The sequence below is a fragment of the Deinococcus aquatilis DSM 23025 genome (genome assembly GCF_000378445.1).
GTDB classification, from domain to species: domain Bacteria; phylum Deinococcota; class Deinococci; order Deinococcales; family Deinococcaceae; genus Deinococcus; species Deinococcus aquatilis.
This window is the reverse complement of record NZ_KB899712.1, coordinates 1-89,445: the sequence shown is the minus strand read 5'-3', so window position 1 is coordinate 89,445 and position 89,445 is coordinate 1. Positions and strand designations below refer to the sequence as shown.

Below are 89,445 nucleotides of genomic sequence, written 5' to 3'. Positions count from 1 at the left end.
TGGCGGTTGAAAAACCGCTCAATTCGGCGAATGACCGACGACGCCCCTGCGCTTCCCGGGAAACGCTCAGCCAGCTCCCCATGCCGGACGTCCTTGGCTTGAAGGAGTGCCAGGACAACGAGAGAAAGCAGTTCCACTTGGTTTTTGCGGTACTCCGGGAAATGAGCACAAAAGCAGCGCGTCAGATGGGTCAGCGTGGCAGGGGACGCGTTCTGTTTTGACGGATCAGACGGGAGATTTCAACCCCTCAACAAAGTGTCGGGTACTGAGCCAGGCAACATATCCAAGCAAAGGAAACGCCCCAGCCAATGCCGGGGCGTTCTTTGGTCGCGTTCGTGTTTAGCGGCTGCTGCTGAACAATCGCAGGATAAAGAGGAACATATTGATGAAGTTGAGGTACAGCGACAATGCGCCGTTGATGGCGGCCCGCTCGGCCATTTCGCCCGAGATACCGCTGAGGGCCATCTTGCGGAGCATCTGCGTGTCGTAGACGGTCAGGCCTGCGAACAGCAACACGCCGACCACGCTGATGATCAGGGAAAAGACGCTGCTGGCAAAGAAGATGTTGACCAGCATGGCGATGAAGAGGCCGATGATGGCGAACAGGAAGAACCGGGCAAATCCGCTCAGGTCACGCTTGACGGTAAAGCCGAGGATGCTCATGACGCCGAAGGTTCCGGCAGTGGTAGCGAAAGCACTGATGACGGCGGCGGGGCTGTAGGCGAACAGCAGGGCGCTGAAGGTCAGGCCCGTGAGGACGGCATAGACCATGAACAGCACGCCAGCCAGAGCGCTGCTCATGCGCTGTACGAGGCCCGCCAGCACAAAAACGATAGCCAACTGCGCCAGCAGCAGCGGCAGGCGCAGACCCATGACCTGCATCGCCAGGGTTTCGTTCTGGGCGGTGAAATAGGCGACTCCGGCAGTCAGGGCCAGTCCGGCAGTCATCCACGAGTACGTCCTTGCCATAAAGGTTCGGACAACATTTTCCGTCTGGACATTGGTGGTCGGGAAGGATTGCATACGCCCTAGCATACGGGGCGACGACTTAAAAAGTTCCCCAAGTGCGTGAAGTGCCCTTGAGTCTGACCGGGCAGTTTGTCCTTGCATTCAGACCGGGATGACTGGTGTTTGGCCGGCCCGCTCAGCGGCGCACCAGCAATGCCAGCGGGAAATCTTCCAGTACCTTGCCCAGCGCCACTTTATCGCCGCGCACGCGCACGGTCTGCCCGGTCAGCAGGTTGTCGTAGGTGCCGGGGCGGGGCATAGACAGTTGGCGGTTGCCCCAGACTTCCCCGGTGGCCCACGGCGTTTTTTCGCGGGTCAGGCTCAGGCTCAGGCGGGGGGCCACCGTCACGGCCACGCGGCCCCTGTCTGCCCCAGTCGAATCGACAGCGGCGCGTGCAAAGGCCAGCAGGTATTTTCCGGCCTCGATGGGGCGGTAGGTGCCGTGCCGGAACAGGTCGGGATGCTGGATTCTGGCCTGCAAGCCTGCCCATGTCACCAGCAGTTTCACGCCGCCGTCGGCGTAGTTGTCCAGCAGTTCGGAGGCCAGCCGCAGCCCGTCCGAGCTGTGCCGTTTTTCGATGCGCCCCAGCAATCTGCCGAGGCGGGCATAGTCCACCGGGCGGCGGTTGTCGGGGTCCACCAGACTCTGGTTCCAGCCCTCGGCCCCCTGATAGGTGTCGGGCACGCCGGGAGCGGTCAGGCGCACTAGCGCGGCGCTCAGGCCGTTTTGCGCCCCATACGGGCTGATGCGGGTGTGCAGCTCCCGGAGGCGCTCCATGTAGCGTTCATTGGCCAGCAGGCCGCGCACCATGCCTTCCAGCGCCGCCTCATATTCCTCGTTGGGGCTGGCCCAGCTCGTTCGCAGCTTGGCTTCCCGCGCCGCCTTTTGCAGGTAAGCCACGATCCGGTCAGGAAAATCGGTCAGGTGGCCGTCCAGCGGATAGGCTCCCAACACCGTTTGCAGCAGGGTGTAGGTGTCGGGCGCATTCGGAGCGCGGCCCAGATCGAGGTCGGTTTCCAGCGTCCTGAGCAGCGGCGACCACTCGCTGAGGTGCGCCGCCCACGTCTGGGGCATCTCAGACAGAACGCTGATGCGGGCGCGGGTATCTTCGCCTCGTTTGGTGTCGTGGGTGCTGAGGGCCAGCATCGCGGCGGGCCAGTGTTCGGCGCGGTCTCTGGCCGCCGCATGAAAAGACTTCGGCGGCGTGCCGAACAGCGCCGGGTCGCCGCCCACCTCGTTCAGAGACAGCAGGCGCGGGTAGCGGTAAAAGGCCGTATCTTCGGCCCCTTTGGCCGTCACCGGGCCAGTGAGCTGCTGAAAGCGCAGGGCAAAGTCGGCGTAGGCTTCACGGGTGGCCTCGTCGGGTGCGTCCAGCGTCAGGACAGTCCGCAAAAAATCGAAGACGCTGGCATCCACCGCCCCGCCCCCCTGCCGGGTATGCGCCTTGGCATCGCGGATGGCGTGGTCGATCTTGGCATTGTCGCCGGGTTCGCGCTCGCCGCCCGCCCGCACGTAGGTTCGGTACACCGGAAAAGTCGCAATCACTTCACGGATGGCGTCGCGCAGGGCACTCAGCGTAAAGTCGCGGTAGCGCAGGTCGGCCTCGGCCAGCAGCGCCAGATGCTCGGTCAGCACGTTCACTTCTCCGGCCAACGACACGCGCTGAATCAGGTGTTTGCCCCGGTACAGGTGATCGCCGTACTGGTCGCGGTCTCCGGTAAAACGGCGGTAGATGGCGGTCAGTTCCTCGGCGTTGGCTCCCTCCACGAAGACGCCGCCCAACTGGGCCAGAAAGTCGTAGCCGCTGGTGCCGTGCACCGCCCACGCCTCGGGCAACCGCTCGCCGGGTTCCAGAATTTTCTCGGCTACCACGTAAAGCGGAAGCGTCGATTCCTCCTCTGCTACCCCCAAGGCCCGCGCCGCCCCCGCCTGAAGCGCCCGGAAATAGCCCGCCGGATCGAATAGGCCGTCGGTGTGATCCAGCCGGACGCCCGTGAAGACCCCATCGGCAATGAGTTCAAACAGCTTGGCGTGCGCCCACTCGAACACGCGGGGATCTTCCATTCTTAGGGCCGCGAGATCATTGATGTCGAAGAAGCGGCGGTAATTGATCTGTTCGGAGGCCACGCGCCAGTTGGCGAGGCGGTAGTTCTGCTCCTGCATCAGCCGGTCCAGCCGCTCGGGGTCGGCGTTCACCTCCTGCACGGCGGCGTCCAGCACCTTGCGTACCGCGCCGGAAGCCTCGGCCAGCGCTGCCAGTCGCCGCTCCATCACTTCCACTTCTTGGGCGCGGCCCACCCGGTCTTCGTCGGTGAGGGCCGAATCGGTAGAGCGCGGCAGGTTGGACACGCTGCGGGCAATACTCGCCAGTTCGCCGCGAATGGCCGGGGCAGTGCTGGCGGGCAGATGTTCGGTCACGCGCTCCAGCAGGGCAGCCAGACTGCGCGGCGACATGGGCAGGCGGCGTTCGTAATAGGTGAAATAAAAGCGCCCGCCGTCGCGCTCCAGTTGCAGTTCCCGGCGCTCCAGCACCCGCCCGTAGGCGTCACCCAGCACGGGCAGCAGCACCTTGCCTTCCAGCGCCCGTTTCAGGGGCGACCAGGAAATATCGAAAAAGTGGGCGTAGCGGCTGGCCTGCCCGTGCGCCAACACGTCTTCCCAGTAGCGGTTGTGCCCGCCCTGAATACCCATGTGGTTGGGTACGAAATCCACCACCACGCCCATGCCCAGCGCCCGCGCCGCCGCCGACAGCTTCCGCAGCCCCGCCTCGCCGCCCAGTTCAGGGTTGATGCTGCCGTGGTCGGTCACGTCGTAGCCGTGGGTGCTACCGGGGGCACTCGTCCACACAGGCGAGAGATACAGGTCGGTGATGCCCAGCCGGGCGAGGTAGGGCAGGAGCCGCCGCGCCGCCGCAAAATTAAAATCTTTGTGGAATTGCAGGCGATAGGTGGAGGTGGGGATGTGGGCGGTGGGTTGCGGGGTGTGGGTGCTCAGTTCGGCCAGCGTCTGGGTCATGCCTGCCCGCCCAGCAACACGGCCTCACCGGGCTTCAATCCCTCAAACTCGCTGCGGCCCTCGCTGTGCCGGATCACCTCGGCGGGCAGGGCCAGATCCAGGGTTGCCAGTGCCGCGTCCTCGTGGCCCGTATTCCAGAGCAGCAGGCGCGTTCCGGCCCCCGTCTGGTGGCGTACCCACAGAACGTCGCCCACGTGCCCCGCCTCTATATTCCGGCGAGAACGCTGGGTCAGCACCGGGTCTTCTCGCCGCAGCCACAGCAGGTCGCGGTAGAGCGCCAGCGTGCGGGCGTGTTCGCCTTCCTGAGGCTCGGCCCAGTTCAGCTTGGCCTGAGTGAAGGTGTCTTCTTTTTGTGGATCGAGGATTTCCTGGTTGGAAAACGACTCGAAGGTGCCGAATTCGCGCTTGCGACCCTCAGAAACCGCCGCACCCAGTTCGCCGTGATGATCGCTGAAAAACGGAAACGGCGCACTGGAGGCCCATTCCTGACCCTGAAACAGCAGCGGCGTCATGGGCAGCGTCAGCAGCAGCATGGACGCGCCCCGGAACGCCTGATCCGATACACGGTCCAGATGATGGACCCGGTCTCCGATGGCGCGGTTGCCCACCTGGTCGTGATTCTGAATGAAATACACCAGATTGGGCGCTTCCAGGGCATCGGCGCTCTTGCCGCGCGGCCTGTTCTCTTCGGCCCAGAACTGTCCCTCATAGACCCAGCCCCGGTTGACGGCATTCGCCAGCGCCGCCGCGCCGCCCCGGTAGGCCGAGTAGTAGCCGTCCTGGTCGCCGGTCAGGGTCACGCGCACCTCATGGTGAAAATCGTCTACCCAGATGCCATCAAGGTGGTACTCGGTGACCAGGTCCGGCAAATTGCGGTAATCCTCGGCCAGCAGCAGGTGCGAGCCGCCCAGCCTGTGCACTTCCTGCGCCAGTTCCTGCAAGATGTGGATCTCGGAGTCGTCCTGCATGGCCTGGGTCGCGTCCAGCCGCAGGCCATCAAAGCGGTAGTCGCGCAGCCACATGCGGGCATTTCCGGTGATATAGCGGCGCATATGGGTTTCGGCATAGTCCAGACCCGCGCCCCACGGACTCGAAAACCGCTCGGTGAAGTAGGTGGGGGCGTAGGCGGCAAGATAAGAGCCGTCCGGCCCGAAGTGGTTGTACACCACGTCCAGAACCACGGCCAGCCCCAGCCCGTGCGCGGCGTCTATGAAAGCTTTCAGGTCTTCGGGCCGCCCATACGGTGCGTAGGGGGAATAGAGGGCCACGCCGTCATAGCCCCAACCGCGCTCGCCAGGAAAAGCCGCGATGGGCATGAGTTCGATGGCTGTGACGCCCAATTCTGCGAGGTAGGGGAGACGCTGCTGTGCGGCGCGGTAGGTGCCTTCGGGAGTGAAGGTGCCCACGTGCAACTCGTAGAACACGCAGTCTTCCAGCTTCAGGCCCTGCCACTGGGTGTTGACCCATTCATGCTGCTCGACATCGACGATTTCGGCCTCTCCGTGGACGCCGTCCGGCAGAAACCGGGCGTAGGGATCAGGCCGGGGAACTCCGTCCAGCAAAAAAATGTAGCGAGAGCCGACGCCCACAGGCAATTCAGTTTCAAAAAACCCGTTTCCCTGCGAGTGCATGGGGTGGATCTGGCTGTTCACGCGCACCTCGACCTGCTGGGCGGTGGTTGCCCAGACCCGGAAACGGGTACCACCGTTGGGCATGGGATGTGCGCCCAGGCGGGAGGCATGCGCGGCGGCTTCGGACAAATTGGATTTCAGATTTGAGTCAGAATTCGGGTTTGAATCCGGCTGCATCATTTGGGGAATGGTCATGGTCAGTCTCCTTGAACAGGCCCACCTCACGCCAGACAAAAAGACCCGGCGTGATCGGGCGACGAACCAGCGTAAGAATTGAACGCCTGACAACAGTGAGAGCAAGGTAAAGTGCGCTTCTCCGTTGAGCGGCCTATCAGACAGACTCCTGAAGATTCTGGAGCGATGTTGCGTCCAGCAGCACAAAAACAGAGTCAGGCCCACACCCGGCGGCCTGACTCCTCAAGGTTGAGTTTAAGTGCGCTTACAGCGGTAGAGCTTCACGCTCCGGCCTCTGAGCGTCGTTTCCTCGCCTGCTTTCACAGATTCCTCGGCGTGGTCGTCGCTGGTGTCCAGCACCAGTTCCCACTCGCCGCAACTGTCCAGGTCAGGCAGCTTGAAAGGCAGGTCGATGTACGTGCCCGACAACAGCAGCAGCAGGTCGTCGTCGCGTAGAGGGTTGCCCTGCGCGTCCACATCGTCCAGCCCGTCGCCGTCCAGGAACATTCCCAGCGACTGGGTCTGCGGGTTGTACCAGTCCTCGTCGCTCATGGTCTGACCGTCGAAGCGCAGCCACACGATGTCGCTGACATCTTCGCCGCGAATGGTGCGCCCGCTGAAGAACTTGCGGCGGTGCAGGGCCGGATGCGCTTTACGAAGGGCGATCAGCTTGCGCGTGAAGGCCAGGAGTTCCTCATCGATGTTGGCCCAGTCGTACCAACTGATTTCGTTGTCCTGACAGTAGGCGTTGTTGTTGCCGCCCTGGGTGCGTCCGAGTTCGTCGCCGCCCAGAATCATGGGCGTGCCCTGACATAGCAGCAGGGTCGCCAGCAGATTGCGCTGTTGCTGGCGGCGCAGGGCATTCACTGCGGGGTCGTCGGTTTCGCCCTCTGCGCCGCAATTCCAGCTCTTGTTGTCGTTGTGGCCGTCCTGGTTGCCCTCACCGTTGGCATCGTTGTGCTTGTCGTTATAAGACACCGTGTCGCGCAGGGTAAAGCCGTCGTGGGCGGTCACGAAGTTGATGCTGGCGTAAGGCTTGCGCCCGTCGTTCTGGTACAGGTCGCTGCTGCCGGTCAGGCGGTAGCCGATGTCGCGGGCCAGTCCACCTTCACCCTGCCAGAAGGCCCGCATATCGTCGCGGTAGATGCCGTTCCACTCGGCCCAGTTGACCGGGAAATTGCCCACCTGATAACCGCCCTCGCCCACGTCCCACGGCTCGGCGATCAGCTTGACCTGACCGATGATGGGGTCCTGATGGATGATGGTAAAGAAGCCCGACAACTGATCGACTTCGTGCAGGCCGCGTGCCAGCGTGCTGGCGAGGTCAAAGCGGAAGCCGTCCACATGCATATCCGTGACCCAGTAACGCAGGCTGTCCATGATCAGTTGCAGCGTTTGCGGGTGGCGCACGTTCAGGCTGTTGCCCGTGCCGGTGTAGTCGAAGTAAAAGCGCGGGTTTTCGGCCACCAGACGGTAATAGGTGGGGTTGTCGATGCCCTTGAAGCTGAGGGTCGGCCCCATGTGGTTGCCCTCGGCGGTGTGGTTGTACACCACGTCCAGAATCACCTCTATTCCGGCAGCGTGCAGCGCCCGCACCATGTTCTTGAACTCGGGGACGGCCCCGGCTGGGTCGCCCCGCCGCGCCGCTGCCGAGTAACGCACGTCGGGCGCGAAAAAGCTGAGGGTGGAATAGCCCCAGTAGTTGGTCAGGCCCTTATCGAGCAAAAAGGGGTCGTCGAGGTGCTGATGCACCGGCAAGAACTCGATGGCCGTGATGCCTAAATCTTTGAGGTACTTGATGACCGGCTCGGTGGCGACGCCCGCATAGGTGCCACGCAGGGCCTCGGGCACCTCGGGATGGGTCATGGTCAGCCCTTTGACGTGTGCCTCGTAGATCACCGATTGGTGGAAGGGCACATTGGGTTTGGCGTCTCCGACCCAGTTAAAGCCCGGATCGACCACGATGCCCAGCGGTGCGCCGCGCTGTTCGTCGGTTTGCATCACGTCGTCGGAACCGCCCGGCACATAGCCGAACACGCCCTTTTCAAAGCGTTCGGTGCCGTCCAGCGCCTTGGCATAGGGGTCGAGCAGCACCACGTTCGAATTAAAGCGCAGTCCCTCTTCGGGGGCATATTCGCCGTGTACGCGGTAGCCGTAACGTTGGCCGGGGTTCACGCTGGGCAGGTAGCCGTGCCACACGAAAGCGGTCTGTTCGCGCACCGGAACACGGGTTTCGTTGCCATCTTCGTCAAACAGACACAGCTCGACGCTGCTGGCGTTTTCGGAATACAGGGCGAAATTGGTGCCTTTGCCGTCCCAGGTCGCGCCCAACGGATAGGGCTTGCCAGGACGAATTTTGGGCAGCGCTGAAGCTGCATCGGACGGTTGTGTATGAGGTATCGCGGTCATCGTTTGGCTCTCTTTTCTGGGCTGGGCCTAGAGGTGATATGACAGTTTTGATCTGAATCTGTACCCGTGAAGAGGTGCTTCTGTGTGAGGAGGGGTCGGTGACCTATCGTTCACTTAAGAGGTCATCACCCACGCTATTGGAAACGTTACCAGAAAGCTTTTTTTCCCTCATGGGGAGACATTACAGAAAGTTGAATTCTCAAGAACATCTCAGGAGCCTGCCTAGACGCTTTGCGAGGTAGGCCGCAGGGAGTCTGCCAGAGAATTTCAGTGTGAAAGGCACGAGAAATATCCGCCGAGAAGTCCTTCCCCGGCGGCAAAGTTCGGAATCAGAACGGGTTTTAGAATCCCAGATTCCCGCGTGGCCCCATCAGGCGGGCCAGTTTTTCGGGCGTCCAGAGTTCATAGGTGTACATGGGGTACTGTCGCTTGAAGCGGCCCACCTTGTCCCACACTTCCCGCGACTCGAAGGGCACCACCAGCAGCAGCCTGATCACACTGTCTTCGGCGTCGTACACGTAAAAATCGAAGTAGAAGGACTGCTCGCCGCCGCGCTCTGTAAACAGCGGAAAGGCGAACGGACGGTAACGCCACGCCTTGTTCTTCTCGGTCAGGATCTGGGCAGCCACGCGTTTGAGATTGCTGTCTGGAAAAGAAAGCAGTTCGCCGTCGCGGTCCTTGAAGGTCTTGGTGGGGTCGGGTGTATCAAGCTGCACCCGCTTCAGCTCCGGCAACGCCTTTTTACCGTTGATCCGGGGGGCGGGGCGGCGGCCTGTCGCCTTGGAAAATCCACCCTGCGAGAAGCTGCGCCCACCTTCCGAGCGTTGTCCCCCCGTGCGTCCGGCGGGGGCGCGGTCATCGCTGCGTTCCTCGCCGCTTCGGGCTTCCGGGTCACGGCTGCTCGCTGCGCCTCTGTTGCCACCCGGTTTGGTGCCCGTGGGCCGTACCCAACCCGACTTGGTGCCGGTTTTGGTCGAACCCAGTTTGGAAGGCCGTGCGCCCGCTTTGGCTCCTCCGGCTTTGGCCTTGCCTGCCTTGGCTGCGTCTGACCTAGCGGCTCCGACCTTGACGATGTCGGTGCGGCCAGAACCGGAGCCGGGTTTGGCTGAATCTGGCCGTCCTGAATCAGACCGGGTCTCGGACTGAGAAGATCGGCCCTGAGTCCCGCCTCTAGCTGGGCCGGTCTTGGAGGAGCCTGCTTTAGAAAAGCTGCCCTTTGCGCCAAAGCGTGAAGCACCGGGACGGGCGCTGCCTGCTCTGCCCGTTCCAGTGCTCTTGCCGCTTCCGGCGCTGCTGATTTCACTGCCGCGTGCAGTGGTACGCTCGCGGACAGGGGTGGTGTTTTCGCGGGTTGCCCCGCCCCGCCCCTGTGCCACATTGCGTTTTGGGGCGCGTCCCCGAGATCCCTTCTTTGGCCCCGTCATCCGGCCAGCATAGCCCAAAGGCGGTCAGTAGTTGGTGGTGAGTGGTCAGTGGAAAAAGATCAGAGGCCAAGGCTTGCCCCTGACCTCTAACTTCTGTACTTAAATTAGGCGGCTTTTTGAGGGGATGGCTTAGGTTTTTGCCCTTCCCACTACCTGCTGACCACTCACCACTGACTGTTTTTCTTACTTCGTCAGGCTGCGCACCAGGCTCAGATCCACAAACTTATTCAGATCCGGCACATCCCGTGCAAATCCGGCTTCCTTGTTCAGTTGCGCGTATTCGGCCAGCGTTTTGAGGTTGATATCCCACGTGACGCGGGTACGCGACAGGGCTTTAAACAGTTCGGCGGTGTTGGGGCGTTTGCCCGTAAAGCTGTAAATCTGTTCGGCAATGGCCTTCTGTGCGCCCGCGTTGCTGCCCTTGATGAAGTTGATGGCGGAGAGGTGGCCCCGCAGCAGATCCTTGACCGTTTCGGGGTTCTGCGCGGCGTACTTGGTGTTCACGACCAGGACGGTGGTGGTGTAATTTCCGCCTTCCCAGATGGCTTTTTCGTTGGCGATGAGTTTCGCGCCCTGCGTTTCCATCACTGCACCCCAGGGTTCTTGTACCAGGGCGGCGTCTACCTGTTTGGCGGCAAAGGCAGCGGGCATGTTGGCCGGGTCGATGGGCACGATGGTCACGTTGCCGCCCTCATCGCTGGCTTTCAGGCCGTTTTCGTGCAGCAGGTGGCGCAGGCTGATGTCCTGCGTGCTGCCGCGTGTGGGCACGGCGACCTTCTTACCGCCCAGGCTCTTCACGCCCTTCCAGGTCACGTCGCCGCGCCCGACCAGTACGGCTCCGGCGTTGGCCGCGCCTGCCAGGACCTGAATCGGCACGCCGCGCATAAAGGCGTTCATGGCGGGGCCGGGACCCACATAGGCGGCGTCAATCGCGCCCGCTGCAAATGCCTCGTTGATCTGCGAACCGTTGGCAAATTCCTTGACCACCAGTTTGACGCCGCTGCCCAGTTCCTTCTGAAACAGGCCGCGCTGCACCGCCACTAACCCGGCAGCATGGGTCACGTTAGGGAAGACGCCGATTCGGAGTTCTTTGGCCTGCTGTGCGCTGGCCTGCGTTGCCAGCACAGGGACGATCAGCGAGAGGGTCAGGAGGGAGAGGGGTGCAAGCTTCATGACAAGGATAATAGCAGATAAGTTGAGTAATTTTGTCAACTAGTCTGGAAGGCGCTCGGGGGTCGGCCTGCCTTCATAGGTCATTTTGCTTCCCCTCCGTCCCGGTCTCTCCGCCTACAATCGGTGGGTGACGGTCGCCGCTCCCAACCTTTCCAAGCTCCTGCCCGCTGCCCCGGTGGGCAATCTCGTCTTGCTGCCTCAGGTGGCGCGGGCGGCCCTGTTCGCGGCCCACAGCGGCCCCGCCGTGCTGCTGACCACCCCAGACCGGGCGGCCCTCTACGGTTCGGCAGGCGTGCTGGGCGCACCCGTCAGCGTGAATCCCGGCCTGCGCGACTGGACGACCCGCGCTGACCATGTGGTGCTGGACGTGAATACGGCGCTGGACCTGTTCCCCGCCCACCCCGAAGACCACGCCCTGAGCCTGCGCGTGGGCGCAAATTATCCGCGTGAAGAATTGCTGGCCCGCCTGGAACGTCTGGGCTATGAGCGCGACGAAGAACCCGGCTATCAGTTGCGCGGCGATACCGTAGAACTGCGTCTGGAACCCGGTGCGGGCGTGCCCGAGGGCGACGAAGCCGTCTGGATTCGGGCTGAATTCTTTGGCGACGAACTCGATACCCTGCGCCGTCTGGTGCCCGGAGAGATGACCGGCGACAAGATCAAAGATTTTGTGCTGGAACCCACCGCCGACTACCTGACCGATGTGAAATGGGATGCCACGCGGCTGGAACTGCTGCCGGGGCGGGTGTTTCTGGATGCCCCGGAGTTCTACGCTTCCTCGCTCGGCCCGCTGACCGACGTGCTCTGGACGCGCCTGAAGGAACGCGAAGTCACGTCGTTTGGCCGCGCCCCGCTGGACTTGACCGACTTCGATTTGGACCTGAAGGTGCTGCCGTTTTACCGCGCCCGCCTGTCTGATCTGGAACGCGACATCAACGAGTGGCGAGGCGCGGATTACCGGGTACTCATTCTGGTGCGCCATGACCGCACGGCGGCGTATCTGGCCGATAAACTCCTGAACACCCACGAAATCCCGTGGCTGAGCATTCCCCGCGTGCCCGAGGGCGGCCTCGGCTTCCTGCGGGCGGCGGGCGAGGGCGGCTTCGTGATTCCCGAACACCGCACCGTGGTCATCACCGAAGACCTGATCTACGGGTTTCAGGGGGGCAGTGCGCTACGGGGCCGCAAGCTGAACGGCAAACCCGTGACTGACGCCCTCGGCCTGCATGTGGGCGATTATCTGATTCACCCCGAACACGGCATCGGGCAGTTTCAGGGGCTGGAAACACGCACGGTATTGGGCGTCACGCGGGATTACCTGAATCTGGATTACCGCGCAGGCGCACGCCTTAGCGTTCCCATCGAGCAATTGCCTGTGCTGCGGCGGCATCCCGGCACCACCGACGATCCCCCGGTGCTCAGCAGCTTTGACAAAAAAGACTGGGCGCGGGCCAAGGAGCGGGCACGCAAAAACGCCGAGGAAGTGGCCGGAAAACTGCTGGTGCAGTACGCCGCACGGCAGGTCACCCCCGGCAACAGCTTTGCGCCGCAGGCCGAATGGGATTCGCAGGTGGAGGCCAACTTCAAATTCGACCTGACCGCCGACCAGAAGACGGCCCTCAAAGAAACCATGCGCGACTTGGAGGCTTCCAACCCCGCTGACCGCCTGATTTCCGGCGACGTGGGCTTCGGCAAAACGGAAGTGGCGCTGCGGGCCGCGCACCGCGTGATCGGGCACGGCAAACAGGTGGCGATTCTGGTGCCCACCACGCTGCTGGCCGAGCAGCACACCTCCACCTTCGTGGAGCGCTTCAAGAGCCTGCCCGTGCGTGTGGAAGGCTTATCGCGCTTTACCGGAGACCGGCAGGCCAAGTCGATTCTGGCTGATCTCGCTCAGGGCAAGGTCGACCTGATCATCGGCACGCACCGCCTGCTCAGTTCCGATATTCAGTTCAAGGACCTGGGCCTGATCATCGTGGATGAAGAACACCGCTTCGGCGTGAGCCAGAAAGAAAAACTGCGTGCCCTGCGCGGAATGCCCGATACCAAAGACGGCAAGCTGGACATCCCCGAGGGCACCAAAGCGGTGGATACGCTGGCACTCTCGGCCACGCCCATTCCGCGCACCCTGTACATGAGCATGGTCGGCCTGCGCGACATGAGCAGCATTCAGACGCCGCCCAAGGGCCGCAAACCCATTCAGACCATCCTCGCGCCCTTCGACCCCGTGACCGTGCGCGACGCGATCCTGTCGGAAATAGAGCGCGGCGGCAAGGTGTTTTATATTCATGACCGAATCGCCTCCATCGGCGCACGCAGCCTGTATCTGCGGAACCTGATCCCAGAAGCCAGAATCGGGGTGGCCCACGGGCGCATGAACGAGGAGGAACTCGAAGAAATCATGATGGGCTTCGAGCAGGGCGCGTTCGACGTGCTGCTGTCCACGACCATCGTGGAAACGGGGCTGGATATTCCCGAGGCCAACACCATCCTGATCGAGCGCAGTGACCGCCTCGGGCTGGCGCAGCTCTATCAGTTGCGTGGCCGGGTGGGTCGCCGCGCCCAGACCGCCTACGCCTACCTGTTCTACCCGCCGCGCATGACCGAAAATGCCCAGCGCCGATTGTGGGCCATTGCCGACCTGCAAGACCTTGGAAGCGGGCACCTGCTGGCCGAAAAAGACATGGAAATCCGGGGTGTGGGCAACATCCTGGGCGAGGAGCAACACGGGCACGTACAGGCCGTGAGCATCGACGTGTACACCGAAATGCTGGCCGAAGCGGTGGCCCGCCTGAAAGGGGAGAAGACCAAGGCCCCGGCCAGCGTTTCTATCGACCTGCCCGTCAACGCCCGCCTCTCGCCCGAATACTTTGCGGGAGAGAATGGGCAGCCCGACGACGAGGCCCGAATTGCCGCCTATGGCCGCCTGAGCGAGGCCCGGACGCTGCAAGCCGTCAGCCGGGTAGAACGCGATCTGCGGAAGAAGTACGGCCCACCCAGCCCCGAGGTGCAGAACTTCATCGACCTCTCCAAGTTGCGCATGACGGCCCTTGCCAAACGCGCCCTCAGCATCGGCGAAACCATGACCCATTTGCAGATCACCTTTGCTTACAAGTCGCTGGATTACGACGCGGCGGGCCTGCGAAACTATCCTCACCGCACCGAAGTTCAGACCTTTCCGCCCAGCGTGAAGCTGGAAAAACGCGGGATTAAACCCGACGACTATGCCCGTACCCTGATTGATCTGTTGGGTTATTTCGGCTGATGCTTACCCTTAAATGGGACGTACTTCCTTCAGTAGTAGCTCTGCATAAGTGATCTGGAGACGACCTACTTAAGCTGGGCTTTTAGAGTCCCTTCACGCCTATCATATAGCTCCACACTTTCTGAATCATTCGTAGAGTTTGGGTTTAGAAAGCAATCTATTCTGAATAGTTTCATTTAACGTTTGAGGCATGACGCTGAATGCAGATAGACTTTCACACCGCCTGAGCTGGCGCGGTGTTTTCGCGGGCCTCGTGATGGGCCTCGTTTCCACACTAACTATCGTTGCTCTGGGAACAGTGATCACCGCTCTCACCGGCCTCACGCTGTCGGGTGTCGGTATTGCTGCCGCCATCTGGACAGCCATTGCCGCACTGGTCGGCGCTTATGTGGCCGGTCTGACCGCCGTTCGGGCCAGCGCTCCTTCTACCCGCAACAGCGACGGCATCGCCGCCATGACCCACGACGACGCTACCCTGACCGGCCTCGTGACGGCGGGCCTGCTGATTCTGATGTCCACCCTGTTTGCCTTTAACAGCGCCAGCCGCCTGCTGGGAACCGCCAGCAACGTGGTGGGCAGTGTTGCCAACGCCGCCGGAAACGTGGCCGGAAGCGCCGCCAATGCCGCTGGCGATCAGGCCGCCCAGAATGGTGGACTGGGCAACGTGTTGGGCGGCATCAATCAGGATGATGTCGTGGAACTGATCGCCTCCAACAACGCCGACCTGAATGAAGAACAGGTGCAGGCCGCCAGCAGCGTCGTGGGCGGCATCATCCGCCGTGCTCAGTACGACCTCGGCCAACAGGATCTGGGCAACATCACCGACTTCGCCGCTGCTCGCGTGACCGCCATCAAAAACGCCCTGACCGGCGACCAGTTCGTCACCCGTCTGGAGCGTCAGGGTCTCAGTGCGGCTCAGGCCGAGGAAGTCCGTACCAGCGTGACCACCGAAATCGACCGTCTTCAGAAGCAGGCTGCTGATGTTGCTGCCGCCGCCGAGCGCACCGCCCGCAGCGCCGCCAGCACCACCGGCTGGGCCTGGCTGCTGGGCGCTGGCCTGACCCTGCTCGCCAGCATCTTCGGTGCCCGCAGCGCCGCCACCCACCGCGCCGCGCCCGTGACCACCAACACCACCCGCCGCTAACCTCAGCCTTCAGTCGTCCGGCTCCGCCCCGAAAAGGGAACGGAGCCGGAAATTTTTTCAGTGGCAGAGTCAGGGTGCAGTCGGTATGGCCCGGTAGACTTCATGTTCCTGCAACAGCTGTCCGTCAGACGCCGTATACAGCCGAGTGCGCGTGCCACCGGGAATGGCCTGTTGAACGGTTACGTTCCCGCCATCCAACCCCACTAAGCTCCAGCGTTCTCCCAAGTACCGTTTCCAACGGGGTTGACCGGTTCGGGAATCGCGGGCGACCATCAGAGTCGTCACTTGGAGTGTGGATTGATTGACGACGGTGCTAGGAACTGGGCGGCTCGTTTCGCCCATGATCAAACGCAGTGGCCCCAACACCCATGTTTGCGTCATGCGGTAGGGCGTGGGGAGCTGTGGTATGGGATCAGACAGGGCAACCGCAGGCAAAAAAACAGTCCAAAGAAATGCGGTTGCCCCAATTCGTCTCACCGGCCTTCCCGCGCATGTTCCAGCAAATCTCCCGCGATTTGCAGGGCGGCGGGGCCGAGCGGCGAGCGTTCCACGCCGATCAAGGTTGCCAGCTTGTCGCGGCGCACACTGCTGATATAACCCCAGCGTTCCAGGTCGCTGCGGTGGGTGCGGGCGGTTTCGTCGCGCAGCAGGCGCACGGCTCCGTCGTAATAGCCGGAGTTGAAGGCGGCGCGGGCACGCTTTTCCTGCTCCAGCAATCCCAGACCGCGTGTTGCCAGCAGCACCCGCCGCGCCTCTCCTTCACCGCCGAAACCGTACAGGCTGTCCAGGCCGTAGACCGCTTTGGGAAACCGCAGCCCCGCAGCGGCCCGCCAGGCATGAGGCAGCCGAATTTCAAATTCGGGCCATGTGTGCGAATGCGTCAGCAGCGCCGGATACAGCAGATTCAGGGCCACCTCGCGGGCGTCGGCCAGTGCCAGGAGCTGCTCCTGCACGCTGTGGCCGGGGCCAGTGTAGGCGCTGTGTGCGCTGCCCAGACGTTCGGCGGCCTGATGCAGCAATTCCGAGCGCCACGCGGCCAGCTGCGAGGCATTCAGGTTCCACAGGGTGCGTTGAATGCGGCCATAGAATCCGGTGGGATCGTAGGCCACGCGGCTCGTCGCCAGCAGGGCCAGCGGCGCTTCCTGCCGGGCCGCGTCCCAGTCGCGCCATTCTTCCAACTTCTCATAGGGCCAGCGGTTGACAGTAATTCCGGCCCGCGTTTCTGTCTGCGCCGACAGCAGGCCACGCTCGAAGGTCACGAAGGTGGGCTGGCTGCCTGCCCAGGCATTTTCGGTGCCGAAGCTGCCTGCCTGAGCCACGGCCCGCACCTTCCGGTCTGCCACCAACCGCTCGCTGATCCGTTCTGGGGTCAGCCGCTCGCCTGTCCAGCGGTCTGCGTCTTTGTGCATCTGTTTTTCCGGTTGTCCTGCTTGTGTCACGCCTGCCCCCTGCCCCCAGCATAGGCGGCGAGTGTGGGAATGACCGTAAGACGCGTTTTGGTCACGCTTCTCTAAAGAACCGGGCTTGCCTCAGCTTGCCGCGAACTCTGCGAATTCATACCCGTAGCGGCGACAGAATTCATCCAGCCGCGCCAAGGTGTCTGGGTCGTCGGAGAAGCCCTGCAAGGGAAGCCGCCCCGCCGCCGCTTCCTCAAAAAAGCGGTCCATGCCGCCCGGTGAAAACAGCAGCAGAAAGTGGGCTGGCTGTGCCCCCGGATTGGACGGCTGATGCACCGCGCCGCGCGGCACAAACACGAAGGCTCCGGCCAGTGCATCAAAGATCTGGTCATTCACCCGAACGCGCAATTCACCGCCCAGCACGTAAAAAGTCTCATCGTGCCGCTGGTGGATATGGGGACGTGGGCCGGGAGAACCGGGCGGCATCCTGTTGTCGTGTACGGTGTACGCACCGCCCGTAAGTGCGCTGGGCAGTTTGAGAACCATGTGGCCCCCGACAGGGTTGACCAGTGCTTTGCCGCCGTCCGGTGCGATCAATTCCCCCTGAGCCTCAGATGTCATGCGGGTTCCTCCGGCCTTCTACCGGGAAGTCGTGCGGCGCGGCAGCAGGTGCTTTTATCATGCGCCTGCGGAGGGCAAAATGCTTGCTGTTCATTCCTCCGGGGTTGAGTCTTCCGGCTGTGCTGGCCCCTCCCCGTGTGCTGCTTGCAGCTTGCGCCAGCGCTCTGCGATCCGCGCTTCCCAGCCCTCGCCCGTGGGGGCGTACAGGCCCAGTTGCACGCCGTCCGGCAGGTAATCTTGCTCAAAACTGCCCGCTGGATCATCGAAGTAGTAGGCGTAGCCTTTGCCGTAGCCCTGCTGCCGCATCAACCCCGTGGGCGCGTTGCGGAGGTGCAGCGGTACGGGCAGGGTTTGCTGTTCGCGTACGGCGTCCAGCGCATGTTTCCAGGCCACATACACGCTGTTGCTCTTGGGGGCCAGTGCCAGATACACCACCGCCTGAGCCAGCGCCAGATCTCCCTCGGGGCTGCCCAGAAACTCCACGGTATCGCGGGCGGCAATGCACAGGCGCAGGGCCTGCGGGTCGGCCAGCCCGATGTCTTCGGCGGCCATTCGGACCACCCGGCGGGCCACATACAGGGTGTCTGCGCCGCCCTCGATCATGCGGGCCAGCCAGTACAGCGCTCCGTCTACGTGGCTGCCGCGCACGCTTTTATGCAGTGCCGAGATCAGGTTGTAAAAGTCCTCCCCGTTCTTGTCCATCGCCGGAAGGTGCCGTCCAAACGCCTCGGTGATGGCTTCCGGCGTGACCGGATTGGCAAGAGTGGCGGCCACTTCCAGCGTACTCAGGGCGCGGCGGGCGTCGCCTTCGGCCAGTCGCGCCAGCAGTTCCAGGGCTTCCGGCTGGGCCGAAACTCCGGGCAACCCGCGTGGGTCAGACAGGGCGCGGTCTAGCAACTCCCGCACTTCTTCGTGGGTCAGAGCCTGCAAGACCAGCGTGCGGGCGCGGGAACGCAGGGCCGGATTCACCTCGAAACTGGGATTTTCGGTGGTCGCGCCGATCAGGGTCAGCAGGCCCGATTCCACATGCGGCAGGAGGGCGTCCTGCTGCGCCTTGTTGAAGCGGTGGATTTCGTCCAGAAACAGGATGGTGCGCACGCCCCGGCCCCTCAGGCGTTCGGCCTCGGCGGTGGCCTCGCGCACGTCCTTCACGCCCGCCGACACCGCCGACAGCGCAATGAAATGCGCTCCGACCTCGCCCGCCAGCAGCCGCGCCAGCGTGGTTTTGCCCACTCCCGGCGGCCCCCACAGGATCAGGCTGCCCAGCCGCCCGGAAGCCAGCACCCGCGTCAGCGGTTTGCCCGCGCCCAGCAGGTGCGATTGCCCCACCACTTCGGCCACTGTGCGGGGGCGCAGGCGTTCGGCAAGGGGGGCGGGCGGGTCGAACAGAGTCACGCGCCGGAGTGTAGCGGGGCGGGGGCAGGGGCAATGGGCTGCCTGTTGGATTCAGGGCCGCGCCCAGCTCTCTGGACGGCCACACGAACGGCCACCTGAGCGGCCAGATGAGTGGTCAGATGAGCGAACAGAACAGGAAAACTTGACAGCCTCTTTCACTACGAGCATGACATCCTCTGAACCATGACTTCAATGCCTGACGTTGCTGAGGCCTATATCCGTCTTGCTCATTCCCTGGATGCCCACCTGGAGGGCTTTGTAGACGGCTACGGCGGCCCGCCGGAATGGGCAGACCGGACCGTGCGTGCGCCTACGGAACTTCACGCCGAAGCTGGGGCGCTGCTGGACGCTGTCAACGCAGTTGAGGACGCTGACCGGCGTGCTTTTCTGACCGTGCAGGTGCGGGCCATGCACACCCTGACCCGGATGCTGATGGGCCAGAAGTTGCCCTATGCCGAGGAAGTGCGCGGCCTGTTCGACATCGACCCCGTGCGGGCCGATTCCCGTGTGCTGGACGGAGCGCTGGCGGCCCTGGACGCGGCCCTGCCCGGCAGCGGCAGCCTCCTGGAGCGTGAGGAAGCGTTGCGGGCGCGGGTGGCCCTGCCCAAATCTGAAATTCTGCGGGTGGCCGCACCCATTCTGGCGGCCCTGCGAGAGCGAACCCGGCAGCGTTTCGGCCTGCCGGACGGCGAGAATTTTTCCATCGAACTGGTCAGCGACAAACCGTGGGGCGGCTACAACTGGCCGCTGGGCAACCTCCAGAGCCGCATCGACATCAACACCGATCTGCCTGTGCTGCTGCCCACCTTGCCCGATCTGCTGGCACACGAGGGCTATCCCGGCCACCACACCGAACACGCCACCAAAGAGGCCAAGCTGGTGCGTGGGCGCGGCTGGCTGGAGCACAGCATTCAACTCCTGAATGCGCCCGAATGCGTGGTCAGCGAGGGCATAGCGGTCAATGCCCGCGCCGCGCTGATGTCAGGTGAAGAACTGGACGCGTGGCTGACGGGTGAACTCGCCGCCGTCGCACGCCTTGACCCCGACGATATTCGCGCCTTCCAGCAAGCAGGTCTGGCCCGCAAGGAACTGAAGGGCGTGAGCGGCACGGCGGCGCTGATGCTCCATGCCGACGCGCTGCCTGAATCAGAGGTGCTGGATTTCCTGATGCAGTACAGCGTGGCCTCCACCGAACGGGCACGCCAGAGTCTGCGCTTTATCTCGCAGCCTACCCTGCGGGCCTACATTTTTACCTACAGCGTGGGCGGCGAACTTGTAGAGGGCTGGATGGAGCGTCAGGGCAACGCAGGATTCACCCGCCTGCTCAGCGAGCCGTTGACGCCGGGGCAACTGCGGGCGGGTCTGGCCTAGCAGGATTGGTCTGGCTACAGCGGGTGGTCTTTCAGTGCTGCCTGCGCCGCCCAGTAGCCGCCCATGCCGTGAATCCCGCCGCCGGGAGGCGTGGCGCTGCTGCACAGATAGACGCGGGGGTCGGGAGTGCGGTAGGGCGTGGGCGTGGGCAGGGGGCGGGCCAACAGACCCCACAGATCGCCCCTGCCACCGTTCACGTCGCCGCCCTCGAACACCGGACTGAGCGCCTGAAGTTGGCGGGCGTTGGTGGTGGTGCGCCTCAAAATCAGGTCGCGGAAACCGGGGGCAGCGCGTTCGATCTGCGCTTCGATGGTGTCGGCGTAGGTGTCGGGCGTATGCGGCGGGACGTGCGCGTAGGCCCAGAAAGTGTGTGCCCCCGCCGGAGCGCGGGAGGAGTCGAACAGCGTGTGCTGCGCGGCCAACACGTAGGGCCGCTCAGGCAGGCCGCCGCGTGCCACCGTGGCTTCGGCCTGGGCCACCGCCTCCAGCGTGCCGCCCAGATGCAGTGTGCCCACCCGATTGAGGGCCGGATCACGCCAGGGCACCGGCCCCGACAGCGCGTAATCCAGTTTCAGGATGCCGCTGCCGTAGCGGTAACGCTCTATCCAGCGGCGGTAGGCGGGGGTGGCCGCGTCGTCCAGCAGGTGCAGCAGCACACGCGGGCTGGAATCCACCAGCACCACGCGGGCGGGGGGCAGGTCGCGCAGGCTCTGCACATTCACGCCCGTTTGCAGGTCGCCGCCCAGAAAGCGCAGGTAGGCCACCAGCGCGTCGGTCAGGCTCTGTGCGCCGCCGCGTGGAAAGGGCCAGTTCACCGCGTGGGCCAGCGTGCCCAGCATCAGGGCCGCCGCGCCTGTGCCGGGAACCGACAGGGGCAGCGTGCCGTGCGCGGCCAGCCCTGCCCAGGCCGCCCGCGCTTCGGGGGTCTTCAGCAGCCGTGCGCCCAACGTGGCAGGGGGCACGCCCCGCAGTCCGAACCGTGCCAGCGTCAGCGGATGCCGGGGCAGCCGGGGCAGTGGCCGCAGCACATCGTCCAGCATGCCTTCCCAGCCCGCCAGCATCGGGCCGAACAGGGTGCGCCAACCCCGGCCCCCCGCGCCCAGTTGGTCGGCGGTGGCGTCCAGACTCTGCTCGATCACCACGCCGCGTCCGTCTTCCAGCACATGCCCAAAGGGTGCGGGCGGCGTGATCCAGTCCAGCCCGAAGGCGTGCAGCGGCCACGTCCGAAAGGCGGGCGAGGCCAGCCCCAGCGGGTGGATGGCGCTGCCCACATCATGCGTAAACCCCGGCAGGGTCAGCGCCGCGCTGCTGAGGCCGCCGCCGGGGGTGGCGTTGCGCTCCAGCACCAGCACTCGCATTCCCGCCCGCGCCAGGGTCACGGCTCCGGCAAGACCATTCGGCCCAGACCCGATCACGACGGCGTCCCATTCGGAGGATCTTCGAGCTGAGGTCATGGATGCAGTCTAGGTGCTGGCAGGTTCCGCAGGCCCAGCAGATAGAGGGGGCGCGTCTGCCCCCCACAAGGGGGATGGTTGGCTCCTCCTGCTGAACGACTCGGCTGAACGATTCGGCTGAGCCACCCGTCTGTGCTGCCCGGCTGGGCAGGGCTGCCCCGCTCCAGCACGTCGGGCGCTACACTCGGCCCAGTATGGCCCCACGAGTATGCCGCTAGACATTGGCGAAACCATCGCCGCCCGCTACAGCCTGCGTGCCCTTCTGGGCGAAGGCGGCAGCGCCCGCGTATTCCGCGCCCACGACGCTCTTCTGGACCGTGAGGTGGCCGTCAAGCTGATGCACGCGCATGTGCCCGACTCCGATCGGGCACGGTTTCTGCGCGAGGTACGGACGCTGGCCCGCCTGACCCATCCGGGCGTGGTGCCGGTGCTGGATCTGGGCGAGGAAGACAATGGCCGCCCATTTTTCACCATGCCGCTGTTTACAGGTGGGCAGATCACGGCGCTCGGCCCGCTCGAAGACGCCCCCGGCCCTCTCGCCCGTTTCCTGACGGCGGCGGCCTTCGCCTCCCGCGCCCTGCATTTCGTGCATTCGCAGGGCATCGTGCACCGCGACCTCACGCCCGGAAATATCCTGCTGGACGGAGCTGGCCTGCCGCGCATCATGGATTTCGGGCTGGTCACACTGACCGAGCAGACCCGGCACCTGACCCGCAGCGGGGTCACGCTGGGCACGCCCGCCTATATGGCCCCCGAGCAGGCCAAGGGCGTGGGCGTGGAACCCCGCAGCGACCTGTACGCGCTGGGGGCGGTGCTGTACCGGGTGGCGTGCGGCAGCCCGCCCTTCGTGGGCGACTCCGATCAGAGCGTGATGTTTCAGCATGTGTACGAGGCTCCCAAAGACCCGCGTGAGCTGAATCCTGCCGTGCCCGACGCTGTTGCCCAGGTTCTATTGGCCCTGCTGTCCAAGCGGCCCGAACACCGCCCGGAAAGCGGAGAGGCGCTGGCGCACCTGTGGGCACTGGCCCGCCGCGACGTGTGGACGGCCCATGCGCGGGGCCAGTACCGGGGAGGCCGCGCCCGCACCGGAGAACATCCCGATGGCCCTGCCCGCGTTGCCAATCTGCGTGAGGCGTGGAGTGTGGCCCTGCCCGGCGAGGTCACCTGGCCTGCTGCCGTGGTGGGCGAGGGCGACCTCGTGGCGGTGGGCACCCGTGGCGGCCAGTTGGTGCTCACGCACGCCTCCGGGCGGCCTTTTGCCACCTACGCGGCCCGCGACGAGGTGACCGCGCCCGCCACCTTTATCGGGCGGCATGTGCTCTACGGCGCGTGGGACGGCACCCTGCGCCGCGTGCAACTCTCTGACGGTGCGGAGGTCTGGAAGCATCAGGCCCGCGCCGAATTTACGGGCGCCCCGACCCTCTGGGCCGACCGGGTGTTGGCGGCCAGTCGGGACGGACATCTGCACGCCCTCGACGCCCGGACCGGAGAACTGGCCTGGGCCTACCGCGCAGGCGGGCCGGTGGCAGCCAGTCCGCTGGTATGGGCAGGTGCGGCCCTGCTGTGCGATGAGAACGGCTGGCTGCACGCCCTGGATGCCCGCACCGGCAGCCCGCTGTGGAAGGTGGAAGTCGGGACGGTTCACGGCACGCCCGCGCTGTTGCCCACTGCTCCCGGCGAGGCCATCCTGATTGTTGCCACCTGGCCCGGAGAGGTGCACGCCCTCCACCTCACCATTCGCGGCGGACGTGCGGCGCTGGGTACAAGCGGAGTGGGCAGCCCGGATGCGATCCTGTGGACCTATGACCTGGAGGACGAAATCTGGGCCGCGCCCGCTATTGCCCGCTCCTCGGTGATGGCTGTTCCGGGCGGCCCCGCGACAGGCGGAATTGTCATTGCGGCGGGGTGGGGCGGTACGGTGCGTGCCCTGCGCCTTGCAGACGGCGAGGACGTGTGGGCGCATACCCTGGAGGGCCGCGTCACCGCCAGCCCGGTCATCAGCGCGGGCCTGGTTTTTCTGGCCTCGGAACTGGGCGAACTCGTGGCGCTGGACGTACGAACCGGAGAGGTGCGCTGGAGCCACCGCGAAAAAACGGGCGTGCAGGCCACGCCACTGGCCGCCGACGGCACGCTCTACGTGGCTTTCATGAACGGCACACTGCGGGCGTACCGGGGAGACTAGGGGGTTACGCGCAAGCCTAGCCCCCCAGTCGGCTCCGCCACCAGCCCCCTTAAAGGGGAGCAAAGAAGTAGTTGTCCTCCCCTCTAAGGGGGGGCGTTGCGCCCGCAACGGGGGGGTTCACCTTCCAAGCCACACTTTTACCCCTGACCATTCCCTGACATTCCAGTGACGCCGCGCTGACAGTTCACCTTCAGGCTGTCAGGCATGAAGAAGACTTTCCTGGGCCTCGCCCTTGTTGCAACTGCGTCGTTCGGTACCGCTTCCGCTCAGGGCAGCATCACGGGCGCGGGCGCGAGCTTCCCCTTTCCCCTGTACTCCAAGATGTTCGCCGAATATAAAAAGAGCGCCAGCGTCGATGTGAACTACCAGTCGGTCGGCAGCGGGGCAGGCCAGAAGCAGATTATGGAGCGCACCGTGGACTTCGGCGCCAGCGACAACGCCATGAGCGACGACAGCATGAAAGACGCGCCCGGCAAGCTGATTCACATCCCCACGGCCATCGGCGCAGTGGTACCCAGCTACAACCTGCCCGGCGTGACCACGCCCCTGAAATTCACCGGCAAAGTCCTGGCCGACATCTACCTCGGCAAGATCAAGACCTGGGGCGACAAGTCGATTGCCGCGTTGAACCCCGGCGTGACCATTCCTCCTCTGCCCATCACGGTTGCTCGCCGCAGCGACGGCTCCGGCACCACCTACGTTTTTGCCGACTACCTTGCCAAAGTCAGCAGCGAGTGGAAGAGCAAAGTGGGCGTGGGCAACAGCCTCCAGTGGCCCACCGGCACCGGAGCCAAGGGCAATGACGGCGTGGCCGGAGTCGTGAAGAGCACCCCCGGAGCCATCGGTTACGTGGAACTGGTGTATGCCAAGCAGAACAAACTGACCTTCGGCAGCGTGCAGAACCGTGCAGGTAAGTTCGTGGTGGCCGACAATGGCCCCGCTGCCGCCGCCGCCCTCGGCGTGGTCATTCCCGCCGATACCCGCGTCAGCATCACCAACAGCGCCAACGCCGACGCCTACCCCATCGCCAGCTTTACCTACATCATCTTCTACAAAGATCAGAAGTACGGCAACCGCACCGAGGCGCAGGGTAAGGCCCTGAAGACTCTGCTGACGTGGATGATCACCACCGGCCAGCAGTACAACGAGCCTCTGGACTACTCCAAGCTGCCCGCCAACGTCGCCAACAAGGCCAAGGCGCTGGTCAACTCGATGAACTACGGCGGCAAGAAGCTCTAACCGGAGTGTAGGACGCAGGGTATTGGGAGCTGAAACAAGGCGGCGGCCTACTGCGGAACCCTCTGATCAGGCGCACTGATCCGTCTTCTCCATCACATCAGAACTTCCACGGGGCGGCCTCGCGCATTGGGGCCGCCCGTTGCTGTGCCGTGTTCTGTACAGCCCCCGCCAGCAGCCCTGAGTTATGTGCCTGCCCAGTGCCTGCCCAGCGCCTGCCCCGCTTTCCCCATAGTCCAACGATGCCCAATTCTTCACGCCCTGACTTGGCCCTGACTTTAGGCGTGTGAACTGTTCTCATATGGAGCCTTCTCGTCTGGAACCAAGCTCGGCCCCGTGTGCGCTTGACTTGCGTTGCCGGACGTTTCTTCGACCCGACCCGGAGGGGTCTAGCCGCCATGATTGAACCTGCCCGCCGTCCGCCTTCACGTGGTGCCCTGTCCAGTCAGGGTGACCGCGTGTTCCAGATCCTGATTCTGGCCCTCGCCAGCATCATCGTGCTGATCTTCTTGCTGAGCCTGTACCAGTTGGGCCGCGAATCCCTGCCCGCACTGCAACGCTTCGGCTTCCGGTTCTTTACCGAGCGCACCTGGAACCCGGTGGCGGGCACGTACGGCGCGGCCACCATGATCATGGGCACCCTGCTGACCAGCCTCGTGGCCCTGCTGATCAGCGTGCCGTTGGCGGTGGCAAGTGCGCTGTTTGTGGCCGAGTACGCACCCAAATGGTTGGCGAACCCGGTGGGTTACCTTATAGAACTGCTGGCCGCCGTGCCCAGCGTGGTCTACGGACTGTGGGCCTTGTTCGTCATCGCGCCGATTCTGGGAAAATGGCAGACCGCCTTCTTTCTGAATCCCGATAATGTCGGCACCATCACGCGCTGCAACGAACTGTGGGCCAGTCAACAGACCAACCTGCAGTGCTTTTTCGTGCCCAGCGGTGCGGGCGGACGCGGACTGGCCCTCGCCATCATCATTCTGACCGTCATGATCTTGCCCTATACGGCGTCGGTGGCCCGCGACGTGATCCGGCTCGTGCCTGCCGACCAGCGCGAGGCCATGTACGCCCTCGGCGCGACCAAATGGGAAGTCATCAGCCGCGCCATCTTGCCCTATGCCCGCGCCGGAATCCTGGGCGGCGTGATCCTGGCCCTGGGCCGCGCTCTGGGTGAAACCCTGGCCGTGGCAATGGTCATCGGAGACAGTCAGGAGATTCTGAAGAGCCTGTGGGGCAACGCCAGCACGATGGCCTCGGTGATCGCCAACCAGTTCGGAGACGCGCAGGAAACCATTCACCGCTCCAGCGTGGTGGCCCTCGGCCTCAGCCTGTTCTTCCTGAGCGTGATCGTGAACTACGTGGCCCGCCTGATCATTGCCCGACTCACTCCCAAAGGCATCCAATGATGAGTACGGCCCTGTCTACCGTCTCCCGCTCTTCGGCCAAGCTGTCTCCGGCCCGGCGTATCCGCAACACCCTGATGGGCGGCCTGATCTTGCTGGCAACGCTGGCTGTGGTCGCGCCCCTGATCCTGATTTTCCTGTACCTGCTGCGCGAGGGCGTGGGCGCACTGAATCTGGACTTCTTTACCAAGACCCCGGCCCCCGAAGGTGAAACGGGCGGCGGCCTGCTGAACGCCATTCTGGGCAGCGTCACCATGCTGGCGATGGCGAGCGTGATCGGCGTGCTGGTGGGCGTGGCAGGCGGGATTTTCTTGGCCGAGTACCCGCGCCACCCCCTGATGCCCACCATCCGCATGATCAGCGACGTGCTGGCGGGCATTCCGGCCATCGTGATGGGTCTGGTCGCCTACGGCCTGATCGTGCTGGTCTTCGGCTTCAGCGGGTTGGCGGGCGCACTGGCCCTCGGCTTCCTGATGATTCCCATCGTGGTTCGTACCACCGAAGAAGTGCTGAAACTGGTGCCCCTGAACGTGCGTGAAGCGGGGCTGGCGCTGGGGCTGCCGCAGTGGTTGGTCATCATGCGAATCGTGCTGCCTGCTGCACGTGGGGGCATCATCACGGGCGTCATGCTGGCGCTGGCCCGCGTGGCCGGAGAAGCCGCGCCGCTGCTGTTCACGGCCTTCGGTAATCCCAATGTCAACTTTGATCCCAGCAAGCCCATGAGCGCTCTGCCCCTCGAAATCTACCGGGGAGCCACCAGCGCCTACGATGAAAACCAGCGCCTTGCCAAAGCCGGGGCCTTGCTGCTGATCCTGCTGATTTTTGCCACCAGTATGCTCGCCCGCTACGTGACCCGCCAGCGCAAATAGGGGCAGTCAGATCAGCAGTTTTTCCCACAACCCACATTCCACACCCCTCCAAAAGGAGTCCCCATGACCGCTGTTCCCATCCTGACCGCCCACGACGTCAATATTTTTTATGGCAGCAAGCAGGCCGTCAAGAATGTTCATCTGGAAGTGCAGCGCGGCTCCGTGAACGCCCTGATCGGCCCCAGCGGATGCGGCAAAACCACCTTTCTGCGGGCCATCAACCGCATGCACGATCTGACCCCCGGCGCACGCGTGACCGGCAAAATCCTGCTGGACGGCGAGGACGTGTATGGCCCCGGCGTGGACCCCGTGAACATGCGCCGCCGCGTGGGCATGGTCTTCCAGAAGCCCAACCCCTTTCCCACCATGAGCGTCTTTGACAACGTGGTCAGCGGCCTCAAGTTGGCCGGAATCCGCGACAACAAGCGCCTGATGGAAGTGGCCGAACGCAGTCTGCGCGGCGCGGCCCTCTGGGAAGAGGTCAAAGACCGCCTGAAGACGCCTGCCACGGGCCTCTCGGGTGGGCAGCAGCAACGCCTGTGCATTGCGCGGGCTTTGGCCGTCGAACCCGAAATCCTGCTGATGGACGAACCCACCAGCGCCCTTGACCCTGCCAGCACCGCCAAAATCGAAGACCTGATGAGCGAGCTGAAAAAGGTCACGACCATCATCATCGTGACCCATAACATGCATCAGGCGGCCCGTGTCAGCGGCACCACCAGCTTTTTCCTGAACGGCGACCTCGTCGAACACGGCGTGACCGATCAGATTTTCACCAGCCCCCGCGATGAGCGTACCGAAGCCTACGTGACCGGGCGCTTCGGCTGATTGCCCACCGCCCAGACTGGTTTCGACCCCGCCCGGCGTTTACGTTTCGGGCGGGGCTTTTGCTGTCCTGTCTGGCTGTCCCGTTTGGTTGGATGGCCTGACCCCCCCATCACAACCCGCTACGATACTGCGAGCATGATGGCAGGGGCGGCGTGACCACAACCATAGACGACGGCAAAGAGAGCAGCGCACACATTACAGCCCGCTTTCTGCGGATGCTCAGCATTACCCTGGAGCAGTTGGATGCCGTGCGCGACGCCAATGACCGTGCAGAATTCGCGGGCCTGACGGCCAGAGCCAAAGGGCTGGAACGCGAAACCGACGCGCTGGAGCGGGAAATAGAAGACGCCTGCCTGCACGCCTTTTCGCTGGGGCTGTGTGCCGAAGACTTGGCTTTTCATCTGCTGGTCTTCCGCAGCCTGACCAACCTGGAGCGTGTCGGAGACTACGCCTTCACGGTGGCGCGGGATCTGGAAACGCTGGCCCCCCGCACCCGCAGCGCCACCCTGCAAGACGCCCTGCCGCTGGTGCGCCTGCTCTCGGAGATGGTGGAGCGGCTGGCCTACGCCTTTGCCGAGCGCGACCTGACCGCCGCCCGCGAGGTGATGCGGCTGGATTTCGAGCAGGTAGACGCCCTGTACGAGCAGATGCAGCGGGCCAGCCTGACGCGCCTGCTGGAGCGCCCCGAAGATACCGAGGTGGCCCTGACCGCCGGACGCATGGCCCGCAATCTGGAACGCCTTGGAGATCATCTGGTCAACGTCGCAGAGCGACTAGAAGCGCTGGTGCTGGGGCAGTTGGCGAAGGTAGACATAGACCGGGTGGGATAGGGGGACAGGAGGGCTAGGTGTTTTGCTCCCTCACCCTTGAGGGGGGAGAGTTGGGGAGGGGGTGAGTGAACAAAGCGGTTGCCCTTTGCAATAGCCGCTCCATTCCCCGATCTTCTGTTTTACACTGCCCTGCATGACCCCAACTCAGTCTCCCGCAGCGGAATTGCCCCGCTGGCGCACCGACGATCTGTATAGCGGCCTGACCGATCCCCGCTTTGCCGCCGACCTTGCCGAGTTGCGCGGGCAGGTGCAGGCGCTGGAAACCCTGTTTGATTCGGTGGGCGTGCAAAAGGGTGGTGCGGTTGCCACGCCGCACACGCTGGAGCAGGTGCTGGGCGGCCTGAATGACCTCTCCCTGCGCCTGACCACCGTGCGGGCCTTCATCAGCGCCTTTGTCACCACCGATAGCCGCGACGCCGAGGCGCAGCGGGCGCAGGGCGACCTGACCACGCTGACGCTGCCGCTGGGGCCGCTGCGCTCGCGCCTCACGGCCTGGCTGGGGGGGCAGGATGTAGAGGCGCTGCTGGCCGAATCAGAGGTGGCCCGCGCCCACGAACACCTGATTCGCCGCGCTGTGGTGTACGCCCAGCATCAGATGTCGCCGGATGAAGAGGATCTGGCGGCCCGCCTACGGCCCAGTGGTGCGGGCGGTTGGAGCAAATTGCATGGCAACGTCACCAGTATCCTGAAAGGCGATTTCCGGGGCCAAAAATTGCCCGTGACTGCCCTGCGTGCCCTTGCCACCGACCCCGATGCCAGCGTGCGTCAGGATGCCTACCACGCCGAAATTGCCGTCTGGAAGGATGCGGAAGTGGTGCTGGCCGCCGCCCTGAACGGAGTGAAGGGTGAGGAAGGCACGCTGGCCGCCCGCCGGGGCTTTGCCGACGCGGTGGCTCCCAGTCTGCTGACCCACGGCATAGACCGCGAAACGCTGGACGCCATGCAGGCCGCCGTGGTGCGCTCGTTTCCCGATTTCCGGCGTTACTTTGCGGCCAAAGCGCGGGGCATGGGCAAGCCCCAACTGGATTGGTGGGACCTCTTTGCCCCTGCTGGACGCAGCGAAACCGAATGGACGTACAACGCGGGCAAGGACTTCGTGGAAACCCAGTTCCGGGCCTTTTCCAGCAAATTGGGAGATTTCGCCGCCCGCGCCTTTGAGGGCGACTGGATCGACGCTGGCCCCCGCGACGGCAAGCGCGGCGGAGCCTTCTGCATGGGCTGGCAGGGTGCAGACAGCCGCATTCTGATGAACCACGATCCCAGTCTGGACAGTGTTTCCACGCTGGCGCACGAGCTGGGGCATGGCTATCACAACATGGTGAAGGCTGACCGCACACCGCTGCAACGCGAAACGCCCATGACCCTGGCCGAAACCGCCAGCATCTTCTGCGAAACCATTATTCAGAATGCGGCGCTGGAGCAGGCCACGGGCGCAGAGCGGTTATACGTGCTGGAAACGCAACTGCTGGGGCACGCGCAGGTCGTCGTGGACATCCACTCTCGCTTTCTGTTCGAGCGGGCGGTCTTTGAAAAACGGGCCGAGCGCGACCTGACCCCGCAGGAGTTCAGCGACCTGATGGTCTGGGCGCAGCGCGAAACCTACGGCGACGCCCTCGCCACGCCGCACCCGTACATGTGGGCCGTCAAGCCGCACTATTACTCGCTGTCTTTTTACAACTATCCCTATACCTTCGGCCTGCTGTTCGGTTTGGGCCTGTATGCCCAGTATGTGCAGGCGCGGGAAAAGGGTCAGGAAGCCGACTTTCAGGCCCGCTACGACGAACTGCTGGCAGGCACAGGTCAGGCCGACGCCCGCACGCTGGCTGCCGGGTTCGGCATCGATCTACACGCGCCGGAGTTCTGGGAAGGCAGCCTGAATGTGATTCGGGGGCAGATTGAGGCGTATGAGGAAGCGGTCAGCAGCAACTGAAGTTGGCTGACAGAGAAGGTGGATCGTAGATCGTGGTTTGGCTGTTCCCACGTTCCACGATCCACCCTCTACGCTCCTTACCTCACTTTCACATCCTGATCAAACCACGCCAGCACCCGCTCTTTGCCAAACGGCCACAGGCTCAGGCCGTCCAGCGTCACGGCGCTTTGGGCCACACTCGCGGCTTCCTGCACAAATTCGGGCAGGGGGCCGTGATTTTTGGGCGTGGCGTTCCAGGTGGGCGCGTCGTAGGGCAGGCCCGCCAGTTCTGCGGCTCGCTCGATTCCGGTGTGCAGGTCGCCCAGTTCGTCTACAAGACCGTGTTCCAGCGCGTCCAGCCCGCTCCAGATGCGGCCCCGGCCCAGTTCGTTCACGCGCTCGGGCGTCAGCTTGCGGCCCTCGGCCACCCGCGACACAAAGCGGTCATACACTTCGCCAATGCTGCGTTCGATCAGGGCGCGTTCATCGTCGGAGTAGGGGCGAGAAGCGCTGTACATCAGGGCGCGGTCATTGCCGACCCGCTCGGGGTTCAGGCCGTTGCGGGCAAACAGGTCGCGCATCACGGGTTTGCCGCTCACCACGCCGATGCTGCCCGTGAGGGTGTACGGAGAAGCCACGATGTGTTTGGCGTGGGTCGCCACGTAATAGCCGCCGCTGGCTGCGTACTCGTCCATCACCACCACCACGGGTTTTTCACTGGTTGCCACCTCGCGCCAGATCAGGTCGGAGGCGAGGGCCGAACCGCCGCCGCTGTTCACGTACAGCACGATGGCTTTGGTCTTTTCGTCCTGCTTGGCACGCTTCAGGGCCGCCGTCACGGTATCCGACCCGGCCATCGGGCCGCCCAGCAACGGCAGGGGCACTGGGTTGTTGCGGCTCTTGCCGGGAATAATCGTACCGATCAGCGGGATAACGGCAATGCGGCCCGCTTTGGCGTTGCTGGGCTTCTTGGGCATGAACAAATCCAGCACGGCGGCCACTGGGCGGGTGCCGGGGCCGACCAACTCGTCTTCATAGGCAATCTTCGTGATCAGTCCGGCGTCCAGTGCCCCCTGCGCCGAGGTCAGGTCGCCTGACAGCCAGCCCCGCGCCCGCTCTTCGGTGACGCCCCGAGCGGCGGCCAGATCCCGCGCCCACGCGCCTTCCATGCCGCTGATGTACGCGCTCAGTTGCTCGCGGTTGGCGTCGTCCATATGATCCTGAGAAAAGCGGGTCAGCGCGGCCTTGTATTCACGGATTCGCAGATTCTCAAACTCGATGCCGTGCTTTTTGAGGAAGGCCCCCAGAAAGGTGGATTCCACCGCAAAGCCGCCCAGCATCACGTCTGCCGATTCGGGCGCGGCAATTTCGGTTGCGCCGCTGGCCGCGATCAGGGCCGTCATGGTCAGTTGAGGCAGGTGGGCCACGACCCGTTTGTTCTGGGCCAGCCGTCCCAGAATGCCGCGCACCGCATGGGCCGTGGCCGGAGCCGCCGCGAAGCCGCCAAAGCGCACCAGCACGCCGTGCAGCCACTCTGCGCCGCGCAGTTTTTCCACACGGGCTTCCAGCGCTTCCAGCGTTTCGGTGCGGTTCAGCAGGGCCGCCAGAGGGCTGGCAGGCTGCCGCGCCGGATAAGCGCCGTGCAAGTCCAGCACCACCCACGTAGGCCGCGTCACGCCGCCGGGCAGAGTGCTGTCTGTCTGGTTTAAAAAGGGAATATTCAGGGGAGGCATATCAGCAAAGTACGCGCCCACCATGAGAGAGGTTCCCATGCGGGATCAGTGGGGCGCAATCAGTGAGGAGGCGAACCTGCCCCCGCACGCTGTCGCCCCAGCCGCTTGCCCATCGCCTCGGCGCGGGCGGTCAGTATTTGCGCGGCGTCGGGTGGCAGGTGGGCTTCGGCGGCGGCGCGGAACAGGGCCAGCCAGCGGGCCAGATGCACGCCCCGCACCCCCAACGGCGCGTGAATGTGGTTCAGGTTGCCGCGCCATACTGCCCCGCCCCCCAGTGCCCGGCCTCCCAGCATCGTGACCCAGAAGGCGGTCACGGCCTCCAGATGTGCCTCCCAATCCTGTACATGGGCCGCAAAGACTGGCCCCAGCACCTCATCTGCCCGCGCCCGTGCATAAAAATCGGCCAGCAGCGGGCGCAGGGCGGCCTCTCCGCCGATGCTGTCCAGCGGCGTGGCCGGGGTGCGGGGCGTGGGCGTCTCCAGCAGAGTCAGGAACTCCTGTTTCAGTGTGTCGGGCAAGGTTTTTCCGGCCCAGGCAGTCACGTTGCCTGCCTTCCACAGCAGGGGCGCAGTGCCCAGCCAGCGTTCGGCGTGGGCGTTGCGCGGAAGGGCCGCCCATTCCTGTGCCGTACTTTCGTTTTCCTCCGTCTGAACTCCGGTCTGAATGGCTGCTCCCAGCACCCGGCCTGCCAGTGCTGCACCTGAACCCCAGGCCAATACGGGCAGGCCGCCGCGCACCGCGCCTGAGACCAGCATCAGCAGTGCCCAGCGGTCTGGTCTGTTCTGCACGTCCTGTACCGGTTGGTCGTCGTGCGGAATCAGCAGGCCCGCCGCGTGTGGCAGGGCGTCGGTGGTGGCAGGCTGCACGGCCCAACCTGCCCATTCATCCGGCAGGGGAGAGGTGGTCAGCAGCAGGCCAGAAGTCACGGCCTCAGCATAGAGTCTGGATTCTGATGATGGCCCTCCGCTCTGGCCCCGGCAACAAAAAACCCGCCGGATGTGGCGGGGTTTCTGGAAGGGCTTGAACCTCAGTTCAGCGTCTTGATGAAGGCATGGAGATTGGCCACTTCTTCGTCGCTGACCTGCTCGGCAGAGAAGCGGGGCATGGTGGCTGCCAGTTCCCGGTCAGGGGTTTTGCCTTCACGCAGCGTCAGCTTGAACTGATCCAGCGTCCAGCTCTTGGGGCCGTCGGCGGTGTTCAGGGCCGCGCCGATGCCGCCCCCGCCCTCTGCACCGTGGCACCCCGCACAGGTCACGGCGAATTTGGTCTTGCCTGCGGTCACGTCGCCCGCATCGGTGGTGACGGTTGCGCCGGTGGCTGCCGTTTCTCCGGGAGGCCGTCCGGTTTCGCCGCCTGCGTTGGCGGTGGTGTTTTCGCCTGCCTGCGTGCCCTCAGTCGTGGCGACTGTGGTGCTGTTGTTTTCGGTCTGGCCGTTTTCCTGGCCGCCACTGGCTGCCCCCTGACTGTTGGCAACTGCGCCGTTGGCTCCGGCCTGCTCGCCGCCCTGATTGGGAGCTTTGGCGTTGCCCTGAGCTGCCGCCGCGCCTGCCGCACCGGTGGCCGAACTGGTTGCGCTGGGCGCTTCTTCGGTGGGTACCGATCCGGCGCGTTCTTCTTGCCCAGCCGTGCCGCCTTCGGCCTTGGTTTCTTCGTGGGGGGTGGTGGCTATCCGGTAGGCACCGTAGGAGCCGCCCAGCGTCAGGGCCAGCAGCAACGTCATGGTGACGGCGAACGTGTTCTTCATAGGCCCACCCTACCATACGGTCAGGGGGCGTTTGACTGTGCTGGGCAGCTTTTCAGGCCAAAGTTCCGGGCTGTCTTTGGGGTCGCTAAAGAGGCCGCCCTGCGCGTGAGAACGGCGTGACGGCCCGCTACACTGCGTGCATGCGACTCGCTTCCCTGACTTCCAGTAACTCCGATATTTTGGCGGCGCTGGGGGTGGCCGAATGGGTGGTGGCCGCCGACAACCACAGCGACGCGCCGGGGCTGGACAGGGCGCGGCGCGTGGGGCCGGACCTGCAAATAGATGTGCAGGCGGTGGCCGAGACCCGGCCTGATCTGGTACTGGCAAGCCTGAGCGTACCGGGCATGGAGCGCGTGCTGGACGGTCTTCAGGCGGCGGGCCTGCCCCTGCTGGTGCTTGATCCAGTCAGTGTGCCGCAGACTTTACAGGACATCCTGACCATTGGCGAAGCCACCGGATTGCAGGCGCGGGCGCAGGCCCTGACGGAACGCTTCAGCGGGCAACTCGCGGCCCTTCACGGCAGCTTTCCTCGCCCGCCCCGCGTGCTGGTGGAATGGTGGCCCCGGCCCATCATCGCCGCCACCCGTGATTCGTGGGTCACGGACCTGCTGGAAACCATCGGCGCGGTAAACGCTCTGGCAGACCGGGCCGGACGCAGCAGCCCCCTTACGCTGGAAGAAGTGCGGGCCAGTCGCCCTGACCTGATCGTGTGTTCGTGGTGCGGGGTGAAAAAACTGCGCCCCGAAATCATCGAAGCACGCGGCCTCGGCGTGCCTGTGGTGTGCGTGCCCGAAAGTGGCCTCGGACGCCCCGGCCCCCGCCTGATCGAAGGCGCAGAGCAGATCGCGGCGGCGTTGGCGGGTTTGGAGCTGGGGCGCAAGGAGTGATCTCAGGTTGTGGGTGAACCCCCCCGTTGCTGGCGCAACGCCCCCCCTTAAAGGTGGGGACAAGGGCTGCTACGCTCCCCTTAAGGGGGGCTGGCAAGGGAGCAGACTGGGGGGTTCACACGCGGCTTCAATCTGACCCGGAAGATGAACCCCCCTGTTCCTCCGCAACGCCTCCCAAGATGGCCCGCAGCCCGGCCAAACAATCATCCCTGTAGGCCTGCAAATCGGGGTCGGGATCGGCCAGAAAGCGCACGCTGAGGCCCTCGACCAGTGCCCGCAGTTGTCTCGCCCGTCGCTGTGCGCCTTCCTCTCCGGCCAGCCGCGCCAGTTCGAGGTCCAACGTCAGGGTGTCTTGCAAGGAATCGCGCTGCACGGCCATCAACGCCGGGTCACGGGTGGCTGCCGCCAGAAAATCCAGCGAGACGGTGTAGAAGCGCCGGGTGTTCTGCACGCCGTAAAACTGGTTTTCTACAAAGGCGGTCAGCTTGGCTTCGGGAGTCTGGGCCTGCCGCAGCGCCCGCCGGGTTGCCACGCCGATGGTGCGGATAAAACGCTTCATGACGGCGGCCAGCAGCCCCGCCCGACTGCCGAAGTGATAGACCAGCGTGCCCCGGCTCACGCCTGCATGGGCGGCGATATCGGCCAGCGTGACGCCTGCATAGCCGCGCTCGTAGATTGCCAGATACGCGGCTTTTTCCAGTGCCGAACGTCGTGCCCGGTCTTGAATAGGGTTGACGGTGCGGGCCACGCGGCTTATTTCGTCCCGTAGATCCGGTCTCCAGCGTCGCCCAGTCCCGGCACGATGTAGCCGTGATCGTTCAGGCGCGGGTCGATGGCGGCCACCACGATGTCCACATCCGGATGGTCGCGCTGAATCACGGCAATGCCTTCGGGCGCGGCCAGAATGCACATCAGCTTGATGGTCTGCGCCCCCGCCTCCTTCAGAAATCCAATGGCTGCACTGGCGCTGCCGCCTGTTGCCAGCATCGGATCGGTCAGGAACACCCGGCGTTCGGCAATATCGGTGGGGAGTTTGTTGTAATAGGCCACCGGTTGCAGCGTGGCGGGGTCGCGGTACAGGCCGATATGCCCCACTTTGGCGGCGGGAACAAGCTGCACGATGGCGTCGGTCATGATCAGTCCCGCCCGCAAGATGGCGACCAGGGCCAGCTTCTTGCCGCTGAGCATCGGGAATTCGCCCTCTTCTATGGGTGTATGCAGGCGCGTGGGCACCGTTTCCAGGTCACGCATGGCCTCATACGCCAGCAGCAGGCTCAGTTCGGCGGCCAGTTCCCGAAATTCCTTGACACCCGTCTGCACGTCGCGCATCAGAGAAAGCTTGTGCTGCACCAGCGGATGAGAAACGACTGTAACCATGCCGATACCATAACGGTTGTGGGTTGCGGGTTGTAGGACGTGGGCTTTTGCGCCCTTCCTACAGCCCACAACCCACGTCCCACTCCCTCTTTAGAAGCTGCTGTCGCCGCCCACCCGCACGCCCTGATAGTAGGCATAGGCTGCCGAGTAGCACGCCGGGCGCTTGTACCAGCTCTTGGCCGCACAGATGGTGTTCATATTCGTCTGAAAGGCTTCGTCGCTGGTCAGGCGGTTGGCCGAGGTGCGCTGGTACACCTTGAGGTTGCGGTAGGCGAAGTCGTGCACGTTGCAGGCGGGCCGGAAATCCTCGCGGTAGCCGAGGCCGAGGCCATCGGGCGCAGAGCAGCCGTCGCGTCCCCAATCGAGGCCGGGATAGGGCTGCCCGCTGAAGGCGTAGGCCGCGTACTGTGCGTTGTAATTGCCCACACTGCCCCACCCGGTACGCTTGATGTAGGCGAGGCGGTCGCTGGCAAGGTCAAGCCCGGTCAGGGCAGGCACGGCGGGGAGGCTCAGTTGCGCGGGCTTCTCGCCGTAAGCCTGCTGAAGCGCGTCCAGAAGGCCCGGATCGTTGCCGTAGCGGGCCAGAATCGCCTGACTCTCTGCGTCTTGCAACTCTGGTCGGCTGGCGTAGTCGGTCAGGCTGGCCGTCGTTGGGGTCGGGGTCTGTGTGCAGGCCGCCAGCGTCAGGCTCAGGGCGGCGGCAGCAAACGGCATCAGCTTGGAAGGCAGCATCAGAGAACTCCTTGTGCAGTGTGGGTCGGCCAGAAGGCCGGGGCGAATTGAAGTGGCCTGCCCAGTCTACCCAGAAAATTGTCAGGTGAGTGCAAACTTTCAGGTTCAGCCCTCTTCGCCTTCCCCTCTGCTGCGGCCTGAGCTGGACTTGTCCCATACCGGACCAACAAAAAACGCCGCCCAGCCCTATCAGGACAAAGCGGCGTTCAGAGGTTCAAATTCTTATTTCTTGGCAGCCTCGATCAGTGCGGGAACGATCTGATTCACGTCGCCCACGATGCCGTAATCGGCCACCTTGAAAATCGGGGCTTCGGCATCCTTGTTGATCGCCACGATAAATTTGCTCTTGCCCATGCCGCTGAGGTGCTGCACCGCGCCGCTGACGCCCAGCGCGATATAGGCCTTGGGTTGCACGGTTTTTCCGGTCTGGCCCACCTGTTCGGCATAGGGCCGCCAGCCCGCGTCCACCACGGCACGGGTCGCGCCCACGCCCGCGCCGATGCGGTCAGCAAGGCCCTCCACGTAGGTTGCAAAGTTGTCGGGGCTGCCCACGCCGCGCCCGCCCGTCACGATCACGTCGGCTTCGGTGAGGGCCACACGGCTGGTCTTTTCCACGCTGCGGCCCGTGACCTGGGTGCGGGCTGCGGGCAATTCCAGCTCCACGTCGTACTGCTCGCCAGCAGCGGCGGCAGGGGCAGCGGGGGCAAACGATCCCGGCTTCACGGTGACGATCACGGTGGGGGCGCTGGCTTCCACGGTTTCGGTCACGCGGGCAAGGTAGGTGTAGCGCTGCGCCTGCACGGTAGTGCCATTCACGCTGAGGCTGGTGGCGTCTTCCAGATAAGGCGCGTCCAGCTTCACAGCCACGCGGGGAGCGTATTCGCGTCCACTGCGGCTTCCGCCAATCATGACCAGACTGGCTTCCCCTTCCTGCGCGATCTGCGCGGCGGCGGCGGCCCACACTTCAGGGTTGTAGGCGGCCAAGGCTGCGCTATCGCCCACCAACACCTGCTCGGCGTACTGCGCGGCTTCGTTGGCAACGCCCGCCACCCCCTGCCCCAGCACCAGCAGCGTCACGGGGCCTTCTCCACCCGCGTTCTGGGCAGCAGCCACCATTTCCAGCGTGGCTTTGGTCAGCTTGCCGCCTGTATGTTCAGCAACGATCAGTTTCATCGGTCATTCTCCCTTTTAAAGAGGTCTTCCAGCCGTTCCCGTCAATGTTTGGAACGCAGATGGTCTGTCCACCACGCCCTTTCTACTTACCACTGACTACTTACAGAATCTTTAAGCCAAAACCTTGGCTTCGTTTCGCAGCAAATCCAGCAGTTGTTCGGCGGCGGCCTGCGGGTCTTTGCCGTCTATCACGCGGTTCATGCGGGCGCGGGTCTGAATCTCGGCATTCACCACACGCACGGTGTTGGCCGCGCCGTAGGTGTCCAGCGTGTCTTTACGCAGTTCCTTGCGCTTGGCCTTCATGATGTTCGGCAGCGTGGGATAACGCGGCTCGTTCAGGCCCTGCTGCGTGGTCACCACGGCGGGCAGCGGAGCGCTGAAGCTCTCGTTGCCGTCGTCTACATCGTGCCGCCCGCTCAGGCTCTCGCCCTCTATTTTCAGTTCGTTCGTCCAGGTCAGCTGGGGCCAGCCGAGGCGTTCGGCGGTGGCGGCCCCGAGCGCCTGAGAATCCCAGTCGGCTTCCTGCCCGCCCACCAGAATCAGGGTGATGTTCTCGGCCTGCGCGATCTGGGCCACCACCCGGCTGAGGGCCACCGCGTCCAGCTTCTCGTCGGTTTCTACGTGTATGGCGCGGTCTACGCCCATTGCCAGCGCGGTACGCAGGGCGTCTTCATTGCGTTTGGGGCCAATTGCCAGAGCCGTGATCGTTTCGATGTTCGCGCCGCCTTCGCGCAGGCGCAGGGCTTCTTCTACGCCGTATTCGTCCATGCCATCAATGACCAGCGTCGCGCCTTCGAGATCTACTGCGCTGCCAGAGACTTTGACGCGGGCTTCGGCATCCGGGACCTGCCGGACAAGGGTCAGAATATTCATCGGTTCTCCTGTATGCATGCTGGGAAAGGCTGCCGGGTGCAGCGGGATTCAGAACTCCAGAGACGAGGCTACATCATGGCAAATTAGACTGGGTCTAAGTTTAGCAGAGAGCGCAGTCTGAAGTGACTGACAAGGGTCGATTCAGAAGTCTGGGTGTCCGGGCAGGCTGGATGGCGGGTGGGGCGGCTTTGGCGTGTAAACTTCCCAGTCTGCTCCGCAGCCAGCCCCCCTTGAAGGGGAGCACAAAAGATGTTCTGTCCCCACCTCTAAGGGGGGCGTTGCGTCAGCAACGGGGGGGTTCACCCGGAATTGCAACCTTACGCCAGCAACGGGGGACTCGCCTTCCAACTCAGCCCTTACAGCCCCGGCAGCCGCGCCAGCACATGCCGCGCACGGGGCAATTTCTGGTCGCGCTGGCCCTCAAATTCGTACGGCTCGTTCATCAGGAACCAGTACAGGTCGTGCAGGGTGGTCATGGCAAGGTAGGCGCGGTACCGGGTCAGGGTGGCGGGGGCGTGGTCGGGCAGGAAGGTCAGGGCCGCATTCAGACTCTCATCGGGCGGCAGCAGATCCAGCGTGCCCGTTTTCAACAGGGCCAGATCGCGCAGTGGATCGTCCCAGCCTGCTTTTGTCCAGTCGATGACCAGCACCTCGGGTTGCTCTGAGGGGGCCGGATCAGAATTGACCGGGCCGGGGCCAATCAGAATGTTGTCGTGCCACATATCCAGGTGGCAGAACGCGGCGGGTTGATCCAGCATCTCAAGTTCCAGTGGGATTTCAACGGCATCGAACAGGTCGTCGAGGGGGTAGGCGGCCAGCGCACTGCGGAATCGGCGCAGGCGTTCGCGCACGCGGCGCAGATCTACCCGTCCGGCCCGCTCCTGATGCAGCGCTCCGATGATCTCGCGCAGTCTGGGCAGGGCGCGGGGCACATCGGCGGCGGTCAGGGGACGCCCGGCAAACCGCCGCATGATCAGGGCTTCCACGCCGTCGGCTTCCACAGCGTCCAGCACCCACGCGCCCATGTCGGCCCGGCGCATGTTGTCTGCCTCCAGGCGGTGTTCGCCCTGATGGTTGCGGTACACCTTCACCACCGTCTGTCCGTCGGGGGCGCTATACACGCGGCTCTGCATTCCCGCGTCCATCGGGGTCAGGTGGCCGAAGCGGGCTTCCAGGACCGGAAAACGGTGGGTGGTGGACTCGCTGCCTTCGGCGGTGTCGAGATTGGGCGTGGGGCGCAGGTTCATGGCTTCAGGCTGCCCACACGCACGAGAGTCGGACCGGTTCTCACTGCGGCAGCTTCTCCAGTACGGTCAGCAGGCGGGCGTCCAGTCCCTTTCCGGCCTGACCACGCAGACGCTCGATGTCGCCCACACGGACGTAAGCGTTGGCAACGGCCAGAATCCGGGCATACAGCGGAATGTCTTCGCCCATCAGTTTGTCGGGGTCGCCCTGCCCGTCCCAGCGCTCGTGGTGATGCCGGATGGCCTTCTGCGCCTCGGCCAGATGCGGCACGCCGTGCAAAAAATTGGCCCCGACCATCGCGTGACCCTGTTCACCGTGAATCTTGCCCAGATCGTGCAGGGTGGCGGCGTACCACAGTTCTTCCAACTCACGCTCGGCCAGTCCCACGGCGCGGCCCAGTTTCAGGCTCACGTCGGCCACCGCCTGTGCATGTCCCAGCGCGTCGAATTCACGGCTTTCCACGGCTTCCACCAGCGCCGTGGTAATTTGCCGCGCCGCGTGCCGCCAGTCGTCGCGGGAATCCAGAATTCCCAGCAGTGGCCCGACAGCGGTGGCCCAGCGCGACACAACTTCCATCTGCGTGGGCGAAATCGGGTCAGAGACCACGCGGTCGAGGACCAGCGCCCCCAGATTGCGGCCCCGGTCACTCAGGGGAATGACCAGCGTCACGGGCACGTCGCGCATGCCTGCATCGTCCAGAATCGAGTGCAGTTCGGGCGGGTTCATCTCGTACAGTTCGCGGGAACCGTCGGCCAGAAGGCGGGCACGCATGCTGGCCCAGGGGCCGCTGAGCGCCGTTCCGATCAGGGCTTTGGGATAGCCGAACACGGCAACCACCCGGTCCTGGCCGCGCCGCAGCACGGCAAATCCGTGGGTCTGGCCGCCCAGCAACAGGGCGGCGTGGCCCAAAGCTCCTTCCAAAATCCCTTCGGTGCTGGGGCGGGCCAGCAATTCCGAGAGAACGCGGGTGGCGTCCGGAGCCTCGGCAGACGGCGTGGTGCCAGTCTTCCGGGGCTCCGGGGTGGGCGTCTGCGGCTGGCGTGGGCGTCGGAACACGGTAGCCGCAGTATACCCGCGCTAGGCTGCTTCCGATGACGCGCTATTTTACCCCCCCATCCCACCCGGCAGGTTCTGGCCCTGGCCTGCCTCACGCTGCCGTCACAGACGCCGTGAAGCGCGGCTATGCCCGGTATACCCGCCAGTCGGGTGCGTGGCTCAAAGGCTACGCCGAGCGGGGCGGGCGCGTGTTCTGCGGCGCGGGTTGCTTCGGCTGCTGCAACATGCCGATCCGGGTCTCGTTGGCCGAAGCCCTGGTGACGGCGCAGGCCCTGACGGATGCCGAGGCCGCCCGGATGGAAGCCCACGCCCGCGCAGTGATCGCCAATGCCCGCACAGCCCCCGATGACGACACCTACGTGGATCGCCACCGCCGCGAGGTGGGCTACTGCCCACTGCTGAACCGCGAAACAGGCAGTTGCTCGCGCTATGACGTGCGCCCCACCCGCTGCCGCGATACCTTCAGCGCCCTGCCTGCCCGCTACTGCGCCGCCGAAACGTGGGACGACATGCCCCGCCGTGAGCGCGAGGAATACCGCCGTGAGGTGGCCCGCACCCCCGGCACCGACGGCGAGGTGCATTACATCGCCCCGCTGGAACACCTGAGCGAACCTGTGTGGGCGGCGGCGGCCAAAGCCATGCGCCAGCAGTGGGGACTTGAAGCCTGGGGAGATTTCTGGGTTCTGACCACACTGGCCCGTGACGCCGCGTTCATGGCCCAGATAGGACGCGGAGATGCACGCGGCGCATGGAAGGTGGCCCAGTCTCGCGGGCTGGCACACGCCACGGTGTTGGAATTCGGGCGGGCCTGACTTGGGAACTGCTCCCGGTAGCATATGAGTTCGTGAGCATTCAGAAACCAGGGTTTATGGAGTAGAGATAAAGAACGGGTGCGCCGTGGAACTTTTCCCAGATCGTGCCTGTGGATGCTGTGAGAAGAGAGCGTCTCAGACGACATTCCCAGCTTGAGCAAGTCGCCTGAGATTGTGCATCCTATTTCTTTTCTGACGATGACCTGTCCTGTTTCTAAAGCTGCCGTGACACCGTTCATGAGGGCGGCTCATCTTGGTGAGCGAGGCTACACGCATGAAGAAGATCCTGATGACGGCAGTGGTAGCGGGCATGATGACAGGCGCGGCAGGCGCACAGAGCCTCAGCGGAGTAGAACTCGGCCTTACGGGTGGCTATGCGGGTGGCCTCAGCGGAAGCGTGTTCGTGCATAGCCCCAACCTGCTCGGCCCTGTGGGTGTGAAGGTCAGCGCCTCCTACACCAAGCCCAGCGACTCCATCAATGATGACAACAAAGACGCCCTGGGCAACACCTTCGGTTCTTACAAGGCTGCGGGCGCAGCCACCGAAAGCGGCAGTCAGACGACTGTCGGTGTAGACGGCACATACAGCCTCGGAGAATTGGCCCCCGGCACCGACGCTACCCTGTACGCAGGCGGACGTTACGGCATGTTCCGTGCCACCGAAGACTACGGTGGAACGGGCAGCACCACATACAGTGCCTCCTCCTTCGGTATCGGTGCGGGCGTCATGGCCAGCTACGCCATCGCAGGCAACCTGAGCATCGTGGGCGATCTCGGCGTCGAGCAGTACTTCAAGTCCACGATCAACGCCAGCAGCAGCAACGGTACGAGCGACTCGTTCACCACAGATGACGCTGGCTACGCCAACATCGACAACCGGTTCGTGCGTCCTGGTACGGTCTTCAAGGCCCGCATCGGCATCAAGGTCAGCTACTAAACTTTCTCCTCATCGTTGCCCTCAGCTTTTGTGGCTGGGGGCACTTTTTGTTGTCCGGCTCTATTCTGTCCGGCATCCAGCAGCAGCCGCAGTTGCTCAAACGCGGCCACCACACGCGGAAACCCCAGGTAAGGAATGCACATCAGCAGGGTTTCGCGGACCTCGGTTTCGGTGGCTCCAGCCCGCAACGCGCCGCGCAGGTGGGTTCGCAGTTCCGGCGGGCTCCCCAGCGATACGAGCAGCGTACAGGCCAGCAGTTCCCGCGTTTTCAGGTCAAGGCCCGGACGTTGGTACACAGTATCGTAGGCAAAGTCCCGAATGTAGGCCATCAGATCGGGGTCAAGGGCCGCCAGACGGTCTAAGATTCGCCCTTCCTGCTCGCCAAAAATAGTGGCCCGCGCCCAGCCTGTGGCCTGTTCTGATTCGTCGCTCATGGGCAGGAGCCTAGAGCATTGGCAAAGGGGTGGAAGGGAAGGCGCCAGTGGCCGGACTTGACACCTCGGAGTGCAATTTGAACCAGTAAAAAAGCCCAGCACAGTGTCTGGGCCTTTATTGCTGATTTGTTGCTGACCGAATTACTTCAGGGCTTTGATCACAGCCGCCGTCAGGTCGGTGGTCTGGGTATTGGCGTAGACCACGAGGCCCGTTTTGGCTGCCACCGTCTGGTCAAACACCACCGTAAATCCGCTGGTCTTGGCAACCTTGGCAACGGTGGCGTTCAATTTGGTCGCCAGCGGTGCAAAGGCCGTGTTCAGGCGCGACTGATAGCCGCTCTGGGTCGTCTGATAGGCCTGCTGCGCCTTCACGAGTGCCTGCTGGTCGGCAGGCTTGCGGGAAGCGGCAGCTTTGGCCGCAAGGGTCTGAATGTTCTTGGTCTTGGCGGCCAGATCAGCGGTGATGCTGGTATTGAGTTTGAGATAAGCGGCGCTGTTGGGCATGGCCTTGACGGCGGCCTGCACATTCACGAAGCCCACCCGCGAGCGGGATTGTTGGGCGTGCGGCACAGTGACCATCAGGGCAAAAGGGAGCAGAAGAAAAGTCAGTTTGGGATTCATATGAACCTCTGGAAGAGCAAAGAAGAACCCCCGCCAGATGCGGGGGCGGGTGGCATGACCCCTGAACTCAGAACAGAGCGGAGTCACGCCGACAGGATCAGGGCTTCAGTGCCTTGACGGTGGCGTCGGTCATTTCGGCGGCGGGGTCGGCGTAGACCACCAGACCGCTGTTTTTGGCGACGTTACGATCCATGATCACGCCGAAGCCGTTGGCCTTGGCGACCTTGTCGATGGCAGCGTCCACAGCAGTTTCCACGACGGCAATTTTAGGCTGAAGCTGCTTGTCGTACTCGGCAGCCTTGGCCTGAAGGGTCTTGATCAGTTGCTCACGGCTCTGCTTGTCGGCGGCAGTGGCCTGTGCGCCCTTGGCGTCAATGGCCTTGATCTGCTTGTCCATCACGCTCAGCTCAGCGTCAGCCTTCTTCTGAATGGCTTCGATTTCAGGGTTGGAGGGGTGAGAGGTCAGCAGCTTCTGCACATCTACGAAGCCAATCTTCTGGGGTGCGGTTTGTGCGTGGGGCGCGAGCGTACCGAGGCCGAAGGCAGCGACGATGGCAACGGGAGCCAATGCTTTGGGAGACAAAAAGGACCGAGCGGAAAGCTTCATGATTTGCACCGTATCATGCTCATTTCTGAGCCGAATGAAGCCAGTCACAGTTGATTCACATCCACGGTCAGAGAAACGTCAGGCTATGGGGGAGAAAGGAGTTTTGGGCGATGCTACCCCTGCACAACGTACACTGCCTGCATGCTGGTACGCGACTGGATGACGCCTGACCCCATTACTGTTATGCCCGACACGCCCGTGATGGACGCCCTCAAGATTCTCAAGGAACGGGGGTTCCGCCGCCTGCCCGTGCTGCAAGATGGTCAATTGATCGGGATTACCACCCGCAAAGACCTCAAGGACGCCATGCCAAACAAGGCCACCACCCTCAGCGTGTGGGAACTGAACTACCTGCTGAGCAAGCTGACGGTGGCCGAAATGATGGCCCGCCCCGTGGTCACGGCCTCCGAGGGTGAATACATGGAAGACGCGGCCCTGCGGATGCAGGAACACGCGGTGGGCGGGCTGCCAGTGCTCGACGACTTTGGGCAGCTCTGCGGCATCATCACCATTACCGATGTGTTGCGGGCCTTTACCAACATCATGGGCCTGCGCGAGGGCGGCAAACGCCTGACTCTGGATATGCCCGATGTGCCCGGAAGCCTGGAGCGGGCGACGCAGGCCATTCAGCCCAGCAACATCATCAGCGTCGCCACCTATCACAAAGACACTGAAGCGGGCCGCCGCCGCTTTGTGATGCGCGTGACCGGAGAAGGCGTGCGCGATGTGCGTGCGCGGGTGCGGGCCGTGGGAATAGACGTGCTGGACTGATAGGGATGCGGGGAAGGCAAGGCACTGTCCTGCCTTCCTACGCCAAAGAAACTAGAAAAGCCCGCACTAGGCGGGCATTTTCTTTGGTGGGATGTGTAGGACTTGAACCTACAACCCGCTGATTAAAAGTCAGCTGCTCTACCGATTGAGCTAACATCCCATCTCTGTCCCGCTGCCCGTGTGGGGCCGCGTGTGGCAGCGGGAATGAGTATACGGATGGAGGGTAGTTCTGTCAAATCTGTGCAGAAGAGCTACAGATTCAGCGTTTAAGGTTGCGCGGCATCGGCGGCATTTTGGGAGGCAGACCGCCCTTGCCGGGGCCTTTTCCGCCGGGGCCACTCATGCGGCCCAGCATCTTCATCATGTCCTTCATCTGCTCGTGCATTTTCAGAATCCGGTTGATGTCCTGCACGGTGTGGCCGCTGCCCGCTGCGATCCGCTTGCGGCGTTTGCCGTCGATGATCTTGGGGTTGCGCCGCTCCTTGAGGGTCATCGAGCTGATCATGGCGTCGATGCGCTGGATCTGCGCCTCATCCACGTTGAAGCCTTCGGGCAGGGCGCGGCTCATGCCGGGAATCAGCTTGAGCAGGTCGCCCAGCGGCCCCATCTTGCGAATCTGGCGCAGTTGCACCAGCAGGTCTTCCAGATCGAAGTCGCCGGGCTTCTTGACCTCCATCGCCTTCAGGTCGGCCTGCTGGGCACGCTCGATCAGGCCCAGCATGTCACCCATGCCGAGGATTCGTCCGGCCACACGGTCAGGATAGAACGGCTCCAGCCCGGTCAATTTTTCGCTGGTGCCCGCGAAATAGATCGGTTTTCCGGTCACACTGCGGGCACTCAGGGCCGCGCCGCCGCGTGCATCGCCGTCCATCTTGGTAATAATCAGGCCCGACAGATTCACGCGGGTATCGAAGGTCTGGGCCACGTTCAGGGCTTCCTGCCCGGTCATGGCGTCCACCACCAGCAGCGTTTCGCTGGGTTGCAGCTCGCTTTGCAGGTCGGCCAACTGATCCATCAGGGCCGAGTCGATCTGCAGGCGCCCTGCCGTATCCACGATCACGAGGTCACGGAAATCCTCTTTCAGGTGCGCTTGCAGGCGTGCCCGCGTCTGCTGGGGTGTTTCGCCATCGGCCACCTTCAGCACGGGTACGCCCACCTGCTTCGCCAGCACCTCCAGTTGGTCGCGGGCGGCGGGGCGCTGGGTATCGGCGGCCACCAGCAGCACGCGGCGGCCCTTGGCCTTGTAGTGGGCAGCCAGTTTGCCCGTGCTGGTGGTTTTCCCGGCCCCTTGCAGGCCCACCATGAACCAGACGTTTCCTTCGGTTTTCAGGGTGGGCTGCGCCGATTTACCGCCCAGCGTTTCAATCAGCTCGTCGTGCACCATCTTCACGATGGTCTGGCCCGCATTCAGGCTGCCCAGCACGTCCTGGCCCACGGCCTTCTCACTGACACGGGCCACAAAATCTTTGGCAACCGTGAAATTTACATCTGCTTCCAAGAGTGCCATCCGAATCTCACGCATGGCGGCCTTCACCTGCGTATCGGTGAGTTTGCTCTCGCGGCCCACCCGGTCAAGGATGTCCTGTAACTTGCTGCCCAGCGCCTCAAACATAGGGTGAGGCTACCACGCTACCGGGGGCAGATTTGTTGCCGGGGCAGGATAGATTGCCAAGGTGGGCAAATTGGTCAGAGACGGCATCCCGGCGATGGTCGGAGCGGGCGCAGTGGCACGGGTTCTGGACGCGGATGAATACGCCGCCGCGCTGCACGCCAAGCTGAAGGAAGAAGTGACGGAATATCTGGAGGCGCACGACCCGGAGGAATTGGCCGATGTGCTGGAGGTTTTGCACGCCCTCGCTGCGCTGCACGGTCTGACTCCACAGGAACTGGAGGCAAAGTGGGCGGCCAAGGTGCAGGCACGGGGCGGCTTTGGCGGGCGGGTGTGGATGGAGTTCTGACCCACCACGCCTAACGCCCGTTAGTTTTCCTGCGCTACCCTGTTCCCATGACCCCCACCGAACCCACCCAAAACCGAATTTCCTGGCTGGCCGTGCCCACCGAAGCCGATGTGCCGGAAGGCGTGCGGAAGCTGTGGAGCAAGGCGGAGGCCAACGTTGGATTCGTGCCCAACGTGTTCCGCGCTCAGGCGCTCAACGGCGAACAGTTTCTGGCGTGGTGGGGTTATTTCAATCTGCTGCTGAACAAAGAAGGCTTCCTGACGCCGCTGGAGCGCGAGCTGGTCGCCGTGGTGGTCAGCGGCGCAAATCGCTGCATCTACTGTGCCGTGTCGCATGGGGCGGCCCTGCGTGAATTCTTGCAGCAGGCGGGCGAGAATCCGCAGACGGCAGACCTGGTGGCCGTGAATTGGCGACATGCCAGCCTCAGCCCGCGCAGAGCGGCCCTGTGCGCCTACGCCGAGCGCCTGACCCTGCATCCTGCCGAGGTAGCTGAAGCCGACCTCCAGACGTTGCGGGAAGTCGGCCTGAATGATCAGCAGATTCTGGAACTCGTGCAGGTGATCGGGATGTTCAACCTGACCAACCGGGTCAGCGGAGCACTGGGTTTCCTGCCCAACGCCGAATACCACGGTCAGGGGCGGTAAGAGGCGGAATTATTGATTCCTGTTGGGCTGAGCAACGTTCCGGCGGAGGCAGAACCCCCAGTTGGCTTCGCATCCAGCCCTTGTCCTCCCCTCAAGGGGGGGCGTTGCGTCAGCAACGGGGGGGTTCGGTCGCCCAGCCTTCAAGCTATTGCCAGCCTCTGCAAAAGCTCAGTGCCCGTATCAGTACTTATAAAAGCCTTCTCCGCTCTTGCGCCCCAACAAGCCCGCCTGCACCATCTTTCTCAGCAGCGGTGAGGGGCGGTATTTGTCGTCGCCCAGCCCTTTATGCAGCACTTCCATAATGGCAAGGCAGGTATCGAGGCCAATAAAGTCGGCCAGGGTCAGCGGCCCCATCGGGTGATTCATGCCCAGTTTCATGATGCCGTCGATGGCTTCCTTTTCGGCCACACCCTCCATCACGCACTGAATGGCTTCATTCAGCATGGGCATCAGGATTCGGTTGGACACGAAGCCGGGAAAATCGTTGCAGGTGAGCGGCGTTTTGCCCATCCGTTCGGCGGTCTGAATGACCTTTTGCGCCGTTTCATCGCTGGTGCTGTGGCCGCGAATCACTTCCACAAGGGCCATCAGCGGTACCGGATTCATAAAATGCATCCCGATAAACTGAGCTGGGCGGCCCGAAGCACTGGCAAGGGCCGTGATAGGAATGCTGCTGGTGTTGCTTGCCAGAATGCCCTCTGCCTTCACGATTCCGCCCAGAGTGCGAAACAATTCGGCTTTGACGGCCTCGTTCTCCACTATGGCTTCGACAACCAGATCGCTGTCTGCAAAATCGGCCAGATCGGTGCTGAAGCGGATGCGGCCCATGATCTCTTCAGGCGTCTGCGTCAGCTTGCCTTTTTCGTGCAACCTGGCAAGACTCTTTTGAATGGTGGCCCGTCCACGTTCCAGAAATTCTGGTTTGACATCCTGCACGGTTACGCTGAAGCCACTCTGTGCGGCCACCTGTGCAATGCCCGCGCCCATCTGTCCTGCGCCTACGACTCCGAAGTTCATTGTTGCTCCTTGGGTTTGGTCTAAAGGTCAAGGGGCTAAGGTGTTGGGCTGCTGCGTTTCCTTGTTGCCCTCAGACCCTCGACTCTCAGACTTTTTCACTCCACCAGTGCCACGCCGTCCAGTTCCAGCGTTTTCCCGCGCTTGACGGGCGTAAACGGCGTGTAGGTGTACTCGCTGCACCCGTTGACCACAAACGGATCATCCTTGAAGACATCTTCCAGTTGCGCCTGACTGTCGGCACGGCCCAGCAAGATGCCGCCTGTACCGTCCAACATGCGGCCCGACACCAGAAACAACCCGCTGACATAGTGCTGATCCAGCCAGGCGCGGTGCAGCGGCGTGATGGCGGCCAGCTCGTCGCCTGTTTTGAGGTAGCGGCTTTGGATGATCCAGAGGGTGGGTGCGGTCATAGGGCAAGTCTACGGGTCGGGGAGGTGTAGGGGTCGAGGGTTTAAGACAAGAGCCTGCCCCCACACCACCTCAGACCCGCCCCTACACGCGCCGAACAGCCAGCGCCAGCCCGTTGCCGCCGCCCATGCACAGCGTTGCCACGCCCGTTTCCTTGTTCTGCTCCTTCAGGGCGTGCAGCAGTGTCACCAGAATGCGTGCGCCCGAAGCGCCGATGGGGTGGCCCAGCGCCACCGCGCCGCCGTTCACGTTCACGCGGGCGGGGTCGAGGCCCAGTTCACGGCTCACGGCGAGGCTCTGCACGCTGAATGCCTCGTTCAGCTCCCAGAGGTCTACGTCTTCCACGCCCATGCCCAGATTCTTCAGCAGCTTCTGGGTGGCGGGCACGGGGGTCATCATCACCCATTCGGGGGCAAGACCGCCCGTGGCGTACCCGGTAATTTCGGCCAGAGGCTTCAGGCCGTGTGCGGCGGCAGCTTCTTCCGACATGACCAGCAGGCTGGCTGCGCCGTCGTTCAGGCCGGGGGCGTTGCCTGCCGTCACCGAACCGTCTTTGCGGAAGGCGGGTTTCAGGCGGCCCAAGGTTTCGGCGCTGGTATCGGCGCGGGGGCCTTCGTCGGCGTCTACCACGGTGTCACCCTTGCGGCCTTTCACGGTCACGGGTACGATTTCTTCGGCAAAGCGTCCGGCCCCCTGCGCGGCAATGGCTTTCTGGTGGCTGGCGGTGGCGTAGGCGTCCTGCTCGTCGCGCGTAATCGCGTATTTGTCGGCCACGCGCTCTCCGGTCAGGCCCATGCCCTCATCGTTGATGGAGCACCACAGCCCGTCCTGGGTGTTGGCGTCCAGCACCTGTGCATGGCCGAGGCGGTAGCCTTTGCGTGCTCCCGGCAACAGGTGCGGCGCGTTGCTCATGGATTCCATGCCGCCCGCCAGCACCGCCGACTGGTCTCCTGCCCGGATGCTCTGGGCCGCCAGAATCACGGCTTTCAGGCCGCTGCCACACACTTTGTTGATGGTCAGCGCCCCCACTTCATTGCTCAGGCCCGCCGCCAACGCCGCCTGCCGCGCCGGGTTTTGCCCGCAGCCCGCCTGCACGACCTGACCCATGATCACTTCTTCGATCAATTCAGCAGGAATTCCGGCCCGCCGCAGCGTTTCGGCCAGCGTGATGCTTCCCAGTTCCACCGCCCGCACCGATTCCAGCGCCCCCAGAAACTTGCCCGTCGGCGTGCGCGAGGCCGCCACAATGACTGCTTTGTTCATGTGGCAAGCATAGCGTAGGAAAACTAACGGGCGTTAGGCATGGCGGGACAGGTCGTGGGAAAGGGGAGGTGGAGCGTGGATCGTGTGATCCCGGCCCACCCTCCACGGTCTACGCTCTGCACTTTTTATCCACCCTCTGCCCGTTAGAATGGGCGGTAGTTATGGACATGAAAAAATTGATGAAGCAGATGCAGCAGGCTCAGGCCGCCGCTGCCAAAATTCAGGACAACCTCGCCGCGCAGTCGGTGGAAGGCACGGCCAGCGGGCTGGTCACGGTGACCATGACCGGGCACGGAAAAATCACGGCCCTGAAAATCAAGCCCGAGGCCGTTGACCCGGACGACGTGGAAGCCCTCGAAGACCTGATTCTGGTGGCGATGCAGGATGCCACGGCCAAAGCCGACGCCCTGCAACAGGACGCCACACGCGGGCTGGGCCTGCCCGGATTTTGAGCGGGCGTCTGGCAACTGACAGGGGAGAGGCATGAAATATCCTCCCTCCCTCGTGGCCCTGATCCGCGAGCTTTCGCGCCTGCCGGGAATTGGCCCCAAGAGTGCCCAGCGCCTCGCCTTTCACCTGTTCGAGCAGCCCCGCGAAGATATAGAGCGGCTGGCCGGGGCGCTGCTGTCGGCCAAACGTGACCTGCATGTGTGCCCCATCTGCTTCAACATCACCGATGCAGACCGCTGTGACGTGTGCAGCGATCCCAACCGCGACCAGAATCTGATCGCCGTGGTCGAAGAACCCGGCGACGTGATCGCCATTGAGCGCAGCGGCGAATATCGGGGGCTGTATCACGTGCTGCACGGCGTGCTGAGTCCTATGAACGGCGTCGGCCCCGACAAACTGCATATCCGGCCCCTGCTGCCGCGTGTGCAGAGCGGCATGGAAGTTATTCTGGCTACCGGAACCACCGTGGAGGGCGACGCCACCGCGCTGTATTTGCAGCGTCTGCTGGAGCCACTGGGCGCAGTGGTGAGCCGCATCGCCTACGGTCTGCCCGTGGGCGGCGCACTGGAATACGCCGACGAAGTCACGCTGGGCCGCGCCATGACCGGGCGGCAACGGGTCAGCAAGTAGAGCTTTTCAGGTGGCGGTGTCTACCGCGTCACCCACTCCGGCGTATCGTTCTTCCCATGAGCGATGCGCCTGTTTTGTTGTCTGTCGTTTCTCTGCCTGCCGCACCCGCCCCTCCCGCCGAGTGGCTGCTGGCTCCCACCCTGCCGGGGCGATTCGTGACGCTGGAAGCCCTGACCGAAGCCCATGCGGAGGCGCTGAACGCGGGGGCCGATGCTGATACGGTGGCGATGTTGGCGCGGGGCGGGCCGGAAGCCGCGACTGTGCAGGCGTGGGCCGATTACATCACGCGGCTGAATGCGCTGCCGAACCGCATCAACTGGGCCGTGCTGCTGGATGGCCGGGCCGTGGGCCGCATCAGCTACAGCGAAGTCAAGACCAGTGACCGCTGGGTGGAAATCGGCACGATGCTGCTGCCCGCCGCACGCGGGGGCGTGGTCAATCCAGAATCCAAACTGCTTCTGCTGACCCGCGCCTTCGAGGTGTTAGGGGCCAACCGGGTCCATTTCAAGGTAGACGCCCGCAATGCCCGCAGCCTCGCCGCCATGCGCAAGCTCGGAGCAGTGCAGGAGGGCACGTTGCGCCAGTTTCAGGTGCGCCCCGATGGTTTTGCGCGGGATAGCGTCATGTTCAGCATTGTGCGGGAGGAATGGCAGGGCGTCAGGGCAGGTCTGGAGGCTCGGCTGAATGCGTCGACCTCTTGAAGAGGACAGAGTCGGCACGCTGTCATTCTGCTTTCGCTGTTTGTACTGCCTGATCCATCCTGGAATGACCCTCCGTAAACTTAAGTAGAGCCTCAGACTTGATGAGAAGTATCCCAAGCTTGTCATAACCGACCTGTTAGCCTGAAGGAATCATGTCTGCCCGCACCCTGCTTGCCACCCTGCTGACCACCGCCGCTCTTGGTGTTGTCCCAGCACAGGCCCTGATCGTGCCCATGACGGGTTGGACGCCTGTTGCAGGGAATGCCAACGAGTGGGTGGACGAAGCAGGTGCGTGTCTGCTGCGCGAAGAAAAGCACGGGCAGGCTTTCCCGGCGTTCAAGACGCAGGATCAGGCCCGCGTCTTCGCTCTGCAACTGCAATCCAAACTCAGCGCCCGCAAGGTGCGCGAAGTGGTCACGCAACCCGTAGACCGCGCTGGAGCATGGAGCATCCTGGCCTCGTATTCCTACGAGGAAAGCGGCGTTACCTACCGAATCAGCCAGCTCTACCTCAGCGACAGCGGCATTCTGCGAACTGTCACGGGCAGCAGCGCCGAATTTGAAGGCAGCCCCTGTGTAAACGCCATGCGCGAGTTTCTGCGGTATCTGGCTGACTGAGAGAGGGTAGCGGTCGCGCAAGCAACGGGGTTGGCAACGCCAATACATGAAAGCAGGGCCGACGCTTCAAAGTGCGTCGGCCCTGCTTAAGTTCGTGTTGCTTAGGCTTGCTCGGCTGCGGCCTTGGCCTTGTTGATGGCTTTAGCGAGGCGGCTCTTCTTGCGGGCGGCAGTGTTCTTGTGCAGGGTACTGCCCTTGGCGGCCTTGTCGATCAGGCTCTCGGCCTTGCTCTGTACGGCGGCGGCGTCGGCCACATTCTGCTGAGCAGCTTCAACGGCCTTCTTCACAAAGGTCTTGATGGTGCTCTTGCGGCTGCGGTTCAGCATGCGGCGCTTGAGGCTCTGGCGGTGGCGTTTCTGGGCAGACTTGTGACGTAGGGCCATGTTCGTTCTCCTTGTTCTCCCGCGCACAATCTGTGCATTCGGGGCGGTTCCCACGCTGGGGAACTCGACGCACCGGGCAATCGAATCGCCTTCGGCGCACCCGCTTCAGACCACGCTGGGTCTGCTTTGGGGTCATCCATGTGGCCCAGGAATGATCTGGGGGCAAAATGGGCAACTTCGTTACTGTATCCGGTATGCCTGATGCGGTCAAGCGGTAAACTGGCGGGCGTGACGTTCCGGCCCCGAAAACCACGTGCCGCAGCCGACTTGGGCGGCGAACAGCCCGTCAAGCCTGCCCGCACCCCCACCCCCGAAGAAGCCCGCGACAATCTGTTGGCTTACGCCTTCCGCGCACTGGGCGCACGGGCGCTGACCGCCGCCGAACTGCGGGGCAAGTTGGAGCGCCGCAGCGATGACGAGGCGCTGGTACAGGAAGTGCTGGAGCGCGTGCAGGAGCTGGGCTATCAGGACGATGCACAGGTGGCGCAGGCCGAGGGATCACGGCGCGGCATCGGCGGATTCCGGGTGCGCCAGACCCTCAAACGCCGGGGAGTAACGGCCCCGCTGATCGATGAAACCATGCTGGCCCGCGACCCAGACGACGAGCAGGCCGCCGCCACCGAACTCCTGAGCCGCCGCTGGCCCAGCCTCAGCCGCAAGCGCGATCCCCGTTCCAGTGCCTACGGCTTTCTGGCACGGCGCGGCTTTCCCGGCTCCGTGATCTGGAATGCCATCCGCGAGGTCAGCGCCGAACAGATAGACGACGAAGATGCCGTGGAGCCGGAATTTACCGATGAGGATGAGTAGGGCGTTTGGGGATGGAGGTGGTCTGAGGGTCCAGGGTCGAAGGGTCTAAGCAGAGCAACAAACCTTGGACCTTTAGCCCCTTTGACGCCGAGAGGGATTGGCTTATCAACGTCCACCCCATCAGCCGTTTGGCCTGCTTCCAGCTTGCTTGACACCCCTTTCCGGCCCGCGTAAACTGCCGGACGCACCAATACGGCTTTTGCCGTAGCGGGCCGTGGAATCGGGGCGTAGCGCAGCCTGGTAGCGCACGTCGTTCGGGACGACGGGGTCGGAGGTTCGAATCCTCTCGCCCCGACCACGCCGGAAGCCTCCCCTTCGTGGGGGGGTTTTTTTTGTGGCCCGGACGGTATGGGCTATGCTGTTGCCCGTCTGTCCTTAATCTTTGCCGGAGTGTGTTTATGCGCGTGTTTGCCATTGCCGATCTGCACCTTGCCACCGTGATTCCCAAGCCCATGACGGTGTTTGGGCCGCAGTGGGCAGGCCATCCAGACGCGATCTGGGCACACTGGCGCGAACTGGTGCGGGAAGAAGACGTGGTGCTGTTGCCCGGCGACCTGTCCTGGGCCATGCGCCTGAACGACGCCATGACCGATCTGAGCGTGGTGGCGGAGTTGCCGGGAACCAAGGTGCTGCTGCGCGGCAACCATGATTACTGGTGGCCTACTGCCAGCCGCCTGCGTGCTGCACTGCCGCCCCGAATGCTGGCGGTGGTCAATGACGCCGTGCGGGTGGAAAACGTGGTGGTGTGCGGCTCACGCGGTTGGATCACGCCCGGACATGAGGCGCTGAATGCCGAAGACGAGCGCCTGCTGACCCGTGAAGCCGAACGCCTGAGCCTGAGCGTGAAAGCTGCCCAGGCCCTCCGGCAACCCGGCGACCACCTGCTGATGATGCTGCACTACCCGCCCGCCGCGCCGCCCTACCCGCCCAACCCGCTGATCGACGTGATCGCGGCGGCCCAGCCCGACCTGATCGTGTACGGCCACCTGCACGGCGTGCCGCCTGAGCGGGCCATCAGTCAGGTGGCAGGCATTCCGGCGCATCTGGTGGCCGCCGATGGGCTGAAGTTTCGGCCCAAGCTGTTGCTGGATACGGGGGATGGAGCGTAGGGATCGTGGAACGTGGATCGTAGGCAGGGCTTTTTCCACGATCTACGATCCACGTTCTGCTGTTCGCCTTTCCCACACCCTACGGCCCACATCCCACTACCCAATTCTCCCCAGATACGCTTCCCCCCGCCGCGTCAGCCGCAGCAGATTCAGCGCCGGAGCCGCAGCCGCTATCGGTGTGCCGTCCGGTGCATTGCGGCACAGACTTTTGAGGGCACAGGGGCCACAGGCGCAGGCTCCGGCGTCGGGGGCAGCTTCCTGCACGTAGCCGCCTGCAAAGAGGGTTCGCAGCATGCCGTCCAGCGCCGCTGCCGTGCTGCCCAACTCCTGTGCCAGTTCGCTGGGGGTGCGGGGCGTTCCCGCGATGGCCTGCAAGATGGCGGCCAGCGGGGAGGAAGGGGGGCGGGTTGCCATCACAGCCACAACCGCGCCACCTGATAGGTCAGAAATCCCATGCCCCAGGCAATGCCCATCTGATAGGCCACCGTGAGCCATGCGATGCGCCGCCCGTGTTCCTGTGCGATGGCTCCCACCGTCACGATGCAGGGCGTATACAGCAGCACGAACACGAGGTAGGCCAGGCCCGCAGCCGGGGTGAACGCGGCGGCCAGAGCCTGAGCCAGCGGGGTTTTCTGGTCGGCGGTGGTATCGGTGCTGAGGCTGGGCAGGGCCAACACCGTGGGAATGGCGCTCACGCTGGTTTTGATGGTGTCCCAGGTGGCGGTCACGGCTCCCTGCACACCCGCCCACAGGCTCAGGGGTGCGGGGGCCGCGGCCTGCTCGCCCAGATAGATCTGCCCGAGGGTGCCCACCACGACTTCCTTGGCAATAAATCCGGGCACGAGTGCGCCGGTGGCCTGCCAGTTGCCAAAGCCCAGCGGCGCAAAAATGGGCGACACCGCTTCCGAAACGCGGCCAAACACGCTGTCCTGAGGGGCGACGGTGGCGAATTTGCCGCCCGCCACTGCTGGAAGCGCCAGCAGCAGCCACACACCTGCTACGGTTGCCAGCACCGTTGTTCTGGCCCGTTTGGCAAAGCTGGCCGTGCGCCGCCAGGCATGTTTCCACAGTACGCGCCACGCGGGAAAACGGTAGGGGGGCAGTTCCAGCAGCACGCCGCCGCCCTCTGCGGGGAACGACGTTCGGCGCAGCGCCCACGCGAAGGCGAAGGTCACTGCCATGCCCAGAATGTACATGCTCCACACGATCCAGCTTCCAGCACGCGGAAACAGCGCGGCGGCAAAGACCACGTACACGGGCAGGCGGGCCGAGCAGCTCATGAAGGGCAGGATCATGCTGACGACCACGCGGTCGCTGCGGCGCTCCAGCGTGCGGGTGGCACTCACAGCAGGCACGTTGCACCCGAAGCCCAGAATCAGCGGAATGAAGGCGCGGCCATCCAGCCCCAGCCCGCGCATGATCCTGTCCATCAGGAAGGCGGCGCGGGCCATATAGCCGCTGTCTTCCAGAAAACTCATGGCGAGGTACAGCACCAGCAGGGTGGGCAGAAAGCTGAGGACCGTGCCCACGCCGGGAATAATCGCGCCCACCACCAGATCACGGCCCAGCGGAAACCAAGCCAGCGCCGCCGCTGCCCAGCCCGCCAGCGTGGTTTGCAGCGGCCCGCCGATCAGGTCTACAAACGGAGAAGCCACGCTGAAGGTGAGCCGGAAGACCAGCAGCACCAGCGCCAGAAAAATCGGAATGCCCAACAGGGGATGCAGCGCCAGCCGGTCCAGCCGCTCCGACAGGGTGCGCCGCGCCTCGGCACGCGGGACGGCCACCCGTGCGAGGTCGCCTGCGCGGGCGTAGCGGGCCTCGGCAATTTCGATCAGGGCGTCTATGCCATCGGCGTCCAGTGCGGCCAGATGCGCGTCGGCGGCGTCGATCAGGGGAAGGTGTCCGGTGGCACTCAGGCGGCCCCGCACACTGGGATCACCTTCCAGCAACGCCAGTGCCAGATAGCGGTGGGCGTGGGGCGGCAGCGTGGGCAACTCGGCCATCCGCGCCGTCAGGTCGGCGGCGGCGGCTTCAATGGCCTGCGGATAGCGCACGCCGATGCCGAGGGTCGCGCCCCCCAGAGCCGTGCTCAGCAGCTTGCCCGTGCCCTGCCCCTTGCTGGCGACCGTTTCGATCACGGGTACGCCCAGCACCCGTGCTAGCGCCGGGGCATCTACCGTCAGCCCTTTTTCGCGTGCCTCGTCTACCAGATTCAGCGCCACCGCCACCGGCACATGAAAATCCATCAGTTGCAGGGTCAGGTACAGGTTGCGTTCCAGATTTCCGGCGTCCAGCACGTTCAGAATCACGTCGGGCGCTTCATCCAGCAGGGCGGTGCGGGTAATCAGCTCTTCGGGGGTGTGCGGGCTGAGCGAGTAGGCTCCGGGCAGGTCCAGCAGCAGCGGGCGGCCCTGCACCGTCAGCCGCGCTTCCCGCTTTTCTACCGTGACGCCCGCCCAGTTGCCCACCTTCAGGTTGGTTCCGGCCACCGCGTTGATCAGGGTGGTTTTGCCCGTATTCGGGTTGCCCACCACCACCACCCTCGGCTCGTGGGCAGCCTTCAAGCGGGCCACCGTTTGCAGGCAGGCGGCCTCGTCGGGCAGGCGGGAAGGGGCAGAAACGGGCGGCATGGTGTTACTAGGTACGGTGGCCGTCATTCACGTACCCGGATGCCCAGCAGATCGGCAGCCCGCAACGCCAGATCGGTGCCGCCGACCCGCAGTTCTACCGGGTCGCCCATCGGGGCGCGGCGCACCACCGTCACCCGTGCGCCGCGCACAAATCCCAGTTCCAACAGTCGCCGCCTCAGGGGATGAAGGCGGTCAAGGTCTACCACATGGGCGGCCTCGCCGGGTCGCAATGCATTCAATGTCCGTTCACCCATACCCGATGAGTATAGTCAGGTTAATTTGGAAGGCAAGGGACGGGCGACTGCTCTGTGCAAGCAGGGAAGAGAGTCGAGAGAGCACGGTTTGATCTGGATTCCGATTGCACCCCAACCAGTTGAATCGGGGATCACACGGGATTTAACGGAGTCCTGTACCTGTTATTTTCCCCCCCCGCCCTACAGGACTCGTAGAACTGCGAAGCAGAGAGGGGCGCTGGGGTTGCAGCGGGGTGAGGGGTTGCCGGGGAAGATCAGAGAGTCATTTGAGTTCCGGATTACACCCGGCTCAGCGCCTCTGCGATACTGACTTCCCCACCCACGATTTCAAAGGTTTTTTGGATGGTCTGGGGCAGGGTCAGGCTGGTCAGCACAACCTGGGCCACGTCATCCCGCGCGATCATTCCGCGCTGGACAGGCATACCGATCTGAATTTGTCCGGTGCCGGGGGCATCCGTCAGACCGGCAGGGCGAACGATGGTGTATTCCAGTCCACTGGCCTGCACGTAGGCATCCGACACGGCCTTGACGCGCAGCACCGCGCTCAGAAAGGGGGGCATCTGCTCGGGCCGGTCTACGCCCATGCTGCTTACGACCACCAATCGGCGTGGCCCCCGGTCTTTCAGTACGTCCACCAACCGAATCAGGGCGTCCTGATCCACGGCTTCAAAGGCTCCGCTGGCCCCCGCACCTGCGGCCCAGACCACGGCATCCGTGCCGTCCAGTACGGCTTCCCAGTCGGCCATCAGGTCGCCCAGCACCGGTTCGGCTCCGTACAGGCTCAGCATGTCGGCCTGTTCCTCGCGGCGCACCAATCCGCGGACTCGGTGGCCTTCTGCGGCGGCCTGTGCAGCTACTCGCCTACCCACGCCGCCTGCGGCTCCGATCAGGGCAATGGTCAGCTTGGGGGCGGTCTGAAGATCTGAGGTCATGCCCGAGGGTACGCCTCTGCCTCCGTGAATGTCACTGCTCCGATTAAGAGTTAAGCGTTCTGAGAGTTGTGTTTTAGTTAAGTACGTTGCACTGGGAATGAAGCGGTTCCGGTGCTGTTCTGGAAACGCGCAATGTTAAGTGCAACGTACTTTTTTCGGTACTCGCTTCGCTCGATTTATCTCAAAGATAAATGCGACCTACTTAACTCCGAACTGCCACGACCAACGTGACCAACAGGGCCGCCAGCCCCATGCCGATGCTGCTGGCCGCCCCCGTCAGGTTGCCTTCCTCGCGGGCGCGGGCGGTGCCGATGCCGTGGGCCACCGCTCCCAACGCGATGCCGCGTGCCAGTGGATGCCGCACGCCCAGCAAGGTCAGGAAGGCGGGCAAGACCAGCGCTCCCAACAGGCCCGACAGCACCGCCAGGGTGGCCGCCAGTGCCGCAGGAGCCTGCGTGATGTGGGCCAGTTGGAGGGCCACCGGACTGGTCGCGGGCGCAGTAGACAAGGCCCGCTGTGCATCCAGGCTCAGGCCCAGCACACGCGGCAACCCTGTATCCACGCCCACGCCGACCAGCGTCCCGGCGACTCCACCCAGCAGCAGCGCCCGCCATTGCCGTGCCAGCAGCGCCCGCAGGCGGTACAGCGGCACGGCCAGCGCCACCACTGCCGGAGCCAGAAAGGCCGAAACAGGCTGTGTGGCCTGCATATAAGTCTCGTAGGGCGTCTGCGTCAGCAGCAGCAGGCCGCCCACCAGCACGGTTGCCAGCAGGGTCGGATTCAGCAGCGGCGACCTGAAGCGCAGTTGCAGCACCACGCCCAGTGCAAAGGCCAGCAGCGTGAGGGCCAGCCAGATCACCTCGGGCCACCCTCTTCCCGCACCAGCCGCGCCGCCAGCAGTCCGGCCACACCCGCGCCCAGCAGCAGTCCGGCCAGCAGCACCAGCAGCCACAGACCCCATTCGGCCCCGGCCCCCAGAAACTGAACGGCCCCAACGGTGGCAGGCACGAACAGCAGGCCCAGAATTCCCAGCAATCCATCGGCGGCGGGTTCGATCCAGTGCAGACGCACCCAGCGCAGGCTCAGCGCGGCCCACAGCAGCGCCATGCCCACCACCGATCCGGGAAAGGGCCAGTGCAGCAGCCTGACCAGCATTTCTCCCAGAGCCGTAAAGCCGACCAGAATGCCCAGCCCCAGCACCACGCGCACAGGCGGCGGCAGGGCGGCGGTCTGAGAAGGCATCCGGCCTAGGCGGGGGCAGCGGCCAGACGGGACAGCATCCCGCGCACCACCTGTTTGGCGTGGCGGGCCACCAGCGGCATAAAGGTCCGGTAATCCACGTTGGCATCATGGTCGGCGGTGTCGCTGACGCTGCGAATCACCACGAACGGCACGCCCGCTTTGCTGCACACCTGAGCCACTGCCGCGCCTTCCATCTCGGCGCAGGCGGCCCCGAACATCGTCCAGAGCCGCTGCACGCCTTCGCGGGAGGCGATAAACTGGTCGCCGCTGGCAACTCTGCCGTCCAGCACGCGCACGCCGTCCACATCCCGCGCCGCTTCGAGGGCTATGGTTCGCAACTTTTCGTCGGCAGGCCAGGCGGGCAACTCACCCGGCACGGTGCCCAGTTCGTAGCCCAGTGCGGCCACATCCACATCGTGCTGCACGCAATCGGTACTCACCACGATGTCCCCGACCCGTAGTTCGGGGTGAACGCCGCCCGCCACGCCCGTAAAAATGACCTGTGTGGCCCCCTGCATCAGCAGATAGGCCGTGGTCAGGGCCGCGTTCACCTTGCCGATGCCGCCCCGAGTCAGCAGGACCGGCACGCCATCCAGAGTGCCCCGGTGCAGTGTCACGCCCGGAAAAGTCAGGGTCTCGTGGTCTTGCAGGTCGGCCAGCAACAACTCAATTTCTTCGTCCATCGCGCCCATGATTGCCAGCATGAGGGGCAGTGTACAGGAGGCCGGATCAGGGGGCAGGAGAGAGGCTCTCCTCAAACGTGCGGCGGCGGCGTATGCTCGCCCCATGACTGGCCCGAATTTGTCCGAAGTGCCCGAAGTGGAGTTGGATGGCACGGATTCCCGCAGCCACCTTGACCCCGCCGCGCTGCGCCACCCCGATTCTCTGAAGTGGACGCTGTACGACGAGGGCGTCATTCCGATGTGGGTGGCCGACATGGATTACCCGGTGGCCCCCGTGATTCTGGCCGCGCTGCAGGGCCGCCTGACCCGTGGTCTGGGCTATCCGCAACTCATGGGCGACCCCCTGCTGACCCGCCTGATTCAGGAGAAGGCCGCCACGCAGGGCCTGACTGACCTGCCCGCCGATGGAGTGGCCCTGTTGCCGGGAGTGGTGCCGGGAATTTTTGCCGCCGTACACGCCCTCACTGCCCCTGGCGACGGCGTGCTGACCATGCTGCCCGTGTACCATCCCTTTCACCTCAGCATCAACGATCAGCGCCGCGTGGTGCAGGCCGCCGCCCTGATCGACTCAGGCACGCGCTGGGAAATCGACTGGGAGGCGCTGGAAGGGGCCGTGACGCCCTCCACGCGCCTGATGCTGCTGTGCCACCCCCACAACCCCACCGGGCGCGTCTGGGACGCCGAAGAACTGGACAGGCTGCGTGACTTTGCTCTGCGCCACAACCTCTATGTGTGTTCGGATGAGCTGCACGCCGACCTCAGTTATGCCGAGGCTCCCTTCCAATCGTTCGCCGCTGATCCGCGTGTGAGGGGCCGCACCGTCACCCTGACTGGGCCGTGCAAGGCATTCAATACGGCGGGTCTGGGCATCGGGGCCATGCTCAGCCACGATCCAGCCCTGATCAAGCACCTCAAAACGGCGGTGGGCGGCCTGATGGGGCATCCCAGCGCCCTGAGCATCACCATGTGGCAGGCCGCGTTGCAGGAGGGTGCGCCCTGGTTGGCCGAAACGGTGGCTTATCTGTGCGGCAACCGCGACTTTTTGCAGGCATTTCTGGCCGAGCGCCTGCCTTGGGTAAAGTCGTATCCGGTAGAAAGTACCTACCTCGCGTGGCTGGATTTGCGGGCGCATCCGCAGGCAGGCGAGATACAGCAGGTCTTGCTGGAACAGGCACGGGTCGCCATCCACAACGGCCCGGTGTTTGCCCCCGATCCGCAGAAGGCCGATTATCAAGGCTTCATTCGGGTCAATTTTGCCACCAGCCGTGCGCTGCTGGCAGAAGCGCTGGAGCGGATGGCGGGGGTGTTGGGCGGGGAAGTGGAGTAAGGGATAGGGGTTGGGGGGCTTGTCCCACGGTTTACCCCCACCCCCCAGCCCCCGCCCCCAGAGGGGTCAGGGGAGTGGTCGCTGCGCTCGGCAGGGTTGATCTTGTCGTGTTCGGGCTTGGCTTGCTTGCACATTTGAAGCGGAATTGCCCGTTCATTCTGAAATGGAATTGGCCCGCGCGTTGCACGCACGACGGCCTCACACGCATTCGGGCGGGGACAATTTGGGGGTGTGGTGTGGTGGTCTTTGTTCCTCCCCTCTAAGGGGGGGCGTTGCGCCAGCAACGGGGGGGTTGTTGTGCTCAGCAGGAGTGGATGATCCTACTCTTTCGCCCGATTTAGCAGCCCCAGCAGCGCCCCAAAACTGACTACTGCACCGGAATCTTCTCTGAGGGTTGGAGCGGCCAACGCTTCCACTTCTGCCGCGCTGTCTACGCCGTCCAGTGTCCAGGCGGCCATCAGGGCGGCACGGCATTGGGTGAGCAGGGGCAGGCGGGTTTCCCAGTCGTGGGTCAGCGGGCAGAGTTGACGGTATCCGGCAATCAGGTGGGGCAGCAGGGTAGACCGCAGGTCGGCGGGTAATTCCAGTTGGGCGCGGGCCAGATCGGTTGCCAGTGGGCCGAACACGGGTTCATCAAAATCGATGATGACCACCCGCTGACCATCCCAGATGGCGTTACCGGGGCGCAGATCGCCGTGTGTGAGGCCGTAGCCCTCGCCCCGGAATGGTTCGGAATCCTCCTCATTCGGCCAGCAGTTGGCGGGGCCGCCCCACTGATCGACCAGCGAGGTCAGGCGGGCAAGGTGGCGGGCCAGATCAGCGTGTTTGGCGGCGTGCGGTGCGGCGCGGTGCCAGAAAAACCGCCATGAGGGAAACATGCCGGGGAGGGCCGGGTCGATCATGTTCGGGGTGCCGGGTGTGGGCCAGAAGTTGCGCCCAGCCGCGTGCAATTCGCCAATAGCCTGCCCAAATGCCCGGTACAGCGCGGGAGTGGGCGGCAATTCGGAAACGCGGGGACCGTTGATCCACCCCACCGCCGTCACCAGAAAGCCTTCTGGCAGTGCTTCTATCCAGTTTCCGGCGAGGCTGGGCAACGGGGGGCACACGCCCGCGCCCGCCGCGTGCAGATGGCGCAGGAAATCCAGCGGCGGGCGCAGGGCGTCGGGGCTGCGGAGGCTGGAATGAGTAAAGCGCAGGGCGATGTCCCCGGCAGGCGTGCTGCCCCAGTACACATGATTGAAGCCCAGATTCACGGGCCGCACGTCGCCCGCGCCCCAGCGCCCAGCTCCGGCTGTCACCAGATCGGGCGTGAGGGTGCTCAGGGCGGTCTGCCAGTTCATATCAGAGGGTCAGACCAGATGATCGGCGGCCACCAGTTCGCGTAGCCGTTCTATCAGGGGGCGCAGCCGTTCCCGGCGCAATTTCAGGGCGGCCCGGTTCACGACCAGCCTCGCGGTGGATTCAAACAGCACGTCCACCTCTTCCAGATTGTTGGCCCGCAGCGTGCCGCCAGTTTGTACCAGATCAATTACAGCGTCGGCCAGTCCGGTCAGGGCGGCCAGTTCTATGTTGCCGCTCAGTTTTACGATTTCGGCGGGGATGCCCTGCGCGTTCAGGTAGGCGCGGGCCGCACGCGGGTACTTGGTGCCCACCCGCCCGATGGTTCCGGTGGCCCCGATTTCGCGGATCAGGGAGAGGCGGCAGGCGGCAAAACGCAGATCCACAGGTTCATAGACGGCGCGGCCCGATTCGATCAGCACGTCTTTGCCCACGATTCCGGCATCGGCCACACCCAGGTCCACGTATACGGGCACATCCTGATTTCGCAGCTCCAGAATGGTGATTCCGGGGAATTCATGGCGCAGGGCACGCGATTTCTCGGGCATGGTCAGGGGCAGGCCAGCGCGGGCCAACAGCTCCAGGGCTTCTTCCAGAATGCGGCCTTTGGGCAGAGCCAGCGTCAGGTGGTCGGGGGTGCGGGCAGCGGCGGGGGTCATGCGTCCACCCCGTTGCTACCGAAACTATCTACAGCAGTGAAGGTTTCGCCCTGCACCATCCGCGCAATGCCGCGTGCCACGCAGAACTTCCGCAATTCTGTTTCATCGTCCGTCCATGCCAATTCTGCTGTGAGGCCCGAGGCGCGGGCCAACGCTGCTCCGGCCAGATCCAGCGCCAGCACCACCTCGGGTTCGGGCGGCAGGGTGGGGGCCAGCACTCCGGTCAGGCGTTCCAGCCCCACCGCGAAGCCTGCACCGGGCAATCCGCCTTCCAGTGCGTAGCGTCCGCCGCCCAGCACCGGCTGATTCAGGCCATCGGCATAGGCCCGGAAGGTCAGGCCCGTGTAGTAGCCGTACCGCCGACTGACGCCCAGATCAAACAGCAGGGGGCCGCCGTACAGGGCCGCCACGTTTCGCAGGTGCGCCACGGCCTCCAGCGCCCGCGCTCCCTGTCCTGCTCCGGCCCGGGCCAGGGCCTCGGCGCTGTCCAGCACTTCCGCGCCGCCGTACAGGTCGGTCAGGGCGTGCAGCGTACGCGTGACCTCGGCGCTGAGGCCCCCGCGCCGCGCCAGCAGGTCTACATCCGCGCCACTTTTGCGGTCAATGGCGTCGTGCAGGGCGTCCCGCGCCTCTCCGTGCAGTCCCGCGTCTTCCAGTACGGCGTCCACGAAGCCCGGATAGCCCACCTCCAACTGAGCCGAAACGCCCACCGCATCCAGCGCCGCCGCCGCCAGATGCAGCAGTTCGGCGTCGGCCTGCGGCGTTGCCACGCCGATCAGCTCCACGCCCACCTGATAAAACTCGCGCAACCGCCCCAGCTCGCTGGTCAGCGCCCGCAGCCACAGTCGCCCGCCGTATTGCAGGCGCAAAGGGAACGGCCCCGCCGGAAAACGCGCCCTGACCAGCCGCCCCATCGCAGTGGTGAATTCGCTGCGGAGGGCCAACACCTGCCCGCCCGAATCGATCAGCTTGAAGGCCCGCGCATCTTGCGGATGCTCGGCGCTGGCATATTCGAGGGCCGGAAGTTCGACGCCCCGGTAGCCCCAAGCGCCGAAGACCTCCACGAGCCGTGCCCGCAAATGCTCGCGCTGTGCCCATTCGGGCGGCAACACATCCCGCGTGCCTTCGGGAATGGCAGCGGTGCGGGCAGGACTGGGTGGGGCAGAACGGGCGGGAGAACTCACGGGCGCATGATAGCGGGCTGGGGGTAGATGTGGGGTGGGAGGCTGTGCAGGAGAGGACCGAGGGAGTCCGTATTTTTCCCTCCCGCTCTCCTGTGTAGCTTTTTGGGGCAGCTCTATAGGTGCGGAGCAGACCTGTAAAGCTGCCCCGTAAGGCTTTGCAAGCCGGATTGAAAGTCTCACAGTTGGGCTTTTAACCGGAATCTGTCTAAGAAACTGGGCTGAGATTCAGAAGAAAGAGGCGGGGAAGGGGCTGTTACTGCGCCCATTTCCCCACCTCCACTGTGTTGAACATTCCTGCTTTATGCCCGCCTGTACGCCACCTGCCCGCCCACCAGCGTCAGCGTGGGCCAGCCGCGCAGGGTTTCGCCTGCCCACGGCGTGAATTTGGCTTTGCTCTTGAATTCAGCCGGGTTCACGGTGCGCTCTGTGTTCAGATCAAATATGGTCAGGTCGGCGGGTGCACCCACTTCCAGCGAGGGTTCGGGCCAGCCCATCACGCGGGCGGGGGCCTGCGTCATCAGGTCAAGCAGTTTTTCCAGCCCCAGTTGCTTGCCGTAACGCGTCCACATCAGCGGGAAGGCCAGTTCTATGTAGGCGATTCCAGACGGCGCGGTCAGCAGGTCGCGTTCCTTCTCGGCGCGGGTGTGGGGCGCGTGGTCGGTGGCGATGCAGTCCACGCTGCCGTCCTCTAACCCGGCCAGCAGGTATTCGGCGTCGGCCTGAGTTCGCAGGGGCGGGGCCACCTTGTAGATGGAATCGAAGGAACGCAGCGCCTCGTCGGTGAGGGTGAGGTGGTGGGGGCAGACCTCGCAGGTCACGGGCAGGCCGCGCTGTTTGGCTCCGCGCACCAGATCCAGCGCCCGCGCCGTGGAAAGATGTTGGATATGCAGGCGCACGCTACGGCCCTGAGCCTGTAAACCCGCCACGATTTCTATATCCCGCGCCACCCGCGCCGCTTCTGCCGCCGCCGGGTTTCCGGGCAGGCCCAGAGCCTCGCTGACCGTGCCCTCGTTCATCACGCCATCGGCCCGCAAACTGGCATCTTCGGCATGCACGCTGACCACCATGCCGAGGCTTCCGGCGTATTCCAGCCCCAGCCGCAGCACCCGCGCATCCTCGTTGGTGCGCCCATCGTCGGTGAACATGGCCGCGCCCGCTTCCTGCAAAAAGGTCAGTTCGGCCAGCGTTTCGCCCGTCTGCCCTCTGGTCAGGGCCGCCGCAGGCCGCAGCCGCGCAAACCCCAGTCGGTTGGCCTTCTCGATCAGCGAGCGCACGATGGCGGGGTCATCCACCACCGGCGACGTGTTGGGCATAGACACCACCGTGCCGTAGCCGCCCGCCGCCGCCGCCGCGAGGCCCGAGGCGAGGTCTTCTTTTTCGGTCTGCCCCGGCTCCCGCAGATGCGCGTGCAACTCGATCAGCGCGGGCGCAAGCGTGCCGCCGTTGCCGTCTATGATTTCGCCTTCAGCGGGCAGGTTCCAGCCTTTGATCAGGCCATTCTCGAGGGTGATGGATTCCAACGAGTCGGAATTGGGTCGGCGGATATTTTGGATTGTTAGGGTCATGGGGCCTCCCATTGGTTCTACGAGGATTGGATCAAAGCCGAAATGCTGCACGCTTGTTCTAATCCGTCAATTGAGATTGTCAGACTGAGTAAGTAGTTTTGGTCTTGCCACTCAGCAGATTCTTTGAATTGAGGCTCTATGTTCTCCCAGAGTTTCTCATCTAAAGTAAGTGCATTAGGCACACCTAGTTGGCTCTGAAAAATGAGCAGATATTCGGAGAAGATGGAGCGATATTGAGCATGTATGGCCGCCGCGTCGTCACTGGTGAATAGTTCTGGAATGGAAGTTGAAAAGATAGGAAAATGAACTATTTGTGTCCTAGAAATTATCGAATGATGGCTTGCAGCTACTCTTCTTTCCCTGAATTCTTGAGTAGGTAGGCCATACAAGGAAGCTGCATGTATCAAGGAAGACTGCTCTGCCTCCTTATAAATTTGAATAATCAGATCAGATAATTTTTGAATTTCTTGATCCATCAATTTATTCTCGCCCAACCAGCAAGTGATACAGCACGCTCATTCTCACTGCTTGCCCGTTTTCAACCTGCTTCAGCACGCGGCTTCTTTCGCTGTCGGCGGTATCGGCGCTGATTTCCAGATCACGGTTCATCGGCCCCGGATGCAGCACGATGGCGCCCGCTTCGGCTTCTGCCAGAAGGCGCTCGTTGACCTGATAGGTGTCGGCGTATTCCTGCAAACTGCCGAGGTAGCCGCCGCTCATGCGCTCGCTTTGCAGGCGCAGGGCCATGACCGCGTGTGCGCCGCGTACCGCCTCACGCGGGTTGGTGGTCAGGGTCACTCCGGGCAGGGCGGCCAGATCAGCGGGGAGCAGCGTGGCGGGGCCGCACAGCACGACTTTTGCGCCCAGTTTGGGGAGCAGTTCGGCGTTGGAACGGGCCACCCGCGAATGGCGAATATCCCCGATGATGGCAATCGTTTTGCCTTCCAGCGTGCCGAATTCCTGCCGCACCGTGTAGGCGTCCAGCAGGGCCTGTGTGGGGTGGGCGCGGCGGCCATCGCCCGCGTTGATCACGGGTTTGCCGCTGTAGCGGGCCACCAGATGCGCGGCCCCGGCGGCGGCGTGGCGCACGATATAGGCGTCTACCTTGTAGGCAGTCAGCACCTCGATGGTGTCGCGCAGGCTCTCGCCCTTGCTGACGCTGCTGTTTCCGGCGGCAAAGCTGACCACATCGGCGCTCATGCGGCGGGCGGCCAGTTCAAAGCTGATGCGGGTGCGGGTGGAATTCTCAAAAAACGCCGTGCAGACGGTCAGGCCTTGCAGCGCCGGAACCTTCTTCACGGGCCGTTCCAGCACCTGATTCATGGTGTCGGCGTTGTCCAGCAGGGCGGTCAGGCGTTCGAGGGTCCAGCCTTCAAAGTCCAGCAGATGGCGCGGGCGCGGGGTCATACGTCACCCTGCCCGTTGTCTATTCCGTTCAGGTCCCACAGTTCCACAAGGTCTACGCCGTCCGTTTCCTGCAACTTCACCTTCACCACTTCCGATTTGGCGGTGGGAAGATTTTTGCCCACGTAGTCGGCACGGATCGGGAGTTCCCGGTGGCCCCGGTCGACCAATACGGCCAACTGAATGCCTTCCGGGCGGCCCAGATCGATCAGGGCGTCCAGCGCGGCGCGAACCGTGCGGCCCGTGTACAGCACGTCGTCCACTAGAATCACGCGGCGGCGGGCCAGATCGAAGGGCACATGCGTTTCACGGATCACGGGCTGATGAGAAATCTCGGAGAGGTCATCGCGGTACAGGGTGATGTCTAGCATTCCGGTGGGAATGGCGACGCCCTCCAGTTCTTCCAGCTTGGCGGCGAGGCGGGCGGCCAGCGGAATGCCCCGCGTATGCACGCCGATCAGGGCCAGATTCTCCGCGCCCTTGTTGCGCTCCACGATCTCATGGGCAATGCGCGTCATAGCGCGGCGCACCTCGTCGGCGGTCAGGATGGTGGCTTTGGGCGTCATGCGCCCGCCCCCTCAACAGGACTGGAATTCACAAAAAAAAGGCCGTCCAGCGCGGGCTGTCGGCGTGTCGGTACAGATGTATGGCGTGCATTTGGGTGGGCATTCATATGAACTCCTCTCCTGCCTCACGGGGCGGGCGCGACCTCACGGGATCGCTGAGAAAGGTGACTGTGATTCTAAGTGGATCAGGCCAGGGTTGACCTTGCTTCCGCAGGCGAGTGTAGCAGCTTGGCAGGGAGGCACGGCCTCGCCACCCTCTGAAAAACATTACCTTCTGCTAAAGCCGCACTAAACTTGACACAACTGCACTCAACTAATACTATATTCTCATCAGCGCGGGGCCGGGAAAGCAGCGGCCAGCGCGACCAATTTCAGGAGGTATGAGCAATGATGCGATTTGATCCCTTCCGTGACATCGAAGAACTGACCCAGCGCATGGACCGTGCTTTTGGTGCGGCCAGTACCGCCCCGGCTCGCCTCGCCCCCCCAGTAGACGTGCATGAAGACGAAACCGGGCTGGAACTGACTCTGGACCTCCCCGGCGTGCAGGCCGACGCCATCCAGATCGAAGCCGAGAACCAGACCCTGACCGTGCAGGCCGAGCGTACATACAACCGCCGCGAGGGGCGCACTGCTCACCGTGTGGAACGTGCTCACGGCATTCTGGCCCGCACCTTCAGCGTGCCCGCCAAGTACGACCTGACCAAAGTGGAAGCCGACTACCAGAACGGCACCCTGACCCTGCGAGTGCCCCGCAGCGAAGCCGCCCAGAAGCGCACCGTAACCGTTCGCACGGGTGGGCAACTGGACACGCCCAAGACGGTAGACGCCCCCAGCGCATAAGCCCTGACGAGGCCCGCTCACATCTGTAACGGTGTGGGCGGGCTTTTTTGTTGGATTAGTGAACCCCCCCGTTGCTGGCGCAACGCCCCCCCTTAATGGGAGGACACAACATCTTTTGCGCTCCCCTTAAGGGGGGCTGGCGGCGAAGCCGACTGGGGGGTTGTCTTACTCCCGCTCGTACACCTGCCGTTGCCGCTCCCGAAACTGGGCCTTTTGCTTGTCGGTGGTCTGGGCGTGGCAATGCTCGCAACTCACGCCGCGTTCAAAGTGGGCGTGCCCGGTTTCCTGCGCGGTCAGGGGCCAGCCGCAGCTATGGCACAGTTCGCCCCCGCCGACCTCCAGACCGTGCCCCACGGTCACGCGGCCATCAAAAACAAAGCATTCGCCGTTCCAGCGGCTCTGGTCGGCGGGCACTTCTTCCAGATATTTGAGGATGCCGCCCTGCAAATGCAGCACATCCGTAAAGCCGCGCTGACGCAGCAGGCTGGTGCTTTTTTCGCAGCGGATACCGCCCGTGCAGAACATGGCGATTTTTTTGCCCTCCTGCCCCCGCAACTGCTCCTCGGCCCACGCCGGAAACTCGCGGAAGCTGTCTATTTCAGGGTTCACCGCGCCCTGAAAGGTGCCTGCCTTGACCTCATAGCGGTTACGCGTGTCTATGACCAGCACATCGGGGTCTTGCAGCAGGGCGTTCCATTCGGCGGGCGTCACGTATTGGCCCGCTTCTTCAGGAGGCAGTACGGGCACGCCCATCGTCACAATTTCGCGCTTCAGCCGCACTTTCAGGCGTTTGAAGGGCTGCTCGGCGCTGGCCGATTCCTTGTATTCCATGCCCGTAAATCCGGCGGCGATCAGGGCCGCGTGCCACTGCGTCACCGCTTCCCGCGATCCGGCCAGAGTGCCGTTGATGCCCTCGGGCGCAACGATCAGCGTGCCGCACAGGTTCAGGCGCGTGGCAATTTCCAGCAGATGCTCACGCAGCGCGGCGGCGTCGGGCACGGCCCGGAACTGGTAGAGGGCCGCCACGACCCAAGCGGGGCTTGCTTCGGGGTGGTTCTCTGACGGGGATGTTGCAGTTACAGGGGCGGGCGCGGCCATCACGGGCCGCAGTATAGGCGGTCAGAGGCCGGGGCAAATGCGGATGCTGACGGGTTTCTTGCCTGCCTGCCTTCTCTGTGCCTGCCCGCCTGTACGTGCCTGGAGGTGAGTCCAATCGGCCACCACTCTTTTCCTACTCCCCACAACCCACCTCCCACACCCCATCTGGGCCTTGTGGCGCATTCGCCCCCGCCCCCGCTCTGCTAGCCTCTGTGCTGCATGGCTACGCTGCTCACCGCCGAATCCATTTCTCTCGCTTTCGGAGAGCGGTCGGTGCTGTCGGGCATCAGCTTGAATGTGCAGGAGGGGGAGCGGGTGGCGCTGTTGGGGCGCAACGGCGCGGGCAAAACTTCGCTGCTGCGCGTGCTGACCGGAGAACTGATCCCTGATGAGGGCGAGATCTGGCGCTCAGAGGGGCTGCGGGTGGCGGTGTTGGCCCAGCATCATGCCTATGCGGAAGGCGTACGGGTGCGCGATCTGGTGGCCGCCGCGCACCCTTACCGCGAACTGGAAACCGAATTGCTGACGCTGGAAGCCCATCTGGGCGACCCCGAAACCCTGAGCGCATGGACGGCCCTGCACGCCCGTCTGGACGATCTTCAGGCCTACGCTTGGCCCTCGCGGATGGCCCGGATTCTGGGCGTGCTCGACCTTACCCGCTTTCTGGGGCGAGAGGCGGCGTCGTTGTCGGGCGGCGAGCGTACCCGGCTGGCCTTGGCCCTCGCGCTGGCCCGCGAACCCGATCTGCTGCTGCTGGACGAACCCACCAACCACCTCGATATTCGGATGCGCGAATGGCTGGAAGGCTGGCTGCGCGACTTCGGCGGCGGCGTGATCCTGACCAGCCATGACCGCGATTTTCTGGACGCGGTGGCGGGCCGCAGCCTGTGGCTGGAGGCCGGAGAAGCCCGCGAATATGCTGGCGGCTATTCCCGCGCCCAGGCCCAGCGCGAACTGGAACGCCGCACCCAGACCCGCGCCGCCCGTCTGGGCCAGCAGGAAGCCGCCCGTCTGGAGGGCAGCGCCGAACGGCTGTACGTATGGGGCCGCCGCTCCCGCCCCCTCAAAAACCGTGCCCAGCGCCTGCCTCTGGCCGAAGCGCCGCTGCCCGAACGCCAGCTCCGAATGCGTCTGCTGGCCGGAAGTGCCCGCGCCCCGCTGGTGGCCTGGGGTGAGCACCTGAATAAAACCTATGCGGAGCATCCCGCCAATCATCCAATTTTGCGGGAAGCCGCCTTCAAGCTGCGTCAGGGAGACCGTGTGGCCCTGATGGGAGCCAACGGCACGGGCAAAAGCACCCTGCTGGGGCTGCTGGCCGGAATCCTGCACGCCGACCCGCCCCGTTTGGGCCAGCCGGAACCTGTATTGCGCGTGGCGGGCGGCGTATCGGTGGCTTATCTGGATCAACTCTGGCACGGCCTGAACCCCGGCGAGGGCCTGCGTGCCCAGTTCGAGCGGCGCTTTGGCGGGCGGGCCAAAGCCCTGCTGGGTGGCGCGGGCTTTACGGCTGCTGACTGGCCCAAATTGCCCGAAGTGCTGTCGGGCGGCGAGCGGGCGCGAGCGGGGCTGGCGCTGGTCAGCAGTCTGCGGGCCGATCTGCTGCTGCTGGACGAACCCACCAACCATCTGGACGTGGAAGCCCTGCAAGCTCTGGAAGTGGCGGTACAGGCGTACGGCGGCGCAGTCGTGATCGTCACGCATGACCGCCGCTTTGCCCGCGAGGTCGCCAATCGGCTGTGGGTCATCGAGGACGCGGCTCTGCGCGAGGTCACAGGCTGGGCGTCTTCCGGCTGGAAGGGCAGCGAGTACCTCGACCCGGCCCGCTCGCTGACGGGCGATCCGCCACCCCCGCCGCCCCTGCCCACGCCCCGGCAGCGCTTGGTGGCTGTAGAAAACCAGCTTCTGGAGGCCCGCGCCAGCCTGAATGCCACGGGCGCACTGACTGGCCGGGAAGAAGCGCGGCTGCGGGCGCAAACGCATACCTTGCAGCACCATCTGTACGACCTGTACGCCGAAGCCTTTGCCGCACCCAACTACGACGTGCAGGTGCGCGAACCGCCGCTGACGGTGCGGGGCCAGAAATTGGGGGAATGGGGGCCAGAGGAAGACGAACCCCTGAGGCGAGGCGGCATGTTCTGGGCGGCGCACGATGAGACCTGCCCGCATCTGGCCTGGGACGGTGAATGCCTGCGCTGGAGCGTGTCGGCCACCGACGTGCCTGCGTGGTACGGCGCGGCGCTGCTGGGAGCCTCCCTCCGAATCCTGTTCGAGCGCTGGAATGTGGGCCGGGTGCGGCTGGGTGAGGGCGGCCCGCTGCTGACCCGCCGCGCCTACTTCGAGCGGTTGGGCCTGGTCAGTGGGGGCAAACAGCCTCGGCCAGAGCCTGTACCTACCTGATCCAGCCAGATTTGTTGGCCTCTGAAAGTACCCAGTCAAAAGTGCCCTCTGATGCGTCCAGAACGGTGGCCCTGGCTGGGAGAATCGTCTGTATCTGAGCGGTGGTCGGATAACCCGCATCCTTAACACGTCCGGCCCCGCTATACTTCGCCGCATGGAAGATCTCATCAAGGGTCGTCTGGGCGGCGCAGACGGATACGACATCCGCTGCGTCATCGACGGTGACCGCATCACAGGCCGCGCAGGTGGCAAGCTCCACGGCAAAGACATCGACCTCGAAATCACGGAACGCGGCGTACAGGGCACTGTCGGCGCAGACCCGTTCAAGATCGAGTTGCAGGACGGCGAACTGAAAGGCAACGTCGGCTCGCAGAAACTCACGCTGCGCGGCGTAGACCGCGTAACCGGCTACATGGGTGAACCCATCGTGGGCTGGAACGTGGTGGCGCAGCAAAACGGCGATCAACTCGTCGGTCAGCTGGGCAGCACGGTGCTGGGCCGCAACTTTGAACTCTCGTTGGGCAGCGCTCCCGGTTGGGTGGGCACGCTGGTGGCTCTGGTGTCGTTCTACGCACTGGAACCCCGCGCCAGCATCAGTCGGTAAAACAGGGCTGGAACGTGGAGTGTGGTTAAAAGCTGTACAGGTTTCGGCAGCTAGACTTAGAATCCCGTTTCATCCACAACAACCCTAAACGGAAGGCCAGTCGATTCATTCCGACTGGCCTTCCGCTTTTCCCACGATCCACAATCTATGATCCCTGCTTTCCCTTCGTTCTGCCCTCAGGGCAACGCGGCCCCCTGCGGCGCGATCACATAACTCAGGCCGCCCGAATGCGTCAGCCACAGCTTTTCAAAGGCGGCTCGGGGGTAGGTGCGGCGCACGCCCGCGTCGGTGGGGGCGGCGGGGTCGTTCAGCACGGGGTTACCCTTGGCGTCAAAACCGACCAGCACCATCAGGTGACCCTGGCTGCTGGGAATCGGTGCACCAGGCAACTCGCCCGCCTTCCAGCCCAGACTGACGGCCAGCGGCAGGCCCGCGCCCGTGTAGCGCTCGGCGGCGGCGAGGCTCGGCAGACGCGTCACGAAGGCCCGCATGCCCTGTTCTGCGGCGTAGGCAGTATTGAAGGGCCAGTTGCCCGTGCCCTCATACACGCGGTCAAACATGCCCCTGGCGGCGGTGGGCACGGGCACATTCACGCCGTACAGCGCCAGAATCATGGAGGTACTCGTGGGGCTGCACCAGTTCTCGCCGCCGTCCGGGTACAGCATCTGCGAGCGCTGCGGCACGTCGGTCACTTTGCCCCACGCTGTCTTGTCGCTGAGCTGCCCCAGTCCGGCGGCCCGCTTGGCCCGGTCGGAGGTATTGAAGGCCAGCAGACGCACGCTGGTTCCTGCTCCGCGCAGGGTCACGCGGTATTGGTAGGTCGTGGCTTTGGTACTCAGGCGCAGGGTATCGGTCAGAATCTGGCCTGTGCCGTCCTTCTGCCCGTTCAGACTGGCCCGCCCCTCGGCGCTGCTCCAGGTGCCGAACGAAAACCAGCGCGTCCAGGCCGTGCCCGTTTGTGCCCGCACTTCTACGGTCACGCTGCCTGCGGCTCCCGTGCTGCTGTTCCAGGAGGGTACGAGTTCGTCGAAGGCGGCCACCTTGATCGGCTGCCCGGTCAGGGTGCCGCTGCTCATGCCTGCGGCCAGCGTCAGCGTTTGCCCGCGCACCTCTATGCCGCGCTGTTCCGCGCCTGCCCAGTCCTGCGCCCGCTCGTGAAGGGTGGTGGTCGAAGCCGGATTCATCATGGTCAAAGCCCCCGCGCTGCCCAGCAGCAGGTAAGAAAGGAGAATGGGAATACGCATCGGCTCTGACTATGCCGCGTGGCCGGGGTGCGGCGGGTGAGTTGGATGGCTCTGGGCTGGTGAGGAACTAATCTTTTGCCCTTCCATCTTTTTCCACTGACTACTCCCCACTCACCACTGACGTTTTACCCCCCCTGCATATACAGAAACGCCTCCGGCAGCGCTGCCCGCCACGTCACCCAGTTGTGGCCGCTGGCATATTCGCGGTACTGATGGGGCAATTCGGCGTCGGCAAACAGGGCGGCCATGCGGCGGTTCGGGGCGGCCAGCCATTCCAGAACGCCAGTATCCAGACTGGTTTTGAGGTGGGTGGGCGGAGAAGCGCTCAGGCGTTCGCGCAGCCATTCTCCGGCGGTGGTGGTGTCTATGATGCCGTCTTTTTCGGCTCCGGGCCGCGCAATAAAGGCCCCGCTATGGCTGACCACACGCGAGAACAGTTCGGGGTGGGCCGCGCCCAGATGCAGGCTGATCAGCCCGCCAAGGCTCGCGCCCCACAATCCCCGCTCCGAGGGAGTCGCCAACGGGCCTTCCACACGTGGAAACACCTCGGATTTCAGGAAGTCCAGATAGCGGTCATTCAGGTAGTATTCGGCGCTGCGGTCGCCCGGTTCCACGAACACCAGCACCGCGCCCGCTGCCAGGCCAGCCTCCACCGCCCGGTCCATCACCTCGCCCAGTTTGCCGGTGCGGTAAAAGGCCACGCCGTCCTGCACGTAATAAATGGGCACGGCCTGCGAGTGACGATAGCCGTGCGGCGTGTAGACGATGGCGCGGCGCGTGCCGGGAAACACCGTGCCTTCCCAGGTCAGGCGGTGCGCCGTGCCCTTTTGGGTGGCCTCCGGTGCGGCCCAGAGTGGGTGCTGCGCGTACTGGCCCACCACCACCGCACGCGGGTAGGGCCACCAGGGATTCAGAGATTTCTGGGCGTTGTCGGGGTCGGCAAAGGGTTTGCCCGCCTCGTCCAGCCATGCGTATTCCACCCACGCACCACGCGGCAGACTCAGCGTGATGGACTGACCCGCCGCCACGGGCAGCGCGGGGCGTTTGCGCCAATCGGTGAAGTCTCCCACCAGTGCCGTTGCCCCCGCTGGAGCCGAAAAAGTGACCTGAGAACCTGCAACAGAAACAGCCATACAGGGGAGTCTAGCGGCATCTGACGAACACGGGATCTGACAGCCACAAGCTGCCCTGTGGTGAGTGCGTGCGGAAACAACGAAGAGAGCCGCCCAGGTAATAACCTTTCGGGCGACTCTTTGCAAAACGGCTTGAGTGGTGAGGGAATGCCGTCCTACTTTCTTCTTTACCGAATCCGGTAGGTCACCCCGAATCTCAATTTGGTGCTTTCGGGGTTGTTCTGCACGCCCACACTCACGCTGGCGCGGTCGTTGACGTTGTAGGCGGCGCTGAAACTGGGGCGCACGCTTTGCAGGTCCAGACCGTTGAGCGGCGTGCTGACCTTGAAGGTGAACCGCTTGTCGGGCGTGGAATAGGTGGCGTCGATCAGGCCCGCGCCCGTCAGGTCGATCTGGTACTGCAGATACAGGTCGCGGGTCAGGTACGATCCCAGCGTGATGGTCGCGCCGATGCTGCCGTCTGCCGTAGAGAGATTGGGTGTCAGGCGGAACACGTCCAGGCCGAGGGCGCGGGCCACGTTGCGCTCGATTTCGCCCAGCACGAAGATATTCAGCGCGGTTTGCAGGGCGCTGGCCCCCAGCGCGGTCAGGTTGCCGGGCAGCGTTTCCAGATTGGGCACGCCTGTAGCAACCAGCGCGTAGAGCTGCGCCTCGCTGTAGGCCTGTGTGGTGCTGGGGTCGGTGCAGTCGCTGCTGGCCGTGCCGCCGGAAGCTCCGGCAGTGGCTGTGCAGCGCAGGGCGGTGGTCAGATCGAGGGTATTGGCTCCATCGGCAAGAGTTCGGAACTCGCCCTTCACGTCCAGCGTGACAGGGACGCGCTGACCGGTGGTGCTGGCCTGCACCGTGCCGCTTGCCACGATGGCAAAGGTCGGGTAGAGGCTCTGGCCGTTGAAGCTCACCAGACCGCTCTGGATGGCGAATTCGTTTTCGCGCAGGAAGATGCTGCCCCGCTGAGAGGTGATGTCACCCGTGATGCGCGGCTGTGCACCCGTGCCCGACACCACCAGCGCCCCGCCAAATTCGGCGCGGGCCAGGGCCTCATCTACCCGGATGCCGTTGGGGGCGCGAACCGGGATGTCTTCCAGCACCAGCCGTTGCAGGAAGGGCCGGGCCGGTGCGGGCGCGTTGGGGTCGCGGCCCGGTTCCGGGAAGGTGGAGTAGATGTCGGGCAGGGGCGTGGCGTAGCTGTCGGTGGTGCGCCCGGTGCCGCTGCTGCCACCAGTGCTGCTCTGGCCCGGTGCAGGAATGGTGGTCGTGGCTCCCACACGTCCCAGGGTCAGGCGCAGGAAGTCGGCGGCCCCACTGACCCGGATCAGTGAACCGTCGTCCACGGCCCGCAGGTCGGCATTCAGCGCACTTTCGCGGGCATAGATCACGGCCAGCGGCAGGTTGTAATTGCGGGCGGTCAGGGCCAGATCCCAGCGCGGCGCGATCTGCCCGGTCAGACTCAGGCTTCCGGCTCCGGTCGCGGGGTTGGTGCTGCGGCTCTGGGCATCCAGTGTCCAGCCTGTGGTCGCCTGCGCCAGCGTCACGGTGGTGTTGGGCAGCGCACCGAGCGCCTGGGGAGCCAGCAGCCCTTCAAAGCGCACGCGGGTGGCGCTCAGGTCGCCCACAGTCAGTTGGCCGCTGGCGTTCAGCGTGCCGTCACTGCCCACCACACCGCCGGTCAGCACGCGCCCGGTGGCCGTGAATGCGCCCGAATCAGGCAGATCACCGGACAGCGTGGGCACTTGCAGGCTCAGGCCCGCTAGAGTGCCGCTCAGGTTGCTGGCCCGCACCTGTCCGCGTGGGCGGTCGTAGGTTCCGGCCACCGTGAGGGTCAGGGTTCCTTTCAGGCTGGGGTCAAGGTCAGCGATGGCAGGCACCAGCACCAGCACCGGGGTAAAGGTCGTGTTGGTAAATTGCGCGGTCAGGCCCACGTTCGAGCGGCTGAAGGCCCCGCGCACATCCCAGGTTCCGGCCCCGGCCAGCTGAATATTCACGTTCCGCAGTTCCCGCGCCGCGTAGTCCAGCGTGCCGGAACCCAGCAGCGTTTCGGTGACGCGGGTTGCGCCCTCGCCGCTGCTGGCGCTCACGCGGATTCGTTCGGCCACCACGGTGGCGCTGCCTGCCAACGGGTCGGCCACCGGAACCCGGAAGCGGGCCACGCCGGTTACGATGCCTTCGCCGGGGCTGTCTCCGACCAGTGCGCCCACGACTGCGCCCACCGGGAAGGATTTCAGCGTCACCTGACCGAACAGTTCGCCCCCGCTGAGGCCGCCGAACAGGTCGGATTCGCCCAGGAAACCGCGAATTCGCCAGTCGCCGCCGATCTGCGTGCCTTCTATACGGGCGGGCAGGGTTTTTGGCCCCAGCGTCAGGCCCGCGCTGCGGACCACGAAGGTGCCGCCGCCGTCATTGATATTGGCCTCCCCGCTGACTCGGCCCGACAGGGCGGGGGCAATGTTCAGTTCACGCAGTTCCACGGCGTCCAGTGTGGCCCGCAGGTTGTAGCCCTCCTCGGTGGGCCGCACGGCCAGCACGCTGCTCAGCGCGGGTACCACGTCGGCCAGCCCGCCCGAACCGATCACGCGGGCCTCTCCCATCTCGTTGGCGGCGGTCAGGTTGGCATTGAAGGTCTGACCGCCCAGCGCCACCGTTCCGTCTACCCGCACGCTCTGGCCTGCACCCGAGAGAGGAAAGCGCGTGAGGGTCACGTTTCCGGTCAGGCCCGCCGCGTCAGCGCCCACGTTCAGGGCCAACTGGCCGCCGTCCTCGGCCAACGATCCGGTCAGTCGGCCTGTCCAGGAGGTGGAGGTTTGTTGGGCATTCAGGGTCAGGGTTCCGGCGGGCAGGGTGGCGCTGGCCTGCACGGTGGGCCGCCCGGCGATCAGATCAACAGTGGCAGCCAGGTCGCCGTTCACCTTCAGGCCGAGGTAAGGAAGTTCGTAATCGGTATTCACGTCCTGAATGTTCAGCGTCAGTTGGCCGTTTCGGGTACCGGTGTTGACGGCCCCCTGCGCGGTCACGCGGCCCGTGAGTGCCGTATCGCCTGCGCCGCCCGCCGCGCCCAGCCTGATGCCGAGGCGCGAGAGGTCCAGACCCGGCAGGTCGGCCCGCACGGTCTGGTCTGTCCAGGTGATGCGGCCATCCTTCAGGCCGTCGCTGATGTTCAGGTCGGCGGCCCGCAGGCTGGCTGTGCCGCTGGCCCGCCACTCGCCCCGGCGCACGCTGAGCAGCAGGTTGGGGTCGGTCAGAGGGCCGGAGGGGGTCACGCTCAGGCTCAGTTCGGGGCGGGTCAGGCTGGTGGCTCCCAGCCATTTCCACTCGCCAGCGGCGTCGGGCCGCACCTCGACTGCGCCGTTGGCCGTGGCTCCGGGGCCGTTGACGAGGCGCACCTGCACGCCCGTGCTGCTGGCGACAATTCGTGCGCCCGCGCCCAGCAGTCCGGCGTCTCCGGTAGCAAGCGGGTGGGCGAACGGGCCGCTGAGGGTCAGGTTGGCAGGTTGAGTCAGCACTCCGGCGGGGCCACCGCTCAGGCGGGCCGTGCCGTGCCAGCCTGTAAAGGGGTCGGCATCCAGATTCAGCGCCGCCGTCACACCCTGCGCGGCCAGTGTGCCGTCCAGCGAGAGGGCGCGGGCGCGGTAGGTGGCCTTCAGGTTGCCTTCCAGTGCGCCGCTGCTGACCAGATTCAGGTCGGCGGTTCCGTTCAGGGCCGCCGTACCCGTGGCCTTCACGCTGGCTCCGGCCACAGAGGCAGTCAGGCCCGTCAGGTTCACAGTTTGCCCATTCAGAGTGGCTACAGTTGCCCCAGCCTGAGCCAGCGTGCCGCTCAGGTTGGACAGCGTGCCCGAAAAACTTCCGGTGGTATCGGCCAGCGTGACGCCGCTGAGGGTGGCGGCGCGGGTACTGAGGGTGGCGGCCAGTGTGGGAGCAGTCAGGGTGCCGCCCAACGTGACATCGGCGGTGGCTGTGCCCGTACCGCCCACCAGTGGCAAGGGCGTCAGGCGTAGCGTGCCTGCCAGGGCCGGAATCAGCCCCTGCGTGCGCGTCAGTGTGACGGTTCCGGCCCCCAGTTCGCCGCTGTTCAGGGCGTAGCCGCCGCGCCCGTCTCCGGTCAGGGTGAGGGGCTGCGCGACGCCGCCTACGCTGATCCCTCCCACGGTGGCGTTCACGGTTCCGGCCAGTGCGGGCCACACGCCGTTCAGGTCCAGCCTGGCCGAGGTCTGGCCGCTGCTGGCATTGCCGTAGACCCGCGCCCGCACCCCTTCCAGCCCTGCCGCGCCCGCCGTCAGGTTCAGGCCTGAAGCTTCGGCGTACAGCGTGCCTGCGGCGCTGCCCTTCAGGTCGGCCCGCGCATTGGCCTTCAGGCTCAGGGCGCGGCCCGACAGGATCACGCGGGCACTGAAGGCGTCGGCCAGCGTACTGATCTGCCCCGAGACCGCCGGGTTGGTCAGGTCACCGCTGAGCTTCAGAGCTGCGCCCAGTACCCCTGCGCCCAGCGTGCGGGCATCGATGTTCCGCGCTGTGACCTGCACGCCCGCAGGCAACTGGCCCCGCGCCTGCAAGACTCCGCCGCGCAAACTGCCGTCCAGCGCAGCTTCCAGCACATTCTGGCCGCCGGGTTGCCAGACATAGGAGGCACTTCCGTACAGGCTGAACGGCCCGATGCCGCTGCCGCGAATGCCGCCCTGCTCGCCCTTCAGAGCCAGGTTCCGCAGCGTGACCTTGGACGGCCCGCCCGCCAGGCTGCCCGCCGCTGTGACCGTGCCGCCGAAGGTGAGGGCGTCCATGTTCAGATTGACGGGCAGGAGGCGGGCCAGCCGCAGGGGTTCGGCCCGCAGGGTCAGGTCGTACTTCCCGCCCACCAGCACCGCGCCGCCCGACACGCGGGGGCCAGCCAGCCGCACCGACACGTCTCCGGCGCGGTAGGTGGCTCCCAGATCACCTGTGAGTTCGCCTGCACTGTCTTCGACGCGGCCTGCGAACTGCGCGGCCAGTTTGTTCCAAGTTCCGCCGCCCAGTGTGGCCTGCCCGGTCAGGGCCAGTTGTCCGGCGCGGCCCCAGAGTGCGCCCACATCCAGCGCGGCCAGCTCCAGCGTGCCGCCGGGCCGCCGGGGCAGGTCGGCAGGCAGGGTTCCGGTCACGCGGGCGCTGCGCGGCTGCCCATTGAAGGGCGTGCGGAGCGTGGCGGCCAGATTCAGCGGGCCAGAGCCGTTCAGGGTGGCGTTCAGGTCGCTTGAGGTATTCAGTGGGCCGCGTGCCTGCAACGTGCCCAGCCAGCCCCGGCGGGCATTCCAGCCGGTTGCTCCATTCAGCGCCACACGCAGGCCATCTCTGCCCAGATACGTGGTGTTCAGCGCCAGTCGGGAATCCAGCAGGCCGCCCGGTGTGGACTGGCCCTGAATCTCCGCGCCCAGTTGTCCGCGCACGAATCCGGCCAGCGGCTCGCCCACGAAGGTCAGGCGGTAATCCTGCCCCAGCAGGCGGGCGGTGACGCGGCTGCCCTCTGCCTGAAGTCCGGTGGGCGCGTTTTGCAGCTTGCCCTGCGCGTTCACATTGGGTTTGGAGAGGCTGCCCGTGGCCTGCACCGTGTAGGTTCCCGGCAGGTAGTCTTCCAGCGTGGCTTTGGCGCTCAGGCCCAACGTGGGAAAGACGGGGCCGCTGGCCCGCACGCTGACCAGATCGGGCAGTGTGGCGACTGCATTTGCCAGCCGCAGCACCCCGCTCCGGTAGCTGGCCGGAGCCGTAAAGCGCACACCCGCTGCCATGCCCGCCGCGTTCAGCGTCAGATTGTCCAGCGTGCCGCCAATGGTGGCGCTGAGATTGCCCGCTGTGCCGCCTGCACCGTTGCTGGCCGTCAGGGTTCGGAGGTCGGGCACGTTCAGGCTGCCCGCCGCCCTCCAGAGGCCCGCTGCCTGCTTCAGTGTCAGGTTCACTGCCGCGCCCGAGACGTTTCCGGTCAACTGTGCCGAGGCTGCTCTGGTCGTCAGATTCATGGCCACCGCCGTCAGGTTCAGGTTTCGGCCCTGGTACACGCCCGCTGCCCGCAGATTCAGGGTATCGGCAGCGCTTCCGGTCAGGGTGCCCTGCACGCCGTCCACGTTCAGCACAGCGTCGGCCTGCGGGTACAGTGGCCCGCGTACCCGCACTTCCAGGCCCGCCAGCGTACTCGTCAGGTCTGCGCCCAGTTGCCCACGCTGCACGGTCACTGCGCCCACTGCCCGCTGATCCTGCAAGGCCAGATTGATCTGCGCCCGCCCGCTGGCCTGCTCGAAATCAAGCTCGGGCACGGTCAGGCTGGCGGTCAGGGTGCCAGTTACGCCGCTGAGGAGCGGTTGTAGGGCGCGAGCATCCAGCACAGCTCTGTCCAGGGTCAGGGTCTGGCCGTCGTAGCGCACCGGAATGCGCGACCCCGGATGGGTCAGCGTGCCCGAAGCCGTGACGCTGTTCTTCCAGTTGACCTTTGCTGTAAGACCGAGCGGTTGCCCCACGTATTGTGTGCCCTCGTTGGTCAGGGCCGCGCCCGTGGCCGAAATCTGCGCGACGAGTCTGCCGGGCACGAATTCCTTGCGTATGGCTTCCGGCAAGAAGGGCAGGGCTGGCGCGAGGTCGGCGCTGAGGGTGCCGCCGATGGTGGGCAGCACCGTCACGCGGCCTGCCACGGGGCCGGATGGCAGGGCTAACAGTTGCGCCCCACTGCCCACGAGTTGCAGTGTTCCGGGCGTGGTGGCGAGGGCGTAGCGCAGGTTCGCCGCGCCGCTCCACTGGCCGCCTGCATAGCCGAGGCCGCCCACGTTCACACGCCCGGTACTCACCGACGCCGTCAGGGGCAACGTCTGAGCCGGAAGGCTGACCCTCGCCTGGGCTGGTCCGAAGGTCTGGGCCTTCAGGCGCACCGTACCGCGCAGACCCAACAGGTCGCCGCTGGCGTCGGCACTCAGGTACGGCCCACTGACCCGCAGATTCAGGCCCGACAACACGCCCGAAACGAGGTTGCCGCTGGCCCGGATGCTCTGGCCTGCCACATTGCCTGTCAACTGAATCTGGCCCCTGCGGGTGAGGTCGGTCGCGGTGGCCGTCAGATCAACGGCTTGGCCCTCATATTCGCCCTTTGCCCGCAGGTTCAGGGTCTTGGCCGCATCGCCGGTCAGGGTTCCCTGCACGCCGTCCACGTTCAGCACGGCGTCGGCCTGGGGATACAGCGGCCCACGCACCCGCAGGTTCAGGCCCGCCAGTGTACTGGTCAGGTCTGCGCCCACCTGCCCGCGCCGCAGCGATACCAGACCCTCTGCCCGCTCGCCTCCCAGCGCCAGATTCACCCGCGCCCGCCCGTTGGCCTGCTCGAAATCCAGCTCGGGGACGGTCAGGCTGGCGGTCAGGGTTCCGGTCAGACCCTTCAAGACGGGTTGCAGCGTTCGGGCATTCAATACGGCTGCGTCGATGCTCAGGTCGCGTCCGTCATAGCGCAGCGGAAGGCGCGACCCCGGATGGGTCAGCGTGCCGGAAGCGGTGACGCCGTTCTTCCAGCCCACCTGCGCCGTGAGGCTCAAGGGGTCATTGAGGTAACGCGTTCCAGTGGTGCTCAGGGCCGCGCCCGTGGCCGAAATCTGGGCCACGAGCCTGCCGGGCACGAATTCCTTCCGCACGGCTTCCGGCAAAAAGGGCAGGGCAGGGGAGAGGTCGGCGCTGAGTGTGCCGCCAATGGTGGGCAGCACACTCACGCGGCCTGCCACGGGGCCGGACGGCAGGGCCAGCAGTTGCGCCCCATTGCCTTCCAGACGGAGTTGGCCGGGCGTGCTTCCAGCCGCAGTGCCCAGCACGTAGCGCAGGTTCGCCGCGCCGCTCCAGTCTCCGCCCAAGAAGGTCAGGCCGCCGATGTTGGCCCGCGCTCCAGTCAGCGAGGCGGTGAGGGGGAAAACCTGCGCCGGAACGCTGACCCTCGCCTGCGCGGTGCCGAAGGTCTGGGCATTCAGGCGCACCGCACCGCGCAGATCAGACACGCTCCCGGTGGCATTGGCGCTCAGATACGGCCCGTCTACCCGTACGTTCAGGTCGGAGACTGTGGCGGGCAGGGTCAGTTTGCCGCTGGCGACGACGCTCTGACCTACGAATTCACCCACCGCACGTACTCGGCCCCCGGCAGCAGTCAGGCGGAAGGGGCCAGCGTCAATGGTGCCGCTCAGCACGTTGTTCCGGGCATTCAGGTCGCCGTAGAGCTGCTGCCCACCCAGAGTCAGGCCGCGTGCCTGCACATCCAGATCCGAGAATCCGCGCAGGGTGACGCGGGCGCTGCCGCCTGCTCCGTCGAATACGCTCACGGTGCCGCGAGGCTCGGTGCCGGTGCCGGTCACGTTGCCGTCTATATAAAGGCCACCTGCCGCCGTGCCGCCCGCGATGGGGCCGCGCAGGTCCACGTCATATCGGCCCGAAGGCAGCGAGGCCGTACCGGTGGCCCGCAGACCCTCGCCATCGGTCAGGCGCACGTTCAGGCTGTTCCAGGGGCCACTGAGCGCCACCGTATATTGGTCGAGGACGCCGCTGGCTTCCACGGCTCCCCGGAAGGTCTGGTTGGTGCTGCCTGGCCCCCAGGTGGCGCGGCCCTGTACGGTTCCGGTCTGACCGAAGGCCGTCAGGGTTTGCCGTCCGGTCACGCGGGCAAGGCCGGTGCGGGCGTCGTAGGTCACGTTCAGGTTGCCCCAGGTGCCCGCTGCCGTCAGGTTGGGGGTCACGCTTCCGGTCAGGTTCAGTGTCTGCGCGGGAATGGTTACACCGCTGAACGACAGCGATCCGGTGCGCCCGGTCAGGCTGGCTTTCAGGTTGCCGTAGTCGCCTGCCAGAGCGGCGTTCAGCGTCTGCGGCGTGTCGGTGCCATTTCGGTAGGTGCCGCTGCCGCTGACCTGCACATCAGGAAAGACCCGGCCCGCCAGCCTCGCGGCCACATTCGTATAGACCACATTCAGGTCGGCGGTGATGGGCTGCCGCGCCTGTTGCCCGTTGCGCTGCAGAGTACCCGATACGCCTGCGCCCGCTGCCGAAGCATTGATGCGGGCCGTGCCGCCCAGTCCGGCCAGGGCCAGATCCAGCGTACCGTCCAGTCGTTGCTCGGTCAGGGCGGGCAGCAGCGGACGCAGGGCGGCCAGATTCACCCGGCCCGACGCGTCCCAGTTGGAACCGTCGATCACGCCGCGTGCGGTGTCGCGCCTGCCGGAAGCGTTGGCGGTGGTCAGAGAAAAACGCAGGCCATCCTGCACACTGACCGTGCCCGTGATGTCTGCCCCCTCAATCCGGGCGGTGGTCAGAAATCCCGCCGAGAGTTGCGTATCGGCCAGCACGGTCACGCGGTTGCCTGCTGCTCCCAGCACTCCGCGCAGGCTGGCGGTGTCACCACGTGCCGTAGCTGTAACATCGAACCCGTTGCCCCGTGCGGTCAGGTTCCCGGTGGCTTTCAGGGCGGTGGTCACGTTCAGGTCCCCGTTAACGGTCACGCCGCCGACCACGGCCAGATTGCGGGCGCTCAGGCCGAAAGTGTCGCCGTTCCAGGTCAGGCGCTGGGGGCCGGAAGCCGCACCGGAGGCCGTATTGTTGCTAGAGAAAGTGCCGCGCTGCTTCAGGTAATTCAGGTTCAGCGGCCCGGTCAGGGGGGCGGCCAGGCCGGGCAGGCCAGCCGTGAGCGTGCCCGTGAGGTCGCCGCCCGTGGCGTCCAGTTTCCCGTTACCACCCAGAGTGATCCCCGCGCCGCTGAGGTTGCGGGCGCTCCAGGTGCCTCGGAATTCCCGGTCGAGATCGAGGGTCAGCGTTCCTGCTGACGCGTTGGCCGCAGCCTGCCCACTGGTCAGGTCAGCTGTCAGGCCCTGTGCATTCAACCGCGCTGTGCCTGCCAGTTCAAATGGCCCCACCTTGCCGCCGCTGATGGCAGCCCGCAAATCGGAAGGCTTGCCGGTCAGGGCTACCCTGGCCCCCACGCCGCTCACCTCGGGATTCAGGACCGCGTTCAGCGCCTGTGTCTTCAGGTCGAAGGTGCCGCGTGCCGGGCCACCCAGCGCAGTGCCGCCCAGCGTCAACTTGTTGTCGGCGTCGATCTTGGCGGCCAGCGTGAGAGGCTGCCCAGCCAGCGTGCCCCGCGCCTGTGCCGTTCCGGCTCGTCCGAGCGCCCAACGCCCGGTGATGGCCTGATCCCCTGCCAGCGCCGTCCTGACGCTGAAGGCCAGGTCGTTGGTTTGTCCGGCACGGTTGCCGTCTTCGGTCAGCAGGGTGTATTCCACCTTGGCGTCGCGGAAAGGCAAGCCCGCCACCTGACCGGCACCCTTCGCATACGCCTTCACGCGCACGGTACTCCAGCCGCCTGCCGTAACGCGTAGATTCAGATTGCCCGTCCCAGTTGTGCCCAATGCCTCTGCCAGCCCAGCCACGGTGGGGTCGGCGTCGGCAGTCACCGTCCAGTTCTGCGCTTTCAGGTCTACGTTGCCCACGGCATTCACGGGGCCGTTCCATCCGCGTCCGCTCAGGCGCAGATTGATGTCGTCCCCCCGGTGAGTGGCTGTTCCGTTCACGCCCGTCACAGTTACGAACTTGGCCCCCGGCACGCGTAGGGCGGCGTCAGTCACCTTCAGATCACCCCGGAGAGGGCCGTCGTTCAGCACGTAGCGCCCGGTGATGCGGCCCGCCGTCACCCCCGGCCAGTAGTGGTTCAGGACCCGTGCGTCGGCATCCAGATCGATGCCGAAAATGTTGCCTGCTGCGCCCTGCGACACCTGCACGTCGGCATTGAGTTCGCCCTCGGTGGTTCGGCCCCTGACGGCCAGTGCACCTCCCGGCCCCTGCTCTATGCGGAAGGCTCCGTCTGGAATATTCGCACCCTCGCCGTCCACATTCACGCGAGAATTTTTGACGTCCAGCCCGCCCAACACCACCTTCCAGCCGCCGCCCGTTCCACCCTCGCCGCCCTTCAACAGTTCCCGTAATTTCAGATTGACGGTGGCGTCCTGCGCGGCCACATTTAGCTTGACCGTACGCGACCCTATATCTACGCCTGCGACCGTCACGCTGACCTGTCCTGCCTTGCCCTCTATCCCCGGCAAATTTACTGTGGCTCCCGACAAATTGGGCGACCACAGCGGCCCGCCTATCTGCTCGGCTGTCACCTGAAGATCGGCTCCCAGGCGGGACAGGATCAGCCCACCCAGCAGGCGCGGCGTCAACGTCAGTACGGCCAGAACGACCAGGGCCACAGCCAGCAAGACCCACGGCCAGCGCCGCCGCCGATTTGACTTCAGCTCGTCTGGTTGTGGCGACTGGATGGGGGTTGCCTCTTCAGACTGTTGTGCGGCCAATTCGGAGTCAGAGGGGCGCGGTTCGGGGCCGTCTGTCACACGTCACCCACGTGATGGGCAGCGAGGAGCAGGGAAGAGGTAAGCACGGCAGGAACGGGCATTCCGATCATTCTATCCACACTCACATGAACGTCAGCCCCGCGTTCCTCACCTGACCATCAGACAGGGCAGGGGGGCTACCAGACAGGGCGAGCCTCAGAGCGGAAGCTGACTGACACTTGCCCCCACCCCGCGCCCGCTACCATGCTCCCCATATGCGTCTGACCGCTCTGGTGACTGGAACCGTTCAGGGCGTGGGCTACCGCCGTTTCGTGCAGCGATACGCCCGCGACCTCAAGCTTCAAGGCTACGCCGAAAACCTGACCGATGGACAGGTCGAGGTGATCGCAGAAGGTGAGCAGGCCGACCTGGACCGCCTGCTGCACTGGCTTCACCGGGGGCCACCTCATGCCAAAGTGCGAGAAATTCAGACCCAATACAGCGAGGCAACCGGGCTGAGGGATTTTCACGTCTATTAGAGTATTTGTCGAAAAAGATCGTCTCTCTGAGCAGGCGGCGTAGGTGCACAGCACCCAGCAGGCTAGAGAATGGAGGCCTGAGCATGGTGCGTTCCGGTATGTCTGTTCAGAGAACTGTGTCGAGTTCGTGTGGAAGAGCAAAAATCGGTCCAGAATTCATTGGGCATTCTGTTCAATCCGGCGACTGGTTGTCGGGGAGAAGGGGAGAAGCAGAATAAAGAACAGCAGCCTTCTCGAACTCCAGCCCGACGCCGCCGAAGTGATCGGCACAGAGCCACATACCCCGCCAGACAAAAGAAGGGAGAGAAGGCGCAGCGGCCCTCTCTCCCTTTTCTCCTGATTTCAGGAGTTCCGAGCTGTGTTGAAACTTACTCCAGGACCTTGGCGACGACGCCAGCGCCGACGGTGCGGCCACCTTCGCGGATGGCGAAGCGCAGGCCTTCTTCCATGGCGATGGGCTTGATCAGCTCGACCACAAACGTCACGTTATCGCCGGGCATCACCATTTCCACGCCTTCGGCCAGTTCCACCACGCCCGTCACGTCCGTCGTGCGGAAGTAGAACTGAGGACGGTAGCCCCCGAAGAACGCGCTGTGACGTCCACCCTCGTCCTTGGACAGGATGTACACGCTCGCTTCGAACTTGGTGTGCGGCTTGATGCTGCCGGGCTTGGCCAGCACCTGACCACGCTCGACATCGTCACGCGCCACGCCACGCAGCAGCACGCCCACGTTGTCGCCCGCCATGCCCGAATCCAGCAACTTGCGGTGCATTTCGATTCCCGTCA

At 64.5% G+C, this 89,445-nt stretch carries 76 protein-coding genes and 2 tRNA genes; 29 read left to right on the top strand and 49 right to left on the bottom strand.

Translation table 11 applies throughout. The features are described from left to right. Nucleotides 1–221, top strand: a 221-nt coding sequence (locus F561_RS29655) for a hypothetical protein (RefSeq protein ID WP_211214810.1), incomplete at its 5' end; no start/stop codon positions are given. Nucleotides 222–339: 118 nt separating this feature from the next. On the opposite strand, the gene F561_RS0111730 is transcribed toward F561_RS29655, so the two are convergent. From F561_RS0111730 to F561_RS0111705, 6 genes are all read right to left on the bottom strand, one after another. Beyond that, nucleotides 340–1,023, bottom strand: coding sequence for a Bax inhibitor-1/YccA family protein (locus F561_RS0111730; RefSeq protein WP_040380524.1), 684 nt, complete (start codon nucleotides 1,021–1,023; stop codon nucleotides 340–342). A 121-nt stretch (nucleotides 1,024–1,144) separates the two neighbouring features. Further along, nucleotides 1,145–4,024, bottom strand: coding sequence for a malto-oligosyltrehalose synthase (gene treY / locus F561_RS0111725; protein ID WP_019010161.1), 2,880 nt, complete (start codon nucleotides 4,022–4,024; stop codon nucleotides 1,145–1,147). Continuing rightward, on the bottom strand, nucleotides 4,021–5,850 hold the full coding sequence (gene treZ / locus F561_RS0111720) for a malto-oligosyltrehalose trehalohydrolase (protein ID WP_019010160.1): 1,830 nt from the start codon (nucleotides 5,848–5,850) through the stop codon (nucleotides 4,021–4,023). Before treZ ends, treY begins: the two co-directional genes overlap by 4 nt. A 234-nt stretch (nucleotides 5,851–6,084) precedes the next feature. Then, on the bottom strand, nucleotides 6,085–8,238 hold the full coding sequence (glgX, locus tag F561_RS0111715) for a glycogen debranching protein GlgX (protein ID WP_026298842.1): 2,154 nt from the start codon (nucleotides 8,236–8,238) through the stop codon (nucleotides 6,085–6,087). Nucleotides 8,239–8,579: 341 nt separating this feature from the next. Further along, a complete protein-coding gene (locus tag F561_RS29950; RefSeq protein WP_026298841.1) occupies nucleotides 8,580–9,662 on the bottom strand; it encodes a hypothetical protein in 1,083 nt (360 codons plus the stop codon). 183 nt (nucleotides 9,663–9,845) lie between these two features. After that, on the bottom strand, nucleotides 9,846–10,835 hold the full coding sequence (locus F561_RS0111705; protein WP_019010157.1) for an ABC transporter substrate-binding protein: 990 nt from the start codon (nucleotides 10,833–10,835) through the stop codon (nucleotides 9,846–9,848). A gap of 127 nt (nucleotides 10,836–10,962) precedes the next feature. Here F561_RS0111705 and F561_RS0111700 point away from each other — a divergent pair, with 127 nt between their 5' ends. Both F561_RS0111700 and F561_RS0111695 read left to right on the top strand, forming a co-directional pair. Beyond that, nucleotides 10,963–14,100, top strand: coding sequence for a DEAD/DEAH box helicase (locus F561_RS0111700; protein ID WP_019010156.1), 3,138 nt, complete (start codon nucleotides 10,963–10,965; stop codon nucleotides 14,098–14,100). Between the two features lie 190 nt (nucleotides 14,101–14,290). Then, nucleotides 14,291–15,244 (top strand): hypothetical protein, encoded by a 954-nt coding sequence (locus F561_RS0111695; protein WP_019010155.1) that lies wholly within the window; start codon nucleotides 14,291–14,293, stop codon nucleotides 15,242–15,244. Between the two features lie 69 nt (nucleotides 15,245–15,313). Here F561_RS0111695 and F561_RS28830 read toward each other — a convergent pair whose 3' ends face one another. The 4 genes from F561_RS28830 to F561_RS0111680 all read right to left on the bottom strand — a co-directional run bounded on the left by F561_RS28830 (nucleotide 15,314) and on the right by F561_RS0111680 (nucleotide 18,657). Continuing rightward, nucleotides 15,314–15,679, bottom strand: coding sequence for a hypothetical protein (locus tag F561_RS28830; protein ID WP_169389511.1), 366 nt, complete (start codon nucleotides 15,677–15,679; stop codon nucleotides 15,314–15,316). A gap of 38 nt (nucleotides 15,680–15,717) precedes the next feature. After that, on the bottom strand, nucleotides 15,718–16,653 hold the full coding sequence (locus tag F561_RS0111690; RefSeq protein WP_019010154.1) for a hypothetical protein: 936 nt from the start codon (nucleotides 16,651–16,653) through the stop codon (nucleotides 15,718–15,720). Nucleotides 16,654–16,773: 120 nt separating this feature from the next. Further along, nucleotides 16,774–17,262, bottom strand: a complete 489-nt coding sequence (locus tag F561_RS0111685; RefSeq protein WP_019010153.1) for a cupin domain-containing protein — start codon at nucleotides 17,260–17,262, stop codon at nucleotides 16,774–16,776. Nucleotides 17,263–17,352: 90 nt separating this feature from the next. After that, nucleotides 17,353–18,657 carry a replication-associated recombination protein A gene (locus F561_RS0111680; RefSeq protein ID WP_019010152.1) on the bottom strand — a complete coding sequence of 435 codons (1,305 nt, stop codon included), beginning with the start codon at nucleotides 18,655–18,657 and terminating at the stop codon, nucleotides 17,353–17,355. Between the two features lie 183 nt (nucleotides 18,658–18,840). On the opposite strand from F561_RS0111680, the gene F561_RS0111675 reads away from it, so the two are divergent. Beyond that, a complete protein-coding gene (locus F561_RS0111675; RefSeq protein ID WP_026298840.1) occupies nucleotides 18,841–20,028 on the top strand; it encodes a DUF885 domain-containing protein in 1,188 nt (395 codons plus the stop codon). 14 nt (nucleotides 20,029–20,042) lie between these two features. On the opposite strand, the gene F561_RS0111670 is transcribed toward F561_RS0111675, so the two are convergent. Continuing rightward, nucleotides 20,043–21,482, bottom strand: a complete 1,440-nt coding sequence (locus tag F561_RS0111670; RefSeq protein ID WP_026298839.1) for a phytoene desaturase family protein — start codon at nucleotides 21,480–21,482, stop codon at nucleotides 20,043–20,045. Nucleotides 21,483–21,690: 208 nt separating this feature from the next. Between F561_RS0111670 and F561_RS0111665 the strand changes: the two genes are divergently transcribed. The 7 genes from F561_RS0111665 (at nucleotide 21,691) to F561_RS0111635 (ending at nucleotide 30,757) form a co-directional block, all read left to right on the top strand. After that, complete coding sequence (locus F561_RS0111665; protein ID WP_019010149.1) at nucleotides 21,691–23,664, top strand: serine/threonine-protein kinase; 1,974 nt, start codon at nucleotides 21,691–21,693, stop codon at nucleotides 23,662–23,664. Nucleotides 23,665–23,868: 204 nt separating this feature from the next. Next, the gene (gene pstS / locus F561_RS0111660; RefSeq protein WP_019010148.1) at nucleotides 23,869–24,903 is read left to right on the top strand and encodes a phosphate ABC transporter substrate-binding protein PstS; all 1,035 of its coding nucleotides are present in this window, start codon (nucleotides 23,869–23,871) and stop codon (nucleotides 24,901–24,903) included. 395 nt (nucleotides 24,904–25,298) lie between these two features. Beyond that, the gene (gene pstC / locus F561_RS0111655; protein ID WP_019010147.1) at nucleotides 25,299–26,303 is read left to right on the top strand and encodes a phosphate ABC transporter permease subunit PstC; all 1,005 of its coding nucleotides are present in this window, start codon (nucleotides 25,299–25,301) and stop codon (nucleotides 26,301–26,303) included. Beyond that, entirely contained in the window at nucleotides 26,303–27,169 is an 867-nt protein-coding gene (gene pstA, locus F561_RS0111650; protein WP_019010146.1) for a phosphate ABC transporter permease PstA, read from the top strand. Before pstC ends, pstA begins: the two co-directional genes overlap by 1 nt. A gap of 63 nt (nucleotides 27,170–27,232) precedes the next feature. Then, nucleotides 27,233–27,997: a phosphate ABC transporter ATP-binding protein PstB gene (gene pstB / locus F561_RS0111645; RefSeq protein ID WP_019010145.1), complete on the top strand. Its 765-nt coding sequence runs from the start codon at nucleotides 27,233–27,235 to the stop codon at nucleotides 27,995–27,997. A 215-nt stretch (nucleotides 27,998–28,212) separates the two neighbouring features. Then, nucleotides 28,213–28,827, top strand: coding sequence for a phosphate signaling complex PhoU family protein (locus tag F561_RS0111640; RefSeq protein WP_051096897.1), 615 nt, complete (start codon nucleotides 28,213–28,215; stop codon nucleotides 28,825–28,827). Nucleotides 28,828–28,960: 133 nt separating this feature from the next. Continuing rightward, the gene (locus F561_RS0111635; protein WP_019010143.1) at nucleotides 28,961–30,757 is read left to right on the top strand and encodes a M3 family oligoendopeptidase; all 1,797 of its coding nucleotides are present in this window, start codon (nucleotides 28,961–28,963) and stop codon (nucleotides 30,755–30,757) included. Between the two features lie 77 nt (nucleotides 30,758–30,834). Here the strand turns inward: F561_RS0111635 and F561_RS0111630 are convergent, their stop codons facing one another. The 3 genes from F561_RS0111630 to F561_RS25310 all read right to left on the bottom strand — a co-directional run bounded on the left by F561_RS0111630 (nucleotide 30,835) and on the right by F561_RS25310 (nucleotide 34,213). Beyond that, nucleotides 30,835–32,508, bottom strand: coding sequence for a S49 family peptidase (locus tag F561_RS0111630; RefSeq protein ID WP_019010142.1), 1,674 nt, complete (start codon nucleotides 32,506–32,508; stop codon nucleotides 30,835–30,837). Between the two features lie 20 nt (nucleotides 32,509–32,528). Continuing rightward, nucleotides 32,529–33,395 (bottom strand): group III truncated hemoglobin, encoded by an 867-nt coding sequence (locus tag F561_RS27200; protein WP_019010141.1) that lies wholly within the window; start codon nucleotides 33,393–33,395, stop codon nucleotides 32,529–32,531. 101 nt (nucleotides 33,396–33,496) lie between these two features. Next, nucleotides 33,497–34,213: a c-type cytochrome gene (locus tag F561_RS25310; RefSeq protein ID WP_019010140.1), complete on the bottom strand. Its 717-nt coding sequence runs from the start codon at nucleotides 34,211–34,213 to the stop codon at nucleotides 33,497–33,499. 140 nt (nucleotides 34,214–34,353) lie between these two features. Here F561_RS25310 and F561_RS0111615 point away from each other — a divergent pair, with 140 nt between their 5' ends. Beyond that, nucleotides 34,354–35,100 (top strand): helical backbone metal receptor, encoded by a 747-nt coding sequence (locus tag F561_RS0111615; protein WP_019010139.1) that lies wholly within the window; start codon nucleotides 34,354–34,356, stop codon nucleotides 35,098–35,100. Nucleotides 35,101–35,227: 127 nt separating this feature from the next. Here the strand turns inward: F561_RS0111615 and F561_RS0111610 are convergent, their stop codons facing one another. The 7 genes from F561_RS0111610 to F561_RS0111580 all read right to left on the bottom strand — a co-directional run bounded on the left by F561_RS0111610 (nucleotide 35,228) and on the right by F561_RS0111580 (nucleotide 41,556). Continuing rightward, a complete protein-coding gene (locus F561_RS0111610) occupies nucleotides 35,228–35,848 on the bottom strand; it encodes a TetR family transcriptional regulator C-terminal domain-containing protein (protein WP_019010138.1) in 621 nt (206 codons plus the stop codon). Nucleotides 35,849–35,853: 5 nt separating this feature from the next. Continuing rightward, a complete protein-coding gene (upp, locus tag F561_RS0111605) occupies nucleotides 35,854–36,477 on the bottom strand; it encodes a uracil phosphoribosyltransferase (RefSeq protein ID WP_019010137.1) in 624 nt (207 codons plus the stop codon). A gap of 90 nt (nucleotides 36,478–36,567) precedes the next feature. Next, a complete protein-coding gene (locus F561_RS0111600) occupies nucleotides 36,568–37,209 on the bottom strand; it encodes a phospholipase A2 (protein WP_019010136.1) in 642 nt (213 codons plus the stop codon). A 222-nt stretch (nucleotides 37,210–37,431) separates the two neighbouring features. After that, a complete protein-coding gene (locus F561_RS0111595; protein ID WP_019010135.1) occupies nucleotides 37,432–38,382 on the bottom strand; it encodes an electron transfer flavoprotein subunit alpha/FixB family protein in 951 nt (316 codons plus the stop codon). A gap of 111 nt (nucleotides 38,383–38,493) precedes the next feature. Further along, nucleotides 38,494–39,255 (bottom strand): electron transfer flavoprotein subunit beta/FixA family protein, encoded by a 762-nt coding sequence (locus F561_RS0111590; protein ID WP_019010134.1) that lies wholly within the window; start codon nucleotides 39,253–39,255, stop codon nucleotides 38,494–38,496. Between the two features lie 356 nt (nucleotides 39,256–39,611). After that, nucleotides 39,612–40,502 (bottom strand): phosphotransferase, encoded by an 891-nt coding sequence (locus tag F561_RS0111585; protein WP_019010133.1) that lies wholly within the window; start codon nucleotides 40,500–40,502, stop codon nucleotides 39,612–39,614. Nucleotides 40,503–40,542: 40 nt separating this feature from the next. Further along, nucleotides 40,543–41,556, bottom strand: coding sequence for an HD domain-containing phosphohydrolase (locus tag F561_RS0111580; protein WP_026298837.1), 1,014 nt, complete (start codon nucleotides 41,554–41,556; stop codon nucleotides 40,543–40,545). Between the two features lie 35 nt (nucleotides 41,557–41,591). Here F561_RS0111580 and F561_RS0111575 point away from each other — a divergent pair, with 35 nt between their 5' ends. Continuing rightward, nucleotides 41,592–42,368 (top strand): YkgJ family cysteine cluster protein, encoded by a 777-nt coding sequence (locus tag F561_RS0111575; protein WP_019010131.1) that lies wholly within the window; start codon nucleotides 41,592–41,594, stop codon nucleotides 42,366–42,368. Nucleotides 42,369–42,642: 274 nt separating this feature from the next. Then, the gene (locus F561_RS0111570; protein ID WP_019010130.1) at nucleotides 42,643–43,305 is read left to right on the top strand and encodes a hypothetical protein; all 663 of its coding nucleotides are present in this window, start codon (nucleotides 42,643–42,645) and stop codon (nucleotides 43,303–43,305) included. On the opposite strand, the gene F561_RS0111565 is transcribed toward F561_RS0111570, so the two are convergent. The 3 genes from F561_RS0111565 to F561_RS0111555 form a co-directional block, all read right to left on the bottom strand. Then, nucleotides 43,302–43,739, bottom strand: coding sequence for a carboxymuconolactone decarboxylase family protein (locus F561_RS0111565; protein ID WP_019010129.1), 438 nt, complete (start codon nucleotides 43,737–43,739; stop codon nucleotides 43,302–43,304). The genes F561_RS0111570 and F561_RS0111565 overlap by 4 nt on opposite strands. A 141-nt stretch (nucleotides 43,740–43,880) precedes the next feature. Further along, nucleotides 43,881–44,360 (bottom strand): OmpH family outer membrane protein, encoded by a 480-nt coding sequence (locus F561_RS0111560; RefSeq protein ID WP_019010128.1) that lies wholly within the window; start codon nucleotides 44,358–44,360, stop codon nucleotides 43,881–43,883. 97 nt (nucleotides 44,361–44,457) lie between these two features. Continuing rightward, a complete protein-coding gene (locus F561_RS0111555) occupies nucleotides 44,458–44,967 on the bottom strand; it encodes an OmpH/Skp family outer membrane protein (RefSeq protein WP_019010127.1) in 510 nt (169 codons plus the stop codon). Nucleotides 44,968–45,108: 141 nt separating this feature from the next. On the opposite strand from F561_RS0111555, the gene F561_RS0111550 reads away from it, so the two are divergent. Continuing rightward, nucleotides 45,109–45,738: a CBS and ACT domain-containing protein gene (locus tag F561_RS0111550; protein WP_019010126.1), complete on the top strand. Its 630-nt coding sequence runs from the start codon at nucleotides 45,109–45,111 to the stop codon at nucleotides 45,736–45,738. 84 nt (nucleotides 45,739–45,822) lie between these two features. Here F561_RS0111550 and F561_RS0111545 read toward each other — a convergent pair. Together F561_RS0111545 and ffh are read right to left on the bottom strand one after the other, a co-directional pair. Then, nucleotides 45,823–45,898, bottom strand: a tRNA-Lys gene (locus tag F561_RS0111545). Between the two features lie 99 nt (nucleotides 45,899–45,997). Next, complete coding sequence (gene ffh / locus F561_RS0111540) at nucleotides 45,998–47,350, bottom strand: signal recognition particle protein (RefSeq protein ID WP_019010125.1); 1,353 nt, start codon at nucleotides 47,348–47,350, stop codon at nucleotides 45,998–46,000. A gap of 61 nt (nucleotides 47,351–47,411) precedes the next feature. Between ffh and F561_RS0111535 the strand changes: the two genes are divergently transcribed. Then, nucleotides 47,412–47,696: a nucleoside triphosphate pyrophosphohydrolase gene (locus tag F561_RS0111535; protein WP_019010124.1), complete on the top strand. Its 285-nt coding sequence runs from the start codon at nucleotides 47,412–47,414 to the stop codon at nucleotides 47,694–47,696. Between the two features lie 47 nt (nucleotides 47,697–47,743). Continuing rightward, nucleotides 47,744–48,340 carry a peroxidase-related enzyme gene (locus F561_RS0111530; protein ID WP_019010123.1) on the top strand — a complete coding sequence of 199 codons (597 nt, stop codon included), beginning with the start codon at nucleotides 47,744–47,746 and terminating at the stop codon, nucleotides 48,338–48,340. Between the two features lie 180 nt (nucleotides 48,341–48,520). On the opposite strand, the gene F561_RS0111525 is transcribed toward F561_RS0111530, so the two are convergent. From F561_RS0111525 to F561_RS0111515, 3 genes are all read right to left on the bottom strand, one after another. Continuing rightward, complete coding sequence (locus tag F561_RS0111525; RefSeq protein WP_026298836.1) at nucleotides 48,521–49,357, bottom strand: 3-hydroxyacyl-CoA dehydrogenase family protein; 837 nt, start codon at nucleotides 49,355–49,357, stop codon at nucleotides 48,521–48,523. Between the two features lie 95 nt (nucleotides 49,358–49,452). Next, nucleotides 49,453–49,767, bottom strand: a complete 315-nt coding sequence (locus F561_RS0111520) for a YciI family protein (RefSeq protein ID WP_019010121.1) — start codon at nucleotides 49,765–49,767, stop codon at nucleotides 49,453–49,455. 82 nt (nucleotides 49,768–49,849) lie between these two features. Then, nucleotides 49,850–51,028: a thiolase family protein gene (locus F561_RS0111515; RefSeq protein ID WP_019010120.1), complete on the bottom strand. Its 1,179-nt coding sequence runs from the start codon at nucleotides 51,026–51,028 to the stop codon at nucleotides 49,850–49,852. Nucleotides 51,029–51,189: 161 nt separating this feature from the next. Here F561_RS0111515 and F561_RS0111510 point away from each other — a divergent pair, with 161 nt between their 5' ends. The 4 genes from F561_RS0111510 (at nucleotide 51,190) to F561_RS0111495 (ending at nucleotide 53,426) form a co-directional block, all read left to right on the top strand. Next, complete coding sequence (locus F561_RS0111510; protein ID WP_019010119.1) at nucleotides 51,190–51,480, top strand: YbaB/EbfC family nucleoid-associated protein; 291 nt, start codon at nucleotides 51,190–51,192, stop codon at nucleotides 51,478–51,480. A gap of 31 nt (nucleotides 51,481–51,511) precedes the next feature. Next, on the top strand, nucleotides 51,512–52,108 hold the full coding sequence (gene recR, locus F561_RS0111505) for a recombination mediator RecR (protein ID WP_019010118.1): 597 nt from the start codon (nucleotides 51,512–51,514) through the stop codon (nucleotides 52,106–52,108). 56 nt (nucleotides 52,109–52,164) lie between these two features. Next, entirely contained in the window at nucleotides 52,165–52,809 is a 645-nt protein-coding gene (locus F561_RS0111500; protein WP_019010117.1) for a GNAT family N-acetyltransferase, read from the top strand. A 152-nt stretch (nucleotides 52,810–52,961) separates the two neighbouring features. After that, the gene (locus F561_RS0111495) at nucleotides 52,962–53,426 is read left to right on the top strand and encodes a hypothetical protein (RefSeq protein ID WP_019010116.1); all 465 of its coding nucleotides are present in this window, start codon (nucleotides 52,962–52,964) and stop codon (nucleotides 53,424–53,426) included. 101 nt (nucleotides 53,427–53,527) lie between these two features. Here the strand turns inward: F561_RS0111495 and rpsT are convergent, their stop codons facing one another. Next, a complete protein-coding gene (rpsT, locus tag F561_RS0111490) occupies nucleotides 53,528–53,809 on the bottom strand; it encodes a 30S ribosomal protein S20 (protein WP_019010115.1) in 282 nt (93 codons plus the stop codon). A gap of 201 nt (nucleotides 53,810–54,010) precedes the next feature. Here rpsT and F561_RS0111485 point away from each other — a divergent pair, with 201 nt between their 5' ends. From F561_RS0111485 to F561_RS0111475, 3 genes are all read left to right on the top strand, one after another. Next, entirely contained in the window at nucleotides 54,011–54,616 is a 606-nt protein-coding gene (locus tag F561_RS0111485) for a regulatory protein RecX (protein ID WP_019010114.1), read from the top strand. A 221-nt stretch (nucleotides 54,617–54,837) separates the two neighbouring features. Beyond that, nucleotides 54,838–54,914, top strand: a tRNA-Pro gene (locus F561_RS0111480). A 100-nt stretch (nucleotides 54,915–55,014) separates the two neighbouring features. Next, nucleotides 55,015–55,725 (top strand): metallophosphoesterase, encoded by a 711-nt coding sequence (locus tag F561_RS0111475; RefSeq protein WP_019010113.1) that lies wholly within the window; start codon nucleotides 55,015–55,017, stop codon nucleotides 55,723–55,725. Between the two features lie 96 nt (nucleotides 55,726–55,821). Here F561_RS0111475 and F561_RS0111470 read toward each other — a convergent pair whose 3' ends face one another. The 7 genes from F561_RS0111470 to F561_RS0111440 all read right to left on the bottom strand — a co-directional run bounded on the left by F561_RS0111470 (nucleotide 55,822) and on the right by F561_RS0111440 (nucleotide 61,487). Beyond that, nucleotides 55,822–56,139 carry a helix-turn-helix domain-containing protein gene (locus tag F561_RS0111470; protein WP_019010112.1) on the bottom strand — a complete coding sequence of 106 codons (318 nt, stop codon included), beginning with the start codon at nucleotides 56,137–56,139 and terminating at the stop codon, nucleotides 55,822–55,824. Then, entirely contained in the window at nucleotides 56,139–58,382 is a 2,244-nt protein-coding gene (gene feoB / locus F561_RS0111465; protein ID WP_019010111.1) for a ferrous iron transport protein B, read from the bottom strand. Before feoB ends, F561_RS0111470 begins: the two co-directional genes overlap by 1 nt. Continuing rightward, the gene (locus F561_RS0111460; RefSeq protein ID WP_026298834.1) at nucleotides 58,379–58,609 is read right to left on the bottom strand and encodes a FeoA family protein; all 231 of its coding nucleotides are present in this window, start codon (nucleotides 58,607–58,609) and stop codon (nucleotides 58,379–58,381) included. Before F561_RS0111460 ends, feoB begins: the two co-directional genes overlap by 4 nt. A 278-nt stretch (nucleotides 58,610–58,887) precedes the next feature. Beyond that, complete coding sequence (locus tag F561_RS0111455) at nucleotides 58,888–59,541, bottom strand: SDR family oxidoreductase (protein ID WP_019010109.1); 654 nt, start codon at nucleotides 59,539–59,541, stop codon at nucleotides 58,888–58,890. 202 nt (nucleotides 59,542–59,743) lie between these two features. Then, the gene (locus F561_RS0111450) at nucleotides 59,744–60,400 is read right to left on the bottom strand and encodes an LrgB family protein (RefSeq protein WP_019010108.1); all 657 of its coding nucleotides are present in this window, start codon (nucleotides 60,398–60,400) and stop codon (nucleotides 59,744–59,746) included. Further along, nucleotides 60,397–60,783: a CidA/LrgA family protein gene (locus tag F561_RS0111445; RefSeq protein WP_019010107.1), complete on the bottom strand. Its 387-nt coding sequence runs from the start codon at nucleotides 60,781–60,783 to the stop codon at nucleotides 60,397–60,399. Before F561_RS0111445 ends, F561_RS0111450 begins: the two co-directional genes overlap by 4 nt. Before the next feature lie 5 nt (nucleotides 60,784–60,788). Next, nucleotides 60,789–61,487, bottom strand: coding sequence for a 5'-methylthioadenosine/adenosylhomocysteine nucleosidase (locus F561_RS0111440; RefSeq protein ID WP_019010106.1), 699 nt, complete (start codon nucleotides 61,485–61,487; stop codon nucleotides 60,789–60,791). A gap of 82 nt (nucleotides 61,488–61,569) precedes the next feature. Between F561_RS0111440 and F561_RS0111435 the strand changes: the two genes are divergently transcribed. Then, entirely contained in the window at nucleotides 61,570–62,793 is a 1,224-nt protein-coding gene (locus tag F561_RS0111435; protein ID WP_019010105.1) for a MalY/PatB family protein, read from the top strand. Between the two features lie 320 nt (nucleotides 62,794–63,113). On the opposite strand, the gene F561_RS0111430 is transcribed toward F561_RS0111435, so the two are convergent. The 7 genes from F561_RS0111430 to pyrR form a co-directional block, all read right to left on the bottom strand. Next, complete coding sequence (locus F561_RS0111430) at nucleotides 63,114–64,133, bottom strand: phosphotransferase enzyme family protein (RefSeq protein WP_026298832.1); 1,020 nt, start codon at nucleotides 64,131–64,133, stop codon at nucleotides 63,114–63,116. A 9-nt stretch (nucleotides 64,134–64,142) separates the two neighbouring features. Further along, nucleotides 64,143–64,790 (bottom strand): ATP phosphoribosyltransferase, encoded by a 648-nt coding sequence (gene hisG, locus F561_RS0111425; RefSeq protein WP_019010104.1) that lies wholly within the window; start codon nucleotides 64,788–64,790, stop codon nucleotides 64,143–64,145. Next, a complete protein-coding gene (locus F561_RS25305; RefSeq protein ID WP_019010103.1) occupies nucleotides 64,787–65,974 on the bottom strand; it encodes an ATP phosphoribosyltransferase regulatory subunit in 1,188 nt (395 codons plus the stop codon). The genes hisG and F561_RS25305 overlap by 4 nt, the downstream gene beginning before the upstream one ends. Before the next feature lie 299 nt (nucleotides 65,975–66,273). Beyond that, nucleotides 66,274–67,539, bottom strand: coding sequence for a dihydroorotase (locus F561_RS0111415; RefSeq protein WP_026298831.1), 1,266 nt, complete (start codon nucleotides 67,537–67,539; stop codon nucleotides 66,274–66,276). 17 nt (nucleotides 67,540–67,556) lie between these two features. Continuing rightward, on the bottom strand, nucleotides 67,557–68,015 hold the full coding sequence (locus F561_RS28825; protein WP_157451809.1) for a hypothetical protein: 459 nt from the start codon (nucleotides 68,013–68,015) through the stop codon (nucleotides 67,557–67,559). 4 nt (nucleotides 68,016–68,019) lie between these two features. Further along, entirely contained in the window at nucleotides 68,020–68,946 is a 927-nt protein-coding gene (locus F561_RS0111410; protein ID WP_019010101.1) for an aspartate carbamoyltransferase catalytic subunit, read from the bottom strand. Next, nucleotides 68,943–69,509, bottom strand: coding sequence for a bifunctional pyr operon transcriptional regulator/uracil phosphoribosyltransferase PyrR (gene pyrR, locus F561_RS0111405; protein ID WP_019010100.1), 567 nt, complete (start codon nucleotides 69,507–69,509; stop codon nucleotides 68,943–68,945). Before pyrR ends, F561_RS0111410 begins: the two co-directional genes overlap by 4 nt. Nucleotides 69,510–69,896: 387 nt before the next feature. Here pyrR and F561_RS0111400 point away from each other — a divergent pair, with 387 nt between their 5' ends. Next, a complete protein-coding gene (locus F561_RS0111400; protein WP_019010099.1) occupies nucleotides 69,897–70,352 on the top strand; it encodes an Hsp20/alpha crystallin family protein in 456 nt (151 codons plus the stop codon). A gap of 165 nt (nucleotides 70,353–70,517) precedes the next feature. Here the strand turns inward: F561_RS0111400 and trhO are convergent, their stop codons facing one another. Further along, the gene (gene trhO, locus F561_RS0111395; protein ID WP_040380515.1) at nucleotides 70,518–71,450 is read right to left on the bottom strand and encodes an oxygen-dependent tRNA uridine(34) hydroxylase TrhO; all 933 of its coding nucleotides are present in this window, start codon (nucleotides 71,448–71,450) and stop codon (nucleotides 70,518–70,520) included. A gap of 219 nt (nucleotides 71,451–71,669) precedes the next feature. On the opposite strand from trhO, the gene F561_RS0111390 reads away from it, so the two are divergent. Then, the gene (locus F561_RS0111390) at nucleotides 71,670–73,847 is read left to right on the top strand and encodes an ABC-F family ATP-binding cassette domain-containing protein (RefSeq protein ID WP_019010097.1); all 2,178 of its coding nucleotides are present in this window, start codon (nucleotides 71,670–71,672) and stop codon (nucleotides 73,845–73,847) included. A gap of 154 nt (nucleotides 73,848–74,001) precedes the next feature. After that, on the top strand, nucleotides 74,002–74,451 hold the full coding sequence (locus tag F561_RS0111385) for a hypothetical protein (protein ID WP_019010096.1): 450 nt from the start codon (nucleotides 74,002–74,004) through the stop codon (nucleotides 74,449–74,451). A gap of 176 nt (nucleotides 74,452–74,627) precedes the next feature. On the opposite strand, the gene F561_RS0111380 is transcribed toward F561_RS0111385, so the two are convergent. From F561_RS0111380 to F561_RS0111370, 3 genes are all read right to left on the bottom strand, one after another. Continuing rightward, the gene (locus tag F561_RS0111380) at nucleotides 74,628–75,695 is read right to left on the bottom strand and encodes a peptidase C39 family protein (RefSeq protein WP_019010095.1); all 1,068 of its coding nucleotides are present in this window, start codon (nucleotides 75,693–75,695) and stop codon (nucleotides 74,628–74,630) included. Nucleotides 75,696–75,820: 125 nt separating this feature from the next. Continuing rightward, entirely contained in the window at nucleotides 75,821–76,828 is a 1,008-nt protein-coding gene (locus F561_RS0111375; RefSeq protein ID WP_019010094.1) for an alpha/beta hydrolase, read from the bottom strand. A 167-nt stretch (nucleotides 76,829–76,995) separates the two neighbouring features. Continuing rightward, nucleotides 76,996–88,047: a translocation/assembly module TamB domain-containing protein gene (locus tag F561_RS0111370; protein WP_019010093.1), complete on the bottom strand. Its 11,052-nt coding sequence runs from the start codon at nucleotides 88,045–88,047 to the stop codon at nucleotides 76,996–76,998. A 347-nt stretch (nucleotides 88,048–88,394) separates the two neighbouring features. Here F561_RS0111370 and F561_RS0111365 point away from each other — a divergent pair, with 347 nt between their 5' ends. Continuing rightward, nucleotides 88,395–88,658, top strand: a complete 264-nt coding sequence (locus F561_RS0111365; protein ID WP_019010092.1) for an acylphosphatase — start codon at nucleotides 88,395–88,397, stop codon at nucleotides 88,656–88,658. A 368-nt stretch (nucleotides 88,659–89,026) separates the two neighbouring features. On the opposite strand, the gene F561_RS0111360 is transcribed toward F561_RS0111365, so the two are convergent. Beyond that, nucleotides 89,027–89,445 (bottom strand): EF-Tu C-terminal domain-related protein (locus F561_RS0111360; protein ID WP_019010091.1); only part of this gene is annotated, 419 nt, incomplete at its 5' end.

Bases quoted from the DNA above. Each gene is read 5' to 3' on its own strand.
- glgX (WP_026298842.1), bottom strand. From the start codon at position 8,238: ATGACCGCGATACCTCATACACAACCGTCCGATGCAGCTTCAGCGCTG.
- F561_RS0111565 (WP_019010129.1), bottom strand. From the start codon at position 43,739: ATGAGCGACGAATCAGAACAGGCCACAGGCTGGGCGCGGGCCACTATT.
- F561_RS0111530 (WP_019010123.1), top strand. From the start codon at position 47,744: ATGACCCCCACCGAACCCACCCAAAACCGAATTTCCTGGCTGGCCGTG.
- F561_RS0111595 (WP_019010135.1), bottom strand. From the start codon at position 38,382: ATGAAACTGATCGTTGCTGAACATACAGGCGGCAAGCTGACCAAAGCC.
- F561_RS0111520 (WP_019010121.1), bottom strand. From the start codon at position 49,767: ATGACCGCACCCACCCTCTGGATCATCCAAAGCCGCTACCTCAAAACA.
- F561_RS0111515 (WP_019010120.1), bottom strand. From the start codon at position 51,028: ATGAACAAAGCAGTCATTGTGGCGGCCTCGCGCACGCCGACGGGCAAG.
- F561_RS0111555 (WP_019010127.1), bottom strand. From the start codon at position 44,967: ATGAAGCTTTCCGCTCGGTCCTTTTTGTCTCCCAAAGCATTGGCTCCC.
- F561_RS0111415 (WP_026298831.1), bottom strand. From the start codon at position 67,539: ATGACCCTAACAATCCAAAATATCCGCCGACCCAATTCCGACTCGTTG.
- F561_RS0111690 (WP_019010154.1), bottom strand. From the start codon at position 16,653: ATGCACAAAGACGCAGACCGCTGGACAGGCGAGCGGCTGACCCCAGAA.
- F561_RS0111590 (WP_019010134.1), bottom strand. From the start codon at position 39,255: ATGAATATTCTGACCCTTGTCCGGCAGGTCCCGGATGCCGAAGCCCGC.
- F561_RS0111670 (WP_026298839.1), bottom strand. From the start codon at position 21,482: ATGACCTCAGCTCGAAGATCCTCCGAATGGGACGCCGTCGTGATCGGG.
- F561_RS0111380 (WP_019010095.1), bottom strand. From the start codon at position 75,695: ATGCGTATTCCCATTCTCCTTTCTTACCTGCTGCTGGGCAGCGCGGGG.
- F561_RS0111460 (WP_026298834.1), bottom strand. From the start codon at position 58,609: ATGGGTGAACGGACATTGAATGCATTGCGACCCGGCGAGGCCGCCCAT.
- F561_RS0111675 (WP_026298840.1), top strand. From the start codon at position 18,841: ATGACTTCAATGCCTGACGTTGCTGAGGCCTATATCCGTCTTGCTCAT.
- F561_RS0111475 (WP_019010113.1), top strand. From the start codon at position 55,015: ATGCGCGTGTTTGCCATTGCCGATCTGCACCTTGCCACCGTGATTCCC.
- F561_RS28825 (WP_157451809.1), bottom strand. From the start codon at position 68,015: ATGGATCAAGAAATTCAAAAATTATCTGATCTGATTATTCAAATTTAT.
- F561_RS0111695 (WP_019010155.1), top strand. From the start codon at position 14,291: ATGACGCTGAATGCAGATAGACTTTCACACCGCCTGAGCTGGCGCGGT.
- F561_RS0111640 (WP_051096897.1), top strand. From the start codon at position 28,213: ATGCTCAGCATTACCCTGGAGCAGTTGGATGCCGTGCGCGACGCCAAT.
- F561_RS0111600 (WP_019010136.1), bottom strand. From the start codon at position 37,209: ATGCTGCCTTCCAAGCTGATGCCGTTTGCTGCCGCCGCCCTGAGCCTG.
- F561_RS0111730 (WP_040380524.1), bottom strand. From the start codon at position 1,023: ATGCAATCCTTCCCGACCACCAATGTCCAGACGGAAAATGTTGTCCGA.
- feoB (WP_019010111.1), bottom strand. From the start codon at position 58,382: ATGACGGCCACCGTACCTAGTAACACCATGCCGCCCGTTTCTGCCCCT.
- rpsT (WP_019010115.1), bottom strand. From the start codon at position 53,809: ATGGCCCTACGTCACAAGTCTGCCCAGAAACGCCACCGCCAGAGCCTC.
- pstS (WP_019010148.1), top strand. From the start codon at position 23,869: ATGAAGAAGACTTTCCTGGGCCTCGCCCTTGTTGCAACTGCGTCGTTC.
- F561_RS0111385 (WP_019010096.1), top strand. From the start codon at position 74,002: ATGGAAGATCTCATCAAGGGTCGTCTGGGCGGCGCAGACGGATACGAC.
- trhO (WP_040380515.1), bottom strand. From the start codon at position 71,450: ATGGCCGCGCCCGCCCCTGTAACTGCAACATCCCCGTCAGAGAACCAC.
- F561_RS0111685 (WP_019010153.1), bottom strand. From the start codon at position 17,262: ATGACATCTGAGGCTCAGGGGGAATTGATCGCACCGGACGGCGGCAAA.
- hisG (WP_019010104.1), bottom strand. From the start codon at position 64,790: ATGACCCCCGCCGCTGCCCGCACCCCCGACCACCTGACGCTGGCTCTG.
- treZ (WP_019010160.1), bottom strand. From the start codon at position 5,850: ATGACCATTCCCCAAATGATGCAGCCGGATTCAAACCCGAATTCTGAC.
- F561_RS0111570 (WP_019010130.1), top strand. From the start codon at position 42,643: ATGAAGAAGATCCTGATGACGGCAGTGGTAGCGGGCATGATGACAGGC.
- F561_RS0111615 (WP_019010139.1), top strand. From the start codon at position 34,354: ATGCGACTCGCTTCCCTGACTTCCAGTAACTCCGATATTTTGGCGGCG.
- F561_RS0111435 (WP_019010105.1), top strand. From the start codon at position 61,570: ATGACTGGCCCGAATTTGTCCGAAGTGCCCGAAGTGGAGTTGGATGGC.
- F561_RS0111705 (WP_019010157.1), bottom strand. From the start codon at position 10,835: ATGAAGCTTGCACCCCTCTCCCTCCTGACCCTCTCGCTGATCGTCCCT.
- F561_RS0111575 (WP_019010131.1), top strand. From the start codon at position 41,592: ATGACGCGCTATTTTACCCCCCCATCCCACCCGGCAGGTTCTGGCCCT.
- F561_RS0111495 (WP_019010116.1), top strand. From the start codon at position 52,962: ATGTCTGCCCGCACCCTGCTTGCCACCCTGCTGACCACCGCCGCTCTT.
- F561_RS0111485 (WP_019010114.1), top strand. From the start codon at position 54,011: ATGCGGTCAAGCGGTAAACTGGCGGGCGTGACGTTCCGGCCCCGAAAA.
- F561_RS0111400 (WP_019010099.1), top strand. From the start codon at position 69,897: ATGATGCGATTTGATCCCTTCCGTGACATCGAAGAACTGACCCAGCGC.
- treY (WP_019010161.1), bottom strand. From the start codon at position 4,024: ATGACCCAGACGCTGGCCGAACTGAGCACCCACACCCCGCAACCCACC.
- F561_RS0111375 (WP_019010094.1), bottom strand. From the start codon at position 76,828: ATGGCTGTTTCTGTTGCAGGTTCTCAGGTCACTTTTTCGGCTCCAGCG.
- F561_RS0111560 (WP_019010128.1), bottom strand. From the start codon at position 44,360: ATGAATCCCAAACTGACTTTTCTTCTGCTCCCTTTTGCCCTGATGGTC.
- F561_RS0111390 (WP_019010097.1), top strand. From the start codon at position 71,670: ATGGCTACGCTGCTCACCGCCGAATCCATTTCTCTCGCTTTCGGAGAG.
- pstA (WP_019010146.1), top strand. From the start codon at position 26,303: ATGAGTACGGCCCTGTCTACCGTCTCCCGCTCTTCGGCCAAGCTGTCT.
- F561_RS0111365 (WP_019010092.1), top strand. From the start codon at position 88,395: ATGCGTCTGACCGCTCTGGTGACTGGAACCGTTCAGGGCGTGGGCTAC.
- F561_RS0111445 (WP_019010107.1), bottom strand. From the start codon at position 60,783: ATGCCTTCTCAGACCGCCGCCCTGCCGCCGCCTGTGCGCGTGGTGCTG.
- F561_RS0111430 (WP_026298832.1), bottom strand. From the start codon at position 64,133: ATGAACTGGCAGACCGCCCTGAGCACCCTCACGCCCGATCTGGTGACA.
- F561_RS0111665 (WP_019010149.1), top strand. From the start codon at position 21,691: ATGCCGCTAGACATTGGCGAAACCATCGCCGCCCGCTACAGCCTGCGT.
- F561_RS0111635 (WP_019010143.1), top strand. From the start codon at position 28,961: ATGACCCCAACTCAGTCTCCCGCAGCGGAATTGCCCCGCTGGCGCACC.
- F561_RS0111455 (WP_019010109.1), bottom strand. From the start codon at position 59,541: ATGACCTCAGATCTTCAGACCGCCCCCAAGCTGACCATTGCCCTGATC.
- pstB (WP_019010145.1), top strand. From the start codon at position 27,233: ATGACCGCTGTTCCCATCCTGACCGCCCACGACGTCAATATTTTTTAT.
- F561_RS25310 (WP_019010140.1), bottom strand. From the start codon at position 34,213: ATGAAGAACACGTTCGCCGTCACCATGACGTTGCTGCTGGCCCTGACG.
- F561_RS0111510 (WP_019010119.1), top strand. From the start codon at position 51,190: ATGGACATGAAAAAATTGATGAAGCAGATGCAGCAGGCTCAGGCCGCC.
- F561_RS0111550 (WP_019010126.1), top strand. From the start codon at position 45,109: ATGCTGGTACGCGACTGGATGACGCCTGACCCCATTACTGTTATGCCC.
- F561_RS29950 (WP_026298841.1), bottom strand. From the start codon at position 9,662: ATGACGGGGCCAAAGAAGGGATCTCGGGGACGCGCCCCAAAACGCAAT.
- F561_RS0111630 (WP_019010142.1), bottom strand. From the start codon at position 32,508: ATGGGAACCTCTCTCATGGTGGGCGCGTACTTTGCTGATATGCCTCCC.
- pstC (WP_019010147.1), top strand. From the start codon at position 25,299: ATGATTGAACCTGCCCGCCGTCCGCCTTCACGTGGTGCCCTGTCCAGT.
- F561_RS0111500 (WP_019010117.1), top strand. From the start codon at position 52,165: ATGAGCGATGCGCCTGTTTTGTTGTCTGTCGTTTCTCTGCCTGCCGCA.
- F561_RS0111410 (WP_019010101.1), bottom strand. From the start codon at position 68,946: ATGACCCCGCGCCCGCGCCATCTGCTGGACTTTGAAGGCTGGACCCTC.
- pyrR (WP_019010100.1), bottom strand. From the start codon at position 69,509: ATGACGCCCAAAGCCACCATCCTGACCGCCGACGAGGTGCGCCGCGCT.
- recR (WP_019010118.1), top strand. From the start codon at position 51,512: ATGAAATATCCTCCCTCCCTCGTGGCCCTGATCCGCGAGCTTTCGCGC.
- ffh (WP_019010125.1), bottom strand. From the start codon at position 47,350: ATGTTTGAGGCGCTGGGCAGCAAGTTACAGGACATCCTTGACCGGGTG.
- F561_RS0111470 (WP_019010112.1), bottom strand. From the start codon at position 56,139: ATGGCAACCCGCCCCCCTTCCTCCCCGCTGGCCGCCATCTTGCAGGCC.
- F561_RS0111585 (WP_019010133.1), bottom strand. From the start codon at position 40,502: ATGAACCTGCGCCCCACGCCCAATCTCGACACCGCCGAAGGCAGCGAG.
- F561_RS0111525 (WP_026298836.1), bottom strand. From the start codon at position 49,357: ATGAACTTCGGAGTCGTAGGCGCAGGACAGATGGGCGCGGGCATTGCA.
- F561_RS0111440 (WP_019010106.1), bottom strand. From the start codon at position 61,487: ATGCTGGCAATCATGGGCGCGATGGACGAAGAAATTGAGTTGTTGCTG.
- upp (WP_019010137.1), bottom strand. From the start codon at position 36,477: ATGGTTACAGTCGTTTCTCATCCGCTGGTGCAGCACAAGCTTTCTCTG.